At 72.4% G+C, this 88,872-nt stretch carries 74 protein-coding genes, 3 pseudogenes and 1 riboswitch (1 of these 78 running past the window's edge); of the genes and pseudogenes, 39 read left to right on the forward strand and 38 right to left on the reverse strand.

What is annotated here, in order from left to right; all coding sequences use genetic code 11:
* The 6 genes in view from AB0M54_RS34945 to AB0M54_RS34970 are tightly spaced (at most 39 nt apart) and all read left to right on the forward strand, a layout consistent with a single transcriptional unit that may run on beyond the window.
* On the forward strand, positions 1 to 383 hold the 3' end of the coding sequence (locus tag AB0M54_RS34945) for a cytosine permease (protein ID WP_364476056.1). Its footprint begins 1,099 nt before the window's first position; the window shows 383 of its 1,482 coding nt (coding positions 1,100-1,482); its start codon lies beyond the left edge, outside the window; it ends in the stop codon at positions 381 to 383.
* 20 nt (positions 384 to 403) lie between these two features.
* Positions 404 to 1,978 (forward strand): MFS transporter, encoded by a 1,575-nt coding sequence (locus tag AB0M54_RS34950; protein ID WP_364476058.1) that lies wholly within the window; start codon positions 404 to 406, stop codon positions 1,976 to 1,978.
* Positions 1,979 to 1,990: 12 nt separating this feature from the next.
* Positions 1,991 to 4,621 carry a LuxR family transcriptional regulator gene (locus tag AB0M54_RS34955; protein ID WP_364476060.1) on the forward strand — a complete coding sequence of 877 codons (2,631 nt, stop codon included), beginning with the start codon at positions 1,991 to 1,993 and terminating at the stop codon, positions 4,619 to 4,621.
* 39 nt (positions 4,622 to 4,660) lie between these two features.
* Complete coding sequence (locus AB0M54_RS34960; RefSeq protein WP_364329946.1) at positions 4,661 to 5,455, forward strand: alpha/beta hydrolase; 795 nt, start codon at positions 4,661 to 4,663, stop codon at positions 5,453 to 5,455.
* A 2-nt stretch (positions 5,456 to 5,457) separates the two neighbouring features.
* Positions 5,458 to 6,246, forward strand: coding sequence for an oxidoreductase (locus tag AB0M54_RS34965; protein WP_364329948.1), 789 nt, complete (start codon positions 5,458 to 5,460; stop codon positions 6,244 to 6,246).
* A gap of 19 nt (positions 6,247 to 6,265) precedes the next feature.
* Complete coding sequence (locus tag AB0M54_RS34970) at positions 6,266 to 7,321, forward strand: hypothetical protein (protein WP_364476062.1); 1,056 nt, start codon at positions 6,266 to 6,268, stop codon at positions 7,319 to 7,321.
* On the opposite strand, the gene AB0M54_RS34975 is transcribed toward AB0M54_RS34970, so the two are convergent.
* Positions 7,293 to 8,399: an FAD-dependent oxidoreductase gene (locus tag AB0M54_RS34975; RefSeq protein ID WP_364476064.1), complete on the reverse strand. Its 1,107-nt coding sequence runs from the start codon at positions 8,397 to 8,399 to the stop codon at positions 7,293 to 7,295. The genes AB0M54_RS34970 and AB0M54_RS34975 overlap by 29 nt on opposite strands.
* A gap of 96 nt (positions 8,400 to 8,495) precedes the next feature.
* Here AB0M54_RS34975 and AB0M54_RS34980 point away from each other — a divergent pair, with 96 nt between their 5' ends.
* Positions 8,496 to 9,020 carry a peptidase inhibitor family I36 protein gene (locus tag AB0M54_RS34980; protein WP_364329954.1) on the forward strand — a complete coding sequence of 175 codons (525 nt, stop codon included), beginning with the start codon at positions 8,496 to 8,498 and terminating at the stop codon, positions 9,018 to 9,020.
* A gap of 6 nt (positions 9,021 to 9,026) precedes the next feature.
* On the opposite strand, the gene AB0M54_RS34985 is transcribed toward AB0M54_RS34980, so the two are convergent.
* Positions 9,027 to 10,226 (reverse strand): FAD-binding protein, encoded by a 1,200-nt coding sequence (locus AB0M54_RS34985; RefSeq protein WP_364476066.1) that lies wholly within the window; start codon positions 10,224 to 10,226, stop codon positions 9,027 to 9,029.
* 2 nt (positions 10,227 to 10,228) lie between these two features.
* Complete coding sequence (locus tag AB0M54_RS34990) at positions 10,229 to 11,113, reverse strand: SDR family oxidoreductase (protein ID WP_364476068.1); 885 nt, start codon at positions 11,111 to 11,113, stop codon at positions 10,229 to 10,231.
* 53 nt (positions 11,114 to 11,166) lie between these two features.
* On the opposite strand from AB0M54_RS34990, the gene AB0M54_RS34995 reads away from it, so the two are divergent.
* Positions 11,167 to 11,760 (forward strand): TetR/AcrR family transcriptional regulator, encoded by a 594-nt coding sequence (locus AB0M54_RS34995; protein ID WP_364476070.1) that lies wholly within the window; start codon positions 11,167 to 11,169, stop codon positions 11,758 to 11,760.
* Between the two features lie 62 nt (positions 11,761 to 11,822).
* Here AB0M54_RS34995 and AB0M54_RS35000 read toward each other — a convergent pair whose 3' ends face one another.
* Entirely contained in the window at positions 11,823 to 12,398 is a 576-nt protein-coding gene (locus AB0M54_RS35000) for a helix-turn-helix domain-containing protein (RefSeq protein WP_364329965.1), read from the reverse strand.
* A 205-nt stretch (positions 12,399 to 12,603) separates the two neighbouring features.
* Between AB0M54_RS35000 and AB0M54_RS35005 the strand changes: the two genes are divergently transcribed.
* Positions 12,604 to 14,805 carry an MMPL family transporter gene (locus AB0M54_RS35005; protein ID WP_364476072.1) on the forward strand — a complete coding sequence of 734 codons (2,202 nt, stop codon included), beginning with the start codon at positions 12,604 to 12,606 and terminating at the stop codon, positions 14,803 to 14,805.
* On the forward strand, positions 14,802 to 15,665 hold the full coding sequence (locus AB0M54_RS35010; protein ID WP_364329971.1) for a 2-dehydropantoate 2-reductase N-terminal domain-containing protein: 864 nt from the start codon (positions 14,802 to 14,804) through the stop codon (positions 15,663 to 15,665). The genes AB0M54_RS35005 and AB0M54_RS35010 overlap by 4 nt, the downstream gene beginning before the upstream one ends.
* Before the next feature lie 33 nt (positions 15,666 to 15,698).
* Here the strand turns inward: AB0M54_RS35010 and AB0M54_RS35015 are convergent, their stop codons facing one another.
* Positions 15,699 to 16,112, reverse strand: coding sequence for a MerR family transcriptional regulator (locus AB0M54_RS35015; protein WP_364329974.1), 414 nt, complete (start codon positions 16,110 to 16,112; stop codon positions 15,699 to 15,701).
* Between the two features lie 219 nt (positions 16,113 to 16,331).
* On the opposite strand from AB0M54_RS35015, the pseudogene AB0M54_RS35020 reads away from it, so the two are divergent.
* From AB0M54_RS35020 to AB0M54_RS35030, 3 genes and pseudogenes are all read left to right on the forward strand, one after another.
* Positions 16,332 to 16,727: pseudogene (locus AB0M54_RS35020) on the forward strand (methyltransferase domain-containing protein); the annotation flags it as partial.
* Between the two features lie 190 nt (positions 16,728 to 16,917).
* On the forward strand, positions 16,918 to 17,517 hold the full coding sequence (locus AB0M54_RS35025; RefSeq protein ID WP_364476074.1) for a nitroreductase family protein: 600 nt from the start codon (positions 16,918 to 16,920) through the stop codon (positions 17,515 to 17,517).
* Between the two features lie 216 nt (positions 17,518 to 17,733).
* Positions 17,734 to 18,720: an LLM class flavin-dependent oxidoreductase gene (locus tag AB0M54_RS35030; protein ID WP_364476076.1), complete on the forward strand. Its 987-nt coding sequence runs from the start codon at positions 17,734 to 17,736 to the stop codon at positions 18,718 to 18,720.
* Between the two features lie 39 nt (positions 18,721 to 18,759).
* Here the strand turns inward: AB0M54_RS35030 and AB0M54_RS35035 are convergent, their stop codons facing one another.
* Positions 18,760 to 19,365, reverse strand: coding sequence for an NAD(P)H-binding protein (locus AB0M54_RS35035; RefSeq protein ID WP_364476078.1), 606 nt, complete (start codon positions 19,363 to 19,365; stop codon positions 18,760 to 18,762).
* Positions 19,366 to 19,699: 334 nt separating this feature from the next.
* On the opposite strand from AB0M54_RS35035, the gene AB0M54_RS35040 reads away from it, so the two are divergent.
* From AB0M54_RS35040 to AB0M54_RS35055, 4 genes are all read left to right on the forward strand, one after another.
* The gene (locus AB0M54_RS35040) at positions 19,700 to 19,981 is read left to right on the forward strand and encodes a M55 family metallopeptidase (RefSeq protein WP_364330131.1); all 282 of its coding nucleotides are present in this window, start codon (positions 19,700 to 19,702) and stop codon (positions 19,979 to 19,981) included.
* 172 nt (positions 19,982 to 20,153) lie between these two features.
* Positions 20,154 to 21,887, forward strand: a complete 1,734-nt coding sequence (locus AB0M54_RS35045; RefSeq protein WP_364476080.1) for a hypothetical protein — start codon at positions 20,154 to 20,156, stop codon at positions 21,885 to 21,887.
* Between the two features lie 116 nt (positions 21,888 to 22,003).
* Positions 22,004 to 23,965, forward strand: coding sequence for a GGDEF domain-containing protein (locus AB0M54_RS35050; protein ID WP_364476081.1), 1,962 nt, complete (start codon positions 22,004 to 22,006; stop codon positions 23,963 to 23,965).
* A gap of 66 nt (positions 23,966 to 24,031) precedes the next feature.
* Entirely contained in the window at positions 24,032 to 24,331 is a 300-nt protein-coding gene (locus AB0M54_RS35055; protein WP_364329994.1) for a hypothetical protein, read from the forward strand.
* On the opposite strand, the gene AB0M54_RS35060 is transcribed toward AB0M54_RS35055, so the two are convergent.
* Positions 24,317 to 24,931, reverse strand: a complete 615-nt coding sequence (locus AB0M54_RS35060) for a YdeI/OmpD-associated family protein (RefSeq protein ID WP_364476083.1) — start codon at positions 24,929 to 24,931, stop codon at positions 24,317 to 24,319. The two genes, AB0M54_RS35055 and AB0M54_RS35060, sit on opposite strands and share 15 nt — an antisense overlap.
* A 53-nt stretch (positions 24,932 to 24,984) precedes the next feature.
* Positions 24,985 to 25,491: a TetR family transcriptional regulator gene (locus AB0M54_RS35065; RefSeq protein ID WP_364476085.1), complete on the reverse strand. Its 507-nt coding sequence runs from the start codon at positions 25,489 to 25,491 to the stop codon at positions 24,985 to 24,987.
* A 303-nt stretch (positions 25,492 to 25,794) separates the two neighbouring features.
* Here AB0M54_RS35065 and AB0M54_RS35070 point away from each other — a divergent pair, with 303 nt between their 5' ends.
* The 5 genes from AB0M54_RS35070 to AB0M54_RS35090 all read left to right on the forward strand — a co-directional run bounded on the left by AB0M54_RS35070 (position 25,795) and on the right by AB0M54_RS35090 (position 29,829).
* Positions 25,795 to 26,193 carry a zinc-binding dehydrogenase gene (locus AB0M54_RS35070; RefSeq protein WP_364476087.1) on the forward strand — a complete coding sequence of 133 codons (399 nt, stop codon included), beginning with the start codon at positions 25,795 to 25,797 and terminating at the stop codon, positions 26,191 to 26,193.
* 24 nt (positions 26,194 to 26,217) lie between these two features.
* Complete coding sequence (locus tag AB0M54_RS35075) at positions 26,218 to 26,829, forward strand: CocE/NonD family hydrolase (RefSeq protein ID WP_364476089.1); 612 nt, start codon at positions 26,218 to 26,220, stop codon at positions 26,827 to 26,829.
* A gap of 42 nt (positions 26,830 to 26,871) precedes the next feature.
* Entirely contained in the window at positions 26,872 to 27,354 is a 483-nt protein-coding gene (locus AB0M54_RS35080; RefSeq protein WP_364476091.1) for a GrpB family protein, read from the forward strand.
* A 32-nt stretch (positions 27,355 to 27,386) separates the two neighbouring features.
* Entirely contained in the window at positions 27,387 to 29,249 is a 1,863-nt protein-coding gene (locus AB0M54_RS35085; RefSeq protein ID WP_364476093.1) for a serine hydrolase, read from the forward strand.
* 79 nt (positions 29,250 to 29,328) lie between these two features.
* The gene (locus AB0M54_RS35090; protein ID WP_364476095.1) at positions 29,329 to 29,829 is read left to right on the forward strand and encodes a glutathione peroxidase; all 501 of its coding nucleotides are present in this window, start codon (positions 29,329 to 29,331) and stop codon (positions 29,827 to 29,829) included.
* Here the strand turns inward: AB0M54_RS35090 and AB0M54_RS35095 are convergent.
* The 3 genes from AB0M54_RS35095 to AB0M54_RS35105 all read right to left on the reverse strand — a co-directional run bounded on the left by AB0M54_RS35095 (position 29,824) and on the right by AB0M54_RS35105 (position 32,607).
* Positions 29,824 to 31,335 carry a molybdopterin-dependent oxidoreductase gene (locus AB0M54_RS35095; RefSeq protein WP_364476097.1) on the reverse strand — a complete coding sequence of 504 codons (1,512 nt, stop codon included), beginning with the start codon at positions 31,333 to 31,335 and terminating at the stop codon, positions 29,824 to 29,826. The two genes, AB0M54_RS35090 and AB0M54_RS35095, sit on opposite strands and share 6 nt — an antisense overlap.
* A gap of 40 nt (positions 31,336 to 31,375) precedes the next feature.
* Complete coding sequence (locus tag AB0M54_RS35100) at positions 31,376 to 32,005, reverse strand: fasciclin domain-containing protein (protein WP_364476099.1); 630 nt, start codon at positions 32,003 to 32,005, stop codon at positions 31,376 to 31,378.
* Positions 32,006 to 32,091: 86 nt separating this feature from the next.
* Positions 32,092 to 32,607 (reverse strand): putative immunity protein, encoded by a 516-nt coding sequence (locus AB0M54_RS35105; RefSeq protein ID WP_364476100.1) that lies wholly within the window; start codon positions 32,605 to 32,607, stop codon positions 32,092 to 32,094.
* A gap of 67 nt (positions 32,608 to 32,674) precedes the next feature.
* Here AB0M54_RS35105 and AB0M54_RS35110 point away from each other — a divergent pair, with 67 nt between their 5' ends.
* Together AB0M54_RS35110 and AB0M54_RS35115 are read left to right on the forward strand one after the other, a co-directional pair.
* A complete protein-coding gene (locus AB0M54_RS35110; protein ID WP_364476102.1) occupies positions 32,675 to 36,457 on the forward strand; it encodes a CHAT domain-containing protein in 3,783 nt (1,260 codons plus the stop codon).
* 40 nt (positions 36,458 to 36,497) lie between these two features.
* Entirely contained in the window at positions 36,498 to 38,036 is a 1,539-nt protein-coding gene (locus AB0M54_RS35115) for a phospholipase D-like domain-containing protein (RefSeq protein ID WP_364476104.1), read from the forward strand.
* 3 nt (positions 38,037 to 38,039) lie between these two features.
* Here AB0M54_RS35115 and AB0M54_RS35120 read toward each other — a convergent pair whose 3' ends face one another.
* Positions 38,040 to 39,035: an NAD(P)-dependent alcohol dehydrogenase gene (locus AB0M54_RS35120; protein WP_364476106.1), complete on the reverse strand. Its 996-nt coding sequence runs from the start codon at positions 39,033 to 39,035 to the stop codon at positions 38,040 to 38,042.
* A 245-nt stretch (positions 39,036 to 39,280) separates the two neighbouring features.
* Here AB0M54_RS35120 and AB0M54_RS35125 point away from each other — a divergent pair, with 245 nt between their 5' ends.
* Positions 39,281 to 39,829 carry a TetR family transcriptional regulator gene (locus tag AB0M54_RS35125; protein ID WP_364476108.1) on the forward strand — a complete coding sequence of 183 codons (549 nt, stop codon included), beginning with the start codon at positions 39,281 to 39,283 and terminating at the stop codon, positions 39,827 to 39,829.
* 84 nt (positions 39,830 to 39,913) lie between these two features.
* On the opposite strand, the gene AB0M54_RS35130 is transcribed toward AB0M54_RS35125, so the two are convergent.
* Positions 39,914 to 41,149, reverse strand: coding sequence for an SGNH/GDSL hydrolase family protein (locus tag AB0M54_RS35130; protein WP_364476110.1), 1,236 nt, complete (start codon positions 41,147 to 41,149; stop codon positions 39,914 to 39,916).
* On the reverse strand, positions 41,146 to 44,124 hold the full coding sequence (locus AB0M54_RS35135; protein WP_364476112.1) for a glycosyl hydrolase 115 family protein: 2,979 nt from the start codon (positions 44,122 to 44,124) through the stop codon (positions 41,146 to 41,148). The genes AB0M54_RS35130 and AB0M54_RS35135 overlap by 4 nt, the downstream gene beginning before the upstream one ends.
* Before the next feature lie 282 nt (positions 44,125 to 44,406).
* Here AB0M54_RS35135 and AB0M54_RS35140 point away from each other — a divergent pair, with 282 nt between their 5' ends.
* Entirely contained in the window at positions 44,407 to 45,579 is a 1,173-nt protein-coding gene (locus tag AB0M54_RS35140) for an RNA polymerase sigma factor (RefSeq protein ID WP_364330134.1), read from the forward strand.
* Positions 45,580 to 45,610: 31 nt separating this feature from the next.
* Positions 45,611 to 46,546, forward strand: a complete 936-nt coding sequence (locus tag AB0M54_RS35145) for a hypothetical protein (protein ID WP_364476114.1) — start codon at positions 45,611 to 45,613, stop codon at positions 46,544 to 46,546.
* Here AB0M54_RS35145 and AB0M54_RS35150 read toward each other — a convergent pair.
* Together AB0M54_RS35150 and AB0M54_RS35155 are read right to left on the reverse strand one after the other, a co-directional pair.
* Positions 46,543 to 46,935, reverse strand: coding sequence for an ankyrin repeat domain-containing protein (locus AB0M54_RS35150; RefSeq protein WP_364330037.1), 393 nt, complete (start codon positions 46,933 to 46,935; stop codon positions 46,543 to 46,545). The two genes, AB0M54_RS35145 and AB0M54_RS35150, sit on opposite strands and share 4 nt — an antisense overlap.
* 46 nt (positions 46,936 to 46,981) lie before the next feature.
* On the reverse strand, positions 46,982 to 48,337 hold the full coding sequence (locus AB0M54_RS35155) for an L-serine ammonia-lyase (RefSeq protein ID WP_364476115.1): 1,356 nt from the start codon (positions 48,335 to 48,337) through the stop codon (positions 46,982 to 46,984).
* Positions 48,338 to 48,482: 145 nt separating this feature from the next.
* Positions 48,483 to 48,572: riboswitch (glycine riboswitch) on the reverse strand.
* A 156-nt stretch (positions 48,573 to 48,728) separates the two neighbouring features.
* Between AB0M54_RS35155 and AB0M54_RS35160 the strand changes: the two genes are divergently transcribed.
* Positions 48,729 to 49,568: an SDR family oxidoreductase gene (locus tag AB0M54_RS35160; RefSeq protein WP_364476117.1), complete on the forward strand. Its 840-nt coding sequence runs from the start codon at positions 48,729 to 48,731 to the stop codon at positions 49,566 to 49,568.
* Here AB0M54_RS35160 and AB0M54_RS35165 read toward each other — a convergent pair.
* Both AB0M54_RS35165 and AB0M54_RS35170 read right to left on the reverse strand, forming a co-directional pair.
* Positions 49,565 to 50,413: a helix-turn-helix domain-containing protein gene (locus tag AB0M54_RS35165; RefSeq protein WP_364476119.1), complete on the reverse strand. Its 849-nt coding sequence runs from the start codon at positions 50,411 to 50,413 to the stop codon at positions 49,565 to 49,567. The two genes, AB0M54_RS35160 and AB0M54_RS35165, sit on opposite strands and share 4 nt — an antisense overlap.
* An 89-nt stretch (positions 50,414 to 50,502) precedes the next feature.
* Positions 50,503 to 51,336, reverse strand: a complete 834-nt coding sequence (locus AB0M54_RS35170) for an alpha/beta hydrolase (protein WP_364330049.1) — start codon at positions 51,334 to 51,336, stop codon at positions 50,503 to 50,505.
* Between the two features lie 109 nt (positions 51,337 to 51,445).
* On the opposite strand from AB0M54_RS35170, the gene AB0M54_RS35175 reads away from it, so the two are divergent.
* Together AB0M54_RS35175 and AB0M54_RS35180 are read left to right on the forward strand one after the other, a co-directional pair.
* The gene (locus AB0M54_RS35175) at positions 51,446 to 52,009 is read left to right on the forward strand and encodes a TetR/AcrR family transcriptional regulator (RefSeq protein ID WP_364330052.1); all 564 of its coding nucleotides are present in this window, start codon (positions 51,446 to 51,448) and stop codon (positions 52,007 to 52,009) included.
* Positions 52,010 to 52,096: 87 nt separating this feature from the next.
* Positions 52,097 to 52,537 carry a prepilin-type N-terminal cleavage/methylation domain-containing protein gene (locus AB0M54_RS35180; protein ID WP_364330055.1) on the forward strand — a complete coding sequence of 147 codons (441 nt, stop codon included), beginning with the start codon at positions 52,097 to 52,099 and terminating at the stop codon, positions 52,535 to 52,537.
* A 105-nt stretch (positions 52,538 to 52,642) separates the two neighbouring features.
* On the opposite strand, the gene AB0M54_RS35185 is transcribed toward AB0M54_RS35180, so the two are convergent.
* From AB0M54_RS35185 to AB0M54_RS35200, 4 genes are all read right to left on the reverse strand, one after another.
* A complete protein-coding gene (locus AB0M54_RS35185) occupies positions 52,643 to 53,434 on the reverse strand; it encodes an ATP-binding protein (RefSeq protein WP_364476121.1) in 792 nt (263 codons plus the stop codon).
* On the reverse strand, positions 53,431 to 54,120 hold the full coding sequence (locus AB0M54_RS35190) for a response regulator transcription factor (RefSeq protein ID WP_364330061.1): 690 nt from the start codon (positions 54,118 to 54,120) through the stop codon (positions 53,431 to 53,433). The genes AB0M54_RS35185 and AB0M54_RS35190 overlap by 4 nt, the downstream gene beginning before the upstream one ends.
* A 5-nt stretch (positions 54,121 to 54,125) precedes the next feature.
* The gene (locus AB0M54_RS35195) at positions 54,126 to 56,381 is read right to left on the reverse strand and encodes an MMPL family transporter (protein ID WP_364476123.1); all 2,256 of its coding nucleotides are present in this window, start codon (positions 56,379 to 56,381) and stop codon (positions 54,126 to 54,128) included.
* A 170-nt stretch (positions 56,382 to 56,551) separates the two neighbouring features.
* A complete protein-coding gene (locus tag AB0M54_RS35200) occupies positions 56,552 to 59,947 on the reverse strand; it encodes a TIR domain-containing protein (protein WP_364476125.1) in 3,396 nt (1,131 codons plus the stop codon).
* A 228-nt stretch (positions 59,948 to 60,175) separates the two neighbouring features.
* On the opposite strand from AB0M54_RS35200, the gene AB0M54_RS35205 reads away from it, so the two are divergent.
* On the forward strand, positions 60,176 to 63,163 hold the full coding sequence (locus AB0M54_RS35205) for a BTAD domain-containing putative transcriptional regulator (RefSeq protein ID WP_364330070.1): 2,988 nt from the start codon (positions 60,176 to 60,178) through the stop codon (positions 63,161 to 63,163).
* On the opposite strand, the gene AB0M54_RS35210 is transcribed toward AB0M54_RS35205, so the two are convergent.
* The gene (locus AB0M54_RS35210; RefSeq protein ID WP_364330073.1) at positions 63,126 to 63,584 is read right to left on the reverse strand and encodes a hypothetical protein; all 459 of its coding nucleotides are present in this window, start codon (positions 63,582 to 63,584) and stop codon (positions 63,126 to 63,128) included. The genes AB0M54_RS35205 and AB0M54_RS35210 overlap by 38 nt on opposite strands.
* A 537-nt stretch (positions 63,585 to 64,121) precedes the next feature.
* On the opposite strand from AB0M54_RS35210, the gene AB0M54_RS35215 reads away from it, so the two are divergent.
* From AB0M54_RS35215 to AB0M54_RS35230, 4 genes are all read left to right on the forward strand, one after another.
* Positions 64,122 to 64,730 carry a TetR/AcrR family transcriptional regulator gene (locus tag AB0M54_RS35215; RefSeq protein ID WP_364330079.1) on the forward strand — a complete coding sequence of 203 codons (609 nt, stop codon included), beginning with the start codon at positions 64,122 to 64,124 and terminating at the stop codon, positions 64,728 to 64,730.
* A gap of 70 nt (positions 64,731 to 64,800) precedes the next feature.
* Entirely contained in the window at positions 64,801 to 66,231 is a 1,431-nt protein-coding gene (locus tag AB0M54_RS35220; protein ID WP_364476127.1) for an MDR family MFS transporter, read from the forward strand.
* Positions 66,232 to 66,299: 68 nt separating this feature from the next.
* On the forward strand, positions 66,300 to 69,431 hold the full coding sequence (locus AB0M54_RS35225) for a family 78 glycoside hydrolase catalytic domain (RefSeq protein WP_364476129.1): 3,132 nt from the start codon (positions 66,300 to 66,302) through the stop codon (positions 69,429 to 69,431).
* Between the two features lie 154 nt (positions 69,432 to 69,585).
* On the forward strand, positions 69,586 to 70,428 hold the full coding sequence (locus AB0M54_RS35230; protein ID WP_364476154.1) for a dienelactone hydrolase family protein: 843 nt from the start codon (positions 69,586 to 69,588) through the stop codon (positions 70,426 to 70,428).
* A gap of 102 nt (positions 70,429 to 70,530) precedes the next feature.
* Here AB0M54_RS35230 and AB0M54_RS35235 read toward each other — a convergent pair whose 3' ends face one another.
* From AB0M54_RS35235 to AB0M54_RS35270, 8 genes are all read right to left on the reverse strand, one after another.
* Positions 70,531 to 71,520, reverse strand: a complete 990-nt coding sequence (locus tag AB0M54_RS35235) for an alpha/beta hydrolase-fold protein (RefSeq protein ID WP_364476131.1) — start codon at positions 71,518 to 71,520, stop codon at positions 70,531 to 70,533.
* Positions 71,517 to 72,218: a hypothetical protein gene (locus AB0M54_RS35240; protein ID WP_364476133.1), complete on the reverse strand. Its 702-nt coding sequence runs from the start codon at positions 72,216 to 72,218 to the stop codon at positions 71,517 to 71,519. The genes AB0M54_RS35235 and AB0M54_RS35240 overlap by 4 nt, the downstream gene beginning before the upstream one ends.
* Positions 72,215 to 73,912 (reverse strand): phosphatidylglycerol lysyltransferase domain-containing protein, encoded by a 1,698-nt coding sequence (locus tag AB0M54_RS35245; protein WP_364476135.1) that lies wholly within the window; start codon positions 73,910 to 73,912, stop codon positions 72,215 to 72,217. Before AB0M54_RS35245 ends, AB0M54_RS35240 begins: the two co-directional genes overlap by 4 nt.
* The gene (locus tag AB0M54_RS35250) at positions 73,905 to 74,138 is read right to left on the reverse strand and encodes an alpha/beta hydrolase (protein ID WP_364476137.1); all 234 of its coding nucleotides are present in this window, start codon (positions 74,136 to 74,138) and stop codon (positions 73,905 to 73,907) included. The genes AB0M54_RS35245 and AB0M54_RS35250 overlap by 8 nt, the downstream gene beginning before the upstream one ends.
* 15 nt (positions 74,139 to 74,153) lie before the next feature.
* Entirely contained in the window at positions 74,154 to 75,029 is an 876-nt protein-coding gene (gene ftsX, locus AB0M54_RS35255; protein ID WP_364476139.1) for a permease-like cell division protein FtsX, read from the reverse strand.
* Between the two features lie 30 nt (positions 75,030 to 75,059).
* Positions 75,060 to 75,740 carry a cell division ATP-binding protein FtsE gene (gene ftsE, locus AB0M54_RS35260; RefSeq protein ID WP_364330137.1) on the reverse strand — a complete coding sequence of 227 codons (681 nt, stop codon included), beginning with the start codon at positions 75,738 to 75,740 and terminating at the stop codon, positions 75,060 to 75,062.
* A 100-nt stretch (positions 75,741 to 75,840) separates the two neighbouring features.
* Positions 75,841 to 76,227 (reverse strand): GntR family transcriptional regulator, encoded by a 387-nt coding sequence (locus AB0M54_RS35265; protein ID WP_364476141.1) that lies wholly within the window; start codon positions 76,225 to 76,227, stop codon positions 75,841 to 75,843.
* Positions 76,224 to 77,171, reverse strand: a complete 948-nt coding sequence (locus tag AB0M54_RS35270; RefSeq protein ID WP_364476142.1) for a hypothetical protein — start codon at positions 77,169 to 77,171, stop codon at positions 76,224 to 76,226. Before AB0M54_RS35270 ends, AB0M54_RS35265 begins: the two co-directional genes overlap by 4 nt.
* Positions 77,172 to 77,463: 292 nt before the next feature.
* Here AB0M54_RS35270 and AB0M54_RS35275 point away from each other — a divergent pair, with 292 nt between their 5' ends.
* Positions 77,464 to 77,667, forward strand: coding sequence for a hypothetical protein (locus AB0M54_RS35275; RefSeq protein WP_364330107.1), 204 nt, complete (start codon positions 77,464 to 77,466; stop codon positions 77,665 to 77,667).
* Positions 77,634 to 80,372, forward strand: coding sequence for an AAA family ATPase (locus AB0M54_RS35280; RefSeq protein ID WP_364476144.1), 2,739 nt, complete (start codon positions 77,634 to 77,636; stop codon positions 80,370 to 80,372). The genes AB0M54_RS35275 and AB0M54_RS35280 overlap by 34 nt, the downstream gene beginning before the upstream one ends.
* A 7-nt stretch (positions 80,373 to 80,379) precedes the next feature.
* Here AB0M54_RS35280 and AB0M54_RS35285 read toward each other — a convergent pair whose 3' ends face one another.
* Positions 80,380 to 80,790: an SDR family oxidoreductase gene (locus tag AB0M54_RS35285; RefSeq protein WP_364330139.1), complete on the reverse strand. Its 411-nt coding sequence runs from the start codon at positions 80,788 to 80,790 to the stop codon at positions 80,380 to 80,382.
* Positions 80,676 to 80,933: a hypothetical protein gene (locus tag AB0M54_RS35290; RefSeq protein WP_364476156.1), complete on the reverse strand. Its 258-nt coding sequence runs from the start codon at positions 80,931 to 80,933 to the stop codon at positions 80,676 to 80,678. Before AB0M54_RS35290 ends, AB0M54_RS35285 begins: the two co-directional genes overlap by 115 nt.
* Before the next feature lie 266 nt (positions 80,934 to 81,199).
* On the opposite strand from AB0M54_RS35290, the gene AB0M54_RS35295 reads away from it, so the two are divergent.
* Complete coding sequence (locus tag AB0M54_RS35295) at positions 81,200 to 81,559, forward strand: hypothetical protein (RefSeq protein ID WP_364476146.1); 360 nt, start codon at positions 81,200 to 81,202, stop codon at positions 81,557 to 81,559.
* A gap of 349 nt (positions 81,560 to 81,908) precedes the next feature.
* Here the strand turns inward: AB0M54_RS35295 and AB0M54_RS35300 are convergent, their stop codons facing one another.
* From AB0M54_RS35300 to AB0M54_RS35315, 4 genes and pseudogenes are all read right to left on the reverse strand, one after another.
* On the reverse strand, positions 81,909 to 87,155 hold the full coding sequence (locus tag AB0M54_RS35300) for a diguanylate cyclase (protein WP_364476148.1): 5,247 nt from the start codon (positions 87,153 to 87,155) through the stop codon (positions 81,909 to 81,911).
* 138 nt (positions 87,156 to 87,293) lie between these two features.
* Positions 87,294 to 87,947, reverse strand: a complete 654-nt coding sequence (gene phoU / locus AB0M54_RS35305) for a phosphate signaling complex protein PhoU (RefSeq protein ID WP_364330116.1) — start codon at positions 87,945 to 87,947, stop codon at positions 87,294 to 87,296.
* A gap of 42 nt (positions 87,948 to 87,989) precedes the next feature.
* Positions 87,990 to 88,292, reverse strand: a complete 303-nt coding sequence (locus tag AB0M54_RS35310; RefSeq protein ID WP_364330142.1) for a tetratricopeptide repeat protein — start codon at positions 88,290 to 88,292, stop codon at positions 87,990 to 87,992.
* Positions 88,222 to 88,368 (reverse strand): annotated as a pseudogene (locus AB0M54_RS35315) (tetratricopeptide repeat protein); the annotation flags it as partial. The pseudogene AB0M54_RS35315 and the gene AB0M54_RS35310, both read right to left, overlap by 71 nt.
* Before the next feature lie 11 nt (positions 88,369 to 88,379).
* On the opposite strand from AB0M54_RS35315, the pseudogene AB0M54_RS35320 reads away from it, so the two are divergent.
* Positions 88,380 to 88,613 (forward strand): annotated as a pseudogene (locus AB0M54_RS35320) (GNAT family N-acetyltransferase); the annotation flags it as partial.
* 5 nt (positions 88,614 to 88,618) lie between these two features.
* Here the strand turns inward: AB0M54_RS35320 and AB0M54_RS35325 are convergent.
* Positions 88,619 to 88,765, reverse strand: coding sequence for a hypothetical protein (locus tag AB0M54_RS35325; protein ID WP_364476150.1), 147 nt, complete (start codon positions 88,763 to 88,765; stop codon positions 88,619 to 88,621).
* Positions 88,766 to 88,872 lie beyond the last annotated feature (107 nt).

Consider the following 88,872-nt stretch of genomic DNA (forward strand, 5'->3'; position numbering starts at 1 on the left):
GCGTCCCGATCGCCGCCTGGTGCGGCGTGATGCTGGCCGACGTGGCCCTGCGCCGCCGCGACTACGCCGAGGACGAGCTGTTCGACCCGCGCGGCCGCTACGGCAACGTCCGCCCGCTGCCGTTGACGCTGGTGGTGGTCGGGACGGCGGTGGGCTGGGGGCTGGTCACCAATTCGTTCGCCGGCTGGCTGGGCTGGCAGGGCTACCTGCTCGGCCCGCTCGGGCTGGGCGGGCGCGAGGGCCCGTGGGCGTACGCCGGCCTGGGCATCCTGGTCGCCCTGGTGATCGGCCTGGTCGGCACCCTGATCGGCAGCGCCCGGGCGGTCCGCCGCCAGGAGAGCGAGCCGGACCGCTTGTCCGTCCGCCCGTCCCCGGCCTCGTGACACGCTCGGCCAGGGGCAACATGACCGTGCCGAGACGGACGACGACCACCCTGGCCGTGGCGACCCTCGGGCTGGGGCTGAACCTGCGCGCCTCGATCCTGATCGGACCGCAGCTGCACGAACGGTTCGTCGCCGGCCCCGGGCTCCATGTCCTGCTGATCGGGCTTCCGCTGCTGGTCGCGGCGCTGGTGCGGGTGCCGGTGGGTGTGCTCACCGATCGGTACGGCGCCCGGGTGATGATGCCCGCGGTCAGCCTGGTGTCGGCGCTGTCGGTGGCCGGGCTGGGACTGGCCGGCTCGCTGCCCGCGGTCGTGGTGGCCGGGGCCGCGGCGGGCGTGGCGGGGGCCGCGTTCGTGGTCGGCGGCGCCCTGGCGGCCCGCGTCCTGCCGTACGGCCGGCGTGGTCTGGGTCTGGGGTTGTTCGGTCTCGGTGTGGTGGTCGCGGTGGCGATCTCGGCGGTGTCGTGGCGATTCGACCCGATGGGACGGCACGCCGCGTTCGTGCTGGCGGGAGCGCTGGCCGGCTTCGCCGGGCTGGCCGCGGCGGTGCTCCGCGATCCGGTGCCGGCCCGTCCCCGAGGGTCCCTGGTCCGTCAGTGCGGGGCGATGGTCCGGCTGGCCTCGTCCACCTCGTTGTCGTTGCTCTACCTGCTCGCGCTCGGCGGGATCGTGTCGATCGCGGCCTACCTGCCGGTGTTCCTGACCGTTGCCGCCGGCCTCGGCTGGTTCCGGGCTCTGGCCGCCAGCGGCGTGGTGGTCGTCCTGGCCGCGGCCGCGCGGCTGGCCGGTGGCTGGTGGACCGACCGGCGGCCGACCGCCCGGCTGGTGATGATCTGTTACGGCGCGGCCGCGGGCCTCTACACGGTCGGGGCGATGCTGCCGCCGGTGTGGTGGCTGCTGGTGCCGGTGGTCGCGGGGATCGCCGTGTGCGACGGGGTCGCCAGCGGCGCCCTGCTGGCCCTGATCGGCAAGGCCGCGCGACCGCGGGACGCCGGGGCGGTGATGGGCGTGACCGGCTCGGTCGGTGCGCTCGGCGCGCTGGTTCCGCCGGCGCTGGTGGCGGGGGCGATCGGGCTGACCCACTCGTACGCCGCGGCCTGGCTCCTTCTTGCCGCCCTGCTGCTGGCGGCGGCCGTCTACGTCGGCACCCACGGCCTGTCCGTCGGGCTCGGGCTGGCGGTGCGATCCGAGCCCGAGCCGGGACCCACGTCGATGACGATCGCGGTCGTCGGCGAGCCGGAGACCCGGCTGGGCGCGGCCGCGGTGGTGGCCGAGCTGGCCGACCTCGCCGCCAACGACGAGCTGGTCATCGTCTACGGCGCCGGCGAGGGGGAACAGCCCGGCACGATGGCCGCCGGGCTGCGGTACCGGCTCCCCCGCCACCGCGTGGTGGCGGTTCCGGTCGGCCGGCCCGAACTCGGCCGCGACGCGCTCCTGCTCGGCGACTACGTCGACGCCGGCGCGCTGGCGATCGCGGTGACACCGGCGGCGGACATGCGGAGCGTCGCCGCCGACCTGTCCATCTACCTTCAGGCCGACCGTGTCCTGGTGCTGTCCTTCACACCGGCCGAGGGGGCCGAGCTCGGCCCGATCTAGCAGGATGTCGGCATGGAGCTGTTCGGGCGCGACGACGAGCTCCGCGTCCTCGAGGCCGGCCGGACGACCGTCGTGCGCGGCGAGGCCGGGATCGGCAAGTCGGCGCTGCTGTCCGAGGTGGCCCGGCGGGCCGGGGCCCGGCCGGCGCTCATCCTCACGACGACCGGGGTGCAGAGCGAGGCGCAGATCGCGTTCGCCGGCCTCTACCAGCTCCTGCGGCCCATCCTCGACCAGGCCGACCGCCTGCCGCCGCCGCAACGCGAGGCCGTGCTGGCCGCGTTCGGCCGCAGCGGCCCGGCCGCGCCGCAACTGTTCCTGATCGCCCTGGCGACGCTGAGCCTGCTGGGCGAGGCGGCCACCCAGGCGCCGGTCCTGCTGCTGGTCGAGGACGCCCAATGGCTCGACCGGGAGAGCGCGGAGGTGCTGGTCTTCGTGGCGCGGCGGCTCGACTTCGAGCCCATCGTGCTGCTGGCGGCGGTGCGCGACGGGTTCGACGGGCCGTTCGCCGGCAGCGGGCTGCCCGAGCTGGCGCTGCCCCGGCTGGAGCGCGCCCAGGCTGAGCTGGTGGTCGACGCGCGGGCGCCGGGGCTGCGGCCCGAGGTGCGCGAGCGGGTGCTCCGGGAGGCGGCGGGCAACCCGCTGGCGCTGGTCGAGCTGCCCACCATCGTGGACGCCTCCTCGGCCGTGCTGCCCCTGACCGCGCGGCTGGAGCACGCGTTCGCGGCCCGGGTGACCGAGTTGCCGCCGGTCACCCAGACCATGCTGCTGGTCGCCGCGCTCAACGACGGCGACGCTCTGGCCGAGACGCTGGCCGGGTCCGGGGGCGCCGTCGGCGACCTGGAACCCGCCATCGCGGCGAGGCTGGTCGAGGTCGACGCCGATCGCCTGCGTTTCCCGCACCCGCTGATGCGCTCGGCCATCCGCCAGCGGGCCACCCTCGGCCGCCGGCACGCCGCCCACGCCGCGCTGGCCGAGGTGGTGACCGACGACGACCGCCGGGTCTGGCACCGGGCCGCGTCCACCTCCGGTCCGGACGCGGCGGTCGCCGCCGAGCTGGAGGCGGCGGCGGTCCGGGCCCAGCGCCGGGGTGGCGTCGCCGCCGGCGCGGCCGCGATGGAGCGGTCGGCCGAGCTGACCCGCGACCCCGTCGTACGCGGCGAGCGCCTGCTCCGCGCGGCCGAACTCGCCTTCGAGCTGGGCCGCAGCGACGGGGTGGCCCGCCTGCTGGCCGAGGCCGAGCGGGCCGGCCTGTCCGAGCGGCAGCGCTGGCGGACGGCGTGGATCCGGGACAGCTTCGACGACGGTGTGCTCGGCCGGGCCCAGGCCGCGTGGTCGCTGGCGCAGGTCGCCGAGCGGGCCGCGGCCGACGACCCCGATCTCGCCCTGAACCTGCTGTACGGAGCGGCGCTGCGGTGCTGGTGGACCGAGCCGGGCGTGGAGGCCCGGCAGAGTGTGGTGGCCGCCGCCTCGCACGTGCCGGTGGACGAGAACGACCCCCGGCTGCTGATGGTGCTGGCCTTCGCCTCGCCGATCGAGCACGGCGGGGTCGTCCTGGAACGGCTCCGGCGCAACCGGGTGGCCGGCGACGGGCGTGCGGCCCGGATGCTGGGCAACGCCGCCCACGCGATCGGCGCCTTCGACCTGGCCGCCGGGTTCTTCGCCGGTTCGCTGGCCGGCCTGCGGGCCGAGGGCCGGCTCGCGTTGCTGGCCCGGGCCCTCACGCTGCAGGCGCGCAGCTGCGCCTACCTGGTCGACCTGGGCGTGGCGATGCCGGCCGCGGACGAGGCGTACCGGCTGGCCCGGGACACCTCGCAGCCGCTCATCGCCGCCACCGCGCGGACCGCGCAGGCGATGCTGGCCGCGGTGCGGGGCGAACAGGACGACGCCCACCGGCACGCGGCCGAGGCCGAGAAGGCCGCGCTGCCGGGCGACGCGCGTGCCGTGCTGGCCGCCGTGCAGCACGCCCGCGGCGCGGCGGCGCTGGCCGACGGCCGCCACGAAGACGCGCTGACCGAGTTGCGGCGTATGTTCGACCCGGCCGATCCCGCGTACCACCCGGCGATCCGGGGTCACGCCGTCGGCGACCTGGCCGAGGCGGCGGTGCGCAGCGGGCAGCCCGACGCGGTCCGGGGCGTGGTGGCCGAGATGACGGCGGTCGGGCGGCGTACGCCGTCGCCGGTGCTGCACACCGGCCTGCGGTACGCGCACGCCCTGCTGGCCGATGACCGGGCGGCGCAACCGTTGTACGAGGCGGCCACCGACGCCTGGCCCTTCCCGCGGGCGCGGGCCCAGCTCGGGTACGGCGAATGGTTGCGCCGCCGGCGGCGGGTGGCCGAGTCACGGGCCCACCTGCGGGCCGCCCGCGACACGTTCGACGCGCTGGGCCTGCCGCCGTGGGGCGACCGCGCGCGGGCCGAGCTGCGCGCGTCCGGCGAGACCAGCCGCGGCCGGGTCCCCGACGCCCGCGACCGGCTCACCCCGCAGGAGCTCCAGATCGCCCAGATGGCGGCGGGCGGGCTGACCAACCGCGAGATCGGCCAGCGGCTCTACCTGTCACATCGGACGATCAGCTCCCATCTGCACCGGATCTTCCCCAAACTCGGCATCACCTCGCGGGCCGAGCTGCGCGATACCGTCACATGACGTAAGCGAAGCGCCGGCGCCGCCACGTACGTTCCGTCCATGGCGAACAAGCATGTGCTCTTCATCCACGGACTCTGGCTGTCCTCCACCTCCTGGGCGAGCTGGCAGACCCACTTCCAGGCGGCCGGGTACGACACCTCGGCGCCGGGCTGGCCGGGCGAACCGGACACCGTCGAGGCGGCCCGGGCCAACCCGGACAGCCTCGCCGACCACGGCATCGACGACGTGGTCGCCCACTACACGGCCATCATCAACCGGCTCGACGCCAAGCCCATCCTGGTCGGGCACTCGTTCGGCGGCATGGTCGCCCAGAAGCTGCTCGGCCAGGACCTCGCCGCGGCCGCCGTCGCGATCGACGCCGCGCAGATCAAGGGCGTGCTGCCGGTGCCGCTGTCCTCGCTGCGGGCCACCTTCCCGGTGTTCAAGAACCCGGCCAACCGGCACAAGGCGGTGTCGCTGACCGCCGAGCAGTTCCGGTACGCGTTCGGCAACGCGATCACCGAGCAGGAGTCCGCCGAGCTGTTCGAGCGCTGGGCGATCCCGGCGCCGGGCAAGCCGCTCTTCGAGGCCGCCGCGGCCAACTTCGACCCGCACTCGCCGGCCAAGGTCGACACCGCCAACGAGCTGCGCGGCCCGCTGCTGCTGATGATGGGCGGCCGCGACCACACCGTGCCCGAGTCGGTCACCCGGGCCACGCTCAAGCAGTACCGGCACTCCGACGCCGTCACCGACATCGTGGAGTTCCCCGACCGGGCCCACTCGCTGACCATCGACAACGGCTGGCGCGAGGTCGCCGACGCCACCCTGTCGTGGCTCGAGAAGCACTCCCTCTGACCATGGACCTGCGTCTGAGCGGAAAGACCGCGGTCGTGACCGGCGCCAGCAAGGGCATCGGCCTGGCCATCACCCGGGCCCTGGCCGGCGAGGGCGTCACCGTCGTGGCCGGGGCGCGCACCGCCACCACCGAACTGTCCGACCTCGCCGCCCGCGCCGCCGTCCACCCGGTGGCGGTCGACCTGGCCACCCCCGGCGGTCCGGCCCGGCTCATCGAGACCGCCGTGGCCGAACACGGTGGTTTCGACATCCTGGTCAACAACGTCGGCGCCGTCGTGCCCCGCACCGGCGGGTTCCTGTCGGTCACCGACGACGACTGGGCCACGACCTTGACGATCAACTTCCTGGCCGCCGTACGCACCACCCGCGCCGCCCTGCCGCACCTGATCGACCGCGGCGCCGGCGCGATCGTCACCGTCAACTCGGTCAACGCCCGCCTGCCCGACCCGCTGGTCATCGACTACAGCGCGGCCAAGGCCGCCCTGGCCAGCTTCAGCAAGTCGCTGTCCAAGGAGGTGGCGCCGCACGGCATCCGGGTCACCACGGTCAGCCCCGGACCGGTCGCCACCGCCCTGTGGCTCGGTCCCGGAGGCGTCGCGGCCACCGTCGCCCAGGCCTCCGGGGCCAACCCCGAGGGCGTGGCCCGGGGCGCCGCCGCCGAGTCGGCCACCGGCCGGTTCACCGAGCCGGAGGAGGTCGCCGACCTGGTCCTGCTGCTGGCCAGCGACCGGGCCGCCAACATCACCGGCGCCGACATCGCCATCGACGGCGGTCTCATCACGACACTCTGAGACGGTTAGCGTTGAGGTCATGAATCCGAGGGTCTGGGCGGCCGTCGCCGTCGTCATGTTCCCCGCCGCGGCGGCTGGCTGCGGCGAAGCCGCGCCGAAGTCGACCACGGTGGACGCGAATTACGCCGTCTACCGCACCGACGCCGACCGCGGCGACGCCCACGACCTCGAGACCCTGCACGAGCTGAAGCACAGCACCGCCTCCATCCGCATCACCGGCCCGCGGTACGGCCTGAGCTTCGAATACGTCTTCGTCACGCCGGCGCTGACCGGCGCCCAGGCCAGCTTTCTCGACCTTTCCGACGACTACGACGTCGGGGTGACCGCCGGGCCGGGCCGGGAGCTGGTCATCGCGTACGCCGAGGACGGCGCCCTCACACGCGAGATCGTGCGCGAGGGCGCCGACCCGACCGTGGCGCTGAAGGCCGGCGACGTGGACATCCCGGTCAAGGGCCTGCCCGTCCTCACCGAGGCCGGGGGCCTGCTCATCGCCAGCATCCCGGCCGGCAGCGAGCCCCTGCTGGCGGCGACCGAACTGGGTAAGACCCAGACGCTGAGCCTGCGCACCGGCGACCGTGGCGGCTACAGCCCGGCCGCCTACTACCCCCTGAAGAGCGGCAACGCGACGCTGTTCACCCCCGGCACCGGCCTGGCGAGCACGGTGACCGCCTACAACGCGCAGTTCGACATCGACGCGAGGCTCGGCGCGTACAGCTTCCAGCGCGGGTGGGCCGCCCCGGGCCACGCCTGGCTCCTGCTGACCGTCCAGCACCAGGGCCGATCCGAGCCCCGGGACACCACCGCCTGGCGGCTCGAACTGGATCTCGGCCGGCACCTCACCGTGAAGGGCGCGGGCCTGGCCGCGCACCCGCTCAGCACCAAGATCGAGGTCCTCGAGATCGCCCAGGGTGGCTTCAACGCGTCCATCGACGTGCCCGAGCCGGCCGGCCTCAAGGACGTCACGTTCACCCTCACCTCGGGCGGCACGCTGGTCACCGAGGCCGGGAAGCGCCCGCGGACGCGACCCATCACCGACAGCTCCGACGTCACCCTGACGCTGGCGGTCGAGCGGTAGAACGCCCTCCGGGTTCGGCGAAGACCGCGCCGGTGTCCTTGAGCAGCCGGGCGATGGCGCCGGCCGCCTCGCGACCGGCGCGGTTGGCGCCGATGGTCGACTGGGACGGGCCGAAGCCGATCAGGTGGACGCGGGGCTCGCCGGCGACCTGGGTGCCGATCAGCCGGATGCCGCCCCGGTCGTTGCGCAGGCCCAAGGGGTCGAGATGGCTGAGGGCGGCCTTGAAGCCGGTGGCCCAGAGGATGGCGTTCACCGAGGTGAAGGAGCCGTCCTCCTCGCGTACCCCAAAAGGTTTGATGGCCGTGAACATCGGGCGGCGTTCCAGGGCGCCGCGCTTCTTGGCGGCCAGCGCGTAGGGCGTCCAGAGCAGGCCGGTGTAGGAGACGACGCTGCCGGTCGGGCGGCCCTCCTCGACGTCCGCGGTGACCTTGGCGATGACCTCGCGGCCGGTGATCTCGGGCTCGAACGCGCCGTCCCGGAAGACCGGCTCGCGGCGGGTGTACCAGAACGTGGTCGCCACCCGGGAGATCTCCTCGAGCTGCTGGATCGCCGAGATCCCGCCGCCGACCACGGCCACCCGCATCCCGGCGAACTGCTCGGCCGACACGTAGTCGTGCGTGTGCAGTTGGAGCCCGGCAAAGGTCTCCTGCCCCGGATAGTGCGGCCGGACCGGGTTGGTCCAGGTGCCGGTGGCGTTGATCACCGCCTGGACGGTCCACCGACCGGCGCTGGTCTCGACCAGGAATTCGCGGCCGGCCCGGCGCACCGCGGTGACCCGCACCGGGCGCCGGATCGACAGACCGACGGCCCGCTCGAAGCCGGCGAAGTACTCCGGCACGGCGGTGCGGCTCGGTTCCGCCGGGTCGATCGGCGGCTTGGGGAACCCCGGCAGGTCGAAGATGCCGTTCACGGTGGCCATCCGCAGCGACTCCCACCGGTGCTGCCAGGCGCCACCCGGCCCACGCTCGGCGTCGAACACCACGTGATCGATCCCGCGCCGCTGAAGGTGATAGGCCGCCGACAGGCCGGACTGCCCGCCCCCGATGACCGTCACCGTGGCTTGATTCGCGGTGATCACCGGACAAGCGTACGGCGGTGAAGGCGGAATGAAGGCGCCGCGTGCTCCGATGGCCCCCTACGCGACGCGCCCGCGCCGCCCGGAAGGGAAGACAACATGATCGTCACGCGCGACCCATCGCGAATCCGGCGCACTGCGGCCGTGCTGGCCCTGGCCGCCGCCCTCGGCATGGCGCTGCTGGCCGGCAGCCCGCCCGCCCGGGCGACCACCGCCGAGGCGCCACACCTGATCACCACGATCAGCGGCGCCCAGATCTGGCACAGCACCGAGAGCTACAGCTACAAGTGCCCGGTCGACCGGATCTGCGTCTGGACCGGGACCAACTTCACCGGGTACGGCATCTTCTATCCCCGCGCCGACATCCTGTGCCACGGCTGGCGGTTCGAAGGCAGCGTCTGGCAGGACCACACGTACTCCATCTGGAACCGCACGACCGGCTGGATCACGATCTGGGACCGGGCGCACGACGGCTCGTACCGTTACTCGAAGTACGGCTACCTCCCCAACAACTACATCTGGGGCAGCACGCCGTTCAGCTACATCATGGACGGCTGGGTGTACGACGAGAACAACACGTGCACCACGCCGACCTTCGTCTACCACATCACCTGGCAACCGTGACCGCTGTCAGTGGGTGAACAGGCTCGAGGGGTCGTGGACGGCGTTGAGCCGGCGTAGCCGGTCCGTGTTGGTCAGGTAGTAGGCCTCGGTGTTCAGCTGGGGCTCGGGGAAGTTGGGATAGGCGCCGCCGGTGCCGTGGAGATGGGTGAGCTGGTAGGAGTCGTCCAGCCATCTGCTGGGTTGCTGGTCGGCCCGTACGGTGGCGGTCTGTTTGAGCAGGAATCGGGCGTCGCGGTGAGGGAAGGCCGTCGCGTCGGCCGGCAGCCGGTTGTAGGCGCCTCCCCACGGGGTGAAGTCCAGTTCTCGTTCTTCGCCGGGTGTCCGGTCGGTGATGAGTCGTTCGAGCAGCTCGGCGGCGGGAAGCGTGGACCGGAAGAACTCGGAGCGCAGGTAGGCGAAACGGGTACCGCCGTCGTCCGGTGTGGCCAGCCACCTCTTCACCACCTGCACGGTGTCGTGGTGCCGTTCGTTAGCGCTGGGCCGTTGCCCGAGGCGGCGGCGCAGCAGGTCGACCGCGGCGCCGTCGGCTGCGGCACCGAAGACGGCGACGCGGGGTGCGAGCCTCGGGTCTGCCGGAGCGGTGATGGTGAGGCTGGGCGCGGTCGTCTCGTCGAGCTCGGGTAGCGAGTGCTGCCAGGCGTCGAGGAGGTCGGCCGCGCCATCGGCGGGATAGCTCCACCGGAAGGCGGTGCGGGTGGGCGCGGCCACGGTCGCGAAGGTGAGGGAGGTGACCACGCCGGGGGCGCCTCCTCCGCGCATGGCCCACAGCAGGTCGTCGTCAGCCTCGACCGTCCGGCCGTCGGCCCGGACCAGTGTTGCCGCCAGAAGGCTGTCGCAGGTCAGTCCGTGACGGCGGCCGAGGATACCGAGCCCGCCGCCGAGCGTGAGCCCGGTGATGCCCACGGTGGGCCCGCACCCGGCCGGGATGGTCCGGCCGTGGGCGCCGAGCCGGTCGTAGACCTCGGCGAGGCGCGTGCCGGCGCCGATGACGGCGCGGCTGCCGTCGAGCCGCACCCCGGCCATCGGGCTGGTATCGATCACGACGCCGGTCGTGGTGGATCGTCCGGCGAAGCAGTGGCCGCCACCCCGTACGGCCACGGGCAGGCGCCGCCGCCGCGCCGTGGCGAGGGCCGCGGCGACGTCGGCCGTCGTGGCGCAGGGCAGCACCGCGGCCGGCCGGATGTGGGCGAAGCGGGCGAGAACCACGGCTACGCCGGGACCGGGCTGCCGATGTGCCGAGCCCAGTTCGGTTGGCGCCCGTCGACGTCGTGCAGGCCGTAGTGCTCGGCGAGGTCCCAGGAAGTGAGGACCTGACCCGCTCGCCCGGCGATGTGCGGATCGGCGGCGAGCGCGCTGATCGCGCGTCCGATGTAGCGAGGCGTCTCGGAGGCCAGGAAGTGGGGGTCGCGGTCGCCGCCGTCGCGCCAGTTGTCCTCGGTGACGCCGAAGTGGTCGAGCATCGCCTCGGACCGCAGGAAGCCCGGAGTGACGGCCAGCGCGGTGATCCCGTGTTCGCGCAGTTCCTCCGCCTGGGCCAGGGCCAGGCGGTTGACGGCGGTCTTGGTGAGGTCATAGGCGAGGTTGCCGCGGTACTCGCGACCCAGCCCGTCGGTCACCTCGATGATCAGGCCGGTGCGGCGCCGCATCATCAGCGGGACGGCGTGCTGGCTGGTGATGAGATGGGTCAGCACCGCGCGTTCCCACATGGCGCGGAACGCGGCCAGGTCCAGCTGCCAGAACGGCGTGCCCCATTCGGTCAGCGGATCGCCACCCCAGATGTCGTTGACCAGGACGTCGAGCCGGTCGTGCTCGTCTTCGACCCGCCGGATGAGCGCCGCCACCTGCCGCACGTCGCTGTGGTCGCAGCGCACGGCAATGCCGTGGCCACCGGCCGCGGTGACCAGGTCGGCGGTCTCCTCGATCGTTTCGGGCCGGTCCATGTCCGACCGCCCGGCCCGCGAACTGCGACCGGTGACGTAAACCCACGCGCCCGCGGCGCCGAGTTCCACGGCGATGCCCCGTCCGGCTCCGCGAGTGGCCCCCGCCACCAGGGCGACCTTGTCCGTCAATGGCTTGGTCAGCGACGTCTGCATGACGTTAGTGAATCACGATTTACTAACTGCTGCGACCCGCTAGTGTGCAACCCATGGCTCGACCGCGGACCGTCTCGGATGCCGCCATCCTCGCCGCCGCTGCCCACGCCGTCGGTCAGGCCGGACCCGCGAACGCGACTCTTGCGCAGATCGGCGATCGCGTGGGGCTGACCGCCGCCGCCCTGCTGCGTCGCTTCGGCTCGAAGGATGGACTGCTGCTGGCGCTCGCCCGCGACGCCGTCGCGACCGTGCCGGCCCGCCTGGCCGCCGCGCGGTCGGCCGAACGCCCGATGACGGCGCTGATCGAGGCCCTGGTGGCGATGGCCGGCACCGTCCGGAACACGGCCGAGTTCGCCAACCATCTGGCGTTTCTGCTCATGGACCTGTCGAATCCGGAGTTTCAGCAGATCACTCGCCAGTACGCCGCCGCCGTGGAGACGGCGATCGGCGCGGTGCTCCAAGCCGCGACCGACGTCGGCGAGCTGAACCCCGCCCGCGTCGACGAGGCAACAGCGGAGACGATCCATGCCACCTACAACGGCGCCATGATCACGTGGGGAATGGCCGGCCACGACGGCAGTCCCGCAGAGCACGTCCGACGGCACCTGCTGCGCGTCACCCGTCCCCTGCTCGACTCGCCGCCCTGAGGGTTCCGTGCCGTGCGGCTCACATCGTGGCGCCGGCCGCCGCCTGTCGGCGGCCGCCGGGGTCAGCGGAGGCAGCGCGGGGCACGCAGCCCGAGGATGCGTCGGCCGGCTCCGACCAGGTGCTCGCGCAGCAGGTCGTCGTCGAGTTCGAGCGCTCTCATGCCCATCCCGCAGGCGATCCCGGAGACGGTGAGATCGGCCTTGATCCACCCGCCCACGCCGGGATCGACGTCGGCGAGCAGCTGGAGCAGACGTTCGCCCAGGGCACTCATGTCCGCGTGCGAGCGCAGGATCTCGATCGCACCGGGATCGCCGACCAGCACGGGGACCAGCACGCGGTTGCGGATCACGATGTCGATGAAGCCGGTGAGCATGCGCTCAGCGCGGGCCCGCCGGGTCCGTTGCGTCTCGGCCGCCCCAATGGCCGCCCGCAACTCCCCGGCCAGCGGCTCGACCACCGCGGTGAGCAGTTCCTCGCGGGTGCGGAAATGGTGGTGCACGGCCGACTTCGTGACGCCCACCTCGTCGGCGATCATCTGCAGCGACGTGCCGGCGAAGCTGTGCCGGGCGAACAGGCGGATCGCGGCGTCGACGAAACGGTGCCGGCTGTCCGGCGCCCGGACCGCGGTCACGGACATGCGTCCTCCTTGCTGAACCCGGTGGTGCCCTCGCGAACCCGGTGATGCCACGAAGCCTAACTGGCCGATCGTTCAGGAGACAACTGCACGATCGTAAAGCTCATAACTGTACGATCGTAAAGTGAGCTACTTCACGATCGTGCAGCATTCGACTGCACGATCGGCTAGCTTCCGGAGCACACCAACTTTCCGGAGGAGACCCGAGATGGCTTCGTTCCTGTACCGGCTGGGCCGGTTCGCGTTCCGCCGGCGATGGCTGGTCACCGGGCTGTGGCTGGCCGTCCTGGCGGCCGCCCTGACCGGCGCCGTGGCGCTGTCCGGCCCGACGTCCGGGGCGCTCCGCATTCCCGGGACACCGTCGCAGGAGGCGATCGACCTGCTGCAGGAACGGTTCCCGCAGGCCTCAGCCGGCGGCGCCACCGCACGGGTGGTGTTCGCCGCACCGGCCGGGCAGCGCCTCACCGACGCGCCCGCGAAAGCGGCCGTCGAACAGGTCGTCGACGAGTTGCGACGGGCCCCCCAGGTGGTCTCCGTGACCGACCCGTTCTCCTCCGGAGCGGTGAACCCGGCCGGCGTCATCGGTTTCGCGCAGGCGACCTACCGCGTGGCCGCGCAGGATCTGACCGACGGCGACCGGGACGCGCTCATCGGCATCGCCGAGCGGGCCCGCGGGAGGGGCCTGACCGTCGAGGTCGGCGGTGACGCGCTGCAGCCGCCGAACGAGCAGGGCCTCGGCGAGGTGATCGGTGTCGCGGTGGCCGCCATGGTCATGGTGATCACGTTCGGGTCGCTGGTGGCGGCCGGCCTGCCTCTGCTGACCGCGCTGCTCGGCATCGGCGTCGGCGTCGGCGCGGTCACCGCCGCCACGGGCTTCGTCGACCTGTCCTCGACCACGCCGATCCTCGCGCTGATGCTCGGCCTCGCGGTCGCGATCGACTACGCCCTGTTCATCGTCTCCCGCTATCGCCAGGAGCTCGGCGACGGCCGCGACCCCCTGGACGCCGTCGGCCGGGCGGTCGGCACCGCCGGCTCGGCGGTCGTGTTCGCCGGGCTGACCGTCGTGATCGCGCTGGCCGCGCTCTCCGTCGTCGGCGTGCCGCTCCTGACCCAGATGGGCCTGGCCGCCGCGTTCACCGTGGCGGTCGCCGTGGTCATCGCCTTGACGCTGCTGCCCGCGATGCTCGGCTTCGCCGGCCGCCGGGTCCTCGGTCGACGCTCCCGGAGCCGGCCCGCCGGCGAGCCCGCAGCCGGCCGGACCACCACCTCAGGCACCCGATGGGCCCGCCGGATCGCCCGCCGGCCGGTCGTCGCGCTCCTGGTCGCCGTGGCCGCGCTCGGCATCGTCGCCGTCCCGGCGCTGGACCTGCGCCTGGCCATGCCGGACGACGGCACCGCCGCACCGGACACCACCCAGCGCAAGGCCTATGACCTGCTGGCGGCCGGCTTCGGGGCCGGTTTCAACGGGCCGCTGACCGTCGTGGTCGACACCCCGGCCGGCGCCGCGAAGACCTCCGCCGCGCAGGTGGCGCGGAGAATTACCGGCCTGCCCGGTGTCGCCGCCGCGGCCGTCAGCGCCGTCAACCCCGCCGGGGACACCGCCCTGCTCACCGTCGTCCCGGCCGGGGGACCCGGCGACTCCACCACCCGCGACCTGGTGCAGGCCGTCCGGCGACTGGACGGCACCATCGCCGGTGCGAGCATCGGCGTCACCGGGCTGACCGCCATCAACATCGATGTCTCCACCAAGCTCGGCGACGCGCTCATCCCGTACCTGGCGATTGTCGTCGGTCTGGCATTTTTGCTGCTCATGCTGGTGTTCCGGTCGGTGCTGGTGCCGATCAAGGCCACGCTCGGGTTCCTGCTCAGCGTCGCCGCCACCTTCGGCGCCGTCGTGGCGGTCTTCCAGTGGGGCTGGGCGGCCGGCCTGCTCGGCGTGGAACGGACCGGGCCGATCATCAGCTTCCTGCCCGTCATCCTGATCGGCATCGTGTTCGGCCTGGCCATGGACTACCAGGTCTTCCTGGTCACCCGGATGCGCGAGGACCACGTACGAGGCGCCGCACCCCGCGAGGCCGTGATCACCGGCTTCGGCCACGGCGCCCGGGTGGTCACCGCCGCCGCGATCATCATGGTCAGCGTCTTCGCCGGATTCATCCTCGCGCCCGACCCGGTCATCAAGTCGATCGGCTTCGCGCTCGCCGTGGCCGTGCTCTTCGACGCGTTCGTCGTCCGGATGACGATCGTGCCGGCCGTGATGACGCTGCTCGGCCGGGCCGCCTGGTGGCTGCCCGGCCGGCTGAACCGGCTCCTGCCCGACCTCGATGTCGACGGCGAGAAACTACGCCATCGGCTCGACGACGTGCCCCTCGAACCGGTCGTGGGCATCCCCGAGCGGACGCCGGCATGAGGCTGCTCGTATACGGCGCCGGGGTCCTCGGCAGCCTGCTCGCGGCCCGCATGCACGAGGCCGGGCACGACGTCGCGCTCCTCGCCCGGGGCGAGCGCCTGGCCGCCCTGCGCCGGCACGGCATTCAGCTCGCCGAGGGCGACAGCCCGGTCGTCCGGCAAGTGCCGGTGCCGGTGGTCGAGGACCCGGCCGACGGGTACGACCTGATCGCCGTCGTGGTCCGCGCCCATCAGGTGGACCCTGTCCTGGAATCGGTCGCCGGCCTCGACAGCGACGTGTTGTTCCTGCACGCGTGGGCGGCCGGCGCCGAGCCGCTGGGCGCGGTGATCGGCCACGAGCGGGTGCTGCTCGGCTTCCCCACCGGCGGCGGCACGATGGACGGGGACGTGGTCCGCCACCGTACGCCCAGCTTCGTGACCCGCCGCGTCCCGATGCCGATCGGCGAACCCGGCGGGCGCGACAGCCCTCGACTCGAGCGGATCGTGCGGACGTTCCGCACCGCCGGGATCAACGCCAGGGCCGAGCCGCGGATGGACGCCTGGCTCAAGACGCACGCCGCATTCGCGGTGCCCCTCGGGCAGGCGGCGGCCGCGGCGGGCGGCCCGGCGGCGCTCGCCGGCGATCCGGACGCGGTCCGCGGCATGATCCGCCGCATGCGGCAGAACCTGGCCGCCCTGCCGACGCCGCCGGTCCCGCGCGGTTTCGCCGCGGTGCGCACCCTGCCGGACGGAGTGCTCGTGCCCGTCATCCGGCGGTTCCTGCGAAGCCCGACGGCCACACAGAGCGGGCTCAGCAACACGTCACCCGCGACGGAAGCGGCCGAACTCGAACGGCTGGCCGACCAGATGCGCGCCCAGTAGGCGATCCCTGGTCTCACCGCACAGGGGCCTGCGTCAATGGGCTCGGGAATGGCTTTCCTTCACGGTGAGCCCGCCTTGGAGTCGTTCGATGATCGACCAGAAGCGAGGACACTGCATGGGTTCCGCGGCGGGACACCGTTTGCCGTGTTCCAGAGCGGTACGGGCCGTCTCGATGCGGTCCTGCTGCTCGGCCAGGTCGGCCAGCTTGCGATCGATGATGTGATGCTGGCTCGGCCGGTCACCGGCGAGGAAGTCACCGATGTCGGCCAACGAGAGGCCGACCTCGCGGAGGAAGACGATCACGCCGACGGCCCTGACCGCCGAGGCGGCATAACGCCGCCGACCGGCCGCCGCGCGGGAGTCGGGTTTCACCAATCCGAGCTCGTCGTAGTACCGCAGCGTCGTGGCGGGCACGCCGGTCTGCCGCGACAGGTCCCCGATCGACAAGGGAGCCGGTGTCGCAGGGGAAGCCTGGGTGCGCTCCGGACTGGGCATTGACTTCGAGCGTACTCGAAGTGATGTTCTCGGCCGATGGACATCAAGCCTCGGCCTATGGACATCAAGCGGAGATCACTGGACCGCCTTCTGCTGTGGTGGTCGTCCCATGGCGGCCTGGCCCAGTTTCATCAACCGAGCGGGCTGGCGGGACAGGCCGCCGGCTGGATCATGGGCCGGCGCCCGTCCAACGTGGCACGCAACCGGTGGGCGGTGGGACTGCTCGACATCCAGCCGGCGGATCGCGTCATCGAGGTGGGCTGCGGTCCCGGGGTGGCTGTGGCTGCCCTGGCAACCCGGGCCACCCGTGGACGAATCGTCGGCGTCGACCATTCCGCGGTCATGATCCGTCAAGCTCGTCGCCGCAACCGCGCCGCGGTGAGAGCCGGTCGGGTACGGCTGGTTCACGCGTCGGTCCAGAACCTGCCGGTCGGCGACGGGCCGTTCGATGCCGCGCTCGCGGTCAACACGGTCGGGATGTGGCCCGAACCCACTGCCCGGATCCGGGAGATAGGCCGGATGCTGAGGCCAGGCGGACGTTTCGCCGTGCTGTCGCAACCCCGCTGTCCCGGCGCCACCGCGGCCACCTCGGCAACAGCCGCGGAAACGCTGGCCGAGACGCTCACCGACGCCGGATTCGAGCGCCTGCGCATCGAGATGCTCGATCTCGACCCGCCGGCGGCGTGCGTCATCGGGTACACGCCGCTCGGATCCTCACCGCCCCACTCCGTGCACCGCCCCCACGTAGGGAGACCCCATGGATTTCACCGACCTCCTGCGCCAGAGGCGGATGACCCGCCAATACCGCCAGGACCCGGTTCCCGCCGACGTTGTCCGACGCATCGTCGGAGTCGTGCACCGCGCCCCGAGCGCGGGATTCAGTCAGGGGCACCGCATCGTCGTGATCACCGATCCGGCTCGGCGCGCCCGGCTCGCCGCCATCGCGGAACCCTGGTACCTGCGGCACGGCCACCAGTCCTGGATCTCTCAGGCACCGGTGCACTTGGCCCTCGGCATCCGCGAAGCCGCCTACCACGACCGCTACCAGGAACCCGACAAGATCCAGGACGACGGCGCCGAGATCCCCTGGCCGGTCCCGTTCTGGTGGTTCGACGCCGGCGCGCTGCTCGTCCTGCTCCAACTTGCCGCCGCGAACGAAGGACTCGCCAGCGGCTTCTACAGCCCGGCCGCACCCGACGAACTGGGCGCCTTGGCCGAGGTGGCCGAACTCCCCGACGGCACCATGCTCACCGGCGTCATGACCCTCGGCCACACGTCCGACGACTCGGCCGCCCGGACGAGCCGGCTGTCGTCACGTCGGAAACCCCTCGACGAACTGGTCACCTGGCTCGATTGACCATTCGTGGCTGCCGCCTGCCGTGGTGCAGCCAAGCTGGTGATGACGCCTTTCCTGCGCACTGCAACGAAGGTCGTCCAGGGGTGAGGTGTGAGGGTTGACACACTTGAGCACAGCCTGTGACTATGCGCTTAGTAAGCGCTCGCTCGGCGAATGTCGGCCTGCCGCGTGCTGCGGAGCTGAGGCGCCCACCTGTTTACAGATGAGGGACTGACCATGAAGGTGTCGTGTGCGTTCCCGACAGCTCTGGACTCGCCCGACATGATCGCGGTGGCAGAGACGCTCGGCTACGAGCGGGCGTGGGTCTATGACACCCCGCAACAAAGCCCGGACGTGTGGATGACACTGGCCCTGGCCGCGGTCCGGACGAAGCGCATTGGTCTCGGCCCCGGTGTCCTGGTCCCCAGCCTGCGGCACCCGATGGCCAACGCCGCCGCCACGGCGACGCTGTGTGCCCTCGCTCCGGGCCGGGTCGCGGTGGCGTTCGGCACCGGGTTCACCGGCCGCCGGGCGATGGGCTACGGGGCGGTCACCTGGTCGTTCATGGACTCCTACATCCGTGCCTACCAAGGCCTCCTGCGCGGTGAGGTGGTCGAGTGGGAAGGAGCCAGCATGCAGATGCTGCACCCTGACGGGCACGCCCCACACCGTCCGGTGCAGGTCCCGGTGATCGTCGGCGCACTGGGCCCGAAGGGCAACAAGGTGGCCAACGAGCTCGGCGACGGACTGTTCACCACCTTGCTGCTGCCGGAGTTCGCACACGACTACCCCTGGTCGGCCTACCTGGCCTGGGGCACCGTCCTGGACGACGACGAGAGCGACGACTCCGAGCACGCTCGTGCTGCCGGCGGCCCGGGATGGGCACTGTCGTTGCACGGCGCCTTCGAGTTCGGCGGGCCGGACGCCGTCCGCGCGCTTCCGGGCGGTGAGCAGTGGATGGACGTGGTGGAGCGAGCACCGGCCGCCGAGCGTCACCTTGCCGTCCACGCCCAGCACTGCGTCGGCCTCAACGAGGCCGACCAGGCCGCCTGGAACGCCGGCGGCAACGTCACGCTGCGCGACGTCACTCTCACCGGGACCCGGGCGCAAATGCGCGAGAAGCTCGACAAGATCAGCTCGCAGGGGATCACGGAGATCGTCTTCCAGCCGTGCGGTCCCGACAGAGAGCGGGAGCTCGAGCGTTTCCTCGAGGTCGCGCGTTGAACCCGTCCACAAGCGACCGGACCACGCACGGGCCCGGGTTCACCGGCCCAGCGTCCGGATGTGCTTGTTCTCGATGACCTCGGTGGTTTCGGTGGGCTTGTCCAGAGCAACCCGGATCATCGCCTGGGCCAGCACGTCGACCCCGACCGACAGCGGCCCGTAGAGCGCGCGGACCAAGGCATTCGTCCCCCGCGGAAGCACCTTCGCCGGGCGGAAGCAGAACACCTCCATGCCTGGCCGCCGCGCCGCGAACTCGCGCAGCGCGATCTCGGCCCTTCCCTTCACGCTCTCCGGCTTGGTGCCCCAACCACTGACGTAGCAGAATCGAAAATCGCCGGGCGGCAACGCGTCGACGAACGCCATCGGGTAATCGACGGTCAATCGATGATGGAGGGCCTTGTCGCCGCCCGGAGCGAAGCGGCTGCCCAGTGCCCAGATGCAGGCATCGTGACCAGCCAACCGGTCGACCACCTCGGTGCCGTACACGTCGAAGTCGCCCAACACGAGCGACTCGACCTTGTCCGAGTCGACCGGCACCGGACGCCGCACCAAACACGTCACCCTGCTCACGTCGGGCCGGTCGACCAGCTGTCGAAGGGTTTCTGACCCGATAAATCCGGTCGCCCCGGTGAGCAACACCCGCATTGTCCGCACTTCCGTATCGTCTGGGTCCAACCTGGACCTTGGTGAAGGTCACTGTACGAAGCCGACGACGGCCTTCGGCGCTGCCACGCGGTAGGACGGGGACGATGGCTCCGATGGTGACGCGGCGGTGGTGTCGACGACCGTTGCACCCTGGACGACATCTGGATCTTCACCGACTTCTGGCGCCGTCTCGGCATCACCTACCCCGACACGGAGGCGCCGACCCGAGCGGTGCGGCTGCCTGAACCGGGCCACGGCGCGCTCCCGGCCGGCGGCTTCTCGCCGTGACCCGGCATGATGATGCGCCGGCTCATGATGCCGGCCGCGGACCGCCCTGGGCTTCCAGGCCGCCGCGGTCACCCATCCCGATCAGGCCTGCGACGACATCGAGGCCGCGGTGCCGCCGGCGCTGACCGGCCGCGGTGCCGTCCAACCGTTTGGTTTCACCGGTGCGGTCGAGCTCCAGGTCGACGTGCTACGGCCCGACATGACCGACCACGCCCTGCTGGTGCCGGGAATCGAACGCCTGGACGGATGCACTCTGCGTTACGCGGCTCCCGACTTTCCGGCGGCCCATCGGATGATCGAGCTCATCGCCGTTCTCGGCGCGCTGTGACCACGCCCGGGGCATCGCGTCGAGTAGCCGCTCCCGGTTGATCGGTCGGCGGAGCTGGTCATGGGCGTGCGGCGGGAGCTCGACGAACGCTACCGACTAGTTGGTAACAAGGTGGCCGCTCGGACGGACGAAAAGGCGGATATTCTCCGTAAGGCGTAGATATGCTGTGGCGGTGAAACGCCGTTCCGTTCTTGCGGCCGCGGTGGCTGGAGTGGGGATCACGGCCACCGAACCCGCCGAACCGGTGCTCAAGCCGATCAGCATGGCGATGCACATCCACGGGCCGTTCAGTGAGGGCGGCGCCAGCTTCGAGGCCCACCTTCAGCAGGCCCGGCAGCACGCCGTGGATCTGGTGTGGTGGACCGATCACGACTGGCGGATCGCCGCTCATGACCATCGGAAGGCGGTCCACTTCGACGGGCTCGTCGAGCTCGAGGCCGGCCTGGCCTGGACGTGGAAGCCGAGCATCGAGGGACTGCTGACCACGGCCGCGTCGGCGTTCGTGGACGGCCCGCACAGTCCGGACGACCCGGGCCGGGCGCTGCGGCTCACCGCGCGCGGGGCCGGCGCCACGGGCGGGATCCTGTGGCAGGTCGGCTCGGCCTGGAACACGGTTTATCACACGTGCATCGCCGACACCGTGCTCAGCCTGGACGTCCTGCCGGAGCTGGCCGGTCCGGACGCGACGCTGCTGGTGCAGATGAAGCTGTCGTACCACCCGGCCCGGGGTGGGTTACCGGCCGGCGAGTACGTGCTGCGTTACCGGATCGGCGGCGCCGTGCTCCCGGCGTACACCAGCAATGGTCTGCTCGGGGTTGTTGATCTTCCTGCCCCGGCCGGCGTCTGGACCCGGCTCACGCTGCGGCTCGCCGACGACGTCAAGCGGCTCTGGCCGGGCCTGGTGGCCGGCGACAACAGCATGCGCGGCCTGCGGGTGGGTGTCGCGGCCGGACCGGACCGGCAGGCCGGCTTCGTGGTCGACCGGCTCATCTTCCAGCGGGAGCGGCGCGCCGGTCAGGCGGGTGAAGACCTCAGGGCCGAGGTGCTTTCGGCGTACGACGAGGAGTACGCCGACGTCAAGCACTACCGCGCGTACGAGATCTCGCTGGTCCGCCACCTGAACTGGTACGGCGGAGACCAGACGCTGCCCGCCTTCCCGTCCCCGCCGGTGCGCGACGACGACCCCGCGGCGATGGGCAGGATGGTCGATTTCCTGCACGACCACGGCGGCATCGTGTGCTGGAACCATCCGATGGACGTGGCGACCCGCGAGCAGCTCGCGACCCTGATGATCGAGAAGCGGATGCTCGGCGTCGACCTGGTCGAGATCGGTCGCGACCCGCAGGAGGACCTGCTGTGGGTGTTCGACGTCGCCGCCCGCAACGCGCTGTTCTTCACGGCGGTGGGCGCCAGCGACGAGCACGACGGCGAGGACTGGCTGGCCGGGCCCGAGCGCTGGCTGACGTACGCGTGGGCGCCGACCCGGCGGCGTACCGATGTCGTGCCGGCGCTGAAGAAGGGCGCGGCCTGGTTCGTCGACCCGGCCGCCTACCGGGGCTCGCTCGACCTGCGGGTGGCCGGCGGTTCCGCGATGGGCGCCGTGATCATCACCAAGGACAAGTCGGTGACGGTCGACGCGGTGGCGACGGATCTGCCCGCCGGGTCGGTCCTGGAGATCATCACCGGGGTCACCGACCTCACCGGCCTGAAGAACCTGACGCCGGCGGTCACGGTCCAGCGGGTCTCGGCGGGCACGTCGCTCAAGGTTCGTCCCGGGGCCGGCGCCTACGTGCGTACGCAGGTGCGGCTGGCCGACAACCGCCTGATCGCGGCGTCCAACCCGGTGTGGCTGCTGCCGAAATCGCCCCCGCACGGCGTGCCCGCCGACCGCAAGCGAAAGCTTTGATCATTTACGGTACGGACCGTGCGAGATCTTGCCAGTCGGTTACCGGCGGCTGTAGCGGTATCGTCTCCTCTGTGTAGTGCCGGGTAACATCCGCCCGGGCTCGCGGAAGGGGCACGATGGTCGAAAGTGGGGTGTCCGGCCCCGAGCCGTCCGGGGTCAGGCCCGTCGTGGGCGTGCTGTCGCCCTTCCTCGGTGGCTGGTACTTCGGTGGTGTGCTCGAAGGGATCGCCCAGGTCGCCGCCGACGCCGGCGCGGCCGTGGTCGCCGTGCAGACGTTGGACGCGGGCACCGATCAGCTCGAGTTGAGCGAGCCGCCCCACCCGCCTCATCCGCTGGCCTGGGACCATGCCGCCGGCTTCGTGGTGATCGTGAACGCGGCGAGCGGGAAGTACCTGCACGAGATCCAGGCCGGCGGCCGGCCGGTCGTCGTGGTCAGCCACGAATACCCCGAACTGGACTGTCCGACGGTGTTCCCGGACAACCGGGTCGGCGTGCGCGCGGCGGTCGAACACCTGATCCGGCACGGACATCGGCGGATCGCGTTCGCCGGCTTCATGGGCGCCCAGGACCAGCGTGAGCGCTGTGAGACGTACCGGCGGTCGCTGATCGCGCACGGCATCACGCCCGACCCCGACCTGATCTTCGAGGCCGACGACAACCAGAAGGCCGGCGGCGAGGGCGCGGCCCGCGCGATGCTCGCCGCCGGGCTGCCGTCGACCGCGGTGCTGGCCGGCACCGACCTCAACGCGATCGGCCTGATCGAGGTGCTGACCGCGGCCGGCTGCCGGCTCCCCGGCGACCAGGCCGTCGTCGGGTTCGACGACCTGTCCGACGCCTCGTTCACCGAGCCGCGCCTGACCACCGTGCGGCAGCCGCTGTTCCGGGTCGGTTCCACCGCGGCCGAGGTGCTGCTGTCGGCGATCGACGGCAGCGGCGGCGGGCCGGTGCGCCACGAGGTGGCGACCCACCTGGTCGTGCGGGAGTCGTGCGGCTGCCCGGCGGCCGAGTTCCCGGGCAGCGAGGCCGACGCGGTGCGCTCGCCCGACACGCTGCGGGCCGAGGGCCGGTCGCAGTACCGGGAACGCACCAAGCTCCAGCTCGCCCTGAGCAACCAGTACGACATCAGCCTCGACCTGCTGCGCAGCCACGAGGAAGATCCCCGGCAGCTCGGCTGGCTGCGGCGCACGTCGGCGCGGGCCGGCTGCCTCGGGCTGTGGACCGAGACGCCCGGCTCCGGCGATCAGCCCCTGGCCATCGTCGGCCATTTCGACCGCGCGACCCGCACCGGGCCGCTGCCGCCGGTCCGGGCCAGCGGGTTCCCTCCTCAGGCGACCCTGGACGCGGGCCGCGCCGAGCCCGGCCTGCTGACGTTCGTCGTGCCGGTGCGGGTCCGCAACCGCGACTGGGGACTGCTCGCCACGGTCGACCGGGTCGACCTGCAGGCGGCCACCGGGCGCGAGCCGATCAACCAGTGGGCCGCGCTGCTGACCGTCGCCCTCGACTACCAGGCGGTGCTGCGGACCCTCCGCGCGCAGGAGGAGCAGCTGCGCGAGAGCGCCCTCTACGACCACCTCACCGGCCTGCCGAACCGCCCGTACTTCCTGCAGCTGCTGGCCTCGGCGGTGGCGTCCGGCCCCGGCGTCGCCGTCCTGTTCGTCGACCTCGACGAGTTCAAGCTGGTCAACGACACGTACGGGCACAGCGTCGGCGACCAGATCCTGATGGAGGTCGCCGAGCGCCTGCGCACCGAGCTCGGCCGCCACGGCACGGCCGGCCGGTTCGGCGGCGACGAATTCCTGGTCCTGCTGGACGCGCTCGACGACGGCCACACTCCCGCGACGATGGCCGAGCGGCTCCAGGCGGCGCTCAACCGCCCCCACCGGCTGGCCGGGCGGCAACTCGTGGTCACCGCCAGCATCGGCCTGGCACTCGCCCACAACACGACCGCCGCCGACGCGGAGTCCCTGGTCCGCGACGCCGACACGGCCATGTACTGGGCCAAGCGCAACGGCGGCCAGGCCGTCTTCGAGCCGCGCATGCACGACGAGGTGCTGACCAGGCTGCACGACGACGCCTGAGTCCCCCTCCCCCGGTCGGCCGACCTGACGAGGGGTGGCGGCCGATGGTGCTGGATCATGTGTGTCATGGCTGTGCTGGTGGAGATCCACTTCCCGATGACCGCTGACGACGAGTGGATCGATGACGTCGGTGACTTCATGATCGATCTGGAGGAGGAGCTCGGCATCGAGGAGTACGACGACGGCGAGGAGTTCGGTGACGCCTACATCTTCTTCATCGCGGGCGCCGGCGAGAGGACGCTGCTGGCGGCGGCGTCCCGGGTGGCGACCCGCGACGGTGTGCCCGCGGGCGCCTTCGCCATGGTGACCGACACCCAGGCTCCGCAGTTCGGCCTGGGCCGGCGGGTGCCGCTACCGGTGCGGTGACTCCCCGGCCGGCCTGGCCTTCTGCGGGTGGATCGTCTCGTGCCGGGCCAGCATCGCCACGAACTCGGCGATCTTCCGGCTGCGCGTCTCGGCCCGCTTGACGCCGTTGACCCGGCCGATCAGGGAGAAGCGGTTGGACTTGGTCAGCACGTCGAACATCGCCTGCGCCGCCGGGTCCGCGGCGATCGCGGCCAGCAGGTCGGCCGGCACCTGCGCCTCCGACGGCGGCGCATAGGCGACCGCCCACCGCCCGTCGGCCTTCGCGGCGTCCACCGCGGCGCGGCCCGCGGGCAACATCAGGCCGGCCGCCTCCAGCCGGGCCACGTTGGCGACGTTGCGCTGGGACCAGATGCTGCGGGACCGGCGCGGGGTCAACCGCCGCCAGGAACTCTCGTCGTCGCGCTTGCGGGCCTGCCCGTCGATCCAGCCGAAGCACAGCGCCTCGTCGACCGCCTGCTGCCAGGTCAGCGTGGTGACGGAGCCGCCCTTCCGGGTCAGCGCGAGCCACACGCCCGGGGAGGCGGTGTGGTTCTCCAGCAGCCACGCGCGTAGCGCCGCGCCGTCGGCCACGATCAACTCGTCCAGTTCGGTTCCCGCCACCACCGCAGGCTAGCCGAGCGATCATGCCGGGTGGCTCCGGCCGGCCGGGCCCGTCAGGTGGCGGCGAGCGTCTCGGTCAGGCCGATGGCCGTCGACTGGAGCAGCAGCCGGAGCCGGGGCCGGAAGTCGAGAGCGACGTGGCCCCAGTCCGGCACCTGCTCGTACAGCGCCGCCAGGGTCGGCGTCGGGTGCGACACCTGCCAGAAGTTGGCGGCGAAGGCGAGCGTGGCCGCCAGCAGGGCCTGGATCTGGTCGACGGTCATGCGGCTCACCCGGTCGAGGACGGCCACGATCTCGTCGTACGCGGCGAACGCGTTGGTCTTGTACTGCCGGGCCCGCTCGATGTCGACGTCGCCTTCCAGGCTCAGCGTCACGTGGGTCAGCAGGTCGCAGAACACCGGCAGGGACGAGATGGTGTCGGCCAGCACCATCGCCACCTCCCGCGGCCCGAGGCCGTCGCCGTCCCGGACCTGGTCGGCGATCGCGGCGCTCCACTGTCGCCAGCCTCGTTCGGCCAGCTCGAGGAGCAGTTCCTCCTTGCTGGCGTAGTACCGCCGCACACCCGTGCGATGCAGGCCGGCTCGCTCGGTGACGACGCCACTTAACGCAACATGATGTGCGTTAACTAGGGAGGGAACCGTCATGAAGGCTGTCCAGGTCACCGAGTTCGGCGATGCGAAGGTCCTGGCGCTCACCGAGCTGCCCGATCCGGTTGCACCCGGGCGAGCGGGTCCTGGTGCACGGCGCGTTCGGCGCCCTCACGGCGGCGTTCCCCGGCATCGCCAAGCAGCTCGGGGCGACCCGGGTGGTCGGCTCCGTGCGCGGTGAGCGGGTGGCCGCGGCGGCTACCAGCCGGCTCCCCTATGACCAGATCGTCGGCCACCATGGTGAGCGTCCTCGGCGACGAGAAGTTCGACGTGATCGTCGACCCGGTCGGCGGTCAGGTCCGCACCGAGAGCCTGCGGCTGCTCGCCCCGGGTGGCCGGCTGCTGCTGGTCGGCAACGCCAGTGGCGACTGGCAGCACGGCGTCGACGGCAACGCGGTCTGGCAGGGCAACTTCGTCGTGGCCGGCTTCAACGCCGGTGGCTACCTGCCCGCGCACCCGGAAGTCGTTCCCGCCGCCGCGGCCGCCGCGCTGACGGCAGCCGCCTCCGGGCTCGCCGACACCGAGATCGAGTTGCTGCCTCTCGCGGACGCGGCGACCGCTCACGAACGGCTGGAAGGCCACACGGCCCAGGGCCGCATCGTCCTCGTCCCTTGAGACCTGATTCCCCGGGAGAACATCGTGAGCACACGCCCCAGGAACGACTTCGTCACGAAGCTGGCCGGCCGGCTCGGACAGCGGGCGCTGGAGCGGGGTGTGAACCCGGCCTCGCCGCCGAGCACCTTCACCTACGACCCGGACGACCCGACCCCGGCGCTGGGCGGGCCGAAGCTGGACGGTAACCGGCCCGGCCCCAGGGACAACCGGCCGCTGGAGAAGCGTGCCGACGTGCTGACCTTCACCTCATCGGCGCTCGAGTCCGACCTGGAGGTCATCGGCGAGGTCACGGAGCAGGTGTGGCTGCGGGCCGACCGGCCCGGCTGCGACCTGTTCGTCCGGCTGTGCGACGTCGACCAGCGCGGCCGGTCGAGCAACGTCTGCGACGACCTGGTCACCGTCCGGCCCGAGGGCATCACCGAGGTCGCCGTGCGGCTGTCACCCACCGCGTACGCCTTCCGGCGCGGCCACCGCCTGCGCGTCCAGATTTCCGCCGGGGCGTTTCCCCGGTTCGCCCGCAACCTCGGCGGCGACGAGCCGGTCGCGACGGCTACCGAGGCCCACGTCACTCGCCTCGAGATTCTGCACGACGGCGCCTACCCCTCCGCCGTGCTGCTGCCGGCCAGTACGGCGTGAATCGACCGCGCGCCCATCCTCGCGACGGCCTAGCATCGGCCGATGTTCGAGCTTCGACGCAGCGACGATCTCCTGCCCGCGGCCCGCGAGATCCTCGACCAGGAGCGGCGCCGGCTGGCCCGGCTCCTCTCGACGCCGCATGAGCTGGTCCTGTCCGGCGGCAGTTCGGCGCCGGGGGCCCTGACCAAGGGCGACGTTGATCTGCACCTCCGCGTCCCGCCGGCCGCCTTCGACGCCGTCGTGGCCACGCTGACCGGGATCTACCAGGTCGTGCGTCCGGAGATCTGGCAACCGACCCTGGCGACCTTCGCCGTGGAGTCGGACCTGCCGACCGGCGTCGCGGTCACCCCGGCCGGCTCCGAGCACGACCTGCGGTTCACCCGGACCTGGCAGCGGATGGCCGCGGACCCGGCCCTGGTCGACGCCTACAACGACCTCAAGCGAAGACACCGGAACGACCCCGAGGAGTACGAGCGCAGGAAGTCGGCCTTCTTCGACGAGGTGACCACCCTGCGCGTTGAATGACCTCAAAGCGGATACAACTGCATAATCTGGACATGTACGTTTCTCGAAAGCTGCGCGTCACCGCCGCGCTGGTCGTCGCCCTGTCGGCCGTGGCCATCCCGGCCGAGGCTCACCCCGGTCCCCCGTCGTCCGTGTTCGACCCGGCCTCGGTCGCCTGGTTCTCCGTCCGCGACCAGTCCAGCGCCGCCTTCGCGCAGACCTTCGCCACGATGAAGGCCGACGGCTTCCTGGTGCTCGACCTGGAGGTCGACGCGTCGCCGGGGCCGTACCAGGTCGGCGCGGTGTTCCAGCGCAACGTCGACAACCGTGACTGGCGCTCGCTGCGCGACCTGACCGAGGCGCAGTTCGCCACCGAGAAGGCCAAGGCCACCGCCGACGGGCTGCGCCCGGTCGATGTCGAGGTGTACCAGATCGGCAGCCAGCGGCGGTACGCGGCGGTCTGGGTGCAGAACGTCGAGAAGCTGGGCTCCTCGATGCGGCACGACCTGACCGGCGCCGCGTTCGGCGCCTGGCACGACGAGCAGAAGGCGGCCGGGCGGCTGCCGCTGGACGTCGAGCAGTACCGCACGCCGGCCGGAATGCGGTACGCCGCGGTCTGGGTGGACAACAAGGAGAAGCTCGCCTGGCAGCTGCACCGCGACCTGACCAGCGCCCAGTACGGCACGATCTTCACCCAGAACCAGGGCGCCTTCCGGATGACGGCCCTCGACTCGGCGACCACCCCGGCCGGTCAGCGGTACGCCGGGGTCTGGGTCGCCAACCCGGGCAAGCGGGAGTGGCGCGAACGCCGGGACATGACCGCCGCCGCGTGGAACAACTGGTGGAGCCGCTACTCCGACGAAGGGTTCCGGCTCATCTCGTACGAGCGGTACCAGACCTCGGCGGGTGTGCGCTACGCGGGCATCTGGCGGCAGAACAACGAGCGTCCCACATGGAGCCTGCGGTCCACGATCGACGCCCGGATCCAGAAGCACCTGACCGACGAGAAGGTGCCCGGCGTCAGCGTCGCGATCGTGCAGAAGGGCCAGTACCGCTACGTACGCGGCTTCGGGCAGGCCGACGTGGCGAACGACGTCTGGCTCGACTCGAAGCACGTGCTCGGCCTGGCCTCGGTCAGCAAGGCGGTGACCGGCGCGCTGACCTTGAAGCTGGCCGACCAGAAGGTGATCAAGCCGGGTGACAAGACCGCCAAGTACCTGCCGGCCATCCCGAAACAGCACACCCACACGCTGAAGCAGCTCGCCGACAACACCGGCTGCGTGCAGCACTACGACGAGGGCACCGGCTTCGGCGGCAACACGCCGTACGCGACCTCGCTGGCGTCGGCGCAGGTGTTCTGGAAGGACCCGCTGGTCTGCACGGTCGGTTCGTACCACTACAGCACCCACGGCTACACCATCCTGTGCGCGGCGCTGGAGCAGGCCACCGGCCAGAACACCGCCGATCTGATCCGGACCAGGCTGACCACGCCGTACGGGCTGGGCACGCTGCGCGCCAAGCGGCTCAGCGACACCGGCGTACGCCGTTCGCCGATCTACGACACCGATAACAAGAAGATCCCGTTCGAGGACGAGAGCGCCAAGACCTGTGGCGGCGGCATGGAGTCGACCCCGGCCGACGTGGCCTGGTTCGGCCACCGGCTGGCCAAGGGCGAGATCCTGTCGGCCCCGTCGATGACCGCCATGTGGGGCGCGTCCGGTTACTCGTACGGCTGGAGCGTCTACACCGAGAGCGGCCACAAGGTGGCCGCCAAGGACGGCGCCAACACCGGCGCCCGCTCCTACCTCCAGGTCTACCCGGACGATGACATCGTCGTCGCGGTGATGAGCAACCGGCGCGGCCACGACACCACCAAGCTGGGCCAGGAGATCGGCACCATGGTCCTGAACGGCTGACCCACGGCCGAGTCGATGTCGGCTGCGTCGCGCCTCGCTACTGTGGGTTCTGGAAGATCAGAGCCCCCAGGAGGACCGCGTGACGCAGCCGACCATCTATGACGCCCAGATCGCCGATCTCCACGGCAAGCCGCTCGACCTGGCCCAGTTCCGCGGCGCCGCCACCCTGGTCGTCAACGTGGCGTCCCGCTGCGGCAACACCCCGCAGTACGCGGCGCTGGAAGAGCTGCACGAGCGCTACTCCGGGCGGGGGTTCTCGGTGCTGGGCGTGCCGTGCAACCAGTTCGGCGGCCAGGAGCCGGGCACCGCCGACGAGATCGCCGACTTCTGCAGCGCGACCTACGGCGTGACCTTCCCGATGACCGAGAAGGTCGAGGTCAACGGCGACGGGCGGCACCCGCTGTACCGGGCGCTGACCGACGAGCTGGACGCCGAGGGCTACTCCGGCGACATCCGCTGGAACTTCGAGAAGTTCCTGGTCGGGCCGGACGGCGCGATCCGGGCCCGGTTCAGCCCGCAGACCCAGCCCGACTCCCCCGAGGTGGTCGCCGCCGTCGAGTCGGCGCTGCCCTCGTCATGAGGCCGTGACGGAGATCGTGTGCCAGCCGGTGGCGCCGGACGGGAACGGGGTCGCTCGGGCCTCGGTCTGACGGGCGCCGGTCTGGTCGGTGGCGCGCACCGCCAGGGTGTGCGGCCCCGGTTCGGGGGTCCAGGTCAGCCGCCACTGGACCCAGGTGTCGGCCGAGGGCACGGGCAGCAGTTCGGCCGGTCGCCACGGGCCGTCATCCACCCGTACCTCAACCGCCTTGATCCCCCGCCCTTGCGCCCAGGCCACTCCGGCGACCGTTGCGGGACCGGGCTTGAGCTGCGCGAACGGCAGCGGTCGCTCGATCCGGGAGGCGGTCTTCACCGGCGCCTGGGCGGCCCATCCGCGGCGTACCCAATAGGCGTCGAAGTCGGCGAACGTGGTCAGCTCGAGCTCGGTCAGCCACTTGCAGGAGCCGGCGTAGCCGTACAGGCCGGGGGTCAGCATGCGCACCGGGAAGCCGTGGTCGAGCGGCAGCGGCTCGCCGTTCATCCCGACACAGAGCATCGCGTCGCGGCCGTCCAGCAGCGTCGCCACCGGGGTGCCGATCGTCATGCCCTCGGCCGAGCGGGCCACCAGCTGATCGGCCGTGGGATCGAGGCCGGCCTCGCGCAGCAGCGGGGCCAGCGGCACGCCCAGCCAGCGGGCGGTGCCGATGTACGGCCCGCCGACCTCGTTGGAGACGCAGTTCAGGGTGATGTCGCGTTCGATCAGCGGCCGGTCGAGCAGGTCGGTGAAGCTCAGGCTCAGTTCGCGGCCGACCATGCCGTGCAGCCGCAGCCGCCACGACGCCGGGTCGATGCGCGGGACGGTGAGCGCGGTGTCGACGCGGTAGAAGTCGGCGTTGCGGGTCATGAATCCCGCTCCCACGCCGGTGGGGCGGGGTGCGGCCGGGTCGGCCGGCGCCGGTAGCCGGATCGCCGCCCGCGACTCGGTCAGGGCTCCGCCGCGCGCCCGCTCCACGATTCCGGCGGCGCCACCGGCGGCAACAGTTCCACCCGCGATGACAGCGGCGGTCTTGAGAAAAGCGCGACGATCCACGCGTACGAGAAAAGGCTTGCCTTCTTGCGCGACCTGGACGCTCCGGGTGGTCGCCGCGATCAGCACGGCACCGGCCACGGCCGCCGCGACCAGCGACGGCACCGCGTCGAACCACCCCGCCGACGGCCGGGACACCGCGGCGGCGGCGCCCGCCACCCCGAGCAGCACGGCCCCGGCGACCCCGGCCCCGCGCCGCCGGAGGGTCAGCACGCCGAGCCCGGCCGCGAACAGGGCCAGCACCAGCGCGATGGAGCCGAGCAGCACCGGCTTGTCGTAGGTGCCGAGCTGCCGGACGGCGAACTCCTTCACCGGGGTCGGCGTGGCGTCGATGATCGCGCCACCCACCGCCACCAGTGGCCCCGCCGGCGGGCGGGTGGCGGCGGCGAGAAGCTCGCCCACTGCCACCCCGCCCGCGGCGGAAAGTACCCCGAGCAGCGCGGCCGGAATGATGCGGCGCATGATGCCTCTTCTCCTCAGCGCTGGGTGGGGGCCGTGGTCACTACTTGGGCATCAGGACCGTGTCGATGATGTACACGTTGGCGTTGGCCGTCTGCACGTTGCCGCAGACCACGGCCGACTGCCCGTCCACCTTGAAGTCCTCGCCGCTGCCCTCCACCGAGAGCGACTCGCCCTCGAGGGTCTTGTGGGTGCCGGCCAGCTGCTCCGGCGTGAGCTTCCCGGCCACCACGTGATAGGTGAGGATGCTGGTCAGGGTCTTCTTGTCGGCCAGCACCTTCTTCAGGTCGGCGGCCGGGATCTTGTCGAAGGCCGAGTTGGCCGGCGCGAAGACGGTCAGATCCGGCGCGGTGTTCAGCGAGTCGACCAGGCCGGCCTGCTTGACCGCGGCCACCAGCGTGGAGAGCACCGGATTGCCGGAGGCGGCGGTCGCCACCGGCACCTTGGCCATCGAGGCGAAGCTGCCCGGGTTGGACTCGTCCGTCGGCACGGCCGAACAGCCCGGCCCGAAGTTGGCCCCGGCCATCATCGCCGGCGCCGAGCTGGCCATCGTCGTCGGAGCGGGCGCGGCCGCCTCGGTCCCGCCGCCGGCGTCGCTGTCACTGCCGCACGCGGCGATCGAAAGCGTGAAAAGGCCGGCCGCGGCGAGCGCGGTGAGCTTGGTGATTCGCATCGTTTACCCCTCATCGTCATGATCTGTCATGAGTCATTCGGGGCAAGTCAGGTGCCGGATGGGTCGGAAAAGGTAATGCTTTCCGGTCAGCCGGTGAAAGCCGACCAGCAGAGGTCGTTGCGCAGCCTCTGATCGTCCAGCACGAGGTCGCGGACAGCGTCCGGAAGCTGGTCGCGCTGCCACCGGCACTCGGCTCGCGCCGCCGCGTCGCCCGCGCCCTCCGGCGCCGCCGCCCGCGCGGCCTTGATCGCGTAGGCGGCCGCGCCGAGCTCATGCGCGGCGACGTGGGCGACCACCGCGGCCTGGCCGGCGGCGTACGCGGCGAACCGGGCCGCCCCACGCAGGTCTCGGGCCGCTCCCATGGCGTGGCCGCCCGCCGCGCGCGCCTGCATCATCTTGACCTCGCCGCGCACCCAGGCCCGGGCCTGTTCGATCGCCTGGCGCGGCCGCGGATCGTCGGGCCGGACCGCCTCGAACAGGCCGAGCACGTGCTCAGCGCAGGTGGCCGCCCACAGCGCCAGCAGCTGGTGATCGGCATCGGTGAGGCCGCCGCCCCGCCGTACCGTCACGAAGCGAGGATCACGCACCTTCGGCAGAATCACGCCCGATCCTATCGCCGCTCCACCACGAGTGTGAGCCAGCGCCGACCGGCCTTGTTACGGTCGACAGGTGGACGCGGATGCCCCGGACACCCTTGCCGCATGGCGGGAACGCGCGGACAACCTGCTCGACCGCGTCCTCGAGGACTCCGATCCCCGGCTGTCCGAGCAAGCCGTTGCGGACGCCCGTGACCTGGCGGAACAGACGTCAGACGCGGACGACCTGGGGCGGCTCGCCTCGGGACTGATCCTCCATTGGGAACTCACCCGGACGGAAGCGTCGTTCCGCGAGGCGATCAGCCTCTTCGAGCTGATGGCGGAGGCGACGACCGATGGGGCGGCGCGGACCGCCCGCCTTCTGGCCTGGCGCCGGCGGGCCGAGCTGGACCCGTCGCGGGACACGCTGGACATGGTGCTGGCGGAGCTGAGCGCCGACGCGGACGACGACGGCGTCGGCTCGGAGGCGTACGACTACGTGGTGATGTCGCGCTACTACGCCGCCTATCTGCGTACGGACCTGGAAGCCGCGGTTCATCGCATCCGGGCCCGGATCCGTAGAGCGGCCCCCGACGGCGAACAGGCGGCCGCTCTCCAAGCGCAGCTCGCGTCGCTGTTGTGCGACCGCTATGACGCCGACGGCAACTCGCAGGACCTCTTCGACTCGGTCGGCGAGCTCATCTCCGGGTGGGCGGCTCGCGATCTGGAGCACCCGCCCGCTGCCCTCGACGCGGTCATCCGCGCAGCCGAGCCCGCGGTGCCGCGCCTCACCCGCTCCCGGCAACCGGTCGTCGCGATGCCGCTCTACTCGTTGGCGCTGCGCCGCTTCAACCGGGACCAGACCGAGGAGAACGGGACCGTGATGGTCCAGATGGCGGCGGCCCTGGGTGCGAGCTTTCCACCGTTCATGCCCATGCACGCCAACGCGTTGATGGCACGGTTCAAGGCGCTGGGGGACCCGGCTGATCTGGACGCCGCCATCGCGGTGATGGAGTCACTCCCCGAGAAGACCGCGTCCGACGGCACCTCCAGACTCGCCTTGGCCGACTCCATGCTCTGGCGGTACGCGCGTTCCGGTGTCGTCGAGGACTGGTTCCGGGCATTCCAGGCCATGGACTCCGACGAGATCCTGACCGTCGAGGAACCGCGGGTCCGTATGGGCTACGCGTACAACGCGCTGGTCCTGGGGGAGATCGGCCGTTCGCTGGCACCGGGTCTCCCGACGGCCGCCACCGCCCGGCTGGTGGCGATCCTCGATCGGGCGCGATCGCTCACCGACCATTGGGAAGAGGAGAGGGCCCTCGACATCATCGCCGGCCACATCCTGGACGCGGCGCCTCTCTCGGACGTCATGGACGCCGATCTCGGAGCCATGGCGGCCGCCGGCCGGGCTGAAGAGCTCGACGTGACGCGGCGACTCACAACATCGGCGACGTCACATCTGACCCTCCGGCAATGGGACCATCGGCTCGCGCGCGGGCCAGGGAACCGGGATGTCAGCTCCCGGATCGTAGCCGCCGTGTTGCGCGCCACCGCGCTCCTGGAACCCCGGGATGTTGTCAGCAAGGTCAGACTCGTCAGTGTGCTGTTCTCGCGGGTAGCCGAGACTTCCGACGAACGCGACCTCACCGAGTGCGTCGGCCTGGCCGACGCGGTGCTGCCCAGGATCATGGGGCGATGCCTGCGGGGCATCGTCCTCTCGGACCTCGCCGGGGCCTTGGCGTCGCGGCACAACGTCGGCGGCGACCTCGGTGACTTGGACCGCTCCATCGCGACGATGCGGGACTCGGTCATGGTGACCACGGCGGATTCGCCCTGGTTCCGGGACCGGCTGGTGTACCTGAGCGAGAAACTGGCCCACCGGTTCGAACTCCGTGGGGCCCGGCGCGACCTCGACGAGTCGATCGAACAGATCGAGCGCGCACTGGCCGCCGTGGACGACGACACCCCGGCGGCGACCCGGATCTCGGTCCACAACGGGGTCGCCGGCGCGTACCGGCGCCGGTTCCGGCTGGACCGGGACGCCGACGACCTCGTCCGCGCCGTTCAGGCGTTGCGCGATGCGCTCACCCTCGTTTCGGACCCGACGCAGCGGATGTACGCGACGGTTCACCACAACCTCGCGTCATGCCTGCTGCAGATGGACAGCGAGGGTGATGACGCCGTGGATCTGACCGAGGTGGTCACTCATTTCCGGATGGCGCTGGACGCTACGCCGTCGATCCATCCACAGCGCCTCGACCGGCACGCCATGCTCGCCCGGGCCCTGGCCAGGCGGGCCAGGACCGAGGCGGCGGAGGAGTCCGACCGTACGGAGGCGCTCGCGATCCTCCGTGACGTGGTGACGCACTACGGCGCCGACGAGCCTCTGCGGTACGAGGCCGTCCTGTCGCTGGCGCAGCTGTTGGCCGACGATCCGGCGACGGCCGCCGACGTGACGGAGCTGTGTCGCGAGATCGTCCGCTCCACCCTGCCGTCCGCGCTGACGCGCTTCAACGCCGGCATCGTCTGGACGCACGTCGCCGAACGGCACGCCACCCCGGAGGAAGCCCTCGACGCCTGGGACGAGGTCGTCGACCTGCTGGAGATCGCCGCGCCGAAAGACCTGCCGCGAGCCGACCAGGAGAGGGCGGTGGAACAGTTCCAGGACCTCGCGTCGTCGGCCGCGTCCTTCGCCGTCGCGGCCGGGCAGCCCGAGCGGGCCGTCGGCTACCTCGAGCGAGGACGCCTCCTCCTGTGGCGGCAGACCACCGCGGACGTGCCGGCGGCGGAGGGCGACGGCTTCCGGCTGGACGATCTCATCGCCCGGCTGGGCCGCCGTCTGGTCATCGTCGTGGTGGTGAAGGCATGGCGCTGCGACGCCATTCTGGTCTCCGCCGGCGGGGTGCGGGTCGTCGAACTGCCGGATCTGCGCTACGACGACCTGGTGCGACGATGCGGCGAGTTCCTCGATCTGCTGCACGAGTACGAGCGGGGCGGCGCCGCCGACGCAAGCGGCCGGCTGTGGCCGCTGCTCGGCTGGCTCTGGCAGTCGGTGGCCCGGCCGGTCCTCGACGCGATCCCACCGGGCGCGGGCCGGCACCGGCTGATCTGGTGCCCGACCGGCCTGCTGTCGCTGCTCCCGCTGCACGCCGCGCACGATCGGGCCGGCGCGTCGGGCCTGGCCGACGTCGCGATCTGCTCGTACGTGCCCAGCCTGACCGCCCTGGCCCGATCCCTGGCCCGGCCGGCGCCGGCCGGAACGATCGAGGACCTGCTCACCATCGCCGTGGAGGAGCACCGCGCCGCCCAGCCCCTGCCGCATGTCCGGGCCGAGGTCGCGGCCGTCATGGAGGCGGTGCCCGAGGCCCGGCATTCCTCGTTCCTGAACCTCCGCGCGACCCGGCGGACCGTCCTGGACGAGTTGGGCCGGCACCGCTTCCTGCATATCGCCAGCCACGGACTCCACAACGGGCTCGACCCCGCGGCCGGGGGCATTGCCCTGGCCGACGGCGTGCTGACCGTGCTCGACCTGGCCGCCGCGCACCGCGACGACGCCGAACTCGCCTACCTGTCAGCCTGCCGGACCGCGACGACCGGCGCCCGCCTCGCCGACGAGTCGATCCACCTCGGCACCGCGTTGTTCCTGTCCGGTTTCCGCGCCGTGGTCGGCACGATGTGGGCGGTCGCCGACGCGATCGCGGCGAGGGCGGCACGCGCCTTCTACCTGCGCCTGCGAACCGGCGGCGCCGCCGACACCGCCGCGGCCCTGGCCGACGCCGTCGACCAGCTCCGTGCGCGATATCCGGACGAGCCGCTGTTGTGGGCCGGTTTTGTGCACATCGGCGGCAGCCATGGCGACCCCGGTCTCGATTGAGGGTCGCGGTGAGCAGGGCGGCGTTTATATGGTCTTGGCCATGACGTCGCTCGACGATCTTGTGGACCGGTACCTCTCCCCCGCGATCACCCCGCACTACGAGAACTCGTCGGTCGAGTTCGTCGTGGACGGGCGGGTGTGGATGCGGCGGATGCGCGAGCTGCTGACGTCGCTCGGGCCGGGCGACGCGGCGTACATCTGCGGTCTGCAGTTGGAGCCCGCGATGGACCTCACCGGCAAGCAGCCCGGCGAGCCCGGCTACCAGGCCCTGGGCGAGATCCTGGCCGGGCTGGCGAGAGACGGCGTCGACGTCCGGGTGATCCTGGCCGGCGCCGTGGTCAGCAGCAGCATCGTGCGGCCGACGATCGGGCCGTTCCACCAGAACGTCAGCTCGGCCCATCGGCTGCGACGCTGGCGGCCCAAGGGCGACCCGCGTACGGATCCGCCGCCGCTGGCCGACCGGGTCCTGCTCGACTGGTCCGGGTCGGGCGTCGGCTCCAACCACCAGAAGGTCACCCTGATCCGGCGCGGCAACGAGCTCACGGCCGGCGTCGGCGGCATCGACTACGCGGCCAGCCGGGTCGACGAGACACCCCACCGGCGGCTGGCCGTGCGCGGCGGGCGGTGGGGCTGGCACGACGCGGGGACGATCATCCGGGGCCCGGCCACCACCGATGTCTGGCGGGCGCTGCGGATGCGCTGGATCGGGGCGGTGAACCTGCCGCGCCGGCGGTACGTCTGGCCGTCCGTCAAGGGGTTGCCGGTGCTCAACCCGCAGGGCATGGCCGCCGAGATCGCGCCGGCGCCGGCCCAGCCCGCCCAGCCGGCACCGGGGTCGGCCTGCCAGGTTCTGCGGTCGGTCGGGCCGTGGTACATCGACTCGCTGCTGCCGTGGGAGCGGCGGCCGTACAGCGACGGGTCGCCGGAGGGCGTACACGAGATCTACCTGACCCTGGTGCAGGCGCTGGGCGCCGCGCAGCGCTACATCTACATCGAGGACCAGTACTTCCGCGAGTACCCGGGCGGTGACCGCCGCTTCGAGCTGTACCCGTACCTGCGGGCGGCGGCGGCCCGCGGGGTCAAGGTGATCCTGGTCGGCTCGGGCACCCGCGACCCGGCCGAGTCCACGCCGCTGATCAACGGCACGGTCAACGCCGACCTGCAGAAGAAGGTGATCGAGCCGCTGCCCCAGCGGCTGCGGCGCAACGTCGGCCTGTGGCGGGTCGAACACCTGACCGTGCACGCCAAGATCTTCATCATCGACGACCGGTTCGCCGCGGTCGGCTCGGCCAACTTCTTCAGCCGGTCGATGGCCGGGGTGGACACCGAGCTGACCACGGCGGTGGTCACCACCGGCGACGACGTGCGAGACCTGCGGGCGCAGCTGTGGGCCGAACATCTGCGTACGCCGATCAGCGACGAGCTGCGCCCCCACCTGGAGAACCTCGACCTGGCCATCGGCATGTTCCGCCCCGAGTGGCTGCCGCCCAAGGAACCTGCCGGCTCGTGGCGGACCCCCGGCATGCCGGACGGCTTCGACCCGCTCGAAACCGTGCTGACCCTCGTCGGCCCGCCGTAGGCGTCACATCTCGAGCACGGCGCGGTAGCGGGCCGTGCCCTGGCGTACCCGATCGAGCGCCTCGTCGATCCGCGCGACCGGAAAGGTCTCGACCTGGGCCGCGATGCCGTGCCTGGCCGCGAACCCGAGCATCGCCCGCTGCTCGGACGGCGTCCCGACGTTGCCGCCGGCCACCTTGCGCTCCCCGGTGAACATCCCCAGCGGGGCGAACGACAGCCGTCCGTGCGGCACGCCGACCAGGCAGAGCGTGCCGCCGGGCCGCAGCGCCGCCAGGTAGGCGTCCCAGGGCAGGTCGGCGGGCACGGTGGACAGGACAAAGTCGAAGGCGCCGGCCGGCGGCTCCTCCCCCACCACCACGTCGTGCGCCCCGAACCGCCGCGCGTCACCGGCCTTGCTCTCGCTGGACGAGATCGCGGTGACGTGGCAGCCCCACGCCCGGAGGAACTGCAGCGCGAGGTGGCCGAGACCACCGACACCGACCACCGCCACCCGGTCGATCGGCCTCACCCCATGCCGGAGCAGCGGCGGAAACACGGTGGCGCCGGCGCAGAGCAGAGGCGCCGCTGTGGCCGGGTCGAGCCCATCGGGAATCGGCTGCACATGCCGCCAGTCGCTCGCCCGGACCTGGCTCGCGAAACCCCCGTCACCGCCGCGGGTGGCGGTGACATCCTTGCGCGGGCACAGGTTCTGCCGTCCGCTCAGACACCACTCGCAGGCCTGGCACGACCCGGCGACCGCCCCAACCCCGACCCGCTGCCCGACCGCGATCGACGACGGGTCGACCTCGTCGCCGACGCCGATGACCACGCCCACCGCCTCGTGGCCGACGACCATCGGGTAGCGGGAGATGCCGTACGCGTTGTCGATGAGGCTGACGTCGGTGTTGCAGACGCCGCAGTGGGTGACCCGGACGTCGACCTCGCGTGGGCCGAGCGGCCGGGCCTCGGCCTCGATCACGCTGATGGGGCCGCCGGGCTTGTCGACGCTGTACTTGAGCACCGCAACTCCTTAGTTACCGACTAGTTGGTAACTAACGTACGAGCCTCGGGCCGCCCTTAGCAACCAACTAGTCGGTAACTAAGAGCGCCGGCCGTGCCAGCCGCACGTCTTGCTACCAACTAGTCGGTAACTAGGAGCGCCGGGCCCCGCTGGCCGCGCGCCTTGCTACCAACTAGTCGGTAACTAGGGGCGCCGGGCCGCGACGGCCGCACGCCTTGCTACCAACTAGTCGGTAACATAGGGCCGTGAGAACCCGGAACCCCCCTGAGAAGCGCCGTCGCATCTTCGCCGCGGCGACCGCCGACTTCTCCAAGCACGGCATCGCCGGCGCCCGGGTCGACCGCATCGCCGCCGAGGCCGGGGTCAGCAAGGCCCAGATGTACGCCTACTACGGCGACAAGTTCGCCCTGTTCGGCGCGGTGGTCCGGGCCCACGCGAACGCCATCGTCGACGAGACGCCGTTCACCGCCGAGGACCTCCCGGGGTACGCGGTTGCGCTCTACGAAGCCGCCCGAGCGCGCCCCGACGTCATCCGCCTGCTGATCTGGGCCCGGCTCGAATGCGTCGAGTTTCCCCTGGACGCGGACGGCCTGCGCGCGAAGCTCGACGCCATCGCCGAGGCCCAGGCCGCCGGCACGCTCGACCCGGCCATCAGCCCCGAGAACGTCCTGGCCCTGCTGTCCACGATGGCCCTGACCTGGACGGCGATGGGCCCGCTGCCCACTGCGGCCCGGCACGACGAGAACCAGGCGGCGCTACGCCACGCGGTCGCGCAGGCGTTCGAACGCCACTGACACCAGCACGCCACAGCCGGCCGCGCAGGCGTTCGAACGCCGCTGACACCAGCACGCCACAGCCGGCCCGGCCTGCGGGCAGCGCTACCCCAGACGATCACGCAGGCGTTTGAACGCCGCTGACGCCAGCGCCCCGTAACCGGCCGGGTTCAGGTGCAGGCCGTCGCCGACGTCGTAGGCCGGGGCGATACGTCGTGGGGCGGCCGGGTCGCGGACGGCCCGGTCGAAGTCGACCACCTCGTCGAAGGCGCCGCCTCGGCGGATCCACGCGTTGACCGTCTGCCGGGAACGCTCGCGCAGCCCGCCCGGGTCGTCGTAGTTCGTGTTGCCGCCGAACGGGGTGATCGTCGCGCCGAACACGTCGATGTCGCGGGCCTGCGCGCGGGTGACGACCTGCCCGTAGGCCGCGATCAGGTCGGCGGTGACCTGCTGCTGCGCGGTGTCGGTGGCGGCCGCCGTGCCGATGTCGTTGACGCCCTCGAAGATCAGCGTCCAGCGGACCGCGCCGAGGGCGAGCACGTCGCGGTCGAGCCGGGCCAGCACGTTCGGGCCGAGGCCGTCGTTGAGGACGCGGTTGCCGCCGGCCGCCTGGTTGAGCACGGCCACGCGCTCGGGCAGCCGGTCGAGCAGTTGGTCGGGCCAGCGGTCGTTGCCGTTGGTGGTGGAGCCGCGGCCGTCGGTCAGCGAGTCGCCGACGATGACCAGGGCGGCGCCGCCGGCGAGCACCTCGACGCCGCTGAGCAGGTACCAGTGGTCGACCGGGGTGGCGCCGGCCAGGTCGGCGTCGAGAAGGTGGTCACCGTTGATCAGATGGCTGGTGGTGCGCGAGCCGGGGTGTGAGGTGAGGTTCAGCGTCTGCTGCCCGGTGGCCAGGTAGGCGGTGACGGTCAGATTGGTACGGGCGGTCACCGGCATCGCCACCGGGTCGGACACCACCTGGGCGCCGACCGGAACCACCGTGGACGTGTGCCCGCCGAAGGTGAGCGGCCGGCCGCTGCCCGGAACGATGCCGGAGGCGCCGGCCCGCCCGCCGGCCGGCAGCGCCACCGCGGCCCGGGTGATCGGGAGCGCGGCGCCGCCGAACGCGTTCGAGAACCGCACCCGCAGCTGTGAACCACCGATCGAGGTGTGCACGGTCTGCCGCAGCGTGGTGTCGACGAGAACCGAGGCGGCGCCCGTGAACGGTGGGGGCGGCAGGTTGTTCGGCTCGGTCAGCTGCGGCATGGAGACCCAGGTGTGCACCCAGCGGCGGCGGGCCGGCTTCGGGAACGCCGGGAGGAAGGCCGCGCCGCCGAGGCCGAGGAGAATTCGCCGCCTCACGATCGGGCCCGCAGGGACGAGGGCGGGCCGAGGTAGCTGTACGGCAGCGGCGCGGTCTCGACGACCAGACGCTGCACGATCACGCTCGGGTCGACCATCCAGAACGTCAGCGTGTGCCGGCCCGGCCGATCGACCTGGTGCACGGTCCGGGTCACGTTGACGTTGTCCGAGGTGTTGCGGGCCCACTGTGGATTCATCGTGGTGTCGTCCGAGCCGGTCGCCCCGATGATGTCGACGACCTGGGGTGTGGCGTCGTCGATCGAGACCGCGTAGCGCAGGCCCGGGGTCGGCAGCACGTTGTTGCGGGGCGACAGGTAGGCCGCCACGCGGACCGGACCGGTGGTGGTCAGCGTCATCGCGTACTCCAGCCGCCCGGAGGACCCGCGTGGGGTGAGCCCGTTGCCGGTGCGCCCGATGTCCGGCAGCAGTTGCCAGTCGCCGACCTTGCGGCTGTAGTGGTCGGCCTCCATGGCGACGTAACCGTTCGCCTCCAGGAAGCCCGACGGAGCGACCGACGGACGGTGCACCGGGGCCTGGACGACGACCGAGCTTCCCGCGCCGGTCACGGTGAGCGGCACGGTCGTCGTGCCATGCGGGGCCCGTCGCCAGTCGACGGTCACGGTGGCCCGGACCTGGTCGGTGACCCGGCCCGAGGCGGGGGTGACGTGCACCCAGGGCTTCGCGGCGGTGATGCGGTAGCTGAACGGGGTGGCGCCCTTGTTGTAGACCTCGAGGTACTGCGCGGGCTGACTCTGCCACGGGCTGAACGACGGCAGGGTCGTCGGGTCGCCGCCGTCGAGGGCCACGCCCAGCGCGGCGGCCGGGGGCACGGTGATCCGCTTCAGGTGCGGGTAGATCGCGTCGGGCAGGGCCACGTTGTTCAGTTCGGGCTGCTGCCACGGCGCGTTGGGGCCGTACCGTTCGACGTCGCCGTACCCGATCTTGGGTTGGGTCTGCCAGCCCTTCCACTTCCCGCCGGCCAGCGTGGTGTTGTAGTAGCGGCTCATCGCCTGGTCCTGGGCGAACAGCGCCTCGGCCCGGTCGGCCCGGGCGTTGGTGGCGGCGCGGCCCTGCACGGCGTACGCGATGTTGGTGAACTGGGCCTGCCGGAGCGCGTACACCAGCGCCGTGTCCTTGATCTGGTAGTAGGCCAGCTGGTAGAACGCGTCCTGGTGGGCGGCCGGGACCAGCCGGCGGACCCGGTCGGCCTTGGCCGCGAGCGTCTGCCACTGCGCGGTCACGCGGTCCATCTCGCGGTAGGCGGTCAGGCTGAACGGGTTGCCCTGGTCGTCGTAGATCACCTCGGGCGTCTCGCCGGTGATCCGCCGATTGAGCAGCTCAGGCTTGCGGCGCGACTGGAGCGTCGCGTACTCGTGCAGCAGGTCGGCCACGGCCGGCGCGAGACCAGGACCAAAATTCTCCGCCGCGTACGCCCGGAGCCAGCGCTGGATGCCGGTGACCGGGATCGAGTCCGGATCCCAGGCGTAGTCGAGGAAGAACTGGGTGGGCGCCTCCTCGTTCTTCAGATCGCCGACGTTCACCATCCACAGCCGGTCGACGCCCGAGGCGTACGCACGGTGCAGTTGTTCCCAGGTGTTGGTCAGGTTGACCGTGTCGGCCCATTTGTAGTTGCGCCCGACCCCGACGTAGTCGAAGTGGTAGTACATGCCGTACCCGCCACTGCGCGCGGGTAGCGACGCGTCCGGCAGCTTGCGCAGGTTGCCCCAGTTGTCGTCGCAGAAGACCACGGTGACGTCGTCCGGCGGCCGGTAACCCGCGTCCCAGTAGCGCTGTACTTCTTTGTACAGAGTTTGTACTTGAGGCCGGTCGATCAGGCCGGTGTCGCGCAGGATCTGCCGCTGGGTGTCGATGATGGAGCTCATCAGGTCGATGCCGTCGCCGTCGGGCAGGCTGGTGTCGCCGTTGCCGCGCATGCCGAGCGTGATGACGCCCTCGATGTCCTGGTCCTTCATCCGTTGCGCGCCGTCCCGCCAGTACGCCTTGAGCGCGGCCGAGTTGCGGACGAAGCTCCACTGCCCGTTCCCGCCGTACGGGTCGGTGCCGTTGACCGCGTGCCGGTTCCACTCCTCGATGCCGCGCATCATCGGCGCCTCGTGCGAGGTGCCCATGACCACCCCGTACAGGGTGGCGGTGGCGTGGTTGAGCGGGTCGTCCTCGGCGAACGCCCGGCCCCACACGGCCGGCCACAGGTAGTTGGCCTTGAGCCGCAGCATGGTCTCGAACACCTTGGCGAAGTAGGCCGCGTTGAGCCCGCCCGGATGACCGGGCGCCTTGCCCGGACCGAAGTATCCGGGCGCCCAGGTGCCGGTGGCCGGGTTCTCATCGTTGATGAAGAACCCGCGGTACTTGACCGCCGGCGTGCCCTGGGTGTGCCGGCCGGGAAGCACGTAGACGGCCTCGTGCCGGGCGGCCGGCACGTCGTCCCAGAAGGACCAGGGTGAGACCCCGATCCGGCGGGACAGGTCGTAGGCGCCGTAGATCGTGCCGCGCTGGTCGCTGCCGGCGATCACGAACGCGCGCCGGACACCGGGCAGCGGATCGGTCACCACCTGCTCGATGGTGGTCTCCCACCTGCCGCGGAGCCCGCGGACGTCGAGTCGTCCCCGTGCGACGATCCGGTCGATCAGCGGGCTCTTGCCGAGCGTGCCGATGATGACCGGGTCGGCGCCGGCCGGCACCCGGTCGTGCCCGATCACCGGCTGCACGCCGGTGACCTTGCCGAGGTCGGCCCGCACGTCGTCGGCGACCCGGATGACGCCGGCGTGGTCGGCGGTGCTGACCACGATCGGCGCGGCCCGCCGGCCGGCCACCACCGGGAAGCGGCCGGGGCCGTCGTGGAAGGCGACGTAGCCACCCTTCTCCGGCGACGCGGCCGGCGGATGAGCAGCCGGCGGATGGGTGGCCGGGGCCGCCGTCAAGGGCGCGATCAGGGCCAGGGCAAGGAACGACCTCATCGGCACACACCTCACTGAAAGTTCCGGAAACATCCCGGACAATATTCGTAACGTAGAGGCGTCCGTCTATGTCGTCAAGCGCTGGAGTGCGCCTTTCGGCCGGCCAAGATCCCGGAACTTCCAGGCGCCGACGAACTGGTGTCGGATTGCGGCCAGGATGTTCGTAGAACGGATGACAGGCCGCCCGCGAGGGACCCACGGACGACAGGAGATGCTGGCCAGGTGAGCGAGGATCAGATCCGCGAGGCGATCACACAGGCCCACCACGAGCAGTGGGGGCGGATGGTCGCCACCCTGACCCGACGGTTCGGCGACCTCGACATCGCCGAGGAGGCGGCTGCCGAGGCGTTCACGACCGCCGTCGAACGGTGGCCGGCCGACGGCGTACCCCCCAATCCGGCCGCCTGGCTGAACACCACCGCCAACCGCAAGGCCATCGACCGGATCCGGCGTGAGAACAAGCGGGACGACAAGCAGAAGGAGGCCACGATGCTGTCCGTCGACGACCCGCCCGAGCCGACCGGCGCCATCGAGGACGAGCGGCTCCGGCTGATCTTCACCTGCTGCCACCCGGCCCTCGCGCCGGAGAGCCGGGTGGCTCTGACCCTGCGCATGCTCGGCGGGCTGACCGTGGCCGAGATCGCCCGGGCCTTCCTGGTGCAGGAGACCGCCATGGGACGGCGGATCACCCGGGCCAAGGACAAGATCAAGGCGGCCGGCATCCCCTACCGGGTGCCGGCCGCGGAGGACCTGCCGTCCCGGGTGTCCGGCGTCCTCACCGTGCTGTTCCTCATCTTCAACGAGGGTTACCTGGCGACCGGCCCCGGCACCGATCCGGTCCGCCACGACCTGACCGCCGAGGCGATCCGGCTCACCCGGCTGATCCGCGGCCTGCTGCCCGGCGACGGCGAGGTGGCCGGGCTGCTGGCGCTGATGCTGCTCACCGAGGCCCGCCGCACCGCCCGCGTCTCGGCCGGCGGCGAACTGGTCACCCTGGCCGACCAGGACCGCGGGGCCTGGGACACGGCGCTGATCGCCGAGGGCCACCGGCTGGTGCGCGAACGCCTGGCCAGCGGCGTGGCGCCGGGGCGGTACCAGATCCTCGCGGCGATCAACGCCGTGCACACCTCGGCCCGCGACGTGCGGGACACCGACTGGTCCCAGGTCGTCGCCCTCTACGACCAGCTCGTCGTCCTCGACCCGTCACCGGTCGTCGCCCTCAACCGGGCCATCGCGGTCGCCGAGCTCGACGGCCCCGACGTGGCGCTGGCGGCCATCGACCGGCTCGGCGACCGGCTGTCCGGTTACCACGCCTACCACGCGGCCCGCGCCGAGCTGCTGCGCCGGCTGGGCCGAGGTGGTGACGCGCGGTCCGCGTACGACAAAGCCATCGACCTGGCCGGCAACACCGCCGAGACTGCCTACCTCACCCGCCGCCGCGACCAGCTCGCCTGAACCCCGGGCCGGCTCCGTTACCATGCGCGCCGTGCCGAACGTACGAGCCTTCCAACCCCTGGCCGCCGCCAAATGGCCCGCCGCCCGCGAGTTCCGGGCGGCGGTGAAGCGGCGTGACTGGCCGGCCGGACGCGCCGTGCTGGACGCGGCGACGCCGGCCGAGCGCACCCGGCTGCTCTGGGTCGGCGGGCAGGGCCGCGGCCTGGAGGACTGGCTGCGCGGGCTGGTCCGGGACCATCCGGAGGACAGCGCGCCCTACGCGATGCTGGGCCACCACCTGACGTTCCTCGGGTGGAAGATCCGCGGCGACCTCGAGCGGGTCAGCGCTCGGCGGCGCCAGGGTTTCGGCCGGCGGCTGCAACAGGCCGAGCAGGTGCTCCTCGAGGGCGCCGCGCGGCACCCGGGCGATCCGGCGGTCTGGACGATGCTGCTGACCTCGGGCCGTGGCCTGGACGTGGGCCTGGACGAGGCGTGGCGCCGCTACCACCGGCTGTCCACGATCGACCCGCAGCAGCCGCTCGCCCACACCGAACACCTGCAGCAACTGATGCCGAAGTGGGGCGGCGACTGGTATCAGGTGCACAAGTTCGCGTTCGGGGTGTGGGAGAGCGCGGCGCCCGGGTCGCCGACGCCGGCCCTGGTCGCGGAGGCCCACCTGGAGCACGCGCTGGAGATGCCCACCCGGGCGGCGACCAAGGCGCACATGCGGGCCGCGCTGCCGGAGATCCGGGCGGCGGCCGGGCACTCGGTCTGGCACCCGCGGTTCGAGCCGGGCGGCATCGACGCCGAGCTGGCCCTGGGCATGTTCGCGACCACGTTCTTCTGGTTCGGCGACCGTGCCGCCGCGGTCCGGTGCTACCGCCGGATGGGGAGGCTGGCCGTCTCCTGGCCCTGGGGCCCGGTCCGCTCGCTGGTCCCGACCAACCTGTGGTTGCTGTCCGCCGTCGCCCCCTTCCAGCGTGGCTAAGACCCCGGGCGCAGCAGCTCCGACATCTCCGGGAGCTTGAAGAACTCCGCCGTGGCCACCGCCGACGGCGTGCCCGCGGCCGGGTCGGCGCCGGCCGCGAGCAGGGCCTTCACCGTCACGGCGTTCTGCCGGAACACCGCGGCGGACAGCGCGGACTGGCCCCGGTCGTTGACCCGGTCCGGGTCGGCGCCCAGCTCCAGCAGCGCGGCCACGGTGTCCGGGTGATCGCGGTACGCCGCCAGGATCAGCAGGGTGTCGCCCTTGTCGTTGGTGAGGTTGGCCGGCAGGCCGGCGGCGACGTTGCCGGCCAGCTCCTCGGTGTCGCCGGCGCGTGCCAGGTCGAACATGCGGTGGGCGTACGCGATCGCTTCCTCGTCCAGGTCAGCCACGTCGTCCGACTACCCGCCCCGGCCGTACCTACACACCCCGGACGGGTCAGCACTCCACGATGTTGACGGCCAGGCCGCCGCGCGAGGTCTCCTTGTACTTGGAGTGCATGTCGCGGCCGGTCTGGCGCATGGTCCTGATCACCTTGTCGAGGCTGACCGTGTGCTCGCCGGTGCCGTGCAGGGCCAGCCGGGCGGCGTTGATGGCCTTGACCGAGGCGATCGCGTTGCGCTCGATGCACGGCACCTGCACCAGGCCGCCGATCGGGTCGCAGGTCAGGCCCAGGTTGTGCTCGATGCCCACCTCGGCCGCGTTCTCCACCTGCTCGGGACTGCCGCCGAGCAGCTCGCACAGGGCGCCGGCGGCCATCGCGCAGGCCGAGCCGACCTCGCCCTGGCAGCCGACCTCGGCCCCGGAGATGGACGCCTTCTCCTTGATCAGGATGCCGATGGCGGCCGCGGTGAGCAGGAAGCGCACGATCCCGTCGTCGGAGGCGCCGGGGACGAAGCGTACGTAATAGTGCAGCACCGCGGGGATGATGCCCGCGGCGCCGTTGGTGGGCGCGGTGACGACCCGCCCGCCGGAGGCGTTCTCCTCGTTGACCGCCAGCGCGAACAGGTTGACCCAGTCGACCACGTGCAGCGGGTCGGCGTCGTCCGGCCGGGCGCTGAGCTTGGCGAACAGGTCCGGCGCGCGGCGGGGGACGTTCAGGCCGCCGGGCAGGACGCCGCTCCGCCGGCAGCCACGGTCGACGCATTCGGCCATGACCCGCCAGATGTCCAGCAGCTCGGCGCGGATCTGCTCGGGCGTACGCCAGGCCTGCTCGTTGACCAGCATCAGGTCGGAGATCGACAGCCCGGTCTCCCGGCAGCGGCGCAGGAGTTCGGCGCCGGTGGTGAACGGCTGCGCGACGGCCGTGGTGTCCGGGACCAGCGCGATGCCGCCGTCGGGCCGCGCGCCCGTGACGAAGCCGCCGCCCACTGAGAAGAAGGTGCGCTGCTCGACCACGGCGCCGTGCTCGTCGTACGCGGAGAAGGTCATGCCGTTGGGGTGGGCCGGCAGCGACCGTCGGCGGTGCAGGACCACGTCGCGGTCGGGTTCGAAGACGACGGTACGGCCACCCGGCAGCGTGATCTTGCGATGTTCGCGGATCGACCGGAGGCGGTCCTCGACCCGGTCGACGTCGACGGTCGCGGGATCCTCACCGGCCAGGCCGAGCATGACCGCCCCCGGCGTGCCGTGACCGCGGCCGGTCGCCGCGAGCGAGCCGAACAGCTCGGCCCGCACCCGGGTCACGTCGCCCAGCGAGGAGGCGAAGATTTTGGCCGCGCGCATCGGGCCGACCGTGTGGGAGCTGGAGGGGCCGATGCCGATCGAGTAGAGGTCGAACGCGCTGACGGTCATGCGGAGGCCTCATTCTCTCCCGGAGCACGCGCCCCGGGCTGGGTTGAGCCTCCCCGCTCTGTCATCGGTGCCTGAGAGATTCACCGCCGGGTGGCGGCTTTCACCTTCGGCGCGGGACATGAGGGTCCCGGCTTTCCAGAGTCGCCTGGTTCGAGCGGTACGGTGCCTGAGAGATTCTGGGGAGAAGTTGCTCCTACGGCGCCCGAAGACCTCGGGACTCTCCCGCTCGACGTACGCGGCGGATCTTCAGTTATCCCGTCGAGGTTAGCCCGTGTTTCATGACCCGACCAGGGCTGCGGCGTTGCCGGGACATGGCCGGACAGCAACATCGGCCACCCGACATGGCAATCCTGGACCGGACGAGCGGTCAGCCCGGCGCTAGTTTCGGGCCATGACGACATGGTTCATCACCGGCACCTCCTCCGGGTTCGGCCGGCTGCTCACCGAACGGCTGCTCGACCGGGGCGACCGGGTCGCGGCCACCCTGCGCCGGCCCGAGGCGCTGGCCGACCTCAGCGCGAAGTACGGCGACCGGCTCTGGGTGGCCCGGCTGGACGTCACCGACGCCGAGCAGGCCCATCGGGTGGTGGCCGAGGCGTTCGCCGCGCTCGGCGCCATCGACGTGGTGGTCAACAACGCCGGGTACGGGGTCTTCGCCGCGGTCGAGGAGGCCTCCGACGAGCAGATCCGCCGGGTCATCGACACCAACCTGCTCGGGTCGATCCACGTCATCCGGGCCGCGCTGCCCCATCTGCGCGCGCAGGGCCACGGCCGCATCCTGCAGGTGTCGACGGCCGGCGGGCAGACCACCTACCCGAACTTCGGCTACTACCACGCCTCGAAGTGGGGCATCGAAGGGTTCTGCGAGACGGCGGCCCGCGAGATCGCCCCGTTCGGCATCGGCCTGACCATCGTCGAGCCGGGCGCGACGCCGACCGGGTTCGGCACCGCGCTCGACACCGCGGAGATCATGCCGGAGTACGACGGGACGCCGGCCGGCGGCGTCCGGCGCGCGCTGGCCAGTGGCGAGTTCCGGCTGCCCAACGACGCCGGCAAGATCGCCGCGGCGATGGTCGACCTGGTCGACTCCGGCCGCACGCCGCTGCGCCTGCCGCTGGGCTCGGACACGTACGAGGACATCCGCGCCTCGCTGGTCGCCCGCCTGGCCGAGCACGACGCCCAGCGCGACGTCGCCTATTCCGTCGTCACCGATTCCGTCGTCGAGGGCTAGGACCGCGCCTGGTCGCGGTAGTCCGACGGCGACGCGCCCACGTGCCGGCGGAACGTCCTCGCGAAGTGGGACGAATCGATGAACCCGCAGCGCAGGCCGATCTCCGAGACCCCGGCCCGGGTGGTGCGCAGCAGCCGCCGGGCCAGCTCGATCCGGAGCCGCAGATGGAACTGCGCGGGCGTCTCGCCGGTGTGCAGCTTGAACAGGCGCAACAGATGGAACCGGCTGAGCCCGGCCGCGGCGGCGAGCTCGGCCAGCGACACCGGCGTGTCCAGGCGTGCGTGCAGAAGATCGACAACCCGGGCTACGCGTACGTCGTCCCGGCGCGGCCCGGCCGGTTCCGGCGCCGTTCCGTGGTTGGTCAGCAGGTGCACCGCGATGAACTCGGCGGCCGTCGCGGCGTACAGATCGTTCACCCCCGCGCGGGCCGCGCGATGCAGCCGGGTCAGGACCGACCGGAGCACGTCGTCGTCGAAGGCCAGGGCGTCGGCCGGGCGCGTCGCACCCACCTCGTCGGCGACCCGGGTCATCGTCAGCGCCGGGATGAGCAGGCGGATCTGGGTCACCCGCTCGTCGCCGGTCGGCGAGGTCCACCGCAGGTCGCTGGGGACGTGCGGCGCCGTCGTGGACAGCGACCCGGCCCGCACCAGCCCCTCGGCCCAGCCTCGCCCGCGCCGGCTGCGTACCGTCCGGGCGCCCTGGATCTGCAGGTCGATCAGCTGCGCGCCGATGCCCGGCAGCTCGACCCGGTCGGCCTCCCCCGCGATCGAGAGAAGCCGCAGGTCGACCGACCGCCAGCCGGCGTCACGGCTGTCGAAGAGCGTGCGGGTCAGATCCACCGGCATGCTGCAATGATCCACGCCGGCCCGCGCACGACGTGATGACCGGGTCCATCGTGCTGATCGCGGGCGGGGCTCGGCATGCTCGCCGCTGACTACTTGGCCAGGAAGGCCAGCAGCGCCTCGTTGACCTCGTCGGCGTGGGTCCAGAGCAGCCCGTGCGGGGCGCCCTCGATCTCGACGTAGTCGGCCTGCGGGACCCGCTTGTGGAACTCGCGGGCGGTGGCGTCGATCGGCAGGATGTTGTCGGCGGTGCCGTGCAGGATCAGGGCCGGCACGTCGATGGCGGCGAGGTCGCCGCGGAAGTCGGTCAGCCAGGTGGGCACGACGGCGCTGGACGCGTACCAGGAGGCGCCGGCGGCGACGTTCCAGCTGTTGCGCAGGGCCTCCTCGGACAGGCGGCTGCCCAGGGTGTCGTCGGTGTTGTAGAAGCCCTGGTAGAACTCGGTGAAGTAGGCGTACCGGTCGGCGGTGACCGCGGCCTGGATGCCGTCGAAGACCTCCTGCGGCACACCGGTCGGGTTGTCGTCGGTCTTGAGCAGGAACGGTTCCAAGGAGGCCAGGAACGCGGCCTTGGCCACCCGGCCGGAGCCGTAGCGGCCCAGGTAGCGGCCGACCTCGCCGGTGCCCATGCTGAACCCGACGAGCACCACGTTCGTCAGGTCGAGGGTCTCCAGCACGGTGTTGAGGTCGGCGGCGAAGGTGTCGTAGTCGTAGCCGACGGTGGGCTGGCTGGACCGGCCGAAGCCGCGGCGGTCGTAGGTGATCACGCGGTAGCCGGCGGACAGCAGCGCCGCGCTCTGCTTCTCCCAGGAGTGGCCGTCGAGCGGGTAGCCGTGGATGAGCACGACCGGCTGCCCCTGCCCGTGGTCCTCGTAGTAGAGGTCGATGCTGGTGCTGTTCTCGGTTCCGACCTTGATGTACGGCATCGCCGTCTCCTTCGATCTGGCGGAGAACGATCGTTCTCCGGCGACAGGAGTAGCCTAGAGAACGTACGTTCTCAGTGCCAAGCGAAGCGCCAGGTGAGGGTGGTCACGCATGCCGGTCGGGGCTGACGAGGAGATTCGCGAGCAGGTGCTGGCCGCGGCCGACCGGCTCTTCTACCGCCGGGGCGTCCAGGCGGTCGGGATGGACGCGCTGCGTACCGAGGCCGGGGTCTCCCTCAAGCGCCTCTACCAGCTCTTCCCGTCCAAGGAAGGCCTGGTCGAAGAGGTTCTGCGGCGCCGGCACCAGGCCTGGGACGACCTCGTCGAGGCGGCCCTGGCGAGCGGCGGGACGCCTCGTGACCGGCTGCTCGCCGTCTACGACATGCTGTCCCGCTGGTTCGACGAGGACGACTTCCGCGGCTGTGTTTTCATCAACACCTTCGGCGAGCTGGGCGGCGCCGCGCCCGGTATCGCCGGGATCGTCCGCGAGCACAAGGCGCAGTTCCAGGCCCGCCTGGCCGAGCTGATCACCGAGGCCGGCGGCCCACCGGCGCTCGCGCCGCAGCTGGCCATCCTCGCCGAGGGCGCACAGACCACCGCCGCCATCGCCGGCACCAGTGACGCCGCCGGGCACGCCCGCGCGGCCGCCGCGACGCTGATCGACGCCGCGCTCTGACCTTCCTCAAGTTCTCCGCCGGGCCGCCGATCGAGGGCAGCACGGCAGCCAAACCCCCGGGCTGCCGACCCACACGGAGGATTGCTAATGAAGCGCAGCATCAAACCCGGCGACGAGGGCTTCACCCTCATCGAGCTCCTGGTCGTCGTGGTGATCATCGGCGTGCTCGTCGCGATCGCGGTGCCGGTTTATCTCAACTACCGCCAGGGCGCGGCGGACAAGTCGGCGCAGTCCGACGTCCGCGGCGGGGTCAGCGCGGTGGAGCAGTTCTACACCAGCAACAACAACACCTATCCGGACAGCATCACCGGCACCGGCAGCGTAACCCTGCAGATCGGCGGGACCGGCCCCGCGCAGACCATCGCCCTGTCGGACAAGACCCAGCTCGGGTACAAGAACAACGGCACCAGCTACCTGTTGTGCGCCAACAACACCGGCGGCAGCGGCAAGTGGTACCTCTACAACAGCGCCAACGGCGGCTCGGTCAGCTCGGCCGCCGGCGCGCTGACCCTGGCCACCTGCAGCTGACCCCGATGGTCTGCAGCTGACCCGTACCCCCGCCTCTCGCCGGCCTGGCGAGAGGCGGGGCCGAAGGTGACGACGGTCAGGAGACCGGACAAAAATCCACAATGGTCAATTTGTACGACAAGGCAGCAAGATCCGCACGGTGGTGCCCTCCCCCGGCGCCGAGATCACCCCGACGGTGCCGCCATGCGCGATCACGATCGCCTCCACAATGGCCAGGCCCAGGCCCGACGAGGCGCCCCCGCCGCGGCTGCGGCTGGGATCGGCCCGGTAGAAGCGCTCGAACACATGCGCCAGGTGCTCCGGCGCGATCCCGTCGCCCTCGTCGCGTACCGCGATCGCCACCTCGCGCCCCGGCCGGTCGATCGTGACCGTGACCGGCGTGCCGGGCGCGGTGTGCTGCACCGCGTTGCCGACCAGGTTGCGCAGCACCTGCTGAATCCGCGGCCCGTCACCGTCGACGACCGCCTCGGCCACGCCGAGCCGGGTGATGGCGCGGTCGGGGCTGACCACCCGGGCGTCCTCGACCACCTCGCCGGCCAGCGCCACCACGTCGACCGGCCGGCGGTCCAGCGGCCGGTCCGAGTCGAGGTGGGCCAGCAGCGCCAGCTCGTCGACGAGGAGCCGCATCCGGCCCACCTCGGCCTGCATCCGTTCCATCGCGTGGTCGAGCTCGCCGGGTTCGCGCAGGCCGCCCTGGACGTAGAGATCGATCCAGCCGTGCATGGTGGCCAGCGGCGTACGCAGCTCATGACTGGCGTCGGCGACGAAGCTGCGGAGCCGGTCCTGGGCCCGCCGCTGCCCGTCGAAGGCCTCCTTGACCGCCGTCGCGGCCGCCACCTCCGGGCCCACGATCAGCGCCCGCCGCCACCACTTCATCCTTTCCGCCGGGTTCTTCATCGCGCCACCGCCCGCAGGCTGTAGCCGAAGCCCCGCACGGTGCAGATCAGCGACGGCCCGCCGAGGTCGGTCTTGCGGCGCAGGTTGGAGACGAACCGCTCGACCACACCGGTGTCGCCGCCGAAGTCGTACTGCCAGACGTGGTCCAGGATCTGCGCCTTGGACACCACCCGCCCGGCGTTGGCCAGCAGGTAGCGCAACAGCCGGAACTCGGTCGGCGAGAGCTCGATCGGGCGCCCGCCCCGGGTCACCAGATGCCGGGCCTCGTCCAGCTCGAGGTCACCGCAGCGCAGCACGCCCTCGGGCTGCGCCGGCGGCACACGCCGGGCCCGCCGCAGCAGCGCCTCCAGCCGCGCGGCCACCTCCACCACGTCGAACGGCTTGGTCAGGTAGTCGTCCCCGCCCAGGCGCAACCCGCGCACCCGGTCGTCCAGCTCGTCGCGGGCCGACAGGAACATCACCGGCACGTGTACGCCCTGATCACGAAGCAGATGCACCAGGTCGAAGCCGTCGGTGCCCGGCAGCATCACATCCAGCACGATCGCGTCGGGCTCACCGGCCGCGATCACGGCCAGGGCGGCCGGGACGTCGCCGACCGCCGCCACCTCGAACCCCGCGAACCGCAGCGCCGACACCAGCAGCTCCCGCAGACCCGGGTCGTCGTCCACCACCAGGATGCTGTCCATGATGGTTATTTCATCACCGGGAGCCACCACGCTCGATGTCCGGCCATGGTCAGGACCGCCGGCACGAGCGTCATCCGGATCAGGAACGCGTCCAGGAGCACGCCCACGGCGAGCGCGAACGCGATCGGTTTCAGCGTGGCGTCGCCGCCCGGCAGGAAGCTCGCGAAGACCGCGACCATGATCAGGGCGGCCGCCGCGACCACCCGCGCCGAAGCCTGGAACCCGCTGGTGACCGCACGCCGCGGATCGCCGCTCCGGACGTACTCCTCACGCATGCCGCTGACCAGGAACACCTCGTAGTCCATGGCCAGGCCGAACAGCACCGCCATCAGGATGATCGGCATGAAGCTGATCACCGGGCCGGTGCGCGGGACCCCGATCAGCTCGGCCAGCCAGCCCCACTGGAACACCGCGACCACCGCGCCCAGCGTCGCGCCGACCGACAGCAGGAAGCCCAGCGTGGCCTTGAGCGGCACCACCAGCGACCGGAACGCCACGGCCAGCAGCAGGAAGGCCAGACCGACAACGATCAAGGCGAAGGGTACGAGGGCAGCGCGCAGAAGTGCGGAGATGTCGATGCCGATCGCGGTGGCCCCGGTGACCCCCACCGAACCCCAGCCCGCCGCCTCCAGCTTTCCTACCAACTGGTTGGTAAGTACGTCCTGCGGCCCGGTCGCCGGGATCACCGACACCAGGGCGTAACGGCCGTCGGTGGAAAGCTGAGGGCGCCCGACGGCCGCCACCCCGTCCACCGCGCCGAGTCGCTCGGCGAGCTTCGCTGCCTGGTCACTGCGCCCGACCGGCGCGGCATCGCCCTCGCGACCCTGGCCGGCGTCGCCCTCGCGAGCCGGGCCGGCGTCGGCGTCCCCCTTCCGGGCCGGGCCGGCAGCACCCTCCCGGGCCGGGCCGGCAGCACCCTCCCGGGCCGGGCCGGCAGCACCCTCCCGGGTCAGGTCGGCGAGGACCAGCAGTGGGCCGTTGAAGCCCGGTCCGAAGGCGGCCGCCGTCAGGTCGTAGGCCTGCCGCTGGGTGCTGGTTACCGGCGCGGAACCGTTGTCGGTGAGGGCCAGCCGCAGGTCGGCGGCGGGCACGGCCATCACGCCGAGCAGCGCGACCACGATGAGGGTTGTGACCAGTGGGCGGCGGGTGACCAGCCGCACCCACCACGCGCCCATCGGGCGCCGGGCCGGGCGCGAGCCGCGTCCCAGACGCTGGGCCGGGAGCGTGCCGCGTCCCAGGCGGCGGGCCAGGCGCGTGCCGCGTCCCAGGCGCCGGGCCGGGAGTGTGCCGCGTCCCGGGCGCAGCCGCTCCCCCAGGAGGCCCAGCAGCGCCGGGATCAGGGTGACCGCCACCAGCACCGCGACGATCACGGCGGCCGCCGCGGCCAGGCCCATCGCGCTCAGGAACGGGATCCCGACCACGGTCAGGCCGGTCAGGGCGATGACCACGGTGAGCCCGGCGAAGACCACGGCGGCACCGGCCGTGCCGATCGCCCGGGCCACCGACTCGGCCACCGGCAGGCCCGAGGCGAGCTGTGACCGGTGCCGCGCGACGATGAACAGCGCGTAGTCGATGCCGACGGCCAGGCCGAGCATGAGGGCCATCGGCGCCGCGGTTGTCGGCAGGGCCAGCGTGCCCGCGACCGCGGTCAGGCCGGCCAGGGTCACGCCCACCCCGAGCAGCGCGGTGAGCAGCGGCAGCCCGGCCGCCACGAGCGAGCCGAAGGTGATGACCAGGACGAGCAGCGCGATCAGCAGGCCGGCGGCCTCGGTCGCGCCGCCGGACTCGCCCTCGCCGTACGCGGAGCCGCCGAACTCGACCCGCAGGCCGGCGTCGCGGGCCGGTTGGAAGGCGTCCTCCAGCGCGTCGAGGGCGGGGCGCTCCAGCTGGGCGCTCTTCACCCGGTACTGCACGTTCACCAGGGCGGTCCGGCCGTCCGCCGAGACGATCGGCGCGGCCACCGCGGCCACCAGCGGCGCGTGCCGCGCCTCGGCCAGGGACGGCTCGACGGTGAGCCGGCGGCCGGCCGGGGCCACGAGAACGACCCGGACCGAAGCGCCGGACGCGGCCGGGAACCGCTCGGCGACGGTGTCCAGGGTCCGCTGGGCGCGCGAGCCGGGAATCGAGAAGTCGTCCTGGTAGGGGCCACCGGCGGTGGCGGCGAGCGCCCCGGCCGCGACGGTGACGGCCAGCCAGATCAGCAGGACGGTTCGGCGGCGCCGGCAGGTCCAGGCGCCGAGCCGGGTCAGCAGAGTGGTCATGCGCCCATCGCAACGTCCGCACCTGACGGTCCGTGGTGCCCGGACCTGACGGTTCGCTGACTCTCTGACGCTACCGGCCCGCGCCCGCCGGCCGAGAACCGCCTGCCGACCGCGATCGCGGCCGGCGAGAAGATCCCTACGGGCGCCTCACGCAGGCCGCCGTGAGCTGATCAGCAGGTCTTCCGGTAGTCCAGCTCGGGGACGAGACGGGCCCACTCGGCCTTGCTGAGGCCGGCTCCGGTGATGGCGCAGCTGAACGCGGCCGGGTCGGCGCGGAGACGGTTCATCGGGGCCAGGTCCCACATGCCGACCACGCCGAAGGGCTCGTTGGTGCCGATGGCGAGAGTCTGCCCGTCGGGGCTGAAGGCGATGGCCCCTTCGTCGTAGTTGTGCACGCTCTCGGTCCGGGAGAGCCGGACCGGCCGGACCGACTGGGCGATGTCCCACACCGTCGACCATCGGTCCCAGTCGGCGACGAGCAGGCTCTTGGCGTCAGCACTGAAGACGACCTTGCCGACCGCCCCGGCGTGGCCGGTCATGGTCGACAACAGCTCCGGCTCGGCCGGGTTGGAGATGTCGGTCAGGACCACCGACCGGTCCTGGCTGCCGGAGGCCAGGATCTGCCCGTCGGGGCTGAACGACACCGCCGTCACCGCGCCGGCGTGCCCGGCCGTCGTGGTGCCGAGCAGCTTGGGCGCCGACGGCTTGGTGATGTCCCAGACGTTGACCTTCTTGCCCGCGCTGATCGCCACCTTCTTCCCGTCGGCGCTGAAGGCGGCGGCCGGCGACACCTGACCCGGGACGTCGACGGAGGCGATCTGGCGCAGGTTGTTGTGGTTGCTGATGTCCCACAGCAGGAACTTCTTCGTGGCCGCCATCAGCATGTACCGGCCGTCGGGACTGAGCAGCACCTCGTGCATGAACTCGGGCAGCTTCATCGAGGCGAACGGCGCCGGCTTGGCCGGATCGGTCAGGTCCTGCAGCATGATGTGTTCCTGGTCGCCGGCGACGACGGTGCGGAGATCGACGCTGAAGCTCGCCCGGGTGATCGGACGGGCGGCATGCAGCCAGAGAGTGTTCTGGTGCACCGGCTCGTCGCTGCCGGACACCTTCCAGAACACGGCGGTGCCCTCGTTGCCGGCGGTCACGACCGTCTTTCCGTCCCGCGCGTACTGCAGCGCGACCACACCGCTGTGACCCCGTACGCTGCCGCCCCGCTGCGGGCCTGCGAAATCTTCCAGGCCCCAGAGCACCGCCGTCTCCGCACCCTCCACGGTCACCAGCGTTTTCAGGTCTCGGCTGAACAGGACCGACCCGATCTGGACGCGGCCCTGGATCCGGGCGATCTCACGCTTGTCGCCGTCGGTCGCGTCCCAGACGATGGCCGTGGCATCGGCGAACCCGGCGGCCAGACGCTTGCCGTCCGGACTGAACGCGAGCGTCAGGTTGCCCTTGCTGCTGCTGGTGAAGGTGTAGAACACCGTCGGCTTCGAGATGTCTCGCATGTCCCAGACGTTGACCGTGCCGTAGTAGTCACCGACGGCGAGCAGCTCCTGGGTGGGGCTGTAGGCCATGCCGTACGAGAGGTGGTTCAACGGGATGCGGCTCCGCAGCGCCGGGTGAGCCCGGTCGGAGACGTCCCAGATGTTGGCCGTACCCATCGCGACGGCGAGGGTCTGGCCGTCGCGGTTGAACGAGATGTCGCTCGTCGGCTCGCTGCCGATGCCCTGGCGCAGCACCGAGAGGACGGCCGGCTGGGACAGGTCGGCCAGGTCGTACAGGGTCGCGTAGCCCCATTCCTCACCGGGCTGGCTGGGCTGGCTGCGGTCGCCGATGGCCAGGGTGAGCCCGTCCGGGCTGAACGCGACGGCGGCGTTGTTGCGGAACCCGCCGGCGAACACCGAGATCCGCCTTGGATGCGCCGGATCACCGATGTTCCACAGCTCGGCGCCCCCGCTGAAGATGACGGCCAGCGTCTTCCCGTTCGGGCTGAACGCCAGCTCGGCGAATTGATCCCGGCCCGCGTCGATCGTCGACAGCTTGACCCGCCGGGCCGGCTCGGCCGCGTTCCACAGGGTGACGACACCGGTCTCGGGCTGGGAGGTCGCGAGCAGGCCGTTCGGGCCGGGCACGGCGCTGAACACGTCCTCGATCGAACCGAGGTGCCGGGTGGAGGTCACCAGCCCGGCCAGGTCCCGCTTGATGTCGTCGGCCGGGTTGATCTTCTGTGCCGCGACGCCCAGCTTGAACGCCAGCCGCGAGTCGTCGTTGACGGTGGCCTTGGCCTCGTTGACCAGGCGGCGGCTGATCGCGATCTTCTGCTGGCGGGCCGCCTCGTCACCGGCCTCCTTCGCCTTCTGCTCCTGCTGGCGGGCGATCTTCTCCTGCGCGCGGGCCTGGGCGCCGGCCTCGAGGGCCAGCTTCTCCTGGTCCGCGGCGATCTGCTTCTGCCTGGCGGCCTCGTCGCCCGCCTCGCCGGCCAGCTTCTGCTGCTCCTTGGCCAGCTGTTCCTGCTCCTTGGCCCGGTCCTGCTGGCGGCGCATCTCCTTCGCCGACTCACGGGCCAGCGCGCTCTGCCGCGCGGCCAGCTGCTGCTGCCGCTTGGCCCGCGCCGCCGCCGCGTCGGCCTTCGCCAGCTGCACCTTGACGTCGCCGGAGGCCTTGTCGGCGAGCGCCTTCTGCGCCTTCGCCGCCTCCTCCTGCTTCTGGGCCTCGGCCGCCGCGCCGCGTGCCCGCGCCTCACCGTCGCGCGCCAGATCTTCCTGCCGGGTGGCCTCGTCGGCGAACCGCGCCGCGTTGCCCCGCTGCGCCGTCGCCTCCTTCTCCTGCCGCCGGGCCTCGACGGCGGACGCGTTCGCCTGGGCGGCGTTCTGCACCGCCGACATCCCGGTCACCGAGGCCAGCACGGTCAGCAGCAGCAACATCGCCACCGCGGACAGGCGCAGCCGGCCCGCGCGGCGGTGCTGGCGGACGTCCTCGCCCTCGAGATCGTCCTTGCTGACGCCGTGCATCGGGGCGGCGAGCTGGGCGATCGCGTCGCGGAAGCGGGAGTGCCGCAGGCTCAGGTGCTGGTCGTCGCGGGCCCACCGCAGGTCGAGGTAGAGCGGCTCCTCGGCGAACACCCCGCGCAGGGCCGGCGGCACTGAGGTGGAATCCGCGTCGAAGTCCTTGGCCGCCGGATCCCATCGCCAGTCGCCGTCGGTCACCACGGGCAGGATGTGGTCCAGCGGCTTGTTGGCGACCCAGTGCTCGATCTCGCGGTTCACCCAGGGTGACTGCGCCGCCTCCGGGGAGGCCATCAGCACGAAGTATTCGGATTTGTCGAGCGCCGTCTGGATGGAGGTCCACAGCGCGGGGGTCACCGAGAGCCCGGTCTGGTCCCGGAAGATCCACAGTGCCCGGCGACGGTGCCACGGCTTGGCCAGCCGATGGAGACCCCGCTGAACGGCCGGGGCAAGTCGCCCATCGGCCGCATGACTGTACGAAATGAACCCGTTGAACGACACACCAGCCCCCGCGACTGAGAACAGTATCGGCGGTGGTCGATTGTGCACGTCGCCATCCACGCCCGGCAAATTCGGCCCGCCCGATTCCCCCGTATGAAACCGGGACGGCCGACTTGCGAGGCAGCCAGGCCTTCCCGCCCGATTCCCCCGTACCTAACCGGGATGGCCGACCTGGCTGCTTGCAACACGGTCAATAGTCGGGCGCGGACCTTGGACGAAGCGTGGGAGACTCGTGTCCGGCCTTGGGGAAATCTTGAATCCCCTGGTGGACGCTGAGGACGAAAGGATGTGCAGCGGGGGTTGGCGGCGGATTTCGGGGTGCTCGGCGCGGTGGAGGCAAGGATCGACGGCCGATCCGTCGATCTGGGGCACGCCCGGCAGCGGTACGTGCTGGGCGTCCTGCTGATCGAGGCCGGTCGCCCGGTCCCGGTCGACCAGCTGATCGACCGGGTCTGGGGTGAGGACACCCCGCAGCGGGTCGCCGGCACGCTCTACAGCTACCTGTCGCGGCTCCGCGGCGCCCTCGCCGAGGCGGCCGACGTCGAGATCCAGCGCCGCCCGGGCGGGTACGTGCTGACCGCCGACCCGCAGACCGTCGACCTGCACCGGTTCCGCCGGCTGGTCACGCTGGCCCGGTCGGCCGAGTCCGACCACACCGGCGCCGACCTGCTCACCCAGGCCACCGGCCTGTGGCGGGGCGAGCCGCTGGCCGGCCTGGACACCCCGTGGTCGGACGCGACCCGGCGGATGCTGCTGGGCGAGCGGTTCGCCGCCGAACTGGACCGCAACGACGTGCTCCTGCGGCTCGGCCGGCACGGTGAGCTGCTGCCGGTGCTCGACGCCGCGGACGCCGAACACCCGCTCGACGAGCGGCTGGCCGAGCAGACCATGCTCGCCCTCTACCGGTCCGGCCGGCAGGCCGACGCCGACGCGCGGTTCCGGCGGATCCGCCGCCGGCTGGCCGACGAGCTCGGCAGCGACCCCGGCTCGGGCCTGCGCAAACTCCATGAGCGGATCATCGCCGCCGACCCCACGCTGATCCTGGCGGCGAGCGACGTGCGGCCCCCGGCGGCGCCACCGGCCGCCGCCTCGTCGGTCCCGGCGCAACTGCCGGCCGACGTCCGCGCCTTCACCGGGCGTACCGGCGAACTGGCCGCCCTCGACCGCCTGCTCGCGCCCGCCGGCGGCGACGAGCCACCGCTGGCCGTGGCGCTCCTCGCCGGCACCCCCGGCGTCGGCAAGTCCGCGCTGGCCGTCCGCTGGGCCCACCGGGTCCGCGAGGCGTTCCCGGACGGGCAGCTCTACGTGAACCTCCGCGGCTACGACGCCGAGCAGCCCCTGGCCGCGACCGACGCGCTGGCCGGGTTCCTGAGCGCGCTGGGTGTGCACGGGCCCGAGATCCCGCCGGGCGTCGAGGAGCGGGCCGGCCGCTACCGGTCCGAGCTGACCGGCCGGCGGATGCTCGTGCTGCTCGACAACGCGTCGTCGGTGGAGCAGGTGCGGCCGCTGCTGCCCGGCACCGGGTCGTGCCTGGTGCTGATCACCAGCCGTGACTCGCTGCCCGGCCTGGTGGCGGTGCACGGCGCCGAGCGGGTCAACCTCGACCTGCTGCCGCCGCCGGACGCCCTCGGCCTGCTGCGCCGCCTGATCGGCGCGCGGGTGGATGAGGAGCAGGCCGCGGCGAACGACCTGGCCGCCGCGTGCTCCCGGTTGCCGCTGGCCTTGCGGATCGCCGCCGAGCTGGCCGCCGACCGCGCCGACGTCCCGCTCGCCGACCTGGTCGCCGAGCTGGGCGACCACCAGGACCGGCTGGACATGTTGGACGCGGGCGACCCGCGGGCCGAGGTGCGGGCGGTCTTCTCCTGGTCGTACCAGAACCTGCCGGGCGGCGCGGCGCGGATGTTCCGGCTGCTCGGCCTGCACCCGGGCGCCGGGGCGCACATCGACGCGGTCGCGGCGCTGGCCGGGACGACCGTGGGCGAGGCGCGGCGGCTGCTCGGTGTGCTGGTCCGGGCCAGCCTGGTGCAGGCCGGAGCGGGCAGCCGCTATGCCATGCACGACCTGCTCCGGGCGTACGCGTCGGAACTGGCCGAGACCCACGACCCGGCGCCGGAACGCGAAGCGGCCGTGGCCCGCCTGTTCGACCACTACCTGGCGGGTTCCGAGGCGGCGATGAGCGCGCTCCACCCAGACGACGGCTCGGCCGCGGGCGACACCGACGCGGCCCGCCGCTGGATCGAGGCGGAACGACCCAACCTGGCCGCGATCTGCGTGTACGGGGCGGCCCACGGCTGGCACCGGCACACCGTCGCGCTGGCCGGGACGCTGTTCCGCTACCTCGACGCCGGCGGCCCGGTGGCCGAGGCGGTGACCGTCACGGCGTCCGCGGTCAGCGCCGCCCGCTCCGCCGGCGACCGGCTGGCCCAGGCTCGCGCGTTGTCCAACCTGGGCCGGCTGCACCGCCGGCAGGGCCACCTGGATCGGGCCGCCGAGACCTACCGGCAGGCCCTGACCCTGTACGCCGACCTCGGCGAGCACGCCGCCCAGGCGGTCGCGCTGCGCAACCTGGGCAGCGTGCATTGGCGGCTGGGCGACTACCGGCAGGCCGCCGACCGCTACCAGCAGGCCCGCGACCTGTACAGCCGGGTCGACGACGAGGCCGGCGAGGCGGACGCGCTGGTGCGGCTCGGTCTGGTCGACGACCGGCTCGGCGACCACGAGAGCGCGGCCGAGCGCCTGCGGCGGGCGTGTGAGATCTACGAGCGGCTCGGCGACGGATTCAGCGAGACGTACGTGCTCTCGCTGCTGGCCCGGCTGCCCGACCACAAGGACCCGCTGGAGCCGATCGCCGAACGGCTCGAGCAGAGCCTGGCCGCGTTCCGGCGGGCCGGTGACCGCACCGCCGAGGCGTACGTCCGCACCGACCTGGCCGCGATCCTGGTGCTGACCGGCCGGCTCGCCGACGCCGCCGGTCACCTGCGGGAGGCCGTGGTGCTGCACCGGCGGATCGGCGACCGGGCCAGCGAGGCCGAGGCGCTCAACGACCTCGGCCAGGTGCTGCGGGCCACCGGCGACACGGCCGGTTCCCGTGACCGGCACGACGAGGCGCTGGCCCTGGCCGAGGAGAGCGGCGACCGGTACGAGCAGGCGCGCGCCCACCAGGGCACGGGCGCCGCCGACCGGGCCGCGCGCATCTTCGCCGAGCTCGCGGTGCCGCCCGCGCCGGGGCTGCCGGTGGTCAGTCTCGCCGCACCCCGTCCAGCCACAGGACGGTGACCGGGCGGCCGCGGCGGCGGGCGTACGCGACGACATCGGCCGTGCCGCCCACGCCGCGGGCCGGGCAGCCGTCCCAGACCGCGAAGAGATGGTCGCAGGCATCGACCATGGCCTGGCCGGCGGCCAGGTAGGCCTGCTCGGACGGCTCGGCGTAGGGCATCGTGACCACCGAGCCGGCCGACCGGCGCAGCTGCTCGAACCGCGCCCGGCTGCCGTCGGAATAGCCCTCGCAAGGCAGCACCACATGCAGCGTGCCGGCGGCCGACAGCACGTGTTCGGCGAACAGCTGGTCGGCGCCGTCGGCGAGGTTGGAGACACCGTGCAGCCGGCTGCCGGTGGGCAGCTCGCGGCGCCAGCGGTCGGCCGCGAACTCGGCGATCCGCGGCGGCAGAACCCGATGACCGGTGACACCGAATCGCACCTGTGGCCCCCGTACCTGATGTGGAGTCCTTGACGATACGGGCTCCGGCCCTTTCCGGTGGGGCACACCTTTCTGGCTTGCCCGTGCAACCCTGCGGGCCGGTGCGACCGTTACACCTCCGTCAGGAGGGGGGAGCCGTTTGAAGGCCGAGGACGAGGATGCGTTCCGCGAGTTCGTGACGTCCCAGATGACGTCGCTGCGAAAGCTGGCCTACATCACCTGCGGGGACTGGCACGCGGCGGAGGACGCCGTGGCCAACGCGCTGGTCAAGCTTTATCCGCGCTGGCCTCGGCGGCATCAACACGGCCCGGGGCGGCGACTACGGCGGCGCCACCTACGCCGCCTCCGCTCCCGCCACCACCGGCCTGACCAAGCCGTGGACCCGGATCCGCGGCGGTCTCAGCATCATGGTCATCCCGAGCCGGAACGCGAACGGCCGACCGGGCCCTGCGGCCCTAGGCCGGGCCGGGCATCACGTAGGTTCGTCACCATCGGGCGCCAGGAGGGGCCCGGTGGTCCGGTGGTGAGGAGGACGTCGTGGAAGCGGTCAGCAGGCCGGCCGGCACCCGCCGCCGGGGCGCGGCCCTGGAGGAGGTCATCCTCGAGGCGGCCTGGGCCGAGCTCACCGAGGTCGGGTTCGACCAGATGACCATCACCGGCGTGGCGGCCCGGGCGCAGACCGGCAAGCAGGTCCTCTACCGGCGCTGGCCGAACCGGGCCCATCTCGCGGTCGCCGCCGTGAACCATCACGCTGGGGCGCCGCTGACCGCTCCGCCGGACACCGGTTCGCTGCGCGGCGACATGCTCGCGCTGCTCGACGCGGCGGTGCGGCGGATGAGCAGCGTCGACCCGGCCCTGATCCGCAGCATCCTGGCCGCGCTGCTGGCCGAGGACGGCACGTTCACCGGGACCATGCGGTCGCAGGTGGCGGTGCTGCTGGAGCGGGCGGTGGCCCGGGGCGAGCTGGCCCACGCGCGGGTTCCGGACCGGGTGCTGTCGGTGCCGGCGGTCCTGGCGCGTCACGAGTTCACTCTGCTGGCCGGTTCGGAGAGCGAGCTGGAGGCGCTGCACGAGCCGCTGGTCGAGATCGTCGACCAGGTGTTCCTGCCGCTCGTGTCGGCGTACTCACAGAAGCCTCCGCCTTAAGAGACTTGCGTCTCTTACGGCGCGCACCTACCTTGATAAGAGACGAACGTCCCTTATCCGGGAGATGACCGTGGCTGAGCAGCCCAAGCACGACCAAACCTTGACGCGTACGGCCGTCGCCGTGATCGCCGGCGCGCTGGCGATGTTGTTCGACACCACCATCGTCAGCGTCGCCCTCCGCACGCTGGCCGAGGACCTGCACGCCTCGGTCGCCACGATCCAGTGGGTCAGCACGGCGTTCCTGCTGGCCCTCGGCGTGACCATCCCGCTGGTCAGCTGGGCGCAGAGCCGGCTCGGCGGCAAGCGGCTGTGGATCCTCGCCCAGAGCGTCTTCCTGATCGCGTCGGTGCTGTGCGGCCTGGCCTGGAACGTCGAGAGCCTGATCGCCTTCCGGGCCCTGCAGGGCGTCGGCGGCGGCATCATGCTGCCGCTGATGATGACCCTGGTCGTCCGGGCCGCCCAGGGCCGCAGCCTGGGCCGGGTGATGTCGACCATGAGCCTGCCGGCCGTGATCGGCCCGATCCTCGGCCCGGTCGTGGGCGGCCTCATCCTGAACTCGCTGGACTGGCGCTGGATGTTCTGGATCAACATCCCGCTCTGCCTGATCGGCATCGTCACGGCCGCCCTGCTGCTGCCCGCCGACGAGCCGGCCCGCCGCGTGCGGCTCGACGTCGCCGGCCTGCTGCTGGTCTCCCCGGCGGTCGTCGGCCTGCTGTTCGGCCTGTCCAACGCCGGCCGGGACGGCGGCTTCGCCCGGGCCGACGTGCTGATCCCGCTGCTGGCCGGGGCCGCGCTGCTCGCCGCCTTCGCGCTCTGGGCGGTACGGAAGAAGGACGACGCGCTGATCGACGTCCGGCTGCTGCGGCACCGGCCGCTGGCCACCGCGTCGACCCTGATGTTCCTCTCCGGCTTCGCCCTCTACGGCGCCATGCTCCTGCTGCCGCTCTACTGGCAGGAGGTACGCGGCCGGGAGGTGCTCGAGGCCGGTCTGCTGCTCGCGCCGCAGGGCATCGGTTCCCTGCTCAGCCGTTCGATCGCCGGCCGCCTGGTCGACCGGATCGGCGCCCGGGCCGTCTCGGTCGCCGGCTTCCTGGTCGTCACGGTCGCCACCGTGCCGTTCGCGTTCGCCGGGACGAACACCAACCAGTGGCTCCTCATGGCCGCGCTGGTGGTGCGGGGCGCGGGGCTGGGCGCCGCGACCATCCCGCCGATGACGGTGGCCTTCATGGGCATCGAACGCCCGGACGTCCCGCACGCCAGCGTCATCACCCGCATCGCCACCCAGGTCGGCGGCTCGTTCGGCGTCGCGGTGCTGGGCGTCATCCTGCACGCGACGACCACCGGCGCCCGCTCCGGCGCCGACCTCGCGGCCGGCTTCGACCGGGCGTTCTGGTGGGCGGTCGGACTCGCCGCGGCCGGCGCCGCCCTCTCGCTGATGCTGCCCGCGCGGCAGCCGGCCGTGCCGGCCCCGGCGACCGCGAAGGAACCCGTGGCGGCCTGACGTTACCGGCCGGTTTCAGCTATGGTCATCGATGAGAGCTTTATGAAACGATTCACAGCGGAGGCCTGATGAAAAGGCGAGCGTTGATCGCGCTGGTTGTGGTCGCCCTGTCGGTCCCGGGCAGCACTCCCGCCTACGCGGCGGCGAATGTCACCGGGCTGACCGTCGAGCACCAGACCACTCCGCTGGGCATCGACGTCGCCCGACCGCGCCTCGGCTGGATCCTTTCAACCGGCCAGTCCGCGTACGAGATCGAGGTCTCGACCACCCCGGACGGCCCGGCCGACGTCTGGGACAGCGGCCGGGTCGACTCGGCCACGTCCTTCGACATCGCGTACGCCGGCCCCGCGCTCGCCTCGCGTACCCGCTACTTCTGGCGGGTCCGGGTCTGGCCGGGCGCCGGCCCGGCCTCCGCCTGGAGCCGGCGGGCCTGGTTCGAGACCGCCTTCCTGCGCCCGGCCCAGTTCCGCGGCGACTGGATCGGCGCCCGCCGGGCCGCCCCCGAGTTGTCCCTCACCGGGGCGAGCTGGATCTGGCACCCCGACGGCGATCCGGCCAACTCGGTCCCGGCCGGCATGCGCTACTTCCGGCGTACGTTCGACCTCCCGGCCACCGGGCCGGCCGAGCTCCAGGTCACCGCCGACGACGCGTACACCCTGTATGTGAACGGCCGGGAGATGTCCCGCTCCCCGGCCGCCGCCGACACGTGGCGGACGGCGTCGGTCCTCGACATCTCGTCCGCGCTGCGGCCGGGCGCCAACACCATCGCCGTCGAGGCGGTCAACACCAACGCCGGCCCGGCCGGGCTGCTGGCCAAGCTCCGGGTGAACGGCGCCGACCTGGTGACCGACGCTTCCTGGAAGACGGCCGACGCCGCGGGCCCGGGCTGGGAGCAGCCCGGCTTCGACGACTCGGCCTGGCCCGGCGCCCGGGTCGCCGCCGCCTACGGCAGCGGGCCCTGGGGCGGTTCCGTCTCGGCTCCCGCGCCGCCGGAAACGCTGCTGCGCAACGATTTCGCCGTCGCCAAGCCGGTCGCCTCGGCCCGCGCCTACGTCTCCGGCCTCGGCTACAACAAGCTCTACCTCAACGGCCGGCGGATCGGCGATCACGAGCTCGACCCCGGCTTCACGGTCTACGACAAGACCGTTCTCTACAGCGTGTACGACGTCACCGACGCGCTGCGCGCCGGCGCCAACGCGATCGGGGTGAGTTTGGGCCGGGGCTTCCACTCGATGACCAACCCGGACGAGTGGAAGGCGTCGGCCTGGTGGGGCGAGCCGAAGCTCAAGCTGGAGCTGGACATCACGTACCGGGACGGGACCAGCCGCCGGGTGCTCAGCGACGACGGCTGGCGGGTGGCCGAGGGCCCGACCCGCTCGGAGTCGCTGTGGTTCGGCGAGACCTACGACGCCCGCCTGGAACAGCCCGGCTGGAACCGGCCCGGCTTCGACGCGTCCCGCTGGCAGCCGGCCGTCACGGTCGACGCCCCCGGCGGAACCCTGCGGTGGCAGGCCTTCCCGGCGATCAAGGTGACCGAGAACCTGCCGGTGGCGGCCACCACGTCGCCGGCGGCGGGCTCGCACGTGTACGACTTCGGCCGCACGACGGCCGGGTGGGCGCGGGTCGGCGTGCGTGGCCCGGCCGGGAGCACCGTGCGGATCGTGTACGGCGAGAAGCTGCTTCCGGACGGCACCGTGGACAATATCGGCGGGTTCGGGACGCGGTTGCAGTCGTACGCGTACACGCTCAAGGGTGATGGCGTCGAGAGCTACCAGCCCAGCTACAGCTACGCCGGCTTCCGCTACGCCCAGATCGACACGCCGCCCGGGGTGACCCTGGAATCGGTCCGGGGCCTGCGCGTGCACACGGCCGTGGCGTCCACCGGCGGCTTCACCAGCTCGAGCGACCTGCTCAACCGCTACCAGGACGCCCAGCGCGACACGGTCCTGAACAACCTGCACTCGATACCGACCGACACCCCGATGTACGAGAAGCGGCCGTACACTGCGGACGGCCACCTCTACGCCGACTCGGCGATCGCCAACTTCGACATGCGCGACTTCTACGCGAACTGGATGCGGTCGCACCGCGACGACCAGAACCCGGACGGGTCGCTCGGCGTCACCGAGCCGACCACCGAGTCGGGCCGGGCCGTCAAGGATCCCATCTGGTCGGCCAGCCTCGTCCTGGTCACCTGGGACCTCTTCCGCTACTACGGCGACCGGCGGGCGGTGGCCGAGAACTACGACAGCATGAAGGCCTGGCTCGGCTACTTCGAACGAGCCATCTCCACGACCGGCCACATCTACACCGGCTTCAGCTATGGCGACTGGCTCTCGCCCGGCAACGCGTTCGCACCGGAGGGGACGCGGCTGGCCGGCACCGCGTACCTCCATCTCACCGCTTCTCATCTCGCCGAGATGGCGCGAGCCCTCGGTCACGACGCCGACGCCGCCCACTTCACCGCGCTGGCCGCGACCATCGCGGACGCGTTCAACGCCGAGTTCCTCGACCGATCGGCGGGCGCCTACTTCGACAACCGGGACGCGGGCTACCGGCAGACCTCGAACCTGCTGCCGCTGAGCCTCGGCATCGTCCCGGCGGCCGACCGCGAGCGGGTCGTCGCCAACCTGGTCGCCGACATCCGGCAGCGGGGCGGGCATCTGAACACCGGCGCGCTCGGCACGAAGATCCTGCTGCCGGTGCTCACCGACGCCGGTCAGGCCGAGCTGGCCTACCAGGTGGCCACCAACCCGACGTATCCCGGCTGGGGGTACTGGTTCGAGGAACTCGGCGCCACCACGATGTGGGAGGAGTGGAACGCCAGCTCGCGCTCGCACGACCACGCCTTCCTCGGCACCGTCGACGACTGGCTCTACCAGCGGGTGGCCGGCATCGAACCGGCCGCGCCCGGCTACACGGCGGTGGTCATCAAGCCGCACCCGGTGGGCGACCTGCGCCACGCCTCGGCCCACGTCGGCTCTCCGCTCGGCCAGGTGAGGTCACAGTGGACCCGCACGGCGGACCGCTTCACCCTCCGGGCCGACGTGCCGGTCGGCGCCACGGCCACGATCTTCGTCCCGGCGCCGGACCGCCGGGCGGTGACCGCCCCGGCCGGCGCTCGCTTCACCGGCATGCGGGACGGCTACGCCCGCTTCACCACCGGATCGGGTTCGTTCGCGTTCAGCGCCACTCGCTGAAGGTCAATATCGCCCAGGCGCCATATGTGTTTCGAGATGTATGCCGTCTTGTTACCGGCGAGTATGTTCTGGCTCACAGATTGACAACAGTCGATCACCCTTTGCAATCGAAGGAGAGTCAGGCGTGCACACCTCCACCCGTCTCCGTCGCTGGCTGGCAACCTCGGCCACCGCCCTCGCCCTGGTCGCCGGCTCGATCGCCGGCGCCGCCCCCGCATCCGCCGCGAGCCCGTACGAGCGGGGCCCGGCGCCGACCAGCGCGATCCTCGAAGCGTCCCGCGGGCCGTTCGCGGTCGCCCAGGTCACCGTCCCGGCCCAGGCCACGTTCGGCGGGGGTGTCATCTACTACCCGACCGACACCAGCCAGGGCACGTTCGGCGCGGTGGCCATCTCCCCCGGCTTCACCGCCCGCTGGTCCAGCCTCTCCTGGCTCGGGCCGCGCATCGCCTCGCACGGCTTCGTCGTGATCGGCATCGAGACGCTGTCCACCCTCGACCAGCCCGCCGCCCGGGGCCGCCAGTTGCTGGCCGCCCTCGACTACCTGACCGCGAGCAGCTCCGTGCGTACCCGGATCGACGCGTCGCGCCTGGCCGTCGCCGGGCACTCGATGGGCGGCGGCGGAAGCCTGGAGGCCGCCCGCACCCGGCCGTCGCTGCAGGCCGCGGTGCCGCTCGCCCCGTGGCACACCACCAAGAGCTGGAGCAGCGTACGGGTGCCGACCGCGATCATCGGCGGCGAGTCGGACACCACGGCGCCGCCGGCCAGCCACGCGATCCCGTTCTACACCAGCCTTCCGGCCGCGACCGAGAAGTCGTACCTGGAACTCAACAACGCCGGCCACTCGTTCCCGAACAGCGTCAACACCCCGACCGCCAAGCACACGGTGTCCTGGCTCAAGCGATTCGTCGACGACGACACCCGCTACGAGCAGTTCCTCTGCCCCGGCCCCTCGGGCGCCGCGATCGACGAGTACCGCAGCACCTGTCCCCTGGTCTGACGACCCCCGCCGGCCCGGTCCGCCCCGGGCCGGCGACGGTCTGCTCGCCCCCCCCGTCGCCGGCGAGCGATCTGATCGACGGCGACCAGCGCGTGCGGATCCTCACGGGACGGCGACGGGACGGGCCAGGCGGGCGGACAACCAGTCGTACGCGGGCGGTTGCATGGTCCGCCAGACCGCGTTGCTGTGCCCGCCGTGCGCGACGACCGCGGTGGTGACCGACATCGGGGCGGTGGCCAGCCGGGCCATGAGCAGGGTGTCCCGGCGCGAGTGCGCGTCGTCGCCGGCGTAGGCGAGGTAGAGCGACACCACGGGCCGGGCGAGGTGCCGCAGCCGCCAGGCGATGTTGTTGGTGGTGCGCTCGGAACCGTCGCCGACGGTGATGCCGGGGGTGGCGTAGCCGGACAGGGCGGCCCCTGCGGCGTACCGGTCCGGATGCCGCAGCAGCAGGTCGGCGGCGCAGAAACCGCCCGCGGAGTAGCCGATCAGTCCCCACGCCGCGCGGTCGGTGCGTACCCGGAACCGGGTCTTGATCGCCGCGGGCACGTCGACCGTCAGATAGGTCTCGGCCCGCGGGCCGCCGGTGAGATCGGTGCACTCGGTGTCGATCAGCGGGTCGGGCGTCTGGTAGACGAAGGCCACCACCGTCGGGGCCATGCGTCCGGCGGCGATCTCGCGGTCGAGGTAGCCGACCGCGTTCAGCTTACGCAGCCAGCCCTTCGGCGACCCGGGGAAGCCGTGGAAGGCCTCGACCACCGGGTAGCGCTGGTGGCCGTCGGCGTAGCCGGGCGGCAGGTAGACCCAGGCCGGCATGGTCATGCCCGATGCCCGGCCGGCGATGGTCGTCTCGACGAGGCGACCGCCCGTTCCCGCCGCCGCCGTCGGTGCCGTGACCGCGTCGGCGACGCCGTAGGTCGCGGTCATCCGGTTCAGCTGGAGCGCCGCGGTGGCCGTCACGCCGATCACGCTCACCAGGACGAGCATGGTCCGCGGGATGGGCCCGACGCGGTGCCAGCGGGTGGCGATCGCGGCGGCCGAGGCGAGGACCAGGAACGCGGCGGTCAGCAACAGGGGAAGCCCGTCGATCCTCATGACGGGAGCACCTGTGGCGGCGCGAGGGCCGGGGCGGTCTGCGCCGACGCCCAGGTGATGGCCTCGGCCCGGTTTCCGGCGACGTGCACCTGGACCGACCCGATCGCCGGGGCGTGCCCCGTCCCGACGACCGCCAGCCCGGTGAACTGGCCGGGGAAATCGGCGATCAGACGCTCGGCCGGCCGCAGCATGGCGGCCGTGGCCACCAGGGCCCACCCGCGCGGGCTGGTCCGCAGGTCGGCGCCGAGCCGGGCCGGCAGGTCGCGCAGGTCCGGCGTACGAGGCCCGGGCCCGATCGTCACGGTGATCGCCCCCGGCACCGTCGCCGGGGGCCCGCCGAGGACGACCAGCACCGGGTAGTCGAGCCGATGGGCGGCATATCCCTCGGGCACCGTGACCGTACCGCCCGGCCACGACCGGCTGCGGCCGTCCACGAAGGAGGCGTCCAGCCGCCCGGCCCGATCCTGGGCCTTCGCCGCGGTCCCCGTCTCCCCGGACAGCGCCGTCCAGGAGGGATAGAACTGCTGGGAACGGTTGACGACCAGCCCGATCGAGAACACCACCAGCGCCTCGGTGAGCAGCAGGCCGGCCAGCCGCAGCGGGACGCGGCTCCGGCGCCACCGCAGCACGGTGCCCGCGCCGGTGACCAGTGCGGCCAGGCCGGCCAGGCCGATGATCGGCCACCCGGTCAGGGTCATCGGCGCCACCCCAGCCGCGGCAGGAACGCCTCGGCCGACAACGCCGCGACCGCGATCCGGGGCAGGTCGCGCACCACCGGGAAGCACAGGTAGCGCGGCGACCAGGTGGGCTGGTACTTCGCGTTCGACCGGTACAGCGACTCGATCTGCCACAGCTTCGAGGCGGTCGTGAGCAACCGGTGGGTGAGCCGCAGGAACGGGCCCGCGCCGAGCTCGTCGGCCCGGGCGAAGATCGACCGCAGGACGGCGAAGTTCAGCGAGATCCGCCGGCCGCCCATCTCCCGGGCGGCGTTCACCGTGCTGACCACCATGAACTCGGTGAGCCCGTTCTCCGCGGTCCGGTCGCCCCGCATCAGGTCGAGGGACAACCCGTGTGCGCCCCACGGCACGAACTGCAGCAGGCCCCGGATCTGCCCGCCGGCGTCCCGGCAGATCACGAACAGGCAGTCGCCGTCGCGCGGGTCGCCGATCCGGGACAGGGCCATCGAAAAGCCCCGCTCCACCTTGCCGTCCCGGAACGCGTCCGCGGACCGTTTCGCCTCGGCGACCGCCTCGGCCGGCAGGTCGCGCAACCGGGCCACCTGGCAGTGGAAGCCGGCCCGCTCCACCCGGCCGACCGCCTGCCGGACGCCACGCAGCGCCCGGCCCTGAACGCTGAACGTGGCGACGTCCAGGATCGCCTCGTCGCCCAGCTCGACCACGTCCAGCCCGGCCTTGCGGAACGCCTTGCCGCCGGCGGCGCCGCAGCCGAGCACCGCGGGCGTCCAGCCGTGCTCGGCGCAGTCCCGCAGCCAGGCCGCGATCACCTGCGGCCACTCCGACGCCGGGCCGATCGGGTCACCGGAGGCCAGGCTCACCCCGTTGATCACCCGGTACGCGATCACGGCCCGGCGCGACGGCGTCCAGAACAGCGACTTGTCCGGGCGCAGGGCGAAGTAGCCCAGGGAGTCGCTCTCGCCGTGGCGGTGCAGCAACTGCCGCAGGGTGTCGTCGTCGGCCCGCGTACGCTGCGGCAGCCGGTTGGCCGGCCGCAGCAGCAGGACCACCGCCACCCCGATGGCCAGCAGCCCGAACGCGCCGGTGGTGTAGCTGACCTGCTCGGCCGCGACCGGCCGGGTGAACCGCAGCGGCCCGGTCAGCCCGACGAGCCCGAGACCGGCCTCGCGGACCTGGTCGAGCAGTCCCGGCCGGCCCTCCAGGCGCGTGGCCCGGAGCGCGATCTCGGCCAGGCCGATCACGAACCCGGCGCCGCCGAACCCGAGCAGGGCGATCAGGGCCCGCCATCGGTTCCACGGGTCGGCCCGGGTGTGGAACCGATGGCGCACGATGATCAGCATGACCAGGAGCGCGGCGGAGACCCCGGCCGCGTCGTAGTGCCAGCCCCGGGCCAGGTGCAGCACCACACCGGCGCCGGCCAGCACCACGGCGACCTGCCAGGCCCGATGCTTGCCCCGGCGCAGCCCCGCACCCAGGTAGATCAGCAGCAGCCCGGACGCGGCGCTCGCCGCCCGCGCGGTCAGCACCCCGCTGGTCGGGATCCAGGCGGCCAGCTCACCGAGACGCCCGTGCGGGGACGGCATCAGGACCCCGATGATGTTGTACGCGCCGGCCAGCTGCACCAGCCGGGCCACGGCGACCCGGGACAGCGGCGGCTGGGGCCGCCACGGCGCGGCCGTGCTGTCGACATCAGCCACGGCACCACCATGTGTCCGCCCGCTTGGACCCGGCTGGGAAGTCGCTGCCGGTTCGCTGGGACCAATGCCGGTTCAGCCACGTCAGGATCGCCTGGTTGGTTTCTTCCGGCTTCTCCTGCTGGATCCCATGACCGCAATCCAGATCGGCCACTTTGAGCTTCCCCGGTTCGGGCTGGCCGGCCTCCGCTTCGCCGACCGGGCCCAAACTGTCCTCGAAGTGGTGCACGCCGCTACGGCTCGGCTAAACGCGGATGTGGAAACGCAGCGTGATCCAGCCGGCGACCCCGCTGGTGCCGGCGCCGGCCGCCGCCAGGAGGGGCAGCATCAACCACAGGTTGCCGTCCGGGATCGGGGTCATCAGCTTGCTCAGCGCCTGCAGCGGGCCGTCGAGCAGCAGTACCTTGCCGGCATAGAGCCCGCCGAAGGCGAGCAGCGAACCGGCGAGGCCGGCCGCCATGGCCTCGAGGACGAACGGCGCCTGGATGAACCAGTTCGACGCGCCGACGAGCTTCATGACGGCCACCTCACGGCGCTTGCTGTAGGCCGCCACCTGGATGATGTTTCCTACCAGCAGCAGCCCCGCGACCGCCATCACCGACGCGATGACCAGCGCGAGCAACTGGATCGACGAGAACACCCTGAACACCTTCCCCAGCACTTCGCGCTGGTCGACGATGAGCTGGATGCCCGGCCTACCGGCGAGCTGCCGGGTGAACTCGTCGTACGCCTCGGGGTCCTTGAGCTTGACCCGGAACGACTCGGGCAGCGTGTCGGGCCGCACCGCGTCGACGAGCGTCGGTGAGTCCCGAAACATCTTCCTGAACCGGGCGAGGGCCTGGGCCTTGGTCTCGTACACCTTGTCGCGCACCAGCGGGCTGGCGGTCAGGGCCGCGTCGATGCCGGCGCGCTGCCCGTCGGTGATGTCCTCGGTCAGGAAGATGGACACCTCGATCTTGGCGTAGTAGAAGTCCTTCATCTGGCCGACCTGCAGATACATCAGGGCGCTCGCGCCCAGCATGGTCAGCGACACCGACAGGGTGATCATCATGGCGATCGTCATCGTGATGTTGCGCCACAGGCCGATCAGGACTTCGTTGAGGACGTACTTGAGACGCATCGGGTTCCCCCAGGGTCGCTGAGTCGGACTTCAGGCGTAGCTGCCGTGCGGCTGGTCGCGCACGATGCGCCCGTTCTCGATCTCGACGACCCGGCGGCGCATCTGGTTGACGATGGTGGAGTCGTGGGTGACCATCACGACCGTCGTGCCGGTGCGGTTGATCCGGTCCAGCAGCCGCATGATCTCGATGGACGTGTCCGGGTCGAGGTTTCCGGTGGGCTCGTCGGCCAGCAGGATCAGCGGCCGGTTCACGAAGGCCCGGGCCACCGCGACCCGCTGCTGCTCGCCGCCCGACAGCTCGTGCGGGTAGCGGTGCTCCTTGCCGCCCAGGCCGACGAGTTCGAGCACCTCCGGCACCACGCGCCGGGCGACCGCGTTGGTCTTGCCGATCACTTCGAGGGCGAAGGCCACGTTCTCGTACGCGGTGCGGTTCGGCAGCAGCCGGAAGTCCTGGAACACGCAGCCGATTGCCCGGCGGAACCGCGCGATCCGCCACGAGCGCATCGAGCCCAGGGCCTCGGCGTTCACCGTTACCGTGCCCCGGGTCGGGCGGATCTCGTGCAGCAGCAGCTTGACGATGGTCGACTTTCCGGATCCGGACGGGCCGATGAAGAAGACGAACTCGCCCTTCTCGATGCCGACGGTCGCGTCGTCCAGCGCCGGCCGGGACGCGGTCGGGTACCTCTTTGTCACGTGGTCGAGCTGAATCATCACGACGGAACTCCTTCATGAGCGCACACCGAAGGGCGCCGCCACCGTCGGAGGTGGCGCGCAGGCCGGTTCCAGGGGAAGGGAAGAGGGCGTTATCCGGTCATGGCAGACCGTCCAGGGCCTGCTGCACGGCCGCGACGATGGCCGGGCGTTCGGCGCCGGACGCTCTCGCCCGCCGCACGAACTCCTCGGCCGCGCGCCGCAGGGAGGGGAACTCCACGGCCGAGCGGAGCGGCGGGTCGTCCACGACCCGGGTGCCGCGGCCCCGACGCGACTCCACCAGCCCGGCCGACTCCAACTCGCGGTAGGTGCGCCCGACCGTGCCGACGGCCAGGCCGAGGTCGCTCGCGAGCTGGCGTAGCGGGGGCAGCCGCTGCCCGCCGACGAGCACCCCGTCCTGGATGAGCGCGACGAGCTGGCGCCGGAGCTGTTCGTACGGCGGCGTCGGATCGGTGGCGACGACCGTGAGAGCGGGCAGGTCGGTCATGCTCGCCGGCCGATCCGCCGGGCCGACGGCAGGATCAACGCCGCGCCGCACCACGCGGTCGCCAGGAACGCGGCCAGCGCCACGATCGACAGCAGCGTGCCGTTCGACGCCCAGCTCGATGCGGTGCAGACGGCCGCGAGGGACCTCAACGTCAGTCCCGCCGTACCCGCGATACTGAGGCAGGACGCGAGCACCAGGACGCCGGCCGCCGCCGTGACGACCTCGGCGGAGCGCCGGCGCGAGACGTCGTCGAACCGCACGACGTCGGCCGACCGCGGTCGCCGCACCACCCGCCGCAACGTGAGCGCGGCCAGCACCAGTCCGACAAGGACCACGGACAGCGCGGGAACGGTGTTCTGCACGCCGGGCCAGAGCCCGACGCCGTAATCGCTCTCCTGGACGTAGCACCGCGGATCCTCGCTCGGGCCGCTCAGCAGCCCCGGCATGCGGGCGGTCGTCGTCACCGCCACCAACGCCGCCAGGACGACCGCGGAGGCGCACACGAGCGTGCCCAGCCCGCGGGGGACGTAGTCGGCGGTGCGCCGGACCCGCAGCTCGGCGCTGCGCACCTGCCCGGTCGGCGCCGGCATCCCCAGCTCGCCGGCCAGCGTCCCGACGAGCACCCCGACGCCGAACACCGGCGCCGCGACCAGGACACCGCGGATCGACATGCTCTCCGCGAGGACCACGACGGCGCCGATCAGGCCGGCCAGCATGCCCGCCAGCCGCCACCGCTCGGCCCGGTCGGCCGGGCGGCCCGGCATCCCGGCCTGCGGCGCGGCCGCCGCGGGTGACACAGGAGGCGGACCGTCCTCGATCCACGGCGACGAACCGACCCACGCCGGGACGCGCAGCGGCCACAGCAGCCGGATCACCGTCAGGGCGCCGGCGTTCAGGGCGACCAGGATCAGCACCACCGAAGCGAGCAGGGACGCGAGCGACAAAGCGGTTCCTCCTTGTGTCAGGTACTTAATACAAGGGGGCCCGCAGTTGTGTCAATACAAGATGGCGCGGCCGCCGGTCGGGGCAGCCGTCAGGCGGGCGGAGCAGTCACGATCCGGTGCGGGCCAAGCTCCGTCCGGGAGATGCGATCGGCGGAGACCGCCTAGGTATACCTAGGCCGCCGGAGAGCCCCGGCTAAACCCCTCTGACCAGCAAACATAGGTCCCCATCTCCGATGTGGCCGCCCCTTCGCCGGCCGACGATGGATACATCACCGGTTGAAGGAGGAAGGCCATGTTGATGCACCCGGACATGTGGCTGACGATGGCGAACGACCGTCACCGTGAGCTGATCGAGGAGTCCGCGAAACACCGTCTGCTCGCCGCCGCTCGCGAGGCGCGGAAGGCCCGCAAGGCCGGCCGAGCCGTGACGGCCCGGAGCCGGCCCGCCGGTACCCTGACCTCGTGCGAACCATCCGCGGTGGTGCCGGCCCGGTGATGATCGGGCGGGAGGGCGAGCTGCGCCGGTTGGCGCGGCTCGCCGCGGCGCGTGAGCCGGCCGTCGCGCTCATCGCCGGCGAGCCGGGCATCGGCAAGACCCGGCTGGTGCACGAGCTGCTGGCCACCCTGCCCGCCGACACGGTGGTGCTGGTCGGCCAGGCCGAGCCGGGTTCGCTGTCCCGGCCGTACGAGGTGCTGCTGGACGCCATCGCCGGCCGCACCGAGGTGGACGAGGAGCAGCTCGCGGCGCTGGCCGACGCGACCCGCAGTCCGGTCGAACGGCTGCACACCGGGCTCGCCGTGCTGGCCGACCTGATCGGCGACGCGCCCGCCGTCCTCGTCTTCGAGGACCTGCACTGGGCCGACTCGGAGAGCGCGGCGCTGTTCGAGCGGATCGCCGACCAGCCGGGGGCCCGGCTGCTGATCGGGACGTACCGGCCGGACGATGTGACCCACCGCCATCCGGTGGCCGGCCTGCTGGCCCGGATGGAACGCCGGCACACCGTCACGCATGTGCGCCTGGATCGGCTGACCCCCGCACAGACCGCGGCGATGCTGGCCGCGGCCATCGGCGCCCCGGCGCCGATGCGCGCCGCGGCGGCCCTGCACCACCGCACCGGCGGCAACCCGTTCTTCCTCGAGGAGCTGCTGCGCGCGCTGCCCGCCCAGGACGTGGAGGCGCTGGTCGAGCAGCCGCTGCCGTGGCGGCTGGCCGACGTGCTCCGCCGCCAGGTCGACGGCCTCGAACCGGTCAGCCACCGGGTCGCCGAGGCGGCGGCCGTGCTCGGCCAGCGCATCCCGTTCGACCTGCTCGCCGGGGTCACCGGCACCGGCGAGGACGAGCTCATCGCCGTGCTGCGCGACCTGGTCACCCGCGGCGTCCTGGTCGAGTCGGGCGAGGACGAGTTCGCGTTCCGGCACGCGCTGGTGCGCGAGGCGATCGCCGACCAGATGCTCGGCCGGCAGCGCCGCCGGCTGCACGAGACGGCGCTCGAGGTGCTGCTCGGCGGCGGGAGCTCCGACCCGGCCCTGGTGGCGCACCACGCCCGGGGCGCCGGCCGGTACGACGACCTGGTCGCCGCCGCCCGCCAGGGCACCGAGCTCTACCTCTCGATCGGCTCGGCCTACCAGGCCTTGCAGCTGGCCGAGATGGGTCTCGAGGAGGCGCCGGACGACACCGAGCTGCTGGGCGGCGCGGCCCGCGCGGCGTGGCTGGCCGGTCTGCTGGACGACGCCCTGCGCTACGGCCGGCGCCGGCGCGACCTGGCCGCCACCACGGCCGAGCGGGTCCGGGCGCTCTACCTGCTGGTCCGGCTGGCCTGGGAGTCCCGCGAGCGCGGCGAGATGGCCGCGCTGACCCGCGACATCGAGGCCCTGATCGCGGAGCTCGCGCCGGGCGCGGACCAGGCGCGGGCGATGACCGCGATCGCCCAGTCGGCCTACCTGCGCGACGACCTCGACGCCGCGCTGCTCTGGGCCGACCGCGCCCTGGCCCTGGCCGACGAGCTCGATCTGCCCGACGTACGCCTGGCCGCCCTGGTCGAGAAGGGCTCCACCCTGACCGAGCGCCCGCAGAGCGCCGCCGAGGGCCGGGAGATCCTCTCCGGCCTGGTCGACGAGGCCGAGAAGGCGGGCGAGTGGGTGCTGGCCGCCCGGGCCCTCAACACCCTGGTGCACGGCGAGCCGCCCGCCTCGCCGGCCGAGCACGCCGAGATCCTGGAACGGATGCGGGTCGACGCCGAGCGGGCCGGTTTCGAGGCGCTCGCGGTCGACACCTACTTCCAGGGCCGGGCCCGGCTCGCGATCCGGGCCGGCGACCTGCGGGGCGCCATCGCGGCGCTCGAGGACGGGCGCCAGCACGACCGCGGTTACCTGCGCCGGGGCCGCTGGGCCGACTACCACGGCGTCTTCCTGGCCGGGCTCTGCCTGGAGGCCGGCGAGCTCGACCGGGTCGAGAAGCTGATCGACGATCTGGCCGAGGTGCCCGACAACCCGGCGACGACGATCCCCGGGCTCGTCTTCCACCTCGCCTGCCGCCGGGCCGACCTGCCCCGGGCCGAGGCCGCCCTGGACGAGTTCCTCACCGCGCTGGCCGAGCAGAACTGGCGCAGCGGCGAGCAGGCCCACGACCTGATCTCGGCCGCGATGGAGATCGGCCTGCCGATCGACCGGCTCGACGCGATGGCCGCCACCATGCTCGACGCCGAGGTCTACGACAGTTACCGGACGCTGATCCACGCCCAGCTGGCCGAGGCGCACGGCCGGCCGGCCGAGGCGCTGGACGACTACCTGTCCATCACCGAGGCCCACATCTTCGGACCGGTGACCCGCGGCACCGTCCGGGTCGGCGCGGCCCGCTGCCTGCTCGCGGCCGACCGCCGGGCCGAGGCCGCAGGCCAGGCCGAGGCGGCCGCGGTCCTGCTGGCCGACTGGGCCGGCTGGCGGGTCGCGCAGCTCACCCAGGTGCAGGCCCGGCTGGGCCTGGCCCCGTCCGGCGCCCGGGACGCGGTCACCGGCCCGGCCGCGCTGACGCCCCGCGAGCGCGAGGTGGCGGTGCTGATCAGCGACGGGCTGACCAACACCGAGCTGGCCCGCCGCCTCTACATCTCCCCGAAGACCGCGGCCGTGCACGTCTCGAACATCCTGCGCAAGCTGGGCGTCTCGTCCCGCACCGAGGTCGGCGACCTGGTCGGCCGGCACTGACCAGCGATCAGGCGCGGACGTACTGCTGGCCGCCGTCGATGTCGTAGGTCGCGCCGGTCAGGGCGGTGTTGGTCATCAGGTGCACGGCCAGCGCGGCCACGTCCTCGGGCCCGACCACCCGTCCGATCGGGAGGGTGTCGCGCAACTGCTGCCGCCGCTGCTCCAGGTCGTCGCCGAGCAGCCGGGCCGACAGCGGCGTGTCCACGAAACCGGGGGCGATCAGGTTGATCCGGATCGGCGCGATCTCCAGAGCCAGGCCGGCGATCAGGGCCGGCATGGCGACGCTCATCGCCGAGGTGAGGATCAGGCCGGGCGCGGGGCGGCGGGCGCCGGTGCCGCCGACGAACAGCAGCGTGCCGCCCGGGTTGACCCGGCCGGCGACGGGTCGAGGCCGACGGTGGCGTGCGCCAGATGCCAGGCGCGCCGGTCCGGGTCGGCGGCGGCGTCGGTGGCCTCGGCCAGGGCGGCATGCACCCGGCACCGGTCGGCGGTGCCGGCGGCCCGGTAGACGGCCGAGCGGACCAGCGGGTGGGCGAACTCGACCCGGCCGTGCACCCGCACCAGGCCGCCGTCGACGGCCGGGAGCGCGGCGGCCGGGTCGAGGCCCAGTGTCGCGGCGGCGCGGTGCAGCAGGACCGGGTCGCCGACCGGTTCGGCCGCCGCGGCGAGCAGGAACAGCCTGGTGTCGGCCGGGAGCAGGGCGGCCCGGCGTACGAAACTCTGCTCGATCTTCCCGCGAGCGGCGCGTCACCGGGCAGGCCGAACCCGCCCGCGAGATCCGCGCCCGGCCAGGTGCGTGGCAGTTCCAGCAGGGCCAGCGGGTTGCCGTGGCTCTCGGCCACGACCTGGTCGGCCACCGCGGCGTCGAGCGGACCGTGCACCCGGGTGAGGAGCAGCGTGCGCGCGTCACTCACGCCGAGGCCGGCTATCCGCAGTTCGGCCGCGCCCGGGAGGAAGTCGTGCGTGCGGGCCGCACACACCAGGGCGACCTTCTCGGCCTGCAACCGCCGGGCGACGAACGCGAGCACCTGGGCCGAGGCGTCGTCGAGCCACTGCGCGTCGTCGACCAGGCAGGCCAGCGGGCCGTGCTCGGCCGCCTCGGCCAGCAGCGACAGGTGGCCAGCCCGACCATCAGCCGGTCCGGCGCCGCGCCGGCGGACCGACCGAACACCGTGGACAGTGCCTGACCCTGCGGCGTGGGCAGCCGGGGCAGGTGGTCGAGCAGCGGGGCGCAGAGCTGGTGCAGGCCGCTGTGCGCGAGCTCCATCTCGGACTCGACGCCGACCACCTCGGTGACCCGCCAGCCGGGGATCCGGGAACGCAGGTGGCCGAGCGGGCGCTCTTGCCCGCGCCCGGGTCGCCGCGCAGCACGAGCACCCGGCTGTGGCCGGTCATGACGTCATCGGCCAGACGGTCGAGCGCCCCGCACTCGTCGTCCCGTCCGATCAAGCCCGCAGTGGCCATCCCCGCGATTCTCGCGCCGTTCCGGGGCGCTGGGGCACCCTGTGAGCAGCGCCACTTCGCGGGGGCGCCGGGTCAGGCGATGCCGACCCGGTCACGGCCGGCTTGTTTGGCCTGGTAGAGGGCGCCGTCGGCGCGCGCGAAGACCGGGCGCAGGTCGGGTTCGTCGTCGGCCAGGTAGGCCAGGCCGACGCTGATGGTGACCGGCAGGCCGCCGGCCGCGGTCGGCACCGGGGCGTCGGCGATCGCGCGGCGCAGGCGTTCGGCCAGCTCGGCGGCGTGTACGCAGTGCGGGGTCACGATGGCGAACTCCTCGCCGCCGTAGCGGCCGGCCACGTCGTCGTCGTGCGCGGCGTCGCTCAGCCGGTCGGCGACCACCCGGATGACCTCGTCGCCGACCGGGTGGCCGTACGTGTCGTTGATGCGTTTGAAGTGATCGATGTCGACCATGATCGCGGCGATCGCCTGGCCCTGCCGCCGGGCCGCGCGCAGCCGTCGTTCCGCCTCGCCGAAGAAGTGGTTGCGGTTGAGCAGGCCGGTCAGACCGTCCACGGTGGCCATCTGCCGCACCTGGCTGAAGAGCCGGGCGTTCTCGTACGCCGTCATGCCCTGCCCGGCCAGCGCGGCGGCGATCTGGGTCTGCGCCTCGGTCATGTCGTCGTCGCGGCTCGCCCCGACCAGCAGAACCCCGGCCGGCACCCCGCGCTCGGTCACCGGGATCGCCCACCAGATGCGGGCGTCGCCGAGCAGCCCGCTCAGCGACATCGTCCCCACCCGCGGGCCGGCCAGTTCCAGCAGCTCGAAGGGTACGGAGTAGAACACGGTCCCGGCCTCGGCGCCGAGGCCGTGTGCGGCCGCGACCACGAACGTCCCGTCGTCGGTGAAGGAGAGCAGGACCGCCGAGTCGCCCCCCAGGGTCTGGGTCAGGCTGGTCAGCAACCGCCGCATCACCTCGTCCGGGTCGAGCGACGAGCTCTGGTCGGCCATCGCCGCGCGCAGCGTCTCGGCCACGTCCCGCTGCCGGCGCGCGGCCTGCACCGCGACCTCGAGCTGGGCGGCCCGGGCGGTCTCCAGCGACACCGCGACGTGGTTCGTGATGGCCTTCAGGATGTCGACGTCGTCGCTGGTGAACACCCCCTTGGCGATCCGGCTGTCGAGGTAGACGACGCCGCGCAGGTGCCCGTCGAACTTCAGCGGCGCGATCATGATGCTGCGCAGGCCGTGCACCCGGACGCTCTGCGAGCCGAGGGCCACACCCTCCTCGCTGCCGGTCACCACGAGCGGCTCGCCGGAGTGGCGGACCCGGTCGACCAGGGTGGAGCTGTACCCGGTCAGCTCGCGGATCTCGTTGCCCTCGGCGTCCCGGCCGACGTGCGGCACGAGCTGGTTCAGATCAAGATCGAGAAGGAAGAGGTACGCGCGTTCCGCGCCGAGGATGCGCAGCGTCTCGTCGAGCGCGACCCGGGCCAGCCCACGCGGGTCCAGGATCGTCGCCGAGGCCAGGCTGACCTGCTGCAACGCCCTGAGCCGGCGACGGTACCGGGCGGCGCCCGGCTCGGCCCGGTCACCGGTGTCCCGGCCGCCGCTGTCGTGGCGCGGGCCGGGGTCGGACGTGGACTCCTGCGGGGCGCCGAACTCGTCGGTGATCCACCGCAGGCGCTGCGGCCACTGCTGCTCGACCGCGATCGCCCGGGCCACCCCGGCGTGGTGCGCCGCCGACGCGGGCTGGTCCAGGGCGTTCAGGGCCCGGGCCCGCACCCGCGCCGCCTCGTACGAGATCAGCGGCGCGTCCAGCGGCAGCAGCCGCACCTCCAGGTCGGCCAGCACCCGTAACGCCTGCTCCGGCCGCCCGGCGAGCATCTCCAGGTCGGCCCGGCCGACCTGGTGGAAACCACGCAGCGGCTTGGTGTCGGCCATCGCCTTCAGCCGCTCGACGGCCTGGGCGGCCGGCCCGGCGTCGGCCGTTCCCTGCCGGCAGCGGGCGAGCCGGCCCAGGGCCTCGTAGACGAAGTACAGCCGCTGCTCGGGGACCATGGACTTCGGCTTGAGGTGGTACTGGGCGAACTCGGCGGTGAGCCGGTCGAACGGTTCGCCCAGCCGGTCCTGCTCGACCAGCGCGACCATCCGGGCCCCGTACAGATTGATCAGCTGCATGGGGTTCTCGGGGTTGGCGCGCAGGAACCGGCCCAGCGCCTCGATGTGGACGGCCGCCTCCTCGGGCCGGTCGCGCTGAGCGGCGATCACGGCCGCCACCGCCCGGATCGCCGCGCCCTCGGCCTCCGCCCCCGGCCCGAGCCGGGCCCGGGCGCGCTGGTACCAGGCCTCGGCGTCGGCGGTGCGGCCGCGCTTGAAGTACTGCATGCACACGGTGGACACGCCGGTCAGGTAGTCGCCCAGCTCCATCCACCGCTCGTGGTCGGTGAGCGCCCGGCTCCACACCTGGCCCTCGTCGTCGTGGCCGCCCAGGTGGCTGCCCGCGCCGCGCTTCCACTCGACGTAGCCGACCAGCTCCGGGTCGCCGATGCCGGCGGCGACGGCGGCGGCCCGGTCGTACAGCCGGGTGGCCAGCTTCGGCCGGCGGGCCACGTCGGCGATGACGCCGAGACCGGCCATGTGCTGGGCGTACTCCCGGCCGGGCCCGAGCCGGTTGATCGGGTAGATCGCGCGCAGGCTGATCAGCGCGCGCATCGCCCGGCGCATCCGCATGGAGAGCGCGAACGTCGCGATGTCGAGCAGGACGGCCTGCAACCGGAACCGCTCCCGCTGCCGCCCCTGCACATTGCCGAAACCCATCTTGGTACGCCCGATGAGCAGCCCCCGGACCACCGCGCCGATCGTGGTCATGGCCAGGGCGAGCCGGGTCCGCGGCAGCGGCGTACCCAGCTCGGAGAGCCCCAGGCAGACCGCGTCGAAGGCCCGGTCCGGGCTCCACCCGTGGTTGTGAACCAGCGCGACCTGCGCCAGCATCTCGGCCCGTTTGAGCTGGTCGGGCTCGATGCTCAAGGCGTGGTCCAGGTGGCGGAGCGCGTCCTCGAACCGTCCGGTACGCGCGCAGCTCGTCCCCAGCGCGAACAGGAACGCCGGCTCGGGCGTGACACCGGCGCCGGCCGCCGCCCGCGCGGCGACCTCCAGGAAGCTCTGCGCCTCGGCCGGCGCGTGCTCGGCCAGCGCCAGCCGGCCGGCCGCGTACCCGCTCAGGTAGACCCGCTGCGGCCGGCTGGTGATGTCGCCCAGCGCGTAGTGCCGGGCGACCGCGTAGACATAGCGGGGATCGCCGGGCGCCCTCTCGTCCAGCACCTCGGCGATGCGCTGGTGCAGCCGGCGCATGGTCACATCGTCCAGGCCGACCAGCAGCGCCTCCCGGATCCGGTCGTGCGGGAACCGGTAACCGTCCGCCCCGGAGGCGGTTACCAGCCGCCGCGACTCGGCCTCGGCCAGCAGGGCCCGGGCCCGGCGCGGGTCGACGGCACAGACCGTGGCGGCCATGTCGGTCGAGAACCACCGCCCGCCGGCCGCCCCGGTGGCCAGCAGCTGACGGCTCTCCGTGCCCAGCGTGTCGATGCGCTGCAGGACCAGGTCGACGGCGTCGCCGGACAGCTCGATGCGGTCCAGCCCGGCCCGGTCGAGCAGCCAGCCGTCCCAGGTGGGCGTGACCAGACCGGCGTCGAGCACCGCGCGCACGTACTCGACCACGGTGAACGGGTTGCCGCCGGCCCGCACGGCCAGCTCGGCCACCTGCTCGTCGGGCAGCCGGACCGCGCCCAGATGCTCGGCGATCAGCTCGGTCACCGCGTCCTGCGACAGCGGGCCCAGGCGCAGCCGGGTGTCCAGGGTGGCGTCCATGTCGGCGCCGAACCGGTCGAGCGCCGCCACGTCGCCGGGACCGTCCCGGCTGGTCGCGATGACCAGCAGCGGCGTGCCGGTCAGCCGGCTGGTGATCTGTTGCAGCACCCGCCGGGTCGGCCCGTCCAGCCACTGCACGTCGTCGATGTGCAGCACGGCCGCCTGGAACTCGTCGGCCAGCCCGATCAGGAACGCCGCGACCGCGTTGACGAACTGCTCGTGCCGGTCGAGCTCGCCGATCTCGGGCGCCTGCACCAGGTCGGCCAGCAGCGGCGACAGGGTCCGCAGCAGGGGGCCGCCACGGCCGGCGGCCTGGCGTAACCGCTGGACCGCCTCGGCCCGCTCGGCCGGCGGCAGCCGCTCCACCGTGCGCAGGAAGCGCTCGACGGCGCCACGCAGCGGGGCCAGCGGAACCGGGTCGTCGGCGACGCACTTGCCGTACAGGACCAGGTCGCCGTCGGTGGCCACGGCGGTGGTCAGCTCGCGGACCAACCGGGTCTTGCCCGCGCCCGCCGGTCCCTCGACGACCGCCGCCCCGCCCGCGCCGGACCGGGCCTTCAACCAGCGGTTGATCAGGTCGATCATCTCCTGGTCGCGGCCCACCATCCGGTCCGGGCCGACCGGCCGGGACACGTGCCGGTCGGCCGCCGGGGTGAGCCGGGTGCCCGGGTCGGCGGCCAGCCGGCGCAGGTCGGCCAGCAGGCTCTCGCCGCTCTGGTAGCGGTCGTCCGGGTCCTTGGCCATCAGCGTGGCGATGATCGCGGCCAGGGCCGGCGACAGGTCGGGCGACATCTCCCGCGCGTCCGGGACCGGGGCGGTGGCGTGCAGGCGGATCAGCTCGCCGGCGTCGTCGGCCCGGTACGGCGGCTGCCCGGTGACCGACTCGTACAGCAGCGCGCCCAGGGCGTACAGGTCGGAGCGGCCGTCGACCGGGCGCTTCAGCATCCCGGTCTGCTCCGGCGGGCTGTACCGCGGCGTGCCGGTGACCCGGTCGTCCTGGGCCCCGCCGCGCGCCGCGAGCCCGAAGTCGATCAACCGGCCGGTCCCGTCCGGCTCCATGATCACGTTGTCCGGCTTGACGTCCCGGTGCACCAGGCCGGCGTGATGGGCGGCGGTCAGCGGGCCGGCCAGGTCGATGGCCAGCCGGACCGCGGCGGCCTGGTCCAGCCGGCCCCGGCGCAGCGCCTGGGAGAGCGGGCGGCCGTCGATGTACTCGAGGATCAGGTAGGGGCCCGCGGTGGTCCGGCCGACCTCGTAGATCCGCGGCAGCAGCGGATGGCCGACGCTGCCGAGCAGCGCGGCCTCGCGCCGGACGTCGGCCAGGGCCTGCTCCGGATCGGCCGTGGACAGCAGCTTCAGGGCGTACTCGCCACCCTGCCGGCGAACACGGTAGACGACCGTCTCGGTGCCCCGGCCGAGCTGCGACACCACCTCGAGATCGGAGAACGACCCGGGCGGCATACCAAAGATCGCGGTCACCGTGTCCTTCCATTCCCGACAGCCCAGACGGACGTTACGCCTCAGCCGCCCACCGGCACCACCACCAGCCGTTCCGGGCTCGCGCCGACGCCTACTCCGCGCTCGCGCCGACGCCTACTCCGGGGCTTGCGCCGAGGTCTACTCCGCGCTCGCACCGACGCGTAGCCGGGACAGGGACACGACGTGGCGGCCGACGTTGACGGCGTGGTCGGCGTACCGCTCGTAGAAGCGGCCCAGCAGGGCGCCGTCGATGGCCGGCTCGACCCCCAGCGGCCACTCCTTGCTGAGCATCGCCGCGAAGAGCTCGCCGTGCAGCTGGTCCATCGCGTCGTCGTCGCGCTCGAGCCCCGCGGCCAGCACCGCGTCGTTCTCGGCGAGCGCCACCACGATCTTGGCGGCCAGCTCGTCGGCCACCGCGCTCATCGCCCGGAACAGCTCGACCAGCTCGGACACCACCACCGGCGACGGGTGCCGGCGCAGCACGGCCCGCGCCACGTGGGCGGCCAGCCCGCCCATCCGGTCGAGATCGGCCGCGATCTGCAACGCGATCATGACCATCCGCAGGTCACCGGCGACCGGCTGGGCCCGGCCGACCAGGTCGTACACCCGGTCCTCGAGGACGCGGTGCAGCACGTCGATCTCTTCGTCGCGGATCAGCACCTGCTGGGCCTGGGTCTGATCGGCACCGAGCAGGGCGCTGCTGGCCTGCCGCATCGCCTCGCGGATGGCCTTGGCCATGGTGACCAGGGTGCCGCCGACCTGGGCGAACTCGCCGTTGAAGCCCTCGCGCACGATGCTCGCCCCTGCCGTCGGCCGTCGGTGTCCGGGCCAATGCTAGGCCGTCACCCAGCCGCCGGCCCGGATCGTCTCGGCATCCTGGTTCCGTCCCATCCGCTGGTACGTCTCGGCCAGGCCGGCCCGGCACCGGAGCGTGGCCGGGTGGTCGATGCCCAGCACCCGGCCGGAGCGCCTCAGGGTGTCGGTCAGCAGCTCGGCCGACGCCGCGTGCCGGCCGGTCTCGCGATAGCCGACACCCAGGTTGTGGCCGCTCCGCAGGGTGTCCGGATGATCGCCGCCCGCCCAGCACCCGCTCGGACGCCGCGACCGCCTTGCGCGGCCAGGTGAGAGCCTCCGGATACCGGCCCAGACCCCAGAGCGTGATCGCCAGGTACGAGATCCGCGCGATCGTGTCGATATGGTCCGGTCCGAGCAACCGGGGTCGGCCCGGTGGTCGCGGCGAATCCCGCGCAGGCGCGCATGTTGATCGCCGATCTCGCCCGCACGATCGACGGCCCGCTACGCCTCGACCTCGACGAGCACCGGTCCGACCTGCGGGCCTGGGCCACCGGCCTCGGCGTCCCGCCGCTCAGAACAACCGCCGTGATGCTGCGCGGAGCCGACTCGTTGCCCGGCGTCCGCGAGCACCTCTTCAGCCCCGTGATGCAGGCCCTCGGGTAAGCCGGTCATTCCGGCGGCGCCGGGTCGAGGAGTGTTTCATCGTCGATCACCACCCGATCACGCGGCAGATCAGTCAGGTCGATGTTCCGCAGGTCGGCACCGCACAGGTTGAATTTCCTCCGAACACTCGCCGCATACTGCCAACGAATCAACGACTCAGGACACTAACTCGAAAATCGACCGTGACCAGATACGCGGCAGCATCCCGCGGCGCGAAGCGGCGTGGGATGGGTCTTGGTTGAAGCGGTGACTTATGCGG

The sequence above is a fragment of the Actinoplanes sp. NPDC051470 genome (assembly GCF_040682035.1).
In the GTDB taxonomy this organism is placed as follows: Bacteria; Actinomycetota; Actinomycetes; order Mycobacteriales; family Micromonosporaceae; genus Actinoplanes.

Excerpts from the sequence above, each read along its gene's own strand:
- AB0M54_RS34950 (WP_364476058.1), top strand. The coding sequence starts at position 404 with ATGACCGTGCCGAGACGGACGACGACCACCCTGGCCGTGGCGACCCTC.
- AB0M54_RS34955 (WP_364476060.1), top strand. The coding sequence starts at position 1,991 with ATGGAGCTGTTCGGGCGCGACGACGAGCTCCGCGTCCTCGAGGCCGGC.
- AB0M54_RS34960 (WP_364329946.1), top strand. The coding sequence starts at position 4,661 with ATGGCGAACAAGCATGTGCTCTTCATCCACGGACTCTGGCTGTCCTCC.
- AB0M54_RS34965 (WP_364329948.1), top strand. The coding sequence starts at position 5,458 with ATGGACCTGCGTCTGAGCGGAAAGACCGCGGTCGTGACCGGCGCCAGC.
- AB0M54_RS34970 (WP_364476062.1), top strand. The coding sequence starts at position 6,266 with ATGAATCCGAGGGTCTGGGCGGCCGTCGCCGTCGTCATGTTCCCCGCC.
- AB0M54_RS34980 (WP_364329954.1), top strand. The coding sequence starts at position 8,496 with ATGATCGTCACGCGCGACCCATCGCGAATCCGGCGCACTGCGGCCGTG.
- AB0M54_RS34990 (WP_364476068.1), bottom strand. The coding sequence starts at position 11,113 with ATGCAGACGTCGCTGACCAAGCCATTGACGGACAAGGTCGCCCTGGTG.
- AB0M54_RS34995 (WP_364476070.1), top strand. The coding sequence starts at position 11,167 with ATGGCTCGACCGCGGACCGTCTCGGATGCCGCCATCCTCGCCGCCGCT.
- AB0M54_RS35000 (WP_364329965.1), bottom strand. The coding sequence starts at position 12,398 with ATGTCCGTGACCGCGGTCCGGGCGCCGGACAGCCGGCACCGTTTCGTC.
- AB0M54_RS35005 (WP_364476072.1), top strand. The coding sequence starts at position 12,604 with ATGGCTTCGTTCCTGTACCGGCTGGGCCGGTTCGCGTTCCGCCGGCGA.
- AB0M54_RS35010 (WP_364329971.1), top strand. The coding sequence starts at position 14,802 with ATGAGGCTGCTCGTATACGGCGCCGGGGTCCTCGGCAGCCTGCTCGCG.
- AB0M54_RS35025 (WP_364476074.1), top strand. The coding sequence starts at position 16,918 with ATGGATTTCACCGACCTCCTGCGCCAGAGGCGGATGACCCGCCAATAC.
- AB0M54_RS35030 (WP_364476076.1), top strand. The coding sequence starts at position 17,734 with ATGAAGGTGTCGTGTGCGTTCCCGACAGCTCTGGACTCGCCCGACATG.
- AB0M54_RS35035 (WP_364476078.1), bottom strand. The coding sequence starts at position 19,365 with ATGCGGGTGTTGCTCACCGGGGCGACCGGATTTATCGGGTCAGAAACC.
- AB0M54_RS35050 (WP_364476081.1), top strand. The coding sequence starts at position 22,004 with ATGGTCGAAAGTGGGGTGTCCGGCCCCGAGCCGTCCGGGGTCAGGCCC.
- AB0M54_RS35055 (WP_364329994.1), top strand. The coding sequence starts at position 24,032 with ATGGCTGTGCTGGTGGAGATCCACTTCCCGATGACCGCTGACGACGAG.
- AB0M54_RS35070 (WP_364476087.1), top strand. The coding sequence starts at position 25,795 with ATGACCAGATCGTCGGCCACCATGGTGAGCGTCCTCGGCGACGAGAAG.
- AB0M54_RS35080 (WP_364476091.1), top strand. The coding sequence starts at position 26,872 with ATGTTCGAGCTTCGACGCAGCGACGATCTCCTGCCCGCGGCCCGCGAG.
- AB0M54_RS35085 (WP_364476093.1), top strand. The coding sequence starts at position 27,387 with ATGTACGTTTCTCGAAAGCTGCGCGTCACCGCCGCGCTGGTCGTCGCC.
- AB0M54_RS35095 (WP_364476097.1), bottom strand. The coding sequence starts at position 31,335 with ATGCGCCGCATCATTCCGGCCGCGCTGCTCGGGGTACTTTCCGCCGCG.
- AB0M54_RS35100 (WP_364476099.1), bottom strand. The coding sequence starts at position 32,005 with ATGCGAATCACCAAGCTCACCGCGCTCGCCGCGGCCGGCCTTTTCACG.
- AB0M54_RS35115 (WP_364476104.1), top strand. The coding sequence starts at position 36,498 with ATGACGTCGCTCGACGATCTTGTGGACCGGTACCTCTCCCCCGCGATC.
- AB0M54_RS35135 (WP_364476112.1), bottom strand. The coding sequence starts at position 44,124 with ATGAGGTCGTTCCTTGCCCTGGCCCTGATCGCGCCCTTGACGGCGGCC.
- AB0M54_RS35140 (WP_364330134.1), top strand. The coding sequence starts at position 44,407 with ATGGTCGCCACCCTGACCCGACGGTTCGGCGACCTCGACATCGCCGAG.
- AB0M54_RS35155 (WP_364476115.1), bottom strand. The coding sequence starts at position 48,337 with ATGACCGTCAGCGCGTTCGACCTCTACTCGATCGGCATCGGCCCCTCC.
- AB0M54_RS35160 (WP_364476117.1), top strand. The coding sequence starts at position 48,729 with ATGACGACATGGTTCATCACCGGCACCTCCTCCGGGTTCGGCCGGCTG.
- AB0M54_RS35165 (WP_364476119.1), bottom strand. The coding sequence starts at position 50,413 with ATGCCGGTGGATCTGACCCGCACGCTCTTCGACAGCCGTGACGCCGGC.
- AB0M54_RS35170 (WP_364330049.1), bottom strand. The coding sequence starts at position 51,336 with ATGCCGTACATCAAGGTCGGAACCGAGAACAGCACCAGCATCGACCTC.
- AB0M54_RS35175 (WP_364330052.1), top strand. The coding sequence starts at position 51,446 with ATGCCGGTCGGGGCTGACGAGGAGATTCGCGAGCAGGTGCTGGCCGCG.
- AB0M54_RS35180 (WP_364330055.1), top strand. The coding sequence starts at position 52,097 with ATGAAGCGCAGCATCAAACCCGGCGACGAGGGCTTCACCCTCATCGAG.
- AB0M54_RS35185 (WP_364476121.1), bottom strand. The coding sequence starts at position 53,434 with ATGAAGAACCCGGCGGAAAGGATGAAGTGGTGGCGGCGGGCGCTGATC.
- AB0M54_RS35190 (WP_364330061.1), bottom strand. The coding sequence starts at position 54,120 with ATGGACAGCATCCTGGTGGTGGACGACGACCCGGGTCTGCGGGAGCTG.
- AB0M54_RS35195 (WP_364476123.1), bottom strand. The coding sequence starts at position 56,381 with ATGACCACTCTGCTGACCCGGCTCGGCGCCTGGACCTGCCGGCGCCGC.
- AB0M54_RS35225 (WP_364476129.1), top strand. The coding sequence starts at position 66,300 with ATGAAAAGGCGAGCGTTGATCGCGCTGGTTGTGGTCGCCCTGTCGGTC.
- AB0M54_RS35235 (WP_364476131.1), bottom strand. The coding sequence starts at position 71,520 with ATGAGGATCGACGGGCTTCCCCTGTTGCTGACCGCCGCGTTCCTGGTC.
- AB0M54_RS35240 (WP_364476133.1), bottom strand. The coding sequence starts at position 72,218 with ATGACCCTGACCGGGTGGCCGATCATCGGCCTGGCCGGCCTGGCCGCA.
- ftsX (WP_364476139.1), bottom strand. The coding sequence starts at position 75,029 with ATGCGTCTCAAGTACGTCCTCAACGAAGTCCTGATCGGCCTGTGGCGC.
- ftsE (WP_364330137.1), bottom strand. The coding sequence starts at position 75,740 with ATGATTCAGCTCGACCACGTGACAAAGAGGTACCCGACCGCGTCCCGG.
- AB0M54_RS35265 (WP_364476141.1), bottom strand. The coding sequence starts at position 76,227 with ATGACCGACCTGCCCGCTCTCACGGTCGTCGCCACCGATCCGACGCCG.
- AB0M54_RS35275 (WP_364330107.1), top strand. The coding sequence starts at position 77,464 with ATGTTGATGCACCCGGACATGTGGCTGACGATGGCGAACGACCGTCAC.